The organism is Kitasatospora sp. NEAU-CNBT7, assembly GCF_057220535.1.
The window spans coordinates 1-113,546 of record NZ_JBXQQB010000029.1 but is presented as its reverse complement, the minus strand read 5'-3'; the positions used below and the strand labels follow the sequence as shown (position 1 = coordinate 113,546).

Annotated in this window: 100 protein-coding genes, 2 rRNA genes, 1 pseudogene and 1 riboswitch (1 of these 104 running past the window's edge); of the genes and pseudogenes, 39 read left to right on the top strand and 64 right to left on the bottom strand. The window is 74.7% G+C overall.

Features of this window, described 5'->3' with window-relative positions:
• On the bottom strand, nt 1-174 hold the start of the coding sequence (locus AC2TEW_RS29900; RefSeq protein WP_484626479.1) for an ABC transporter ATP-binding protein. 576 nt of this gene lie to the left of the window's left edge; 174 of the gene's 750 nt are visible here — the first part of the coding sequence; it begins with the start codon at nt 172-174; the stop codon falls past the left edge of the window.
• A 319-nt stretch (nt 175-493) separates the two neighbouring features.
• Between AC2TEW_RS29900 and AC2TEW_RS29895 the strand changes: the two genes are divergently transcribed.
• The 3 genes from AC2TEW_RS29895 to AC2TEW_RS29885 all read left to right on the top strand — a co-directional run bounded on the left by AC2TEW_RS29895 (nt 494) and on the right by AC2TEW_RS29885 (nt 3,434).
• A complete protein-coding gene (locus AC2TEW_RS29895) occupies nt 494-1,087 on the top strand; it encodes a hypothetical protein (protein ID WP_484626470.1) in 594 nt (197 codons plus the stop codon).
• 292 nt (nt 1,088-1,379) lie between these two features.
• Complete coding sequence (locus AC2TEW_RS29890) at nt 1,380-2,702, top strand: sensor histidine kinase (protein WP_484626469.1); 1,323 nt, start codon at nt 1,380-1,382, stop codon at nt 2,700-2,702.
• 81 nt (nt 2,703-2,783) lie between these two features.
• Nucleotides 2,784-3,434: a response regulator transcription factor gene (locus AC2TEW_RS29885; RefSeq protein WP_484626468.1), complete on the top strand. Its 651-nt coding sequence runs from the start codon at nt 2,784-2,786 to the stop codon at nt 3,432-3,434.
• Between the two features lie 39 nt (nt 3,435-3,473).
• On the opposite strand, the gene AC2TEW_RS29880 is transcribed toward AC2TEW_RS29885, so the two are convergent.
• Both AC2TEW_RS29880 and AC2TEW_RS29875 read right to left on the bottom strand, forming a co-directional pair.
• Nucleotides 3,474-4,001: an NUDIX hydrolase gene (locus tag AC2TEW_RS29880; RefSeq protein ID WP_484626467.1), complete on the bottom strand. Its 528-nt coding sequence runs from the start codon at nt 3,999-4,001 to the stop codon at nt 3,474-3,476.
• Nucleotides 4,002-4,259: 258 nt separating this feature from the next.
• Nucleotides 4,260-5,045: a crotonase/enoyl-CoA hydratase family protein gene (locus AC2TEW_RS29875; protein ID WP_484626466.1), complete on the bottom strand. Its 786-nt coding sequence runs from the start codon at nt 5,043-5,045 to the stop codon at nt 4,260-4,262.
• 181 nt (nt 5,046-5,226) lie between these two features.
• Here AC2TEW_RS29875 and AC2TEW_RS29870 point away from each other — a divergent pair, with 181 nt between their 5' ends.
• From AC2TEW_RS29870 to AC2TEW_RS29860, 3 genes are all read left to right on the top strand, one after another.
• Entirely contained in the window at nt 5,227-6,279 is a 1,053-nt protein-coding gene (locus AC2TEW_RS29870; RefSeq protein ID WP_484626465.1) for an SPFH domain-containing protein, read from the top strand.
• On the top strand, nt 6,276-7,175 hold the full coding sequence (locus tag AC2TEW_RS29865; RefSeq protein ID WP_484626464.1) for an NAD(+)/NADH kinase: 900 nt from the start codon (nt 6,276-6,278) through the stop codon (nt 7,173-7,175). Before AC2TEW_RS29870 ends, AC2TEW_RS29865 begins: the two co-directional genes overlap by 4 nt.
• A gap of 424 nt (nt 7,176-7,599) precedes the next feature.
• A complete protein-coding gene (locus AC2TEW_RS29860; RefSeq protein WP_484626463.1) occupies nt 7,600-8,661 on the top strand; it encodes a polysaccharide deacetylase family protein in 1,062 nt (353 codons plus the stop codon).
• A gap of 62 nt (nt 8,662-8,723) precedes the next feature.
• Here the strand turns inward: AC2TEW_RS29860 and AC2TEW_RS29855 are convergent, their stop codons facing one another.
• Complete coding sequence (locus AC2TEW_RS29855; protein ID WP_484626462.1) at nt 8,724-9,428, bottom strand: TetR/AcrR family transcriptional regulator C-terminal domain-containing protein; 705 nt, start codon at nt 9,426-9,428, stop codon at nt 8,724-8,726.
• A gap of 205 nt (nt 9,429-9,633) precedes the next feature.
• Here AC2TEW_RS29855 and AC2TEW_RS29850 point away from each other — a divergent pair, with 205 nt between their 5' ends.
• The 5 genes from AC2TEW_RS29850 to AC2TEW_RS29830 all read left to right on the top strand — a co-directional run bounded on the left by AC2TEW_RS29850 (nt 9,634) and on the right by AC2TEW_RS29830 (nt 15,563).
• Entirely contained in the window at nt 9,634-11,097 is a 1,464-nt protein-coding gene (locus AC2TEW_RS29850) for an MFS transporter (protein WP_484626461.1), read from the top strand.
• 310 nt (nt 11,098-11,407) lie between these two features.
• Entirely contained in the window at nt 11,408-12,316 is a 909-nt protein-coding gene (locus AC2TEW_RS29845) for a lytic polysaccharide monooxygenase auxiliary activity family 9 protein (RefSeq protein WP_484626460.1), read from the top strand.
• A gap of 179 nt (nt 12,317-12,495) precedes the next feature.
• On the top strand, nt 12,496-13,578 hold the full coding sequence (locus tag AC2TEW_RS29840; RefSeq protein WP_484626459.1) for an ABC transporter substrate-binding protein: 1,083 nt from the start codon (nt 12,496-12,498) through the stop codon (nt 13,576-13,578).
• A gap of 108 nt (nt 13,579-13,686) precedes the next feature.
• A complete protein-coding gene (locus AC2TEW_RS29835) occupies nt 13,687-14,703 on the top strand; it encodes a FecCD family ABC transporter permease (RefSeq protein WP_484626458.1) in 1,017 nt (338 codons plus the stop codon).
• Complete coding sequence (locus AC2TEW_RS29830; protein ID WP_484626457.1) at nt 14,700-15,563, top strand: ABC transporter ATP-binding protein; 864 nt, start codon at nt 14,700-14,702, stop codon at nt 15,561-15,563. The genes AC2TEW_RS29835 and AC2TEW_RS29830 overlap by 4 nt, the downstream gene beginning before the upstream one ends.
• Before the next feature lie 69 nt (nt 15,564-15,632).
• Here the strand turns inward: AC2TEW_RS29830 and AC2TEW_RS29825 are convergent, their stop codons facing one another.
• The 8 genes from AC2TEW_RS29825 to AC2TEW_RS29790 form a co-directional block, all read right to left on the bottom strand.
• Nucleotides 15,633-16,598, bottom strand: a complete 966-nt coding sequence (locus tag AC2TEW_RS29825) for an L-tyrosine/L-tryptophan isonitrile synthase family protein (protein ID WP_484626456.1) — start codon at nt 16,596-16,598, stop codon at nt 15,633-15,635.
• 178 nt (nt 16,599-16,776) lie between these two features.
• On the bottom strand, nt 16,777-18,084 hold the full coding sequence (locus AC2TEW_RS29820) for a cytochrome P450 family protein (RefSeq protein ID WP_484626455.1): 1,308 nt from the start codon (nt 18,082-18,084) through the stop codon (nt 16,777-16,779).
• A 34-nt stretch (nt 18,085-18,118) separates the two neighbouring features.
• Nucleotides 18,119-19,957 carry an asparagine synthase (glutamine-hydrolyzing) gene (gene asnB, locus AC2TEW_RS29815; RefSeq protein WP_484626454.1) on the bottom strand — a complete coding sequence of 613 codons (1,839 nt, stop codon included), beginning with the start codon at nt 19,955-19,957 and terminating at the stop codon, nt 18,119-18,121.
• Between the two features lie 93 nt (nt 19,958-20,050).
• Nucleotides 20,051-22,093, bottom strand: a complete 2,043-nt coding sequence (locus tag AC2TEW_RS29810) for an MFS transporter (protein WP_484626453.1) — start codon at nt 22,091-22,093, stop codon at nt 20,051-20,053.
• A gap of 157 nt (nt 22,094-22,250) precedes the next feature.
• Nucleotides 22,251-22,880: a copper chaperone PCu(A)C gene (locus AC2TEW_RS29805; protein WP_484626452.1), complete on the bottom strand. Its 630-nt coding sequence runs from the start codon at nt 22,878-22,880 to the stop codon at nt 22,251-22,253.
• On the bottom strand, nt 22,877-25,210 hold the full coding sequence (locus AC2TEW_RS29800) for a heavy metal translocating P-type ATPase (RefSeq protein ID WP_484626451.1): 2,334 nt from the start codon (nt 25,208-25,210) through the stop codon (nt 22,877-22,879). Before AC2TEW_RS29800 ends, AC2TEW_RS29805 begins: the two co-directional genes overlap by 4 nt.
• A 26-nt stretch (nt 25,211-25,236) precedes the next feature.
• On the bottom strand, nt 25,237-25,527 hold the full coding sequence (locus tag AC2TEW_RS29795; protein ID WP_484626450.1) for a hypothetical protein: 291 nt from the start codon (nt 25,525-25,527) through the stop codon (nt 25,237-25,239).
• Nucleotides 25,528-25,743: 216 nt separating this feature from the next.
• Entirely contained in the window at nt 25,744-26,511 is a 768-nt protein-coding gene (locus AC2TEW_RS29790; protein WP_484626449.1) for a hypothetical protein, read from the bottom strand.
• A 118-nt stretch (nt 26,512-26,629) separates the two neighbouring features.
• Between AC2TEW_RS29790 and AC2TEW_RS29785 the strand changes: the two genes are divergently transcribed.
• The 3 genes from AC2TEW_RS29785 to AC2TEW_RS29775 all read left to right on the top strand — a co-directional run bounded on the left by AC2TEW_RS29785 (nt 26,630) and on the right by AC2TEW_RS29775 (nt 28,329).
• Nucleotides 26,630-27,373 carry a (2Fe-2S)-binding protein gene (locus AC2TEW_RS29785; protein ID WP_484626448.1) on the top strand — a complete coding sequence of 248 codons (744 nt, stop codon included), beginning with the start codon at nt 26,630-26,632 and terminating at the stop codon, nt 27,371-27,373.
• A gap of 127 nt (nt 27,374-27,500) precedes the next feature.
• The gene (locus tag AC2TEW_RS29780; protein ID WP_484626447.1) at nt 27,501-27,800 is read left to right on the top strand and encodes a hypothetical protein; all 300 of its coding nucleotides are present in this window, start codon (nt 27,501-27,503) and stop codon (nt 27,798-27,800) included.
• A 175-nt stretch (nt 27,801-27,975) separates the two neighbouring features.
• Entirely contained in the window at nt 27,976-28,329 is a 354-nt protein-coding gene (locus AC2TEW_RS29775) for a hypothetical protein (protein WP_484626446.1), read from the top strand.
• Here the strand turns inward: AC2TEW_RS29775 and AC2TEW_RS29770 are convergent.
• Nucleotides 28,287-29,342 carry a nucleotidyl transferase AbiEii/AbiGii toxin family protein gene (locus AC2TEW_RS29770; RefSeq protein WP_484626445.1) on the bottom strand — a complete coding sequence of 352 codons (1,056 nt, stop codon included), beginning with the start codon at nt 29,340-29,342 and terminating at the stop codon, nt 28,287-28,289. The two genes, AC2TEW_RS29775 and AC2TEW_RS29770, sit on opposite strands and share 43 nt — an antisense overlap.
• 224 nt (nt 29,343-29,566) lie before the next feature.
• On the opposite strand from AC2TEW_RS29770, the gene AC2TEW_RS29765 reads away from it, so the two are divergent.
• Nucleotides 29,567-31,348, top strand: a complete 1,782-nt coding sequence (locus AC2TEW_RS29765) for a serine/threonine-protein kinase (RefSeq protein ID WP_484626444.1) — start codon at nt 29,567-29,569, stop codon at nt 31,346-31,348.
• Between the two features lie 13 nt (nt 31,349-31,361).
• Here AC2TEW_RS29765 and AC2TEW_RS29760 read toward each other — a convergent pair whose 3' ends face one another.
• From AC2TEW_RS29760 to AC2TEW_RS29700, 13 genes are all read right to left on the bottom strand, one after another.
• Nucleotides 31,362-32,699, bottom strand: coding sequence for a M1 family metallopeptidase (locus AC2TEW_RS29760; RefSeq protein ID WP_484626443.1), 1,338 nt, complete (start codon nt 32,697-32,699; stop codon nt 31,362-31,364).
• A gap of 54 nt (nt 32,700-32,753) precedes the next feature.
• Nucleotides 32,754-36,575 carry a Pls/PosA family non-ribosomal peptide synthetase gene (locus AC2TEW_RS29755; RefSeq protein ID WP_484626478.1) on the bottom strand — a complete coding sequence of 1,274 codons (3,822 nt, stop codon included), beginning with the start codon at nt 36,573-36,575 and terminating at the stop codon, nt 32,754-32,756.
• Between the two features lie 378 nt (nt 36,576-36,953).
• Nucleotides 36,954-38,087, bottom strand: a complete 1,134-nt coding sequence (locus tag AC2TEW_RS29750; RefSeq protein ID WP_484626442.1) for a M24 family metallopeptidase — start codon at nt 38,085-38,087, stop codon at nt 36,954-36,956.
• A gap of 26 nt (nt 38,088-38,113) precedes the next feature.
• Nucleotides 38,114-39,484, bottom strand: coding sequence for a dipeptidase (locus tag AC2TEW_RS29745; protein ID WP_484626441.1), 1,371 nt, complete (start codon nt 39,482-39,484; stop codon nt 38,114-38,116).
• A 17-nt stretch (nt 39,485-39,501) separates the two neighbouring features.
• Entirely contained in the window at nt 39,502-39,939 is a 438-nt protein-coding gene (locus tag AC2TEW_RS29740; RefSeq protein ID WP_484626440.1) for a hypothetical protein, read from the bottom strand.
• Nucleotides 39,936-41,420, bottom strand: coding sequence for a glutamate/gamma-aminobutyrate antiporter GadC (gene gadC / locus AC2TEW_RS29735; protein ID WP_484626439.1), 1,485 nt, complete (start codon nt 41,418-41,420; stop codon nt 39,936-39,938). Before gadC ends, AC2TEW_RS29740 begins: the two co-directional genes overlap by 4 nt.
• A gap of 102 nt (nt 41,421-41,522) precedes the next feature.
• The gene (locus AC2TEW_RS29730) at nt 41,523-42,482 is read right to left on the bottom strand and encodes a hypothetical protein (RefSeq protein WP_484626438.1); all 960 of its coding nucleotides are present in this window, start codon (nt 42,480-42,482) and stop codon (nt 41,523-41,525) included.
• 37 nt (nt 42,483-42,519) lie between these two features.
• Complete coding sequence (locus tag AC2TEW_RS29725; RefSeq protein WP_484626437.1) at nt 42,520-43,248, bottom strand: FadR/GntR family transcriptional regulator; 729 nt, start codon at nt 43,246-43,248, stop codon at nt 42,520-42,522.
• A gap of 120 nt (nt 43,249-43,368) precedes the next feature.
• On the bottom strand, nt 43,369-44,538 hold the full coding sequence (locus AC2TEW_RS29720; protein ID WP_484626436.1) for a DUF3103 family protein: 1,170 nt from the start codon (nt 44,536-44,538) through the stop codon (nt 43,369-43,371).
• Nucleotides 44,539-44,627: 89 nt separating this feature from the next.
• Nucleotides 44,628-46,577: a GMC family oxidoreductase gene (locus AC2TEW_RS29715; RefSeq protein ID WP_484626435.1), complete on the bottom strand. Its 1,950-nt coding sequence runs from the start codon at nt 46,575-46,577 to the stop codon at nt 44,628-44,630.
• Nucleotides 46,574-47,989 carry a tocopherol cyclase family protein gene (locus tag AC2TEW_RS29710; RefSeq protein ID WP_484626434.1) on the bottom strand — a complete coding sequence of 472 codons (1,416 nt, stop codon included), beginning with the start codon at nt 47,987-47,989 and terminating at the stop codon, nt 46,574-46,576. Before AC2TEW_RS29710 ends, AC2TEW_RS29715 begins: the two co-directional genes overlap by 4 nt.
• Before the next feature lie 214 nt (nt 47,990-48,203).
• The gene (locus tag AC2TEW_RS29705; protein WP_484626433.1) at nt 48,204-49,349 is read right to left on the bottom strand and encodes a DUF1648 domain-containing protein; all 1,146 of its coding nucleotides are present in this window, start codon (nt 49,347-49,349) and stop codon (nt 48,204-48,206) included.
• Entirely contained in the window at nt 49,346-49,765 is a 420-nt protein-coding gene (locus tag AC2TEW_RS29700; RefSeq protein WP_484626432.1) for a GntR family transcriptional regulator, read from the bottom strand. The genes AC2TEW_RS29705 and AC2TEW_RS29700 overlap by 4 nt, the downstream gene beginning before the upstream one ends.
• A gap of 127 nt (nt 49,766-49,892) precedes the next feature.
• Between AC2TEW_RS29700 and AC2TEW_RS29695 the strand changes: the two genes are divergently transcribed.
• Nucleotides 49,893-50,240 carry a hypothetical protein gene (locus AC2TEW_RS29695; protein ID WP_484626431.1) on the top strand — a complete coding sequence of 116 codons (348 nt, stop codon included), beginning with the start codon at nt 49,893-49,895 and terminating at the stop codon, nt 50,238-50,240.
• A 46-nt stretch (nt 50,241-50,286) separates the two neighbouring features.
• Complete coding sequence (locus tag AC2TEW_RS29690) at nt 50,287-51,081, top strand: leucine-rich repeat domain-containing protein (RefSeq protein WP_484626430.1); 795 nt, start codon at nt 50,287-50,289, stop codon at nt 51,079-51,081.
• 68 nt (nt 51,082-51,149) lie between these two features.
• Here AC2TEW_RS29690 and AC2TEW_RS29685 read toward each other — a convergent pair whose 3' ends face one another.
• The 4 genes from AC2TEW_RS29685 to AC2TEW_RS29670 form a co-directional block, all read right to left on the bottom strand.
• Complete coding sequence (locus AC2TEW_RS29685) at nt 51,150-51,932, bottom strand: 2,3-dihydro-2,3-dihydroxybenzoate dehydrogenase (RefSeq protein WP_484626429.1); 783 nt, start codon at nt 51,930-51,932, stop codon at nt 51,150-51,152.
• Nucleotides 51,933-52,070: 138 nt separating this feature from the next.
• Complete coding sequence (locus tag AC2TEW_RS29680) at nt 52,071-52,475, bottom strand: VOC family protein (RefSeq protein ID WP_484626428.1); 405 nt, start codon at nt 52,473-52,475, stop codon at nt 52,071-52,073.
• 156 nt (nt 52,476-52,631) lie between these two features.
• Nucleotides 52,632-54,272, bottom strand: coding sequence for an amidohydrolase (locus AC2TEW_RS29675; protein WP_484626427.1), 1,641 nt, complete (start codon nt 54,270-54,272; stop codon nt 52,632-52,634).
• Between the two features lie 77 nt (nt 54,273-54,349).
• Nucleotides 54,350-55,798, bottom strand: a complete 1,449-nt coding sequence (locus AC2TEW_RS29670; RefSeq protein ID WP_484626477.1) for an APC family permease — start codon at nt 55,796-55,798, stop codon at nt 54,350-54,352.
• Nucleotides 55,799-56,048: 250 nt separating this feature from the next.
• Here AC2TEW_RS29670 and AC2TEW_RS29665 point away from each other — a divergent pair, with 250 nt between their 5' ends.
• Together AC2TEW_RS29665 and ligA are read left to right on the top strand one after the other, a co-directional pair.
• Nucleotides 56,049-56,771, top strand: coding sequence for a TetR/AcrR family transcriptional regulator (locus tag AC2TEW_RS29665; RefSeq protein WP_484626426.1), 723 nt, complete (start codon nt 56,049-56,051; stop codon nt 56,769-56,771).
• A gap of 213 nt (nt 56,772-56,984) precedes the next feature.
• Complete coding sequence (gene ligA, locus AC2TEW_RS29660; RefSeq protein ID WP_484626476.1) at nt 56,985-59,048, top strand: NAD-dependent DNA ligase LigA; 2,064 nt, start codon at nt 56,985-56,987, stop codon at nt 59,046-59,048.
• Between the two features lie 71 nt (nt 59,049-59,119).
• On the opposite strand, the gene AC2TEW_RS29655 is transcribed toward ligA, so the two are convergent.
• From AC2TEW_RS29655 to AC2TEW_RS29645, 3 genes are all read right to left on the bottom strand, one after another.
• Entirely contained in the window at nt 59,120-59,578 is a 459-nt protein-coding gene (locus AC2TEW_RS29655) for a DinB family protein (protein ID WP_484626425.1), read from the bottom strand.
• Nucleotides 59,579-59,881: 303 nt separating this feature from the next.
• Nucleotides 59,882-60,457: a TerD family protein gene (locus AC2TEW_RS29650; protein WP_033822131.1), complete on the bottom strand. Its 576-nt coding sequence runs from the start codon at nt 60,455-60,457 to the stop codon at nt 59,882-59,884.
• Between the two features lie 151 nt (nt 60,458-60,608).
• On the bottom strand, nt 60,609-62,057 hold the full coding sequence (locus AC2TEW_RS29645; RefSeq protein WP_484626424.1) for an LCP family protein: 1,449 nt from the start codon (nt 62,055-62,057) through the stop codon (nt 60,609-60,611).
• Nucleotides 62,058-62,461: 404 nt separating this feature from the next.
• On the opposite strand from AC2TEW_RS29645, the gene AC2TEW_RS29640 reads away from it, so the two are divergent.
• Both AC2TEW_RS29640 and AC2TEW_RS29635 read left to right on the top strand, forming a co-directional pair.
• Nucleotides 62,462-62,830 (top strand): BlaI/MecI/CopY family transcriptional regulator, encoded by a 369-nt coding sequence (locus AC2TEW_RS29640; protein ID WP_484626475.1) that lies wholly within the window; start codon nt 62,462-62,464, stop codon nt 62,828-62,830.
• A gap of 3 nt (nt 62,831-62,833) precedes the next feature.
• Nucleotides 62,834-63,784 carry a M56 family metallopeptidase gene (locus tag AC2TEW_RS29635; protein ID WP_484626423.1) on the top strand — a complete coding sequence of 317 codons (951 nt, stop codon included), beginning with the start codon at nt 62,834-62,836 and terminating at the stop codon, nt 63,782-63,784.
• 89 nt (nt 63,785-63,873) lie between these two features.
• Here the strand turns inward: AC2TEW_RS29635 and AC2TEW_RS29630 are convergent, their stop codons facing one another.
• Complete coding sequence (locus AC2TEW_RS29630; RefSeq protein ID WP_484626422.1) at nt 63,874-65,367, bottom strand: cytosine permease; 1,494 nt, start codon at nt 65,365-65,367, stop codon at nt 63,874-63,876.
• A gap of 207 nt (nt 65,368-65,574) precedes the next feature.
• Nucleotides 65,575-65,709, bottom strand: coding sequence for a DUF6126 family protein (locus AC2TEW_RS29625; protein ID WP_233288981.1), 135 nt, complete (start codon nt 65,707-65,709; stop codon nt 65,575-65,577).
• A gap of 195 nt (nt 65,710-65,904) precedes the next feature.
• On the opposite strand from AC2TEW_RS29625, the gene AC2TEW_RS29620 reads away from it, so the two are divergent.
• Entirely contained in the window at nt 65,905-66,687 is a 783-nt protein-coding gene (locus AC2TEW_RS29620) for an SGNH/GDSL hydrolase family protein (RefSeq protein WP_484626421.1), read from the top strand.
• Nucleotides 66,688-66,831: 144 nt separating this feature from the next.
• On the opposite strand, the gene AC2TEW_RS29615 is transcribed toward AC2TEW_RS29620, so the two are convergent.
• Complete coding sequence (locus AC2TEW_RS29615) at nt 66,832-67,242, bottom strand: organic hydroperoxide resistance protein (RefSeq protein WP_033819675.1); 411 nt, start codon at nt 67,240-67,242, stop codon at nt 66,832-66,834.
• A gap of 131 nt (nt 67,243-67,373) precedes the next feature.
• Between AC2TEW_RS29615 and AC2TEW_RS29610 the strand changes: the two genes are divergently transcribed.
• The gene (locus tag AC2TEW_RS29610; RefSeq protein ID WP_484626420.1) at nt 67,374-67,859 is read left to right on the top strand and encodes a MarR family winged helix-turn-helix transcriptional regulator; all 486 of its coding nucleotides are present in this window, start codon (nt 67,374-67,376) and stop codon (nt 67,857-67,859) included.
• A 3-nt stretch (nt 67,860-67,862) separates the two neighbouring features.
• Here the strand turns inward: AC2TEW_RS29610 and AC2TEW_RS29605 are convergent, their stop codons facing one another.
• A complete protein-coding gene (locus tag AC2TEW_RS29605; RefSeq protein ID WP_033819674.1) occupies nt 67,863-68,135 on the bottom strand; it encodes a DUF2630 family protein in 273 nt (90 codons plus the stop codon).
• Nucleotides 68,136-68,377: 242 nt separating this feature from the next.
• Here AC2TEW_RS29605 and AC2TEW_RS29600 point away from each other — a divergent pair, with 242 nt between their 5' ends.
• Complete coding sequence (locus AC2TEW_RS29600) at nt 68,378-68,767, top strand: SCO5389 family protein (RefSeq protein ID WP_484626419.1); 390 nt, start codon at nt 68,378-68,380, stop codon at nt 68,765-68,767.
• Between the two features lie 107 nt (nt 68,768-68,874).
• On the opposite strand, the gene AC2TEW_RS29595 is transcribed toward AC2TEW_RS29600, so the two are convergent.
• A complete protein-coding gene (locus AC2TEW_RS29595; RefSeq protein WP_484626418.1) occupies nt 68,875-69,483 on the bottom strand; it encodes a TIGR03086 family metal-binding protein in 609 nt (202 codons plus the stop codon).
• Nucleotides 69,484-69,764: 281 nt separating this feature from the next.
• Between AC2TEW_RS29595 and AC2TEW_RS29590 the strand changes: the two genes are divergently transcribed.
• A complete protein-coding gene (locus AC2TEW_RS29590) occupies nt 69,765-70,709 on the top strand; it encodes a carbohydrate kinase family protein (RefSeq protein ID WP_484626417.1) in 945 nt (314 codons plus the stop codon).
• Nucleotides 70,710-70,863: 154 nt separating this feature from the next.
• Here AC2TEW_RS29590 and AC2TEW_RS29585 read toward each other — a convergent pair whose 3' ends face one another.
• Nucleotides 70,864-71,430 (bottom strand): DJ-1/PfpI family protein, encoded by a 567-nt coding sequence (locus AC2TEW_RS29585; protein ID WP_033821374.1) that lies wholly within the window; start codon nt 71,428-71,430, stop codon nt 70,864-70,866.
• Nucleotides 71,431-71,700: 270 nt separating this feature from the next.
• Nucleotides 71,701-72,711: a PHP domain-containing protein gene (locus AC2TEW_RS29580; protein WP_484626416.1), complete on the bottom strand. Its 1,011-nt coding sequence runs from the start codon at nt 72,709-72,711 to the stop codon at nt 71,701-71,703.
• A 156-nt stretch (nt 72,712-72,867) separates the two neighbouring features.
• Between AC2TEW_RS29580 and AC2TEW_RS29575 the strand changes: the two genes are divergently transcribed.
• Entirely contained in the window at nt 72,868-73,785 is a 918-nt protein-coding gene (locus AC2TEW_RS29575; protein WP_484626415.1) for an AurF N-oxygenase family protein, read from the top strand.
• Nucleotides 73,786-73,836: 51 nt separating this feature from the next.
• Here AC2TEW_RS29575 and AC2TEW_RS29570 read toward each other — a convergent pair whose 3' ends face one another.
• Complete coding sequence (locus tag AC2TEW_RS29570) at nt 73,837-74,655, bottom strand: VIT1/CCC1 transporter family protein (RefSeq protein ID WP_484626414.1); 819 nt, start codon at nt 74,653-74,655, stop codon at nt 73,837-73,839.
• 213 nt (nt 74,656-74,868) lie between these two features.
• Here AC2TEW_RS29570 and AC2TEW_RS29565 point away from each other — a divergent pair, with 213 nt between their 5' ends.
• Nucleotides 74,869-76,422 (top strand): MFS transporter, encoded by a 1,554-nt coding sequence (locus tag AC2TEW_RS29565; protein WP_484626413.1) that lies wholly within the window; start codon nt 74,869-74,871, stop codon nt 76,420-76,422.
• 78 nt (nt 76,423-76,500) lie between these two features.
• Here AC2TEW_RS29565 and purB read toward each other — a convergent pair whose 3' ends face one another.
• The 5 genes from purB to AC2TEW_RS29540 form a co-directional block, all read right to left on the bottom strand.
• Nucleotides 76,501-77,931, bottom strand: a complete 1,431-nt coding sequence (purB, locus tag AC2TEW_RS29560; protein WP_484626412.1) for an adenylosuccinate lyase — start codon at nt 77,929-77,931, stop codon at nt 76,501-76,503.
• Nucleotides 77,932-78,023: 92 nt separating this feature from the next.
• On the bottom strand, nt 78,024-79,001 hold the full coding sequence (locus AC2TEW_RS29555; protein ID WP_484626411.1) for a hypothetical protein: 978 nt from the start codon (nt 78,999-79,001) through the stop codon (nt 78,024-78,026).
• Between the two features lie 61 nt (nt 79,002-79,062).
• Nucleotides 79,063-79,503 (bottom strand): MarR family winged helix-turn-helix transcriptional regulator, encoded by a 441-nt coding sequence (locus AC2TEW_RS29550; protein WP_033821370.1) that lies wholly within the window; start codon nt 79,501-79,503, stop codon nt 79,063-79,065.
• 97 nt (nt 79,504-79,600) lie between these two features.
• On the bottom strand, nt 79,601-80,047 hold the full coding sequence (locus tag AC2TEW_RS29545) for a DUF3037 domain-containing protein (RefSeq protein ID WP_484626410.1): 447 nt from the start codon (nt 80,045-80,047) through the stop codon (nt 79,601-79,603).
• On the bottom strand, nt 80,044-80,799 hold the full coding sequence (locus AC2TEW_RS29540; RefSeq protein ID WP_484626409.1) for a HipA family kinase: 756 nt from the start codon (nt 80,797-80,799) through the stop codon (nt 80,044-80,046). The genes AC2TEW_RS29545 and AC2TEW_RS29540 overlap by 4 nt, the downstream gene beginning before the upstream one ends.
• 125 nt (nt 80,800-80,924) lie before the next feature.
• Here AC2TEW_RS29540 and AC2TEW_RS29535 point away from each other — a divergent pair, with 125 nt between their 5' ends.
• Nucleotides 80,925-82,283: an NAD(P)/FAD-dependent oxidoreductase gene (locus tag AC2TEW_RS29535; protein ID WP_484626408.1), complete on the top strand. Its 1,359-nt coding sequence runs from the start codon at nt 80,925-80,927 to the stop codon at nt 82,281-82,283.
• 268 nt (nt 82,284-82,551) lie between these two features.
• Here AC2TEW_RS29535 and AC2TEW_RS29530 read toward each other — a convergent pair whose 3' ends face one another.
• Nucleotides 82,552-83,724, bottom strand: coding sequence for a GDSL-type esterase/lipase family protein (locus AC2TEW_RS29530; RefSeq protein ID WP_484626407.1), 1,173 nt, complete (start codon nt 83,722-83,724; stop codon nt 82,552-82,554).
• A gap of 150 nt (nt 83,725-83,874) precedes the next feature.
• The gene (locus AC2TEW_RS29525; protein WP_484626406.1) at nt 83,875-85,227 is read right to left on the bottom strand and encodes an aminotransferase class I/II-fold pyridoxal phosphate-dependent enzyme; all 1,353 of its coding nucleotides are present in this window, start codon (nt 85,225-85,227) and stop codon (nt 83,875-83,877) included.
• Nucleotides 85,228-85,261: 34 nt separating this feature from the next.
• Between AC2TEW_RS29525 and AC2TEW_RS29520 the strand changes: the two genes are divergently transcribed.
• The 6 genes from AC2TEW_RS29520 (at nt 85,262) to AC2TEW_RS29495 (ending at nt 90,498) form a co-directional block, all read left to right on the top strand.
• Complete coding sequence (locus AC2TEW_RS29520; RefSeq protein ID WP_484626405.1) at nt 85,262-85,930, top strand: pyridoxamine 5'-phosphate oxidase family protein; 669 nt, start codon at nt 85,262-85,264, stop codon at nt 85,928-85,930.
• A complete protein-coding gene (locus AC2TEW_RS29515; protein WP_484626404.1) occupies nt 85,930-86,568 on the top strand; it encodes an FMN-binding negative transcriptional regulator in 639 nt (212 codons plus the stop codon). Before AC2TEW_RS29520 ends, AC2TEW_RS29515 begins: the two co-directional genes overlap by 1 nt.
• A gap of 252 nt (nt 86,569-86,820) precedes the next feature.
• Nucleotides 86,821-88,155 carry a sugar porter family MFS transporter gene (locus tag AC2TEW_RS29510; RefSeq protein ID WP_484626474.1) on the top strand — a complete coding sequence of 445 codons (1,335 nt, stop codon included), beginning with the start codon at nt 86,821-86,823 and terminating at the stop codon, nt 88,153-88,155.
• A 124-nt stretch (nt 88,156-88,279) separates the two neighbouring features.
• Entirely contained in the window at nt 88,280-88,972 is a 693-nt protein-coding gene (locus tag AC2TEW_RS29505) for a dienelactone hydrolase family protein (protein WP_484626403.1), read from the top strand.
• Between the two features lie 72 nt (nt 88,973-89,044).
• On the top strand, nt 89,045-89,596 hold the full coding sequence (locus AC2TEW_RS29500; RefSeq protein WP_484626402.1) for an HAD domain-containing protein: 552 nt from the start codon (nt 89,045-89,047) through the stop codon (nt 89,594-89,596).
• Between the two features lie 77 nt (nt 89,597-89,673).
• A complete protein-coding gene (locus AC2TEW_RS29495) occupies nt 89,674-90,498 on the top strand; it encodes a PhzF family phenazine biosynthesis protein (RefSeq protein ID WP_484626401.1) in 825 nt (274 codons plus the stop codon).
• Between the two features lie 31 nt (nt 90,499-90,529).
• Here AC2TEW_RS29495 and AC2TEW_RS29490 read toward each other — a convergent pair whose 3' ends face one another.
• Entirely contained in the window at nt 90,530-91,330 is an 801-nt protein-coding gene (locus AC2TEW_RS29490; protein WP_033825441.1) for a CPBP family intramembrane glutamic endopeptidase, read from the bottom strand.
• Between the two features lie 164 nt (nt 91,331-91,494).
• Complete coding sequence (locus AC2TEW_RS29485) at nt 91,495-92,994, bottom strand: glutamate-cysteine ligase family protein (RefSeq protein WP_484626400.1); 1,500 nt, start codon at nt 92,992-92,994, stop codon at nt 91,495-91,497.
• Nucleotides 92,995-93,358: 364 nt separating this feature from the next.
• Here AC2TEW_RS29485 and AC2TEW_RS29480 point away from each other — a divergent pair, with 364 nt between their 5' ends.
• Both AC2TEW_RS29480 and AC2TEW_RS29475 read left to right on the top strand, forming a co-directional pair.
• Nucleotides 93,359-93,928 carry a hypothetical protein gene (locus AC2TEW_RS29480; protein ID WP_484626399.1) on the top strand — a complete coding sequence of 190 codons (570 nt, stop codon included), beginning with the start codon at nt 93,359-93,361 and terminating at the stop codon, nt 93,926-93,928.
• A gap of 335 nt (nt 93,929-94,263) precedes the next feature.
• Nucleotides 94,264-94,455 carry a DUF5999 family protein gene (locus tag AC2TEW_RS29475; protein WP_033825438.1) on the top strand — a complete coding sequence of 64 codons (192 nt, stop codon included), beginning with the start codon at nt 94,264-94,266 and terminating at the stop codon, nt 94,453-94,455.
• A 132-nt stretch (nt 94,456-94,587) separates the two neighbouring features.
• Here the strand turns inward: AC2TEW_RS29475 and gcvP are convergent, their stop codons facing one another.
• Nucleotides 94,588-97,485 carry an aminomethyl-transferring glycine dehydrogenase gene (gene gcvP / locus AC2TEW_RS29470; RefSeq protein WP_484626398.1) on the bottom strand — a complete coding sequence of 966 codons (2,898 nt, stop codon included), beginning with the start codon at nt 97,483-97,485 and terminating at the stop codon, nt 94,588-94,590.
• A gap of 239 nt (nt 97,486-97,724) precedes the next feature.
• Nucleotides 97,725-97,830: riboswitch (glycine riboswitch) on the bottom strand.
• A gap of 198 nt (nt 97,831-98,028) precedes the next feature.
• Between gcvP and AC2TEW_RS29465 the strand changes: the two are divergent.
• The 3 genes and pseudogenes from AC2TEW_RS29465 to AC2TEW_RS29455 all read left to right on the top strand — a co-directional run.
• Nucleotides 98,029-98,454 (top strand): annotated as a pseudogene (locus AC2TEW_RS29465) (PRC-barrel domain-containing protein); the annotation flags it as partial.
• Between the two features lie 3 nt (nt 98,455-98,457).
• Nucleotides 98,458-99,201, top strand: coding sequence for a YsnF/AvaK domain-containing protein (locus AC2TEW_RS29460; RefSeq protein ID WP_484626473.1), 744 nt, complete (start codon nt 98,458-98,460; stop codon nt 99,199-99,201).
• Between the two features lie 196 nt (nt 99,202-99,397).
• Nucleotides 99,398-100,876 carry an MFS transporter gene (locus tag AC2TEW_RS29455; protein WP_484626397.1) on the top strand — a complete coding sequence of 493 codons (1,479 nt, stop codon included), beginning with the start codon at nt 99,398-99,400 and terminating at the stop codon, nt 100,874-100,876.
• 322 nt (nt 100,877-101,198) lie between these two features.
• On the opposite strand, the gene AC2TEW_RS29450 is transcribed toward AC2TEW_RS29455, so the two are convergent.
• From AC2TEW_RS29450 to AC2TEW_RS29390, 13 genes are all read right to left on the bottom strand, one after another.
• Nucleotides 101,199-102,614 carry a DNA polymerase IV gene (locus tag AC2TEW_RS29450; RefSeq protein ID WP_484626396.1) on the bottom strand — a complete coding sequence of 472 codons (1,416 nt, stop codon included), beginning with the start codon at nt 102,612-102,614 and terminating at the stop codon, nt 101,199-101,201.
• A 90-nt stretch (nt 102,615-102,704) separates the two neighbouring features.
• Nucleotides 102,705-103,403 carry a SanA/YdcF family protein gene (locus AC2TEW_RS29445; RefSeq protein WP_484626395.1) on the bottom strand — a complete coding sequence of 233 codons (699 nt, stop codon included), beginning with the start codon at nt 103,401-103,403 and terminating at the stop codon, nt 102,705-102,707.
• A gap of 301 nt (nt 103,404-103,704) precedes the next feature.
• The gene (locus AC2TEW_RS29440) at nt 103,705-104,391 is read right to left on the bottom strand and encodes a MerR family transcriptional regulator (protein WP_484626394.1); all 687 of its coding nucleotides are present in this window, start codon (nt 104,389-104,391) and stop codon (nt 103,705-103,707) included.
• Between the two features lie 297 nt (nt 104,392-104,688).
• Nucleotides 104,689-105,159: a bifunctional nuclease family protein gene (locus AC2TEW_RS29435; protein ID WP_033825432.1), complete on the bottom strand. Its 471-nt coding sequence runs from the start codon at nt 105,157-105,159 to the stop codon at nt 104,689-104,691.
• Between the two features lie 132 nt (nt 105,160-105,291).
• Nucleotides 105,292-106,035, bottom strand: coding sequence for a transcriptional regulator FtsR (ftsR, locus tag AC2TEW_RS29430; protein WP_484626472.1), 744 nt, complete (start codon nt 106,033-106,035; stop codon nt 105,292-105,294).
• 62 nt (nt 106,036-106,097) lie between these two features.
• Nucleotides 106,098-106,994, bottom strand: coding sequence for a double zinc ribbon and FHA domain-containing protein (locus AC2TEW_RS29425; protein WP_033825431.1), 897 nt, complete (start codon nt 106,992-106,994; stop codon nt 106,098-106,100).
• Nucleotides 106,995-107,175: 181 nt separating this feature from the next.
• Nucleotides 107,176-108,165 (bottom strand): DUF881 domain-containing protein, encoded by a 990-nt coding sequence (locus tag AC2TEW_RS29420; RefSeq protein ID WP_484626471.1) that lies wholly within the window; start codon nt 108,163-108,165, stop codon nt 107,176-107,178.
• Between the two features lie 165 nt (nt 108,166-108,330).
• Nucleotides 108,331-108,663, bottom strand: coding sequence for a small basic family protein (locus tag AC2TEW_RS29415; RefSeq protein WP_033825430.1), 333 nt, complete (start codon nt 108,661-108,663; stop codon nt 108,331-108,333).
• Nucleotides 108,660-109,748 (bottom strand): DUF881 domain-containing protein, encoded by a 1,089-nt coding sequence (locus AC2TEW_RS29410; protein WP_484626393.1) that lies wholly within the window; start codon nt 109,746-109,748, stop codon nt 108,660-108,662. Before AC2TEW_RS29410 ends, AC2TEW_RS29415 begins: the two co-directional genes overlap by 4 nt.
• 151 nt (nt 109,749-109,899) lie before the next feature.
• Nucleotides 109,900-112,395, bottom strand: coding sequence for a mannose-1-phosphate guanyltransferase (locus AC2TEW_RS29405; RefSeq protein WP_033825428.1), 2,496 nt, complete (start codon nt 112,393-112,395; stop codon nt 109,900-109,902).
• A gap of 145 nt (nt 112,396-112,540) precedes the next feature.
• Nucleotides 112,541-113,152, bottom strand: a complete 612-nt coding sequence (gene clsA / locus AC2TEW_RS29400; RefSeq protein WP_484626392.1) for a cardiolipin synthase ClsA — start codon at nt 113,150-113,152, stop codon at nt 112,541-112,543.
• 97 nt (nt 113,153-113,249) lie between these two features.
• A 5S ribosomal RNA gene (rrf, locus tag AC2TEW_RS29395) occupies nt 113,250-113,366 on the bottom strand.
• Nucleotides 113,367-113,453: 87 nt separating this feature from the next.
• Nucleotides 113,454-113,546 (bottom strand): 23S ribosomal RNA (locus tag AC2TEW_RS29390); the annotation flags it as partial.

Genomic DNA, 113,546 nt, shown 5'->3' with positions numbered 1-113,546 from the left:
GGCCATGCAGTGCATGAGGGTGGACTTGCCGGAGCCGGAGGGGCCCATGATGGCGGTGAACTCGCCCTGGCCGAAGGCCACGCTGACGTCGTCCAGGGCGACGACCCGGGTCTCGCCCTCGCCGTAGACCTTGTTCAGGCCGACGGCGCGCGCGGCGGCGGTGGTGGTCGTCATCGTGGTCACGGGAGGGCTCCTGCCGGAAGGGGGAACGTGGATCGGATCCATCCTCCGTGGCGCATCGGCGCAGCCTGTCGGCCTGCCGGACGGTTGGCCGTACCCCGCACGGTCGGGGGCGGCGGGGGCGGCTCTCCTCCTACGGGATGACCCGCCCCCGGGCTACGGGATGACCCCGCCCCCGAGTCCGGAGCGCCCGGATCAGGGTCGGGGGGTGGGGTGGACCGAACCCCCGGGTTCCGTGCTGCCACCCTCGTCCCGGGCGGGCCGCGGCGGAAGGCTGGAGGAAACACCCCGACTCGCCCACCTGGTGGTTCCCATGGACAGGCCCTTCTCCTCCGTCGTCCTCGCGGTGCTCCGGACGCCGTTCTCGGCCCGGACCCGGCGGGAGGCCGGCTACCTGCTGGCCGCGCTGCCGGTCGCCCTGGTCTGCATCCCGCTGGCACTGGTCGGCGGCCCGGCCGGCCGGATCCAACGGGACCTGGTGGCACGACTGTTGGGCCGCCGGATCGAGCCGCCGCAGGGCGGGCGGTTCGCCGCCCTCGCGCACGCCGTGCTGAGCCTGCCGCTGGCGGTGGCGGGTCTGGCCGTCACCGTCTACGGGTGGTCGCTGGTGCCGCTGAACCTCGGCTGGCCGCTGCGTCCGCTGCTCGGCATGGGCAGCGGCGACTACGCCGACGCCTGGGGCGGCCCGACCTTCGCCGGGGCGTGGGCGCTGCACGCGCTGGTCGGCGGTGTCGGCTTCCTGCTGCTGATGCCGTGGATCGGCCGGGGCCTGACCGCCCTTCAGGGCCGGCTGGCCGCGGGCCTGCTCGGCCCGCGCCGGATCGGGCCCGGCCGGGCGGCCCTGCTGGCGCTGCCGGTCGCGGCGGCCGCCGCGGTGGTGGCCGTCCCGATCGTGCACCAGCTGTGACCGCCGCCGGCCGCGGGGCGCGGATGGCCGGCCCGCCCTCCCCGGTACCGGGCCCGGCCCGGCGCGGGCGGCCCGAGCGGGATCGGCGCCGCGCCGGGCAGGCTTCACCCCGTCGCGGCCCGCTGCACCCCTCCACCCGCCTGCGGCCGGGAGGTGCCACGTGCCGGACGTACCGGGCGCATCGCCCGGGTCCGGCCCGGGACAGGGGCGTTCCGGCGGCGGGCCGGGCCGGGCGGCCGGGGCCGCTCCCTGACGGGCGGCGGCCGCCCGACCGGGATCTAGAGTGATCGTCATGTCCCCTCCTGTGGCCGGGTCCGCGGCGTTCCGGCCGGTGGCCGCGCTCAGGGCGCCGTTCCGCCGCCGGTCCCTCGCCGCGGTGCTGCACGCCCTGCTCGCCCTGCCAACGGCGCTCGCCGGGGCCGTCCTGGTCCCGGCCGGGCTGGTGGCCGGCGGTCTGCTGTCGGTGACTCCGCTCGGTCCGTGGCTGCTCGCCCTGACCGTACGGGGGGCGCTCGCGCTCGGCGCCCTCCAGCGGGCGGCCGCCCGGCGGCTGCTCGGGCTGGCCGTCGAACCGCCGCTGCGGCTCAGCGCGCCCGGGGCGTTCGGCTGGCGGCGCTCCGTCCTCACCGACCGGGCCGGGTGGCGGGCCGTCGGCGCCGCGCTGGCCGCGCCGTTCACCGCGCTGTGGCCGCTGCTGGCGGTGCTGACCGGCTACGTGTACGGCGTGCTGCTGATCCTGCACCCGCTGCTGAAGCGGTGGAACCACACCGCCGTCCGGGGGCCCGACGGCTCGGTGCGGCAGGTGTCGCTGCACCTGGCCGGGGTGGAGTGGGACAGCTGGCCGCGCTGGCTGGTGCCGTGCGCGGTCGGGCTGGTCCTGCTCGCCTCCGCGCCGTGGCTGCTGCGCTGGGCGGGGGCGCCGCAGCGCGCCGTGCTGCGGGCGCTGCTCGGCCCGGACGCCGCCGACCGGCGGATCCACGATCTGGAGGAGACCCGGGCGCAGGCGGTCGACGAGGCCGCCGCCACGCTGCGCCGGATCGAGCGGGATCTGCACGACGGCACCCAGGCCCGGCTGGTCGGCCTGGGGATGCAGCTGACCATGGTCCGCGAACTGCTGCTGGCCGGGGCCGGGAACGAGCAGCTGCTCACGGTCGTGGAGACCGCCCAGGGCAACGCCAAGCAGGCCGTCGCCGACCTGCGCGACCTGGTCCGGGGCATCCACCCGCCGGCCCTGGACGCGGGCCTGGACACCGCCCTCGCCACGCTGGCCGCCGACTGTCCGCTGCCGGTCCGGGTCACCGTGGATCTGGCCCGCCGCCCCTCCCCCGCGGTCGAGTCGATCGCCTACTTCTGTGCGGCCGAACTGCTCGCCAACGCCGTCAAGCACAGCGCCGCGCGCGAGGTGCGGATCACGGTGCGCGGCGGGCAGGCGGGCGACGGCGGGGCCGGGGTGCTGGTGCTGGAGGTCCGCGACGACGGCCGCGGGGGCGCGGTGGTCGGCGCGGGCAGCGGGCTGAGCGGTCTGCGCGCCCGCACGAGGACCGTCGACGGTAGCCTGACCTGCGAGAGCCCGGCCGGCGGGCCGACCCTGGTCACCGTCCGCCTGCCGTGCTGACCGCGGGCCCGGCGCGGGACGGCACGGCCAAGGACCGGCGCGGGCCTCGCACGGGACGGGCAGATCCGAGGGGGCACGAGGATGCGGGTGGTGATCGCCGAGGACTCCGCGATCCTGCGGGACGGGCTGGCGCAGCTGCTGGCGATGCGCGGGGTGGAGGTGGTCGCCTCGGTCGGGGACGGCGAGACGCTGCTCGCGGCGGTGGCGGCGCACCGGCCGGACGCCGCCGTGGTGGACGTCCGGATGCCGCCCACCGGGACCGACGAGGGGCTGCGGGCGGCGGTGCGGATCCGCCAGGAGCACCCCGGGACCGGGGTGCTGATCTTCTCCCAGTACGTGGAGACCCGGTACGCCGCGCAGTTGCTCGGTGACGGCGGCGCCGGGGTGGGCTACCTGCTGAAGGAACGGGTCGTCGACATCGGCGAGTTCGTGGACGCGCTGGCCCGGGTCGCGGCGGGCGGCACCGCGCTCGACCCGCAGGTGGTCTCGCAGCTGTTCGGCGCGAGCCGCCGGGCCGCCGTCCTGGACGCGCTCACCCCGCGCGAGCGCGAGGTGCTCGCGCTGATGGCGCAGGGGCGCACCAACCAGTCGATCGCGGCCGGCTTGGTGGTCAGCGAACGGGCCGTCGAGAAGCACATTGCCAACATCTTCACCAAGCTCGGCCTGCCCGCCGCGGACGGCGGCCACCGGCGGGTCCTGGCGGTCCTGCGCTACCTGGAGAGCGGCGCCTGACCGACCCGGCGGGAGCGGCACCGGCCGGGGCCGGGCGGCTCAGGCAGTCCGGCCGTCGACCAGGTAGAGCGCCGTCCCGCTGCGGCGGGCGCGGGACAGCGCGGCGAACCAGTGCCGCTGCGCGGGCTGCAGGACGGCCTGCCACTCCTCAGGGGTACGCCAGTCGTACCGGTCGTGCTCGGTGCTGAGCCGGACCGGGCCGGGGTCGGCGCGGCCCCCGTCGAAGCAGAAGTCAATGACGGGCGGCCAGCCGTCCGCTGCCGACCGGTAGTCCACGGCCAGCAGCGGCAGCACCCCGGCGAGCCGAATGCCGGTCTCCTCGTGGGTCTCGCGCAGGGCGGTCCCGTGCGGGTGCTCCCCGGGGTCGGCGAGTCCGCCGGGGATCTGCCACCAGGCGGGGTGCCCCGGGTAGGGCCGGGCCTGGTGGAGCATCAGGACCCGCCCGTCCGGGTCCGCGAGCAGCACGCCTGCGGAGACCACGTGGTTGGGAAGGCCGCGGGCGAACTCCTCGGCCGGCATCGTCGGGGCGGGGGTCGTCCCGGTCGGGGTGTGGGTCCCGGTCGTCACGCTGCTGCTCCTGTACGGGGTCGCTGTCCGGTCACGGCATTGTCCGCCCTGACCACGGCGGACCGTTAGTCGACGGATCATCACATCGGCGCGATCCCGCCGGACGCGGGCAGGAGCGACCGGACCCGCCGCCCACGCGCTCAGCCACCGCTCCCGAGCCGCCACGCGACCGGATACCGCCACGTCTCCGCACCTCCCGGACCGGGTGGGGGCGGGCGTCGCGGGCCGGGGTACCCGGTCTGTGACGGTGCCGGCCGGTCAGGCGTCCGGAGCGGGCGCGAAGGAGCCGTGGCGGCCCTCGCCCGCTGCGAAGCGGGCCGCGCCGGCGGTGGTGTCGGCGGCCAGCGAGACCTGGCCGTGGGCCCACTCGGCGGCCATCGCCGCGGTCTCGGTGAGGCCCTCCTGGCCGAGTACGGAGAGCCGGTCCTGGCGCAGGCAGGTCTGCGGGAAGCGGGCCAGCTCGGCGGCGAGCGCCTCGGCGGCGGCCCGTTCGGTGCCGGAGGGGACCAGGCGGTCGGCGAGGCCGATCCGGTACGCCTCCTCGGCGTCGACCGGGCGGCCGGTGAGGATCAGGTCCATCGCGCGGCCCGCCCCGATCAGCCGGGGCAGCCGGACGGTGCCGCCGTCGATCAGCGGGACGCCCCAGCGGCGGCAGAAGACGCCGAGGACGGCGTCCCGGGCGGCCACCCGCAGGTCGCACCAGAGGGCGAGTTCCAGCCCGCCGGCCACCGCGTGCCCGGCCACCGCCGCGATCACCGGCTTGCCGAGCCGCAGCCGGGTGGGGCCCATCGGGCCGGGGCCGTCGGCGGCCAGCCGGTTGCCCTCCGGGGTGCCGATGGCCTTGAGGTCGGCGCCGGCGCAGAACGTGCCGCCCTCGCCCCAGAGCACCGCCACGGCGGCCCCGTCGTCGGCGTCGAACTCCTCGAACGCCGCCAGCAGTGCGGCCGCGGTCGGTCCGTCGACCGCGTTGCGGGCCTCGGGGCGGGAGAGGATCACCGTCCACACCGGGCCGGACCGTTCCACCCTGACCGTGTCCTTCGTCATCGCGTCCACCCTCCGTCGGATCCCGGATCCCGGATCCCGGATCCCGGTTCGAAGCGCTGGTGTCGCCATCATGCCCCGGGCCGCCGCCGCACCACCCTTTCTCGTCCTGTTGACGATAATGATCTCGGCCAGTTATCGTCATACCGACGAGAAGAGCGACAGACCACAGAGGGGGCCGGCCATGGCCGACATCACCAGGCGCTTCGGGTTCCGCCACCTGCGCGCCGCACCCACCGCCCACATCCGCCACCTGCGCAGCGGGAAGCTCACCCACGAGGGCACCGGCCTGGCCTTCTGGTTCCGGCCGCTGACCGCGGCGATCTCCGAGGTGCCGGCCGACGACCGGGAGCTGGCGATGCTCTGCCACGCCCGTACCGCGGACTTCCAGGACCTCACGGTGCAGGCCACCGTCACGTACCGGATCACCGACCCGGCCGTGGCCGCCACCCGGGTGGACTTCGGCATCGACCCCGACACCGGCGTCTGGCGCGCGGAGCCGCTGGACCAGCTGGGCACCCTGCTCACCGAGAGCGCCCAGCAGCACGCCCTGGAGCTGATCGCGGGCCTGACGCTCCCGCAGGCGCTCGCGGCCGGTGTGACGCCGGTCCGGCAGAAGATCGCCGACGGGCTGACCGCCGACCCGCGGCTCACCGAGACCGGGCTGGCCGTGATCGCCGTCCGGGTCACCGCGCTGCGGCCGGAGGCCGAGCTCGAGCGCGCGCTGCGCACCCCGGCCCGCGAGCAGGTCCAGCAGGAGGCCGACCGGGCCACCTACGAGCGGCGCGCGGTGGCCGTCGAACGCGAGCGGGCGATCGCCGAGAACGAGCTCGCCAACCAGATCGAACTGGCCCGCCGGGAGGAGGAACTGGTCGGCCAGCAGGGCGCCAACGCGCGGCGGCAGGCCGAGCAGAACGCCGCCGCCGACCGGGTGCGGGCCGACTCCGAGGCCGCCCGCCGGACCCGGATCGCCACCGCCGAGGCCGAGGCCGCCCGGATCCTGGCGGACGCCCAGGCCGACTCCGAGCGGGTCCTGGGCGAGGCCAGGGCCGCGTCCGAGGAGGCCTGGCTGCTCGCCCACCAGCAGGCCGGTCCCGAGCTGCTGCACGCACTGGCGCTGACCAAGCTGGCCGAGCACCTCCCGAAGATCGACAGCATCACGCTCAGCCCGGACGTGCTCACCGGCCTGCTGTCCCGGCTCGGCCAGGCGCCGGCCGCCGGGGGCGAGCACCGGTGAGCCTGGCCCCGCGCGCCGTCCTGGTCCACCGCCGTACCGAGTACGAGGAGTTGATCGCCCGGCACGGCTCGCGCGGGCAGGCCGCGTTCTTCCTGGCCACCCGCGGCCGCTCGCCCGACGAGGTGGAGCAGCGCCACCACCTGGCCCGGGCCGCGCTGGCCGAGGTCGCGGCGGCGGTGCCGCTGGAGTGGCGGCGCTGCCGGGTGGAGCGCGCCGACCTGGACCGCTTCCTGTTCACGCCCGAGGACGTCGTGGTGGTGGTCGGCCAGGACGGACTGGTGGCCAACACCGCCAAGTACCTGTCCGGGCAGCCCGTGGTGGGCATCGACAGCGAGCCGGGCCGGGGCCTCGGGGTGCTGGTCCGGCACCGCCCGGCGGACGCCGCCCGCGCCCTGCGCGCCGTCGGCGCCCGCGGCGGGGAGGGCCGGCTGGAGGAGCGCACCATGGTCGAGGCGGTCGCCGACGACACCCAGCGGCTGCTCGCGCTGAACGAGATCTACCTCGGCCAGCCCAGCCACCAGACGGCCCGCTACCGGCTCGTGCCGGCCGGCGGCGAGGAGGAGGCGCAGGCCTCCTCCGGGGTGCTGGTGGGCACCGGCACCGGTGCGACCGGCTGGTGCCGCTCGGCCTGGCTGGAGCGGCGCAGCACGCTCGCCCTGCCGGACCCGACGGCGTCCGCGGTGGCCTGGTTCGTCCGGGAGGCGTGGCCGTCGCCGCTGACCGGCACCGGACAGGTGCAGGGGCTGCTGGCGGACGGCGAACGGCTGGCGCTGACGGTCGAGTCGGATCAGCTGGTGGCTTTCGGGGACGGTGTGGAGTCGGACGCGCTACGGCTAACCTGGGGTCAGACCGTACGCGTGGGGGTGGCGGTGGAGCGGTTGCGTCTGTTCGGCTGAGCCGCACAGCGCCGGGCGCGCGGACCCGGGGATTGCGCGCCCGGGGCGTGAGGATCCGGTGATGGTCCGCACACGAAGACCCGGCCGGCGCGCGCGTCCGGGTCACGCCCCCCGAACGCCAGTTCCCGCCCGGCGCGTCCCGCGACCCCCCGGACACGCCCGGCGGGCCCGCGCCCGGGTGCGCTCCCGGCCGCGCCACCCGGGCGATTCCGGCCTCCTGCGCGGACCCCCGTGTCCGGACGGCCCGAACGCAGTACCTTGTCCAGGACACGCACAGCGCACGGTCAGGATGCGCCAAGTTGATATTGCGTCAGGAAATATTTTCCAAAGAGGTATTAAAGTCGCCACCTTGGCGGTACAAAAGTCTTCAGAGCGTGCGGGTCCGCTGTCGTGCTGCACGCGGCAGAGTTCGGAGGGGGTAAGCGTGTCGAAGCCCGACACGGCCGCACGAGCGACCGTCACCGTGGCGACCGGGGTGCCGGCCGTCGCACCGGCGGGGTCCGCCCGCCCGGCACCGGCGACGCCGGGGATTCCGCCGGCGCCGCCAGGCCCCGCACCGACCCCGCACGGGGACGCCCGACGGCGCAGGATCGACGGGCTGCTGCGCCACTCGCCGCTCCAGCCGGTGTTCCGCGCGCTGTCCTCCCGGCGGCTGGCGGTGCTCGCGTACCACGGGATCGACGACCCGGCCGGTTTCGCCGCCCAGATGGAGCGCCTGGTCCGCACCGCGACCCCGGTCTCGCTGGCGACGCTGGCCCGGTGCGTCGCCGAGCAGCGGCCGCTGCCGCCGCGCAGCGTGCTGGTCACCTTCGACGACGGCGACCACAGCGTGCTCACCCACGGCCTGCCCGTGCTCACCCGCCTGCGGATCCCCGCCGCCGCCTTCGTGGTGACCGAACTCATCGGCACCGACCAGCCGTTCTGGTGGTCCGAGGCCGCGTTCCTGGCCGCCCAGGGCGGCACCGCGGGCCCGCTGGCGGGCTGCCCGCCACAGGGCGCGGTGGCCCGGCTGAAGACCCTGCCGGACGCGGACCGCCGCCGCAGCCTCCACGAGCTGCGGGCCACCGCCCGCACCCAGGCGCCCCGCCGGCGCCAGCTCGACCGCGCCGACCTGGGCGAGCTGCGCACCGCCGGGGTGGAGATCGGCAACCACACCCACACCCATCCGTGCCTGGACCGCTGCGCCGACACCACCGCCCGCGAGGAGGTCGCCGAGGCGCACCGGCTGCTGACCTGGTGGCTGGGCGAGCCGCCCACCGCGTTCGCCTATCCGAACGGCAACCGGGACGCCCGCACCGAGGCGCTGCTCGGCGAACTCGGCTACCGGCTGGGCTTCCTGTTCAACCACCGGCACGACGCGCTGCTCCCGCCGGACCCGCTGCGGATCAACCGCCTGCGGGTCAACTCCGACACCACGCCGCACCGGTTCGACACCATCCTGTCCGGCCTGCACCCGGCCGTGCACCGGATCCGCGGCGGCTGCTGACCGGGCGGGTCCCGTCGCCGCCGCCCGTCGCCACCCGCGGGCGGCGACGGGCCGGCCGGCACTCACTGCTCGACGTAGGACTCCAGCCCGCGCAGGAAGACGTCGAGCTTGAAGGCGAAGCGGTCGTCCCCGTCGCCCTGCACCATGGTCGCCGCCATGCTGCTGATCAGCGGGAAGCGGTCCGGGGGGAGCTTGCCGAAGTACTCCTCGACGCTGGTGAAGTAGGCGTCGAGGTCGTCGCCGCGCTGGAGGCGGTCGGTGTAGGCGCAGGCCTCGTAGGCGTCGGAGTCGATCAGCTGGCCGAGGCCGTCCAGCGCCCAGCTGGCGACCTGCGGCGGGATGCCCGCCTGGAGCATCACGTCGAGCATGAACTCGGCGATCCGCAGCTGGTTCTCGCCGACCGGGATCGAGCCGAGCGAGACCAGGGCGATGTCCCGGTGCGAGGTGTAGACCCGCTGGGCGTTCAGGCAGATCTCCTTGACCTGCTCCTTCCAGTGCGCCGGGTCGGGCAGCTCGGGCAGCTCGATCTCGCCGGCGATCCGCTCCAGCATCAGCTCGCAGAGCTCGTCCTTGTTGGAGACGTGCGCGTACAGCGACGCCGGCCCGGTGTCCAGGTCCTGGGCGATCCGCCGCATGGTGACGCCGGAGAGCCCCTCGGCGTCGAGGATCCGGATCCCGGTCTCGACGATCGCCGCCTGGCTGAGCGGCTGCCGGGCCTCGGCCTTGCGCGCCTTGTGCCAGGGGACCGGGGGCATCTGCGCGGTCATGCGCCACCTGCTTTCGCGACATCGAAGTGATCGTCGAATGTTCCCCCGGCGAACATCGTACCCGCAGCGAACGCCGTTCCCCAGACGGCCCCACGAACGGCCGGGGAACATCGTTCGCCAGGCGAACACCGTGTTGACAGAACAGCGGTCGATAGGTAGAACAGTGTTCGTCAACCAGTGTCGCAGCACCCCACAGGAGCCTTCGATGACCGAGTCCCCGTCCCCGTACAGATGGCGATGGGCGGCGCTGTTCGTCATTCTCGCCGCCGAGGTCATGGACCTCCTGGACTCCCTCGTGACCAACATCGCCGCCCCGGCGATCCGCGCCGACATCGGCGGCGGCGAGACCACCATCCAGTGGCTCGGCGCCGGCTACACCCTCGCCATGGCGCTCGGCCTGATCACCGGCGGGCGGCTCGGCGACATCTTCGGCCGCCGCCGGATGTACCTGATCGGCGCCGTCGGCTTCACCCTCGGCTCGGTCGCCTGCGGCCTCGCCCAGGAGCCCGGCCAGCTGGTCGCGGCCCGGGTGTTCCAGGGGCTGCTCGGGGCCGTGATGCTGCCGCAGGGCCTGGGCATCCTCAAGGAGATCTTCTCCGAGAAGGAGCAGGCCGCCGCGTTCGGCATGTTCGGCCCGGTGATGGGCCTGTCCACGGTCGGCGGGCCGATCCTGGCCGGCTGGCTGGTCGACGCCGACCTGTGGGGCTCCGGCTGGCGCATGATCTTCCTGATCAACATCCCGCTCGGCCTGTTCGCCGTCGTCGGCGGCCTGGCCTTCCTGCCGGAGTGGAAGAGCGCCCGCACCGTCAAGCTCGACCTGCTCGGCGCACTGCTGGCGGCGCTCGGCTCCGCACTGATCGTCTTCCCGCTGGTCCAGGGCCGCGAGCACGACTGGCCGGCCTGGGCGTTCGCGCTGATCGGGCTCTCCATCGCGGTGTTCGGCCTGTTCGCCTGGTACGAGGCCCGCAAGAGCCGCAGCGGCGGTGACCCGCTGGTCGAGCCGAGCCTGTTCCGCAAGCGCGGGTTCAGCGGCGGCATGGTGCTGGGCCTGGCGTTCTTCTCCGCGATGACCGGCTTCTGGCTCACCTTCAGCCTGTACACCCAGATCGGCCTGCACTACTCGCCGTTCAAGGCGGGTCTCGCCGGGATCCCGTCCTCGATCGGCATGGTGATCGCCTTCGTCAGCTCGCAGGCGCTGCTGAAGTTCGGCCGCAAGGTGATGCACGGCGGGCTGATCGTGATGGCCCTGGGCGTCGGCGGGGTGATCCTCACCCTCCAGCTGGCCGGCAGCGACGTGACGCCGTGGCAGCTGGCCCCGGCGCTGGCCGTCACCGGTCTCGGCATGGGCTTCGTGATGGCACCGTTCTTCGACACCGTGCTCGCCTCGGTGGAGCCGCACGAGACCGGTTCGGCCTCCGGCACCCTCACCTCCATCCAGCAGCTCGGCGCCGCGCTCGGCACCGCGATCCTCGGCACGGTCTTCTTCGAGCAGATCAAGGGCGCCAGCTTCGTGCACGCCGAGCAGGTCACCCTGTGGGTCGAGATCGCCATGCTGGCCGTGGTGTTCGGCGCGATCTTCCTGCTGCCCGAGCACGCCAGGCCGCACGGTGACGCCGACGCCGCCGATCAGGCTCCCGAGGCGGCCGGCACCGAGAAGGTCCCCGCCTGACCGGCACCCGCAGCACCCGGCAGCACCGCGCAGTAACCCCGTAGCACCCCGCAGCACCCACGGCCCGGGGGGCCCTCCCGGCACAGAGGGCCGCCCGGGCCGCTGCGTTCCCACCCCGGAGGCTTGCCAGATGATTCGTCAACTTGCCTTAAGGTTACGGCTCTTGCCATCTGGTCCAGACCAATCATACGCTCGACCGAGGCCGCGCGCCGGGTCCGCGCCACGCCTTGCCCCGGGGTCGCTCCCCGGGCCCCGGGCAGACGTGCCCGTCCCCCACAGCAGGCCCGAAGTACCGTCGAGGAGATCCCCCATGTCCGTAACCCGCCGCCTGCTGGCCCCGGGTGTCGTCGGCGCGACCGTCCTGCTGACGGCCGCCCTGGCGACCGGCACCGCGAGCGCCCACGGCTCGCTGTACGGCCCCGTGAGCAGGGTCGCGTCCTGCTACGCCGAAGGCCCCGAACACCCGCAGTCCCAGGTGTGCAAGGACCTCGTCGCGATGAGCGGCACCCAGCCGCTGTACGACTGGAACGAGGTCAACATCGCCAACGCGAACGGCCAGAGCCAGCAGATCATCCCGGACGGCAAGCTCTGCTCCGCCAACCGCGACAAGTACAAGGCGCTCGACATGGCCCGCACCGACTGGCCCGCCACCGGCGTGCAGGCCGGGTCGTTCACCTTCAACTTCCGGGTGACCGCGCCCCACCAGGGCGGCATGACGCTGTACATCACCAAGCAGGGCTACGACCCGACCAAGCCGCTCAAGTGGTCGGACCTCGACCTGGCCAACCCGGTCGTCCAGTACCCGACCGCCCGCACCGCCACCAACGGGTACTACACCTTCAGCGGCACCCTGCCCGCCCGCACCGGCCGCCAGCTGCTGTACCTGGTCTGGCAGCGCACCGACAGTCCCGAGGCGTTCTACGGCTGCTCCGACGTGGTGTACGGCCAGGGCGCCGCGGCCGCCGGGGCCCAGCCGCTCGCCGCCCCGCAGGCGCCGTCCGAGCAGCAGATCGCGGCCGGCTACAGCCGCTCGACCGTCGACCACCAGGGCCACGGCGGCGACCACCAGGCCGCCGCCGCACAGGGCGCCGGCGCGGCCCCGCTGTCCGGCGGATCGGCCGGCTCGCTGGTGCTCGGCGGCTCCGCGCTGCTGTCGGTCGCCGCCTCCGCGGTCTACGTCTACCGCCGCCGGCCCGGCGCGGTCGGCCAGGCCGCCTGACCCACCGACCCACCCGCCCACCGCCCCGCCGGCCTCGCGGCGTGTCGCCGGGGAGCGCCCCCTCGCTCCCCGGCGACACGTTTCGCCACCGGCGGGAACTCCTGCCCCGATCCGCGCGACTACCTGGTCCCGGGCCCGCAGCTGCGAGCCCGTCCTCCCCGGAGATCAGGAGAGTCCCGATGCGTTCTCGCGTACTGTGCGGCATCGCGGCGGCCGCCGCGCTGCTCGCCGCCACCGCCTGCGGCAGCAGCCAGGGAGGTGGCAGCGGCAGCGAGGCCGCACCCGGGGCGAACGGCGCCGCGACCCTCACCACCCCGGCCGAGATCGCCGACTGCACGGGCCACCGCACCGCCTTCCCCACCCCCGCCCGCCGGATCGTCACCAGCAACGGCTCCGCGCTCGAACTGCTGCTGCAACTCGGCGCCGGGGACCGGGTGATCGGCACCGGTTTCCCGCCCGGCAAGGGCACCCTGCCCGCCGCCGTCGCCGAGCAGGGCGCCAAGGTCCCCGTGCTCGGCGAGACGGTCATCGCCAAGGAGAAGCTGCTCGGCTCCGGCGCCGACACCTACGTCGACGCCTTCGGCCCGATGGCCGCGATGGGCGACACCGGCGCCGCCCCCACCGAGGCCGAGCTGACCGCCGCCGGCATCCGCCACGTCTACCTGCTGTCCACCGCGTGCGCCGCCGACGCCAAGGGCCCGGCCACCGACCTCGCCGCCGTCGAACAGGACATCCAGCGGCTCGGCGCGATCACCGGCACGGCCGCCAGGGCCGGGGAACTCGTCGCCGCGATGGAGAGCCGCACCGGCGCCGTCACGGCCGCCCTGAAGGACCTGCCCGCCGGTCAGCGGCCCGGCTACTTCTTCTTCGACTTCGACGCGGGCACCAAGCAGCCCGTCGCGCTCTGCGGCCGGCAGGTCGGCAACGCCGTGATCACCCTGGCCGGCGCCCGCAACGTGTTCGCCGACTGCGACAGCGACTTCCGGCCCGTCAGCTGGGAGGACGTGGTGGCCAGGAACCCCGACTGGATCCAGCTCGCCGTCCGCGACCGCGGCAGCGCGGCGGCCACCACCGCCGCGTACGACGAGGCGGAGAAGTTCCTGCGCGACTTCCCCGCCACCAAGGGCCTCGCCGCCGTCCAGCAGGGCCACTTCCTGCGGATCGGCTCCGAGGCCACCACCATCGCCGGCACCCGCAACGCCGACACCGTGCAGCAGATCGCCGCCACCGTCCACCCCGACCTGGTGAAGGCCGGGCACTGAGTGGCCGTCACCTCCCCGCGGCGCTCATTCCCGCGGCGCACGTCCCCGCGGCGCACGTCCCCGGTCGGCCGGACCGGGGACGGCGGGTCCGGCCGCGCGCCCCGCCGGGTGCCGGCCGGGTGGGCCGCCGTCGGCCTCGCCCTGGCACTGGCCGCCGCGCTCACCGCCGCCGTCTCGCTCGGCGCCGTCGACATCCCGCCCGCCGAGGTGTGGTCGGTGATCGGCCGGCGGCTCACCGGGCGGCCGCCGCTGCCCGGCAGCCGCGACCTGATCGTCTGGCAGCTGCGCGTCCCGCGTGCCCTGCTCGCCGCGCTGGTCGGCGCCGGACTCGGCCTGGTCGGCGCCGCCGTCCAGGCCCTGGTCCGCAACCCGCTCGCCGACCCGTACCTGCTCGGGATCTCCTCCGGCGCCTCGCTCGGCGCCGTCGCCGTCCTGGTCCTCGGCGGGGCCGGCGGCCTGGCGGCCGGAGTCGGCGTGTCCGGCGCGGCCTTCCTGGGCGCCCTGGCCGCACTCGCCCTGGTCTGGACGCTGGCCCGGCGCGGCGGCGGCTTCGCCCCGCTGCGGCTGGTGCTGGCGGGCGTCGGGATCGGCCAGTTCCTGTCCGGGTTCACCAGCTACCTGGTGCTGCAGGCCGGCGACCAGCAGCGGACCAGGGGCGTGCTGTTCTGGCTGATGGGCAGCCTCAGCGGCGCGACCTGGGCGCAGCTCGCGCTGCCCGCCGCGGCCGTCCTCGGCGGCCTGGCCGTGCTGCAGGCCCGCGCCCGCGGCCTGAACGCCCTGCTGATGGGCGACGAGACCGCCGCCGGCGTCGGCGTCCCGGTCACCCGGCTGCGCCGTGAGCTGTTCGCCACCACCAGTGTGCTGACCGGGGTCCTGGTCGCCGTCTCGGGCGCGATCGGGTTCGTCGGGCTGATGGTCCCGCACGTCTGCCGGCTGGTGTGCGGCGGCGACCACCGCCGGCTGCTGCCGCTGTCCGCCCTGACCGGCGCCGTACTGCTGGTGGTGGTGGACACGGTGGCCCGGACCGCCCTGGACACCCAGGAGCTGCCGGTCGGCGTGGTCACCGCGCTGGTCGGCGCGCCGGCGCTGCTGTACCTGCTCGACCGACGACTGGAGCGCAGTTGAGGATCGCCCTGGAGGACCTGCACATCACCCTCGCCGGACGGGCCGTGGTGGCCGGTGTCCACCTGGTCGCCGAGAAGGGCGAGATCGCCGGTCTGGTCGGCCCGAACGGCAGCGGCAAGTCCACCCTGCTGCGGACCGTCTACCGGTACCTGGCGCCGAGCGCCGGCCGAGTGCTGCTCGACGACCGCGACCTGGCCCGGCTCTCCCCCGCCGCCTCCGCCCGGCACATCGCGGCACTGCCGCAGGAGCGCGGCGGGGACTTCGAGCTGACGGTCGCCCAGGTGGTGGCGCTCGGCCGGATCCCGTACCAGCGGGCCTTCGCCGCCGAGAGCGCACAGGACCGCGCCGCCGTCGCCGCCGGCCTGGCCCGTACCGGGATGCTCGACCACGCCGACCGGCCGTTCTCGCAGCTCTCGGGCGGGGAGCGGCAGCGGGCCCTGCTGGCCAGGGCGCTGGCGCAGGAGCCGGACGTGCTGGTGCTGGACGAGCCGACCAACCACCTCGACGTCCGGCACCAGGTCGAACTGCTGGCGCTGCTGCGCGCCCAGGCCGTGACCACCCTGGTCGCGCTGCACGACCTGAACGCGGCGGCCTCGGTCTGCGACCGGCTGCACGTGCTCCACCGGGGGTCGCTGGTCGCCTCCGGGCCGCCGCGCGAGGTGCTGACCCCGGCGCTGCTCGCCGAGGTGTTCGGGGTCCGGGCCGCGGTGGTCGACCACCCGCTCACCGGCGACCCGCTGATCGCCTTCGACCACCGGAGCCCGGCCGGTGCGGACGCACCGGCGGGCGGTGCAGCGGCGGGCGGTGCCGTGGCGGGCGGTCGCGCCGTGGGCGGTGGCACGGTGGCCGCCGGGGCCTGAGCGGCGGGCCGGGCGGGGGCGGGCCGGGCGGGGGGGCGGGGAGGCGCGTGGGCCCCGCCCCCGCGCGGGCTACCCGGCGACGGCCGCGGCCTCGAAGTGGCTCGGCCGGCCGTCGCGGTGGACGAGAGTGCCGATCAGCGCCGCCTCCGCCCGGTGCATCAGCTCCCACCCGCCGTCCGGCCGGTGCAGGACCGCGGTGTGCCAGGGCGTGGCCCACACGTCCCGGTGTTCGAGCAGCCGGATGCCGAACTTCCCGGCGCCGACCGGCTGCGGGTGGATGGACAGCCGGACCGACCGGGGGTGGTGCTCGGCGATCAGGGTGCCCCAGGCGCGGCTGCGCTGGATCACGCCGTACGCCCGCCGGCGGCACTCGCGCTGGAGAGCGGATCTGGTGCCGGTGAAGCCGGCGGTGTCGTCGACCAGGAACCGGGTGATCCCCCGGTAGAGGGCGGCCGTCTGCTCGTCGGACCGCACCTCGGCCCGCAGTTCCTCCAGGGTCGGTGCGAACCGGGCGTGGACCAGCGCCCGCTTGTCGTCGTACGGCAGGTCGCCGAGGACGTCACGCAGGTCGAAGGTGCCCAGGCGGCCGAAACCCTCCCGTGCGATCATCGCGGTCAACCCGTCGGAGTACGCGTCGATGTGCTCGTCGGGGACCCGGATCAGGTCGCCGAAGACATGGCCGTCGGAGCAGATCAGCACCCGGGCGCCCGGCGAGTACACCGCGGCGATCCGCTCGCACAGCCGGTCGAGGAAGCCGAGCGCCAGCCGTTCGCCCTCGTCGGGCAGGTGGCCGAGCACCTTGCGGGTGTTGGGTGACTTGCAGGGGAAGCCGGGCAGCGTGAACGCGACCGGCTCACCCGCGGCCACGAAGGCGGCCAGCCGGCCCAGTTGGACCGGGAAGGCGCCCGGCGGCGCGGCGGTGTCCGGGTCGGCGGCCCGGCGGTGGGGCAGCAGCAGTTCCAGGATCTCGGTGCTGACGCGTTCGACGGCCGGATGGCCGGTCGGCAGCGGGGCGAGTGCGGCGGTTGACGGCATGCGGTCCTCCACGAGGGCATGACGGGACGGCGCCTCGGCGCGGGAGCGCCGGGCGCGGCGGCGGTGGACGGGCGGGTGTGCTGCGGGCGGGCGAGCTGCGGGAGCGCAGGGGTACGGGAGCGCAGGGGTACGGGTGCGGGTACGGGTGCGGGGGTACGGGTCCGGGGGTGCGGGGTGTTCAGCCGCGCCGGTCGTAGTGGACCGGCAGCCGGTCGACACCGCGGGCGAGGACGGCGGGGATCCATCGCAGCTCGGACTCCCCGACCGCGAGCCGCAGTCCCGGCAGCCTCGCCAGCAGCGTGCCGAGGGCGATCTGCAGCTCGGCCCGGGCCAGCGCCGCGCCGGGGCAGAAGTGGATGCCGTGGCCGAACGCCAGGTGGGCGTTGGGGGTGCGGTCGAAGTCGAGCGTGTCGGGATCGGGGAACTGCTCACCGTCCCGGTTGGCCGCGCAGAGCGAGACGATCACCGAGTCGCCGGCCGGGATCCGGGTGCCGTACAGCTCGCTGTCCGCGGCGAAGAACCGCCAAGTGGTCAGCTCGAACGCGGCGTCGTGGCGCAGGAGTTCCTCGACCGCGCGGGGCAGCAGCGCGGGGTCGTCGCGCAGCCTGGCCAGCTGGCCCGGGTGGCGCAGCAGGGTGACCAGCATGGTGCTGATCTGGTTGGTGACCGGCTCCTGTCCGGCCACCAGCAACTGGAAGACCATGGAGTCCAGTTCCTCCTTGGTGAGCTGCCCGTCGTCCTGGGCGGCGACCAGCCGGGCGAGCAGGTCGTCCGACGGCTCGCCGCGCTTGTCCGCGACGACGTCGGCGATGTACGTCTGCAGTCCGCGCAGCCGCCCCTCGTAGGCCGGGCGGCCCGGGTCCTGCGGCCCGACGGGCTGCACCACCTTGCCCCAGTCCCGGTCGAAGCGCCGGGCCAAGTGCACCGGCAGGCCGATGACTTCGGCGAGCACCCGGAACGGGAATTGGGCCGCGAAGCCCTGCACCAGGTCGGCGCCGCCCTCGGTGGGCAGTGCGTCCACCAGCTCGTCGGCGACCTGCTGCAGGCGCGGCCGCAGCGAGTCGATCCGGCGCGGCGCGAAGGCGTCCAGGACCAGTCGGCGCATCTCGGTGTGCTTGGGCGGGTCCTGGTGCAGCAGGTGCACCTGGAGCCTGGAGTGCTGGGGCTCCGGCATGATCGACGCCAGTCGGCGCCAGTTCTCGTTGCCCAGACGGTGGTTCTTGCCCAGGCGGGGATCGTTCAGGGTCCGGTGGGCGGCCTGGTAGCCGGTCACCAGCCAGGCCGCGATGCCGCTGGGGAACCGTACCCGGTGGACCGCGCCGGCCTGCCGCAGCCGGTCGTACAGCGGGTACGGGTCGCGCTTGTACTCCTCGCCGAACAGCGGCACGGGTTCGGCCGCGTCGCCGAGCAGCGGCACGGGTTCGGCCGCGGTGGGGGTGTCATGGCCGAACGGGCAGCCGCCCGTCGGCTCGGTGGGGTCGGTCATGACTGGTGGGCTCCCGGTGGGGGGACGGAAAGGGTCAGATCGCCAGGTGTGGATCGTGGTGGTCCAGCCAGAGCGCGAGGTCGACCACGCGCTCCAGGCGCAGCCGGTGGCCCCAGCTGAGCCGGTCCGGCGGGGTGTCCAGGGTGGTCTTGATCACGGCCCCGTCGGCGATCTCGCGGACCCGGCCGCCGTGCGCGTCCAGGGCCTCGCGGGCCATCGCCTGCAGACCGCTGTTGTAGTCGGGGTGATGGGTGGCCGGGTAGTGGTTCTTGGGCCGGTGCAGCACCGAGTGCGGGGCGAGCCCGGCAGCGGCGGCGCGCAGCAGGCTCTTCTCCCGGCCGTCGAAGCTCTTCAGCGCGAACGGCGTGTTGAAGGCGTACTCGACCAGCCGGTGGTCGCAGTACGGCACCCGCACCTCCAGGCCCTGCGCCATGCTCAACCGGTCCTTCCGGTGCAGGAGTTGGCGAAGCCAGCGGGTCAGCGAGAGGTGCTGGAGCTCGCGTTGCCGGTGCTCGGTGGCGCTCTCGCCGTCCAGGTGCGGGACGGCGGCCAGGGCGTCCCGGTAGGTGTCGGCGCGGAACTCGGCGATCCGCAGGGTGGCCGCCAGGTCGGGCTCGAGCGGCATGGCGGCCTCGTCGCCGGTGACCAGCAGCCAGGGGAAGGTGGTCGCCCCGACGGCGGCCGGGGTGTGGAACCAGGGGTACCCGGCGAAGACCTCGTCGGCGGCCTCGCCGGACAGCGCCACCGTCGAGTGCTCACGGATCCGCCCGAACAGCAGGTACAGCGAGGTGTCCATGTCGCCGACGCCGATCGGGGAGTCCCGGCACTCGACCACCGCCCGCCGGTGCCCGGGGTCCAGCAGACTGCGCGGGTCGAGCACCACGGTGGAGTGGTCGGTGCCGATGAAGGCACCGGCCTCGGCCGCGAACGGGGTGTCGTGGCCGGTGCGCAGCACGTCGCCGGTGAACTGCTCGGCCTGGTCGCTGTAGTCCACCGCGTACGAGCGCAGCCGCGCCCCGGCTCCCTCGGAGAGCCGCAGTTCGTCGGCGACCAGAGCGGTGAGGACGGTGGAGTCGATGCCGCCGGAGAGCAGGCTGCACAGCGGGACGTCGGCCTCCAGCTGGGCCCGGGCGGTCCGGTTGACCAGCGAGCCGATCCGCTCGACGGTGGTCTGCCGGTCGTCCTCGTGCGGCCGGGCGGTGAGCTGCCAGTACAGCTGCTCGCGCAGGCCCGAGCGGTCCAGGGTGAGCAGGCCGCCGGGCGGGATCTCGCGGACGCCCGACCACAGCGTCGGACCGGTGTTGAACAGCAGGCTGTACGCCTCGCGCAGGCCGTCGGCGTCGACCCGCGGGGTGATCTCGGGGTGGGCGAACAGCGCCTTGGGCTCGGATCCGAACGCCAGGCCGCCGTCCACCCGCGCCCAGTACAGCGGCTTGACCCCGAGCCGGTCGCGGACCAGCAGCAGCCGTTCGCGGCGGGCGTCCCAGATCGCGAAGGCGTACATGCCCTCCAGCCGGTCGACCACCGCATCGCCCCACTGCAGATAGCCGCGCAGCACCGTCTCGGTGTCGCTGCGGGTGCGGAACTCGTGTCCGAGGCGCCGGAGTTCGGCGCGCAGCTGGTGGTGGTTGTAGACCTCGCCGCTGAAGCTCAGGACGGCGGCCGGCTGCTCCGGACGGTCGGCCATCGGCTGGACGCCGCCGACCAGGTCGATCACGGAGAGCCGGCGGTGGCCGAGCGCGGCGTGCGGGCCGAGCCAGCAGCCGCCGGCGTCGGGGCCGCGGCGGGCCAGGGTGGCGGTCATCGCCTCGATGACCCGGGCGTGCGGGGTGAGGTCCTGGTGGAACGACACCCAGCCGGTGATTCCGCACATGCGGGGGATTCCCTTCTGCGGGGGAAGACGGGACGAGACGGGACGGGGAGGGGTACGGCGCGGCGCCGCGGGGCAGCGGCGGGGGCGCGACGGTCAGCCGCCGGAAGGTCTGAGCCCCGGCGGCGGTTCCCCGCCCGGCGCAGCGACGGTCGGCTGCGCGGCGGTCGGCGAGGCGCCGGTTGGCGTGGAGGCGGCCATCCCGGGCGGGCCGACGGCGGGCTGGCCGACGGCGGGCGGGACAACGCCACTGGGCTGCGCGGCAATTGACGTGTCAGATCGGGGTGGACCGCCGGCGGGCGAGACGGGATCTCTGGTCCGGGCGGCGGCTCGCGTGACAACCCCGGGTGGGCCGACGTCAGGCGAGGCAACAGCCGCGGGCCGCGCTGCCGTTGGCGTGGCAGCGCCGGGCAGACCGACGCCCCCGGGCCGCGCTGCCGTTGGCGTGGCATCCCCGGGTGGGCCGACGTCAGGCGAGGCAACAGTCCCGAGCCGCGCTGCCGTTGGCGTGGCAGCGCCGGGCAGACCGACGCCCCCGGGCCGCGCTGCCGTTGGCGTGGCAGCCCCGGGTAGGTCGACCGCAGGCGAGGCAACGGCCGCGGGCCGCGCGGCGGGTTCAGGGTGCGCCGCCCCAAGTTGCGCCGCGGCGGCGTACTCCGCCACGAGGGCGGGCTCCGCAACGCCACCGCCTACGGCACCTGGCCGACCTGCTCCGCCCTGCGGCCCAACGTCCTGCACCTCAATGTCCTGCACCCGGACGTCGTCCCGCGCAGCGGGTGCCGCGGGTCGGGGACGGGTGCTGCGGGCCAGCAGCGGTACCGCGACGCAGCCCGCCAGGGCCGCCGCGGCCAGGCCGGTACGGATGCCCGTGTCCCCCCGGCCCGCCAGGCCCCAGGCCGCGGTGGCGAGCGCCGGGCCGAGGGCGAAGCCGAGCGAGCGGGCGAGCTGGACGGCGGAGCCGGCGGTGGCCGTCCGGCCCGCTGGCGCGCTCGCCATGACCAGGGCCTGGCTGGGACCGCCGTACAGGCCCATGCCGAATCCGGCCAGGGCAAGGCGCCAGGCGATCGAGCCGGTCGGCCAGTGGTCGTCGAGCGGCACGAGCAGCAGCAGGCCGAGCGCCGTGAGGGCGGCGCCCGCGGTGGCGGTGGGCCGGGTGCCGAAACGGTCGGCGAGGCGGCCGCCGAGCGGCCCGGCCAGTCCCATGGCGGCCGGGAAGGCCAGCACGGTCAGACCGGTGGCGGTGGCGCCGAGACCTTCGTCGCGCTGGAGGTGCAGGGCGATCAGGTAGTGCATCGCGGCGAAGCCCGCGGCCAGCGCGAGCACGGCCGCGTTGACGGGTGAGCTGCCCGAATCGCGCAGCACCGCGGCGACCGTCCGGCCGCCGGGGCCGCGCAGCCACCCGGCGACGCACGGGACGGCCACGAGCGCGAGCAGCAGCCACCCCGGTGCGCCGGGCGCCGCGGTGAGGGCGAGCAGCACGGCGCCGACGGCGGCGCCGATCAGTGCGGCGTCGGCGACCGCGCGGCGGCCCGGGCGGGGCAGCCGGCCGCCGCGCCCGAGGTAGCGGTGACCGAGGACCAACCCGGCGGCGCACAGCGGGAGTTTGACCAGGAACACCCAGCGCCAGCCGAGGTGGTCGAGCAGCAGCCCGCCGACCGCCGGCCCGATCACGGCGCCGAGCGGGCCGAGGGTGGCCGGTACGCTCATCGCCCGGGCCCGCAGCTGCGGCCGGACCGCGGTGGCGGCCAGGACCGGCATCAGCACGAACAGCACGGCGGCGAAGCAGCCCTGGACGCCACGCGCGGCGATCAGCCAGGGCGCGCCGGGCGCTGCCGCGGCCGCCGCCGAGCAGAGCGCGAACCCGGTCAGCGAGCCGAGCAGCGCGGGTCGGGCGGTGGCGCCGTCCAGCCAGCCGCCGATCGGCAACAGCAGTGCCACGACCGGGAGTTGGTAGCCGAGTCCGGCCCACTGGGCGATCTGGGGCGGGACCCCGAGACCGTCGGCGATGCCGGGCACCGCGACGGTGACGATGTTCAGGTCGAGCATCGCGGTGAACGCGAGCAGACCGGCCAGTCCGACCAGCGGCCAGTTGTCGGGCCGGACGCCTGCGGGCGCCGGCCGGGTCGGCCCGCCGGTCATGACACTCCGCCGCATGTCGGCATGGACCGCCCTCCCCGTCGTGACGGGTGCCGCGGATCCACGGCACCCGTCACACCAGTCGGACGCCGGGGCGGAAGAGTTCCGAACAGGTGGCGGATTTCTTCCGGAACCCCGGCGACCGCTCAGGAGGCGCCGGTCACCCGCCCGCCGCCGCCCCCGCCCCCGCCCCGGCCGGAGCACCCGACGCACCCGCCGTACGCGACGCGCCCGCCCTACCCGCCGCACCCGCCGCGCCCAAAGCACCCGAAACGCCCGGCGTGCTCGAAGCGCCCGCCTCGAGCAGACCGGTGAGCTGTTGCGGGGTCACGGCGACGGCCGTCACCCGCAGCTCGCCGCTGCGCCGGAACCGCAGCCGGAACTCGACCCGGCGGCCCGGGGTGAGCGGTTCGGGCCGGACGAGCACCAGGTCGGCGCTCATCAGGTCCATGGTCAGCGCGCCGCGCGCCGGGACTGGCAGCGACGCCGTCCCGGCCGGACGGGCGCCACCGCCCCGGTGCTCGTGGCGGCTCAGCGTCACCCGCTCGGCGACCGCCGTAGTGGCGCCGATCAGTTCGTCCGGGACGTCCCCGGGGTTGCGGACGGTGAAGAAGGCCGCGGTGGCCACCGGTCCGGCTCCGGCCGGGACCAGCACCCAGCCGGGCTCGACCTGCACCGGCCCGGCCCGCCCGGCCGCACCGGCCGTCACCCAGCCGCCGAGCACCAGCAGCGTGACGGCGGCGGCCCCGACCGGCGCGGCGACGGGCAGCGCGCGCCCGGATATCCTCACCGGTCCACCTCCGCCCGGACCGGGCGCGAAGGACGCGACGCGCGCGACGGGCGTGCCGGGCGCGACGGGCGGCCCAACCGGACCGGTGCCGGGCTCCAGGTGCGCAGCCGCAGGCTGTTGCCCACCACCAGGACCGAGCTGACCGACATCGCCAGGCCCGCCAGCATCGGGTTGAGCAGGCCGACGGCGGCCAGCGGGATGAGCACCGCGTTGTAGCCGAACGCCCAGCACAGGTTGGCCCGGACGGTCGCCAGGGTGCGCCGGGCCAGCAGGACCGCGTCGACCACGGTCTCGATCTCGCCGCGGACCAGGGTCAGCCCGGCGGCCCCGATCGCCGCGTCGGTCCCGGTGCCGAGCGCGACCCCGAGGTCGGCGGCGGCCAGCGCCACGGCGTCGTTGACGCCGTCGCCGACCACCGCGACCGTCCGGCCGGCCGCCCGCAGTTCGGCGACCAGTTCGGCCTTGCGCTCGGGTGAGGCGCCGGAGTGCACCTCGGCGATGCCCAGGTGCTCGGCGACCGCGCGGGCCGCGCCCGGCCCGTCGCCGGTGGCCAGCACCGGGGTCAGGCCGATCGCGCGCAGCCGGTGCACGGTGCGGTAGCTGCCGGGCCGCAGGCTGTCGCCGACCACCAGCAGCGCGGCCGGCTCGCCCGCCAGCTCCACCACGACGGCGGTTCGGCCGTCGTTCTCGGCGGCCGTGAGCGCGGTGGCGAGCACGGCGGGCAGCGGCCCCGCCGCGCCCGGGCGCACCACCCGGACGGCGACGCCGTCGACCTCGCCGCTCACCCCGGTTCCGGGCTCGGCGGTGAATCCGCGGACCGGCGGCAGCGTCTCGCCGCAGCGCCGGCGGGCGGCCGCGGCGACCGCCCGGCCGACCGGGTGCTCGGAGTGGTCCTCCAGCGCACCGGCCCGCCGCAGCACGGTGTCCGGGTCGGCGCCGGGTGCGGTGTGGGCCGCCAGCAGCTCCATCCGGCCGCTGGTCAGGGTGCCGGTCTTGTCGAGCACCACGGTGTCGATCCGCCGCAGGCTCTCCAGCGCCTCCGGTCCGCGGACCAGGACGCCGAGTTCGGCGCCGCGCCCGGTCGCGGCGAGCAGCGCGGTCGGGGTGGCGAGGCCGAGCGCGCACGGGCAGGCCACCACCAGGACCGCGACGGCCGCGGTGACCGCCGCCGACGGCGCGGCCCCGGCGCCCAGCCAGAAGCCGAGCACGCAGACCGCGACCGCCAGCGCGCACGGCACGAACACCCCGGCGACGGTGTCGGCCAGCCGCTGCGCCCGGGCCTTGCCGGTCTGGGCGTCCGCCACCAGGGCGGTGATCCGGGCGAGTTGGGTGTCCCGGCCGACCTCGGTGGCGCGGACCAGCAGCCGGCCGCCGACGTTCAGGGTCGCGCCGGTCACCCGGTCTCCCGGACCGACCTCGACCGGCATGCTCTCGCCGGTCAGCAGCGAGAGGTCCAGCGCGGAGCCGCCCTCGGTCACCACCCCGTCGGTGGCCACCTTCTCACCCGGCCGGACCACGAACTCCTGTCCCGGCAGCAGCTGTTCGACCGGGATCCGGCGCTCGCGACCGTCCTCCAGCACGCTGACGTCCTTGGCCCCGAGCTCGGCCAGCGCCCGCAGCGCCGACCCGGTCCGGTCCCGGACCCGGCCCTCCAGCCAGCGCCCGCACAGCACGAACAGCGGTACCCCGACCGCCGCTTCGAGATAGACGTGCGCGCCTTCGCCGGGCGCCGCGGTCAGCGAGAACGGCATCCGCATCCCCGGCTCGCCCGCGCCGCCGAACAGCAGCGCGTACGCCGACCAGCCCGCCGAGGCGATGATGCCGAGGCTGACCAGGCTGTCCATCGTCCCGGTGGCGTGCCGCAGACCCTGCCAGGCCCGCCGGTGGAAGGCCGCCGAACCCCAGGTCACCACCGGCACGGCGAGCGCCACGCTGACCCACTGCCAGCCCTCGAACTGCAGGCCGGGCACCATCGCCAGCAGGATCACCGGCACTGCGAGGGCCGCGACCACCGCCAACTGCCAGGCCGGCACCAGGTCTTCGTGCAGCGCGGGGCCGCCCTCCGGCCCGGCGGGCAGCTCGGCCGTGTACCCGGCCGCCTCGACCGCGGCCACCAGCTGCCCGGCCGGAACCGACGCGGGATGCACCACCCGGGCGCGTCCGGTGGCCAGGTTGACGCCCGCGCTCACCCCGTCGATCCGGGCCAGTTTCCGCTCCACCCTGGCCACGCACGCGCCGCAGGTCATGCCGCCGACCGTGAGATCGGTGGTGACCAGCCCGTCCGTCACGCCCTCGGCGCGGCCCGTCGACCCGGCCGTACCCCCGCTCACCGTGCCCCCGTTCACCGTTCCCCCGTTCACCGCTCACCCGGCCCGGCCGGACGGCCCTGCGGCGACAGCCCGGCGGACGGCGCGGGCGCGCCCATCGTCATGCCGGACATGTCGTCACCGCCGGCCGGCCGCCCGTCCGGACCGTTCCCGCCCGCGCCGGGGCCGTCCGGCCCGGGCCTGGCGGGGGCCAGGCCCGGGGCGACCGGCCCCACCGCACTGCCCAGCCCGTACGAGACGGCGAACAGCAGCCCCAGCAGCAGGGCGAACCCGGCCAGCACCCGGCCCGGCCCCGCTCGATCGATCGTCGTTCCACTCATCCGGTGTTTTTCTCCCGTTCAGGGGTCGGCCGCGCGGCCGCGGCCGCGTGGGTACGCGGCTGCGCCGGGGCGGCCGGAAGCGGCCCGTGCCGGGAGGGCGGGCGCGAGCGGCGCCCGGCGCCGGACGGCACGGGTGAGGACACGGGGCGGCCCCGCCGCGCGTACCCGGAACGGACTCACGGGGCGCCGGCGGCGGCCGCAGACGTACGCGGGGCGCTACGCCGCCGGTGCGGGCAGCACGGCAGCGACGGGACCCGCCCAGGCGGCCCGCGGCGGGGCACGGCCGTCGAGCGAGTGCCGCAGCAGCGGCGGCCGGTACGGGGGGCAGCCCCGGTCCGCCGGGCGGGCCGCGCGCGGCGGCGCCGGGCGGTGCGCCGACCGCACCGCGGCCAGCGCCGCCAACGCCGCCAGCGTGAACCGGCCGGCCGGCCGCAGCGCGGGCAGCAGCCGGAAGAACGCGGCCTCGCCCTGCCGCAGCCACCAGGCGCAGGCCAGTGCGGCCAGCAGGTGGGCGGCCGTCATCGGCCAGTGCGTCCCATGCGTCCCGTGCGGCGGCGCGGCGGCAGCGGCGAGGAACTGCCCTGGGTCGAGCCCGGCCGCCCGCAGCAGCTCCGGGACCTGCTCGGGCGCGACGGCCGCGGGGAGGGCGGAGTGGTGGAGGCCGGCCGGGCACAGCAGCCGGTCCAGCAGCAACCTCGCCGGGTCCGCGGCCCCGGGCCCGCCGGGCGGCAGCGCCCACGCGGCGAACCAAAGGTGCAGCGCGAGCTGCGAGCCCAGCACCCCGGAGGTGACGGCCAGCGGCCCGCGCTCCCGCCAGTTCGGCACCAGGGCCGCCCCGGCGACCAGCAGACCGCCGGTCAGCAGCGCCCCCGCCGGGACCGGTCCCCCGCCGCCCGCCGAGGCATGGCCGAAAGCCCCAAGAGTCGTACAGACCCCGGAGAACAGGAAGGCGCGCAGCAGGCGCAGCCGCGTCGACGGGAACATGGCGACCTCATCATGACACGCCCTCACGGCCCGGCCCGGCAGCGCCCCGGAGGCGTCCCGGAGGCGTCCCGCGGGCTCGGCCGGGGCGCGACGGCGGCGGCATGCCAGGATGGCGCGCATGCCTCCCGACTTCCCCGCCGCCGAGGTGCTCCGTCTGGTCGGAGCCGTCGGGCCGTACTTCCACGTCGCCGCCTCCGCCCCGGACGGCGGGCCGCCCGAGGGCTTCCGGCCGCTGCGCGAACTCCACCGCACCGGAACGGACACCGACCTCGCGCGGCGGATCGGCGTGGCCGCCGACCAGTTGCGCACCGCGGAGGCCCGGGTGGCGGCCTCGGTGGTGCACCTCGGGCTGGCGGCCCGGGTGTGGTCGGTGGCGCTCGGCGTGGCGGCCTTCGGCGGCACCGCCGACCTGCACCCCGACCGCGCGCACTACCGGCTGCCGCCGGGCGGGCCGCTCGACCTCTGGCTCCCGCTCCCGGGCGCCTCGGCCGTCACCGGCGACCCGGTCGGGGCCCTGCACACCTCGGTGGTGACGGGTGTGCTGGCGCCGCTCGGCACGGCCGTCCGGTCGGTGGCACCGGTGGCCGAGCGCCTGCTGTGGGGAAACACCGCCTCCGCGCTGTACGGGTCGCTGAAGATCCTCGACAGCCACCTGAGCAATCATCAGATTGTGCTGCACGCAAGGCAGTTGGTGGCCGGCCTGCTCGAGCGGGCACCGCTCGCCGGTACGGCGGTGGTGGGGCCGCTCGGCCCGCCGCCGTTCCGCCGCACCACCTGCTGCCTCTACTACCGGGTGCCGGGCGGCGGCCTCTGCGGCGACTGCGTCCTCGACACCCCGCCCACCCGCCGCCGCCCCCGCTGAGGCCCGGCACCCCCCGTGCCGCCGGCGTACCGCTAGCCTTGCCGCGCCCGCGAACGGGCACCCGCCGGCCGGGCGACGCGGCAGGTCACAACGGTGGCGAGGCCACCGAACGAACGAGGGAGACCCGATGCGGGCACGGAACACGAGGACCAGGGGCCGCCGGGTCCTGGCCGCGTACGCCCTGCTGGTGGCCGTGCTCGCCGTCTGGGCCGGCGTGGAGCCGTGGGGTCCCGATCCGCTCGACACCTCGCACGCCCTGCCCTCGATCGGGCTCGCCGTGGTGGCGCTCCCGGCCGTGGTTCCACTGGTCGCCTCCGGCGTCGGGGGCGTCACCGACGGGGGCACCTTCCTCGCCCTGGTCACCGTGCTGGCCTGGGCCGAGGCCGCCGCCGTGTACCGCCTGGTCTCCGGCTCCCGGTCGCGCTGAGCCCACCCGGCGCCACCACCGCACCGCGGGCGCGCCGACCGCCCTGCCGAGCCCGGGTTTCGGACCACGGCCGCCCTACCCTGGTCCGCACCGGTACGCACCGGCGGAAAGCACCGGCACGCACCGGCTCGTACCGGCACGCACCCGGCACGCACGACGTCAGGAGACCTCGAGAATGGCCGATCCGCTCTGGAAGAAGGACCCGGAGAAGCACGACTTCCCGGCGGCCGTCGACTACCTGGAGCTGCTGATGCCGCCGCACCAGGCCAAGGCCGCGGCCGAGCGGCTGAAGGAGGCGACGACCGTACGGAAGAAGGCCAAGGACATCCTGCGCGCCTCCGGGCTGCCGCTGCTCCCCGAGGACAACGTGCACGTGGCGGACAACATCGGCAAGGTCAGGGCGGGCCACAAGCTGTCCCCGGTGCTGCTGCTGCGCGGGCAGCCGCTGGTGATCGCGGACGGCTACCACCGGGTCTGCGCGGTCTACTACCTGAGCGAGGACCTGGAGATCCCCTGCCGCGTCGGCTGAACCCGGCCGGCGTCGGCGCCCACCACCGGTTCCAGCGCCGCGGCCAGCCGCCGCACCCACTCCTCGGCGGAGCCCCGCACCCAGGGGTGCTCCCGCGCGAACGCCACCCGGTCCACCCGCCCGCACACCTCCCGCACCTCGAACCCGTCCCCGTCGCCCCCGCCGCTGGTCCCCGAGCGGCGCAGCACCGCACGCAGCAGCCGGGCCGTCAACCGGGTCGCCGGGTGCTCGGCCAGCAGGACGGCGTCGTACAGGTCCTTGCCGCGCGGCGTCCCGTCGCCCGCGGCGTTGCCGCGCAGCCAGCAGAGCTTCCAGGCCAGTGACAGTTCGCGGCTCGCCGTGCGGACCGCCGTGGGCCGGCCGCCGTCGGCGCGAGGGACCGCGGTCAGCACCGGGGCCTGCGGCAGCCACTCGTCCCGGGCGAAGTCCAGCCGGACCTCGCCCGGCGGCAGCCCGTCGGCCCGCCAGGGCACCACCAGCCGCACCCCGGGCGTGTCGTAGCTGCGGTACGTCCAACTGCCGTCCACCCGCAGGCCGTCCGGGTCGAGGACGAGCCCGGGCGCGACCTGCGGCGCCGCCCGGACCAGGCCGGTCAGCGCCGCGGCCGGGTCGAAGAGCTCGCCGAAGTCGGGGTGCTCCTCGTCCTCCGCCAGCCAGTGCAGCCCCTCCGGCGGGAAGGCCGCGCGCAGGCCCGCCGTCCCGAACTCCTCCGCGCGCCAGATCTCGTAGCGCGCCGCGCCGTCGAAGGCCTCCGGCCACTGCTGGACGGCTTCGCGGCCGGCCAGGTACGGGTAGGGGTCCTGGAGGTCGACCGGGAAGCCGGCCGGGCCCGGAACGATCCAGTCGAGGTCGGCGGGCTCACGGGCCAGGCCGGGCGCCCAGGCGGTCAGGCACATGCTGCCGCGCAGGACCAGCCCCTGCTCCCAGGCGAGGTCCGCCATCAGCGCGAGCACGTGGTCCAGCACCGCCCGGTGCGCGGCGGCCGGCCCGGCACCGCACCACCCGTCTCCCATCCCCGCCACCGCGCCCCCTTCTCCCGCCCGCCGTCCCCGGTCCGGCCGCGGCCGACGCTACAAGCGGTCACCGACAAGGCCGGCGGCGGCCCCACTCCGCCCCCGGCGCCCCGCCGACCCCGCCACCCGGCCGCATACGACCGGCGCCGACGCCGTGCGGGCCCCGGGCCTGCGGCCTTCTCCCCCGTCGAGGGCTGTCCGCCGGAACCCCTACGATGACGGCCATGACTACAGGGGAGCCCGCAGCCCAGCTCATCGACGGCCGCTTCGAGTTGCTGCAACGACTCGGCGGCGGCGGCATGGGCCTGGTGTGGCGCGCGCGGGACACCCTCCTGCAGCGCGAGGTGGCACTCAAGGAGGTCCGCCCGCCGGACCCGGCGATGCTGGCGGCCGACCCGGCGGCGGCGTACGAGCTGCGCGAGCGGGTGCTGCGCGAGGCGCAGGCCCTCGCGCGGCTCCAGCACCCCAATGTGGTGATCATCTTCCACATCGTCGACACCGCCGAACTCCCCCACCCCTGGCTGGTGATGGAGCTGGTCAGCGGCGGTTCGCTGCAGGACCGGCTGGCCCAGGGGCCGCTGTCGGCGCCGGAGGCGGCCAGGATCGGCCGCGGTGTGCTGTCCGCGCTGCGGGCCGCCCACGCGGCGGGCATCCAGCACCGCGACGTGAAGCCCGGCAACGTGCTGCTGCGCACCGACGGCACGCCGGTGCTGACGGACTTCGGCATCGCCGCGCTGAGCGAGTCGACCAGCCTCACCGCCACCGGCTCACTGATCGGCTCGCCGGAGTTCATCGCCCCGGAGCGGATCCGCGGCCAGGAGGGCAACCCGTCCTCGGACCTGTGGTCGCTCGGCATGATGCTGTACGTCGCGGTGGAGGGCCACCACCCGCTGCGCCGCTCGACCAGCCTGGCCACCCTCGCCGCGGTGCTCGACGAGCCGCTGCCGCCGCCGGTGCGCTCCGGCCCGCTCGGGCCGACCCTGGCCGCCCTGCTCGCCCGCGATCCCGCGGCCCGCCCGGACGCCGAGCAGCTGGACCGGCTGCTCGCCGCCGCCGAGCAGGGCATCGACGGCACCGCGGGCGGCCAGTCGGTGTTCGCCCCGACCCAGCTCAACGGCGCAGTCCCGTACCAGCCGACCCAGCTGAACGGCACCACCCCGTACCCCACCGGCCCGACCGGCCCGATGACCGGCCACCCGGCCGCCGGGTACGGCAGCGGCAGCCACCCCACCGGCGGGTTCGGCCCGGCCGGGTACGGCACCGGCCCCACCCAGGCGCCGTGGGCGCAGCCCGGTCCGCCGCCGAAGCGCCGCCGCGGCGCGGTGATCGCCGCCGCGGTGGCGGGCGTCGCGGTGGTCGGCCTGCTCGGCTGGACCCTGAACAGCGGCCTGCTCGGTCTCGGCGGCTCCGGCACCTCGGGCGACACCACCGGCTCGGGCACCCACCCGTCCGTCACCACGAGCACGGGCACGGGAACGGGCGCGGGCACGGGCTCCCCCGCCGCCGCGGCTGCCACCACCGGTGCCCCGAAGGCAGCGTCCCCGGCGGCGGCCGCCGCCGGCAAGAGCCTGCTCACCCCGGACGGCGCGCGGGCCGTCACGGAGGCGATCCGCGCCAAGCTCGGCAGCACCAAGGTCGTCAACCTGACGATCTACGACGACCGCGCCTCGGGCCAGGTGGTCAACAAGACCAACCCGAAGGTGTACGACAACGTCACCTACAGCGACGGCGAGCTCACCTCCGAGCCCGGCAGCAGCATCGGCTCGGAGGAGATCGCCGACCTCTCCCAGATCAATTGGGACCAGATCCCGGCCGTCTTCAAGACCGCCGAGGCCGACCTCAAGGTCTCCGACCCCAAGATGCGCTACATCATGGTCGACTACGCCTGGTTCTCACCGGGGGAGATCACCCTGCGGTACTACCTCATCGGCGCGTACAACTCCGTCGGTTACCTGACGGCGGGCGCCCAGGGCAAGGTCCTCCACGAGTGGCCGGACGAGGGCTGAGCCCCCGCCCGGCTCAGGCCGGGATCGGCAGCGGCGGCAGCAGCGTCTCGTGCAGCCAGGCCTCGAGCACCCCGTCCACCGGCCGCCGCGAGGGGTAGCGCCGGACGTGCGCGGTGAATCCGGCGGTGCCGACCACGCCGTGCCGGTTGAGCGTCGTCCAGTCCTTGACCATCCGGAAGAAGGTCTCGTCGCCGAGCGCGCAGCGCAGCGCGTGCACGGCGAGCCCGCCGCGCTCGTACAGCCGGTCGTCGAACATCCGGTCCCGGCCGGGGTCGGCCAGCCGCAGGTCCTGCGGCAGCCCGGCGAGCAGGCTGTGCGCGACGGCGGCGTGGTGGGCGGCGGGCCGGCCGCCGGAGCGTTCGGACCAGATCCACTCGGCGTACTTGGCGAAGCCCTCGTTGAGCCAGATGTGCCGCCAGTCGGCGACCGTGACGCTGTTGCCGAACCACTGGTGGGCGAGCTCGTGGGCGACCAGCCGTTCGGAGCCGCGGGCGCCGTCGACGTGGTTGGTGCCGAAGGTGGCCACCCCCTGCGCCTCGACCGGGACGTCCAGCTCCTCGTCCGCGACGACCACGGTGTAGCCGTCGAACGGGTACGGGCCGAACAGCTCCTCGAACAGCCGCATCATCGCGCCCTGCCGCCCGAAGTCGTGGGTGGCCTGCGGTACCAGCCGGGCCGGCACGTGGGCGTGCTGCGGCACCTCGCCGGTGTCGGGGCCGCCGAGCCGCAGCAGCTCGTACTGGCCGATCGAGACGCAGATCAGGTAGCTGGAGGTGGGGGCGGCCTGCTCGTAGACCCAGGTGGTGGTGGAGCCCCGGGTGGTGCGGGTCAGCAGCCGGCCGCCGACCAGCACGGAGTACGGCGAGGGCGTGGTGATCGCTATCTGGTACGAGGCCTTGTCGGCGGGCCGGTCGTTGCACGGGTACCAGGACGGCGCGCCGATCGGCTGGCTGGCCACCAGCGCGCCGTCGGTGAGCTCCTCCCAGCCGAGGCCGCCCCAGGGGCTGCGGACCGGCTTGGGGTTTCCGCTGTAGTGCACCTCGACGGTGAACGCGGCGCCGGCCGCGAGCGCCTTCGCGGGCCGGATCCGCAGCTTCCCGCCCCGGTGGGTGTAGTGCGCGGCGCGGCCGTCGACCAGCACCCGGCCGATCCTGAAGTCGTTCAGGTCGAGGGTGAACTCCCGCAGCGGCTCACCGCCGGCGACCGCGGTCAGCCGGGCGGAGCCGCCGAGCCGGTTGGGGCCGGGCTTGTAGTCCAGGGCCAGTTCGTACCGGTGGACCCGGTACCGGGTGTCACCGTGGGTGGGGAAGTACGGGTCGACGCCGAGGTGCGGCGCCTGCTTGGGGCTCAACGGTGCGAACTCTCCCTGCCGTCTTACGGAAAACCGCGCCCGTGGGGTAGGGCGCTACGCCTGCCAGGCCTCGATCGGGTTGCCCAGCCAGCGGGTGTCGGCGGGGACGGACTCCGCGCGCATCACCAGCGAGGCAGGCCCGAGCGTACTGCGGGCCCCGATGGTGCTGCCCGGCAGCACGATTCCGCCGGGGCCGAGCGTGGCGCCCTCGCGGAGGACCACAGTATCCATCCGCATGATCCGGTCGTGGAAGAGGTGGGTCTGCAGCACGCAGCCGCGGTTGACGCTGACCCCGTCACCGAGGGTGACCAGGTCGGCCTCCGGGAGCCAGTAGCTCTCGCACCACACGCCGCGGCCGATCCGGGCGCCGAGCCCGCGCAGCCACAGGTTGAGCACGGGGGTGCCGGGCACCGAGCCGATCAGCCACGGGACGGCCAGCACCTCGACGAAGGTGTCGGCGAGCTCGTTGCGCCACACGAAGCCGCTCCACAGCGGGTGCTCCACCGCCCGGAAGCGGCCGACCAGCAGCCACTTGGCCGCGATCGACACCGCGCAGGCGAGCGCGCCCGCGCCCAGCAGCACCAGGCCGGACAGCGCCGCGGCGAGCAGCGGGGATCCGGCGGTGGCGAGCCAGGCCAGCGCCGCCAGGGTGAGCACCCCGAGGGCGGCCGAGGCCAGCACCGGGACGATCCGGCAGAGCTCGGTCAGGCCGCGGGCCCACAGCAGCCGGGCCGGCGGGTCGTAGGTGCGGCTCTGGTCGCCGGAGTCGGCCGCGCGCGGCAGCCGCATCGGCGGCATGCCCAGGTACGAGCTGCCCTTCTTGGCCTTCTTCGGGGTGGCGGACAGCACTCCCACCAGGCCCCGGTCCGGTACGGCGCGCCCGGGCGCGGTCATCCCCGAGTTGCCGAGGAAGGCCCGCTCGCCGATCTCGGCCTCGCCGAGGCGCAGCCAGCCGCCGCCGAGCTCGTACGGGGCGATCAGGGTGTCGTCGGCGAGGAAGGCGCCGTCGCCGACGGTGGTGAGGCTGGGCAGGGCGAGCACGGTGGAGACCTCGGCCCGGCTGCCGACCTTCATGCCGAGTGCGCGCAGCCAGACCGGGGTGATCAGGCCGGCGTACAGCGGGAACAGCGTCTCGCGGGCCAGGTCCATCAGCTGGCTGACGGTCCAGGCCTGCCAGCCGATCCGGCCGTGCAGCGGGTGGTAGCCGGGGCGCAGGCCCAGCGAGAGCACGCGGACGGCGGCGACCAGCAGCACCGCGTAGACCAGGCCGAAGGCCAGGGTGGCGGGCACCAGGGCGGCCAGCGCGCCGCCGAGTGCGGCGCCGAGGCCGTCGCCGGGGTGGACGAACCGGGCCAGCACGGCGAGCGCGGCCAGCGCGGAGACCACCGGCAGCAGGCTCAGGCCGAGTCCGCTGGCGCCGTACAGCGCGGCCCAGCGGGCCCGGCGCGGCGGGCGCTGCCCGGGGCGGGAGCGGTCGGCCTTGCCGAGCTTGACGGCGGGCGCTCCGGCCCAGCGCTGGCCGGTCGGGATCTGGCCGGTGACGCCGGAGCCGGGCGCGACCTGGGCGCGCTTGCCGACCCGGGCGCCCGGGAAGAGCACGCTGCGGGTGCCGACCACGGCGCCGGAGCCGACCCGGATCTGGCCGATCTCCAGCCGGTCGCCGTCCAGCCAGTAGCCGGACAGGTCGACCTCGGCCTCGACCGCGCAGCCCTTGCCGAGCCGCAGCAGGCCGGTGACCGGCGGCAGCGAGTGCAGGTCGACGTCGGGGGCGATCCGGGCGCCGAGCGCGCGGCCGTAGCGCACCAGCCAGGAGCCGGACAGCTCGGTCGCGCCGCTCAGCTCGGCGAGCCGCTCGGCGGTCCACAGCCGCAGGTGGACCGGTCCGCCGCGCGGGTGGCTGCCCGGTTCGACGCCGCGCAGCAGCAGCCGGGCGCCGCCGGCCGCGACGGCCACCTTGCCGGGCGGGCTGAACAGCGCCGCCGCCATCGGCAGCACCACCCACCAGGAGGCGGTCGGCGCCCACGGGTAGGCGCCGAACCAGGCCAGTGCGTTGCCGAGGGCCAGCAGGAGGGTGGTCCAGCGCAGGCCGACCAGGGTGAACAGCGGCAGCAGCAGGAGCAGCTGGACGATGCCGGCCCGGGCGGGGACCGGTTCGACGGTCCGGGCGGCGCCGTCGCCCTGCGCGGAGCGCTCCAGGTGGCGGGCCAGCTTGCGCAGGACCGGCTGCTGGTAGATGTCGAACACCGCGGCCGACGGGTAGCGGGTGCGCAGCAGGGTGGTGAGCCGGGCGGCGGCGAGGCTGCCGCCGCCGATGGCGAAGAAGTCGTCCTGGGCGCTGCCGACCGGGACGCCGAGGATCTCGGTCCACTGCTCGGCGAGCCAGGCCTCGGTGCCGTACAGCTGCTCGGCGGGGCCGGCGCCCTCCAGCTCGGGCAGCGGCCAGGGCAGCGCCGCCCGGTCGACCTTGCCGGAGGTGCGGGTGGGCAGCGACTCGACCGGCGCGAGCAGCGGGACCAGGGCGGCGGGCAGCTCGGCGCGCAGCCGTTCGACGGCGGCGGCGTGGTCCCAGCCGTCCTGGGTGACCAGGTAGCCGACCAGCAGCTGGTTGCCGCCGCGGGCGGTGCGGACGGCCGCGGCGGCGCCCTGCACCCCGGGCAGCGCCTGGAGGGCGGCGTCGACCTCGCCGAGTTCGATCCGGCGGCCGCCGAGCTTGATCTGTTCGTCGGCGCGGCCGAGGAAGAGCAGGCCCTCGGGCTCGGCCTTGACCAGGTCGCCGCTGCGGTAGGCGCGCTCCCAGTCCATGGACTTCAGCGGGGCGTACTTCTCGGCGTCCTTCTCGGGGTCGAGGTAGCGGGCGAGGCCGACGCCGCCGATCACCAGCTGCCCGCTGCCGCCCATCGGCACCGGGTCGCCGGCCTCGTCGACCACGGCGAGCTGCCAGCCGTCCAGCGGCAGGCCGATCCGGACCGGGCCGTCGCCGGTGAGCAGGGACCCGCAGGCGACCACGGTGGCCTCGGTGGGGCCGTAGGTGTTCCACACCTCGCGGCCCTCGGTGACCAGGCGCTGCACCAGCTCGGGCGGGCAGGCCTCGCCGCCGAAGATCAGCAGCCGGACCTCGTTGAGCGCCTCGGCGGGCCACAGCGCGGCCAGCGTCGGCACGGTGGAGACCACGGTGATCTCCTGGTCGGCGAGCCAGGGGCCGAGGTCGGCGCCGCTGCGCACCTGGGCGCGCGGGACGGGGACCAGGCAGGCGCCGTAGCGCCAGGCCAGCCACATCTCCTCGCAGGAGGCGTCGAAGGCGACGGACAGGCCGGCCATCACCCGGTCGCCGGGGCCGATCGGCTCCTCCTGGAGGAAGAGCGCGGCCTCGGCGTCGACGAAGGCGGCGGCGTTGCGGTGGGTGACGGCGACGCCCTTGGGCTTGCCGGTGGAGCCGGAGGTGAAGATGATCCAGGCGTCGTCCTGCGGGGTCGGCCGGCCCGCGGGGCGGGCGGGCCGGGCCCCGCCGGTCACGGTCAGTGCCCGGTCGGCGCCGAGGACGGCGGCCACCTCGGCCTCGCCGAAGACCAGCTCGGCGCGCTCGTCCGGGTCCTCGGCGTCCACCGGGACGTAGGCGGCGCCGGCCGCCAGGACGGCCAGGATGCAGACGTAGAGGTCGTTGGTGCCGGAGGGGACGCGGATACCGACCCGGTCGCCGGTGCCGATCCCGGCGGCGGCCAGCCGGCGGCGCTGGGTCTCGACCTCGGCGGCCAGGGCGGCGTAGCTGAGCGTGGTGCGGCCGTCGTCGAGGGCGGGCTCCTGGGGGTGGGCCTGCACGGTGGCGTCCAGCAGCTCGACCAGGGTGCGGGCCGCGGGCGCGGGGCGCCCGGGGTACACCGCGAGCGGGGCGGCGGGCCGCTCCGTGTCGGGTGCCTGTTCCTGCAGTGTGCCGGTCGGTGTGGTCACAGTCGTGCGCTCCTCGTCCTCGTCCCCGTCCACTCGCTTCGGGCCGAAAGCGGACAACCCGTCGATGGTAGCCCTGCGGCGGCCCGAACGGGCTGACCGCCGCTCATCCCAACTGGCCCTGATCCGTGCTCCACTGACACTCCGTCAGCTATCAGGCGCACTGTCTGACAATGGATATGACGGACCGTCAGCCGATCTGACGATCCGTCAGTCGGTCGCGGCGCATGTGAGCCATGCCACACGGCGGGTGTGGCCCGCGTCACGCGGCTTGGCGGCCCGGGCCGCCCGGCGGGAGTCGCCGGCCCCGGCCTACGCCACGATCCCCAGCTCGTGCGGGGTGTTGTTGAGGCGCCGGCCGCCGGCGGCGGTGACGGTGACGATGTCCTCGATCCGGACACCGAACCGCCCGGGCAGGTAGATCCCGGGCTCGATCGAGAAGCACATGCCCGGCACCAGCGGCTGGGTCTCGCCCTCCACCATGTACGGCGGCTCGTGCGTGGTCAAACCGATGCCGTGCCCGGTGCGGTGGATGAAGTACTCCCCGTAACCGGCCTCGGTGATCACCCGGCGGGCCACCCGGTCGATCTCCTGGCACTCCACGCCCGGCCGGACCGCCTCGAACGCCTTCTGCTGCGCCACCCGGACCACCTCGTGCACCTCCCGCACCTCGGCCGGGACGTCGGCGCCGACGTGCACGGTCCGGGTGGTGTCCGAGCCGTAGCCGTCCCGCAGCCCGCCGAAGTCCAGCACCACGGTGTCACCCTCCGTGATGACCCGCTCGCCCGCCTCGTGGTGCGGGTTGGCGCCGTTCGGCCCGGAGCCGACCACCGTGAAGTCGACCTGGCTGTGGCCGTACTCCAGCAGCAGCTCGGCCAGGTCGGCGGCGACCTCGGTCTCCCGGCGGCCCGCGAAGCGCACCTCCAGGATCGAGCGGTACGCCGCGTCCGCCGCTCCCCCGGCGCCGCCGAGCCGCTCCAGCTCGTCGGCGTCCTTGACCGCCCGCAGCATCGGCATCGCCCGGGTGAGCGAGCGGTACCCGCTGTCCGGCAGCGCCTCCTGCAGGCCCAGCAGGTGCATCGCCCAGGCGGCGTCGGAGATCCCGTAGCTGCCGCGCGGGTCCAGCTGCGGCGCCAGCACCGGGTACGGGTCGGCGCCGTCGGCCCAGTCCAGCAGGCGCAGCGAGGACGCGCCGGGGCAGGCCTCGGCGTCCGGCCGCTCCAGCCTGGGGACCAGCAGGACCGGGTCGCGGCCGGCGGACAGCAGCAGCGCGGTCAGCCGCTCGGTGATCGCGACGGGCTGGTAGCCGGTGAGGTACAGCAGGTCCGGGCCGGGCGTGACGAGCAGGCCCGCCAGGCCCGCCGCCGCGGCCGCCTCGGCGGCGCGGCCCATCCGGGCGGCGAAGTCCTGCGCGGTGAAGGGCCGTGCGGCGGTCAGGTTCGGCATCGCTTCCCTGCTCTCTGCCGGCCGGCTCAGCGCCGGGCGGCGGTCTCGGCGTAGTGGCGCAGGAACAGCGCCTCGACGTGGGCCATGTGCTCGATCTCGGCCGGATCGACGCTCTCGTTCGGCGCGTGGATCAGGCAGCGCGGCTCCTCCACGCCCATCAGGATGATCTCCGCCTCCGGGTAGGCCCCGGCGAGCACGTTGCACAGCGGGATCGAGCCGCCCTGCCCCAGGAAGGAGATCTCCCGGCCGTACACCTCCCGCATCGCCCGGTCGAGCGCGGCGTACGCGCGGCCGTCGGTGGCCGCCCGGAACGGTGCGCCGGTGCCCTCCGGCTCGACCTCGACCCGGGCGCCCCAGGGCGCGGCCGCCTTCAGGTGCGCGGTGAGCGCGTCCAGTGCCGTACGCGGGTCGGTGCCCGGCGGGACCCGCAGGCTCACCCGGGCCCGGGCGGTGGCCGGGACGGCGGCCGCCGAGCCGACCACCGGCGGGCAGTCGATGCCGAGCACGGTGACCGCGGGTCGGGCCCACAGCCGGTCGGCGACGCTGCCCGTCCCGGTCAGCGAGACGCCGTCCAGCACCCCGGCGTCGGTGCGGAACTGCTGCTCGTCGTAGCCCGCCCCGGTCCACCGCCCGTCGGCGTCCAGGCCGGTGATCCGGGTGCCGCCGTCGGCGTCCCGCAGCGAGTCCAGGATCCGGATCAGCGCGGCGAGGGCGTCCGGCGCGGGCCCCCCGAACATCCCGGAGTGCACGTCGCCCGCCAGCGTGGCGACGCTGACCACGAGGTTGGCCAGCCCCCGCAGGGTGGTGGTGGCGGTGGGCACGCCGACCGCGGCGTTGCCGGTGTCGCAGACCAGCAGCGCATCCGCGTGCAGCTCGTCCACGTGCGCCCGGACGTAGTCCTCCAGGCCGCCGGTGCCCTGCTCCTCGGAGCCCTCGGCGACGAACTTCAGCCCGACCGGGACGTCGTCGCCGAGCGCCCGCAGCGCGGTGAGGTGCATGACGACGTTGCCCTTGCAGTCGGCGCTGCCGCGGCCGTACCAGCGGCCGTCGCGCTCGGTCAGTTCGAACGGCGGCGAGGTCCAGGCCGCGTCGTCCAGCGGCGGCTGCACGTCGTAGTGGCAGTACAGCAGCACGGTCGGGGCGCCGGGCGGCGGCGGGCGGTGCCCGAGCACCGCGTGGCTGCCGTCCGGGGTCTCGGCGAGGTGGACGTCGCGCAGCCCCGCCTCGGTGAACGCGGCCACCAGCCACTCGGCGGCCTCCCGGCACCTCTGCGGCGGGTACTGGCGCGGGTCGGCGACGGACGGGATGGCGACCAGCTCGGCCAGGTCGGCCTTGGCGCGGGGCATCAGGGCGGCGATCCGGCGGGCGAGACCGTCGTCGGTGGGGTCCTGGGGCATGCGGGCTCCTGGGGGTCTCAGTTCTTGACGGTGTCCGAGGTCTTGATCTCCTCCAACTTGTCCTGGTACTTGACCAGTTCGTCGGGGCAGTAGACCCCCAGGATCAGGGCCTCCACCTCGATGGCGCGGCGGTCGCCGATCACCGGCCGCTGGCCGGGGCCGGCCGCGCCGTTGGAGATGTTCTGCAGCCAGAGCGCGTTCTTCAGGACGCTGCCCGGGGACGCGCAGACCGCGCCGCCGCTGGTACCCAGGGTGGACACGATCTGGTCCTGGTCGGGCACCCGGTAGCCGCCCGCCTCCAGCTGCCCGGACAGCTCCTGGGCCTTCTTGTTGGCCTCGATGTTGTGGTGCTGCTGGGTGTAGACCAGGATCCCGGTGATCAGCATCCCGACCAGCACCACGATCGCGCCGACGTAGATCCAGCGGTGCTCGGAGGCGAACCTGGTCGGGCTCATGCGGCACCTCCGGCGGCCGGGTCCGCGGCGTCCGCCGTCCGCCAGCTCGGCTTGCGGAACCTCAGGCAGCAGAACGGGATGATCACCCCGAGCACCAGCAGGCCGCCGGCCACGATCAGCACGTACGCCCAGACGCTGCCGCCGCCGAACTGCGAGGACGGCACGAAGCCGATCACCATCGCCGCCGCCGAGGCCACCAGCCCGGTCACGCACAGGGTCACCAGCAGGGGCGCCCGGTAGCCGCGCGGGTGGTCGGGCTGCAGGCGGCGCAGCCGGATCGCCGCCACGAACATCAGCAGGTAGACGATCAGGTACACCTGGGTGGTGATCACCGAGAAGATCCAGTAGGCGCTGGAGACGTTCGGGATGAAGGCGTACATCAGCGCGATCGCGGTGGTCACGACCCCCTGGGTGACCAGGATGTTCTGCTGGACGCCGTGGCTGTTGAGGCGCTGCAGGAACGGCGGCAGGTAGCCCTCCTGCCGGGAGATCAGCAGCAGGCCCTTGGACGGGCCGGCCAGCCAGGTGAGCATGCCGCCGAGCGAGGCGGCCACCAGGCCCACCGCGATCACCGGGGTCAGCCAGCCGACGTCGAAGTACTGGAAGAAGGCGTCGAAGGCCTGCATCACCCCGGCGGTCAGGCTGAGCTGGTCGGCCGGGACCACCCAGCTGATCGCCAGGGCCGGCAGGATGAAGATCAGCAGGACCAGCCCCATCGCCAGGAACATCGACTTGGGGAACTCCCGCGGCGGGTCCTTCAGCGAGGACACGTGCACGGCGTTCATCTCCATGCCCGAGTAGCTGAGGAAGTTGTTGACGATCAGCACCAGGCTGGCCAGGCCGGTCCAGGCGGGCAGGATGTGCGCGGCGTTCATCGGCGCCGCGGAGGCGTTGCCCTGGCCGAGGAAGACCCCGCCGAGCACCACCAGCAGGGCGCCGGGGATCAGCGTGCCGATCACCAGGCCCCAGGAGGCCAGCCCCGCCACCGCGCCGGTGCCGCGCGCGGAGACCCAGACGCCGGTCCAGTACAGGACCATGATCACGATGGCGGTGTAGAGCCCGCTGCTGGCCAGCGCCGGGTTCACCACGTACGCGATGGTGGAGGCCACGTAGGCGAGCAGGCTCGGGTAGTAGAAGATCGTCATCGCGAACTGGCACCAGACCGCGAGGAAGCCGAGCGGCTTGGACAGCCCCTGGGAGACCCAGTTGTAGACGCCGCCCTCCCAGCCGGACGCCAGCTCGGCCGAGACCAGCGCCGTCGGCAGCAGGAACACGATCGCCGGGACGATGTAGAGGAACACACAGGCCAGGCCGTAGACCGCCATGGTCGGCGCGGCCCGCAGGCTGGCGACCGAACTGGTCGTCATCAGCGCCAGGGTCAGCCAGGTGAGCCGCGGAGCGGAGACCGCCTGGGCGGCCCGGGTGCGGACCTCCGCGGCCGGGCCGCCCCTGCCGTCCGCCGGCAGATCCATCGAACTCATGCACGCTCCTTGGGGCCGCCGATCAGCAAGGGTCGCGACCCACGCCATCACGGCGGCGGCCGGCCCGCGCCCGCGCCGGGCCGTCCGGGTGACGCGGCCGGGTCAGCGGTCGCGGCGGCGCCAGTGCCGGATGCCCTGCCAGGTCGCCACCCCCACCGACACCGCGATCACGGCGAGCGCCGCGGCGGCCGGCTTGCTGCCGATCAGCTTCACATCGGCGGCGATCACCGCCAGCAGGGCGAGCAGCGGGACCGCGGTCGCGATCACCGTACGGCCCACCACCAGCACCGCCGACGGCTTCCACCGCCGGGTCCCCTGCTCGGCGCGGGCCTCCGCCGCCTCCAGTTCGGCCGCAGTCGCCCCGTAGTAGGCCGCCGCCCGCGCCCCGAGGGCGCCGGTGGCGCGGTAGTAGGCGAAACCCATCGCCGGGATCCACACCAGCGGGAAGAAGATGCCGACCGTGATCAGGCAGGCCGCCGCGACCCAGCCGAGCACCTGCTTGAGGCGGCCCGGCTTCTCGTCCGCCGGTCCGATCACGCCCAGCAGGTACGCCATCCGCTTCACCATCGCCAGCCGGGTGCCGCGCGGCAGGCGGCCCTCCGGGGCGTGGCCCGGCAGCTTCTCGATCGCGGTCAGCGCCTCGTCGGCCTTCTCCACGTCGGGGTAGACCCCCTGCAGGACCAGCACCTCCAGGGCCCGGTCCCGGACCGTCGGGTCCCGCCCGTCCAGCGCCGCCAGCGCCAGCGTCATCCGGATCTGCGCCAGCAGCGCCGCACAGAACGCCACCGGGACCAGCACCATGAACGGGCCGCCGATCGCGCCGCCCTCGACCACCGTCAGCCGCACCCCGCGGTCGACCACCCGGCGGCGCAGCGCCCCGGCGGACGCGTCCGGCAGCGCCTCGTGCGCCCGTTCGACGGCGGCCTGCGCCTTGGCGCCCTCCATCCTGACCGCGAGCAGCGCGAGCCGTTCCGGCAGGTGCTGCGGATCGGCCAGCCCGGCCTGGAGCAGCTTGCGTGCCGACTGCGCCGACACCTCGCCCGTGTTCTCCGGCTTGCTCACCCCAGGAAGGCTAGGGCGTCGGCGCGCGGTGCGCCGCTCAGGCGCGCGGCGCCGCCGGCCGGGCCGCGCCGGACGGCAGCAGCGAGCCCAGCATGATCTTCTCGGTCGCCCGCAGGTAGCGGGTGGCCGCCGCCTCGGCCTCGTCCGGCAGGCCGTCGGCCACCGCCCGCACCACGGGCGCGAGCCGGGCGGCGGCCTCGGCCGGGTCCTCGAACGGGGCGCGCAGTGCGGCGCGGACCGGGAGGTAGGCGTTGAAGAGCGTGTTGGTGAGCAGCAGGTAGACCCGATTCCCGGTGGCCCGGGCGAGTTCGCGGTGCACCTCGACGTCGGCGAGCTGGGCGGCGTCCCCGTCCGGGGCCTGGGCCACCGCCTCCAGCAGCTCCGCCAGCCGGCGGGCCTGGCGGACCGTGCGGCGGCCGGCGGCGCGGCGGGCGATCAGGGCGCCGATGTGGCCGCGGACCTCGAAGACCTCGGCCAGCCAGCCGTTGTCGCGGGCGGCGAGCATCGGCAGCAGGTCGGCGCCGCCGACCCGCAGGAAGTCGCGGACCCGGGTGCCGATGCCGTGCCGGGTGCTGAGCAGGCCGGCCTGCTCGAGCCGGGAGAGGGCGTGCTTGAGGGTGGTGCGGGTGACGCCATAGCCGGCGGCCAGCTCGCGCTCGGGGGGCAGCAGTTCGCCGGGGCCGTGGGTGCCGTCCAGGATGTCCTCGCGCAGCCGGTGCTCCAGGACGTCGACGACGGACTGACGGGCGATGATCTCGACTGGCACGGACGGTCTCCTCGGCTGCGCGGGTGTGGCAGTGGCTCAGCCACCCGTGACCGGAGTCAAACGGGTGGCCGGGCCGTCGTCAAGCCCGGCGGGCCGGGTCCGGCCCGGCCCGCCGGTGGGTCAGAACTGCTGGACGAAGTACGGCGAGACGCTCATCCAGCCGTTGGCGGCCGCGCCGTTCAGCCGGCCGGAGCTGTTCTTGGCGAGGGTGTACCAGGAGTCGACGTAGTCCGGGTCGTCGGTCCACCAGGAGCTGGGGATGGCCGCCAGCACCGCGTTGACCAGCGGGATGTAGGTGCCCTGGTCGGCGATGGTGAGCAGGACGGCCGCGATGGCCTGGGCCAGCGCCAGGTAGTTGGTGTCGCCGTCGTCCTCCATCAGCACGACGTCGGCCAGGTTGTACTTGTAGTTCGACCAGTTCACCAGGATCTGGTTCGGGTAGTAGACCGTGCCGTCGTAGTCGAGGTACGGCATGGTGACGGAGTCGACCCGCGGGGTGCCGTCCTGGCCGAAGCCGGTGACCAGGGCGAACATCTCGGCGCCGCCCTTGAACCAGGGCTCCTCGTCGTCCGAGACCTCGATCGCGTCGACCTTGGTGGCCCACCAGCCGGCCGCGGCCTGCGCGGCCTGCCCGCCCTGGGCCTTCGGGGCGGCGGGGGCCGCCGCCGGGCTGCCGAGGCCCTTGCGGGCGAGTTCGGTGCTGAGCACCTTCAGGCCGGCCGCCATCGTCTTCGCGGAGTCGATGTCGACCAGGTAGACCGGCTGGGCGGGGAGCGCGGCGGTGTCCAGGCTGTGCGCGCGGCCGGTCCGGTCGTACGCGGTGACGCTCTTGGCGTGGTCGTCGCCGACGGCCGCGGCCACCAGCGGCTCGGCGCCGGCGTCCAGGGCGGCGCGCATCGACGGGTCGGCCAGCTGGACCCGCAGCAGCGGGCCGAGGTCGGCGCCGAGTCCCTTGGCCGCGGCGATCCGCCGGTCGGCCGCCGTCACGGTGGCGGCGAGCTGCCGGGCGGCGGGGGCGGTGGCACCGGCCGCAAGCGGGCCGAGGTCGGCCGCTCCGGCGCCGGTGCCGGTCCGCACCCGGGTGCGCCAGCCGGCGTCGGCCAGCGACACGGCGAGGGTACGGGCGACCTGCTGCTCGACCTCGGTGACCTGGGCGGTTCTGACCGCGCCGGCCGGTGCCTGGGCCGCGGTGGGGGCGGCCGGGGCGGCGGCCGCCTGGCCGGCGGCGAGGGTGAGCAGGGAGAACACGGCGACCGTTAAGGTGCCGCGGCGAGCGCGGGAGAAGGACATGGGGCATCTCCTGGTTCGGCTGGGTGGTCGGGGAGCGCCACCACTTGGTGGCGGCGCCGGGATCAGTGAAGCGCGTACATGACAGATCATCAATAGCCCGTGGCGCAGCCGTTCTCGACGGCGGTCCGGGAGACCGCCAGCGACAGGGCCATGATGGTCAGTTGCGGGTTGACCCCCGGGCAGCCCGGGAGTCCCGAGGCGTCCGCGACGAGGACGCCCCGCACCCCGCGCAGCCGGCCGTGCCGGTCCGCGGGGGAGATCGAGGGATCGGCACCGAGCGCCACGGTGCCGGTCGGGTGGAAGGCGGACAGGTGCAGGTCGCGCGGGGAAGTCCGGTCCAGCAGGGCGTGCAGCTCGGCGGTGGAGCGCACCCGGGGGGTGCGGGCCAGACCGGTCAGCACCTCCTCGGCGCCCGCCGCGAACAGCAGCTCCCCCATCGCGGCCACCGCGCGCAGCAGCGAGCGCCCGTCGGCCGGGTCCAGCCGGTAGCGCAGCACGGTCCGGCGGCTGCCCAGCACCCGGCCGCCCGGGCGGTCGGCGATCATCGCGCCGAGCGTGGCCAGCCGGTCCGCGTCCGCCAGCTCCGCCCGCAACTCCCGGCCGAGGCCGGGCAGGACGAACGAGCCCATCCCGGGCGGCGGCGCCGTCGCCTCGATCAGCACCCCCTGGTCGTGCAGTTCCTCCACGCCCGCGCTCTGCAGCACCGCCGGGCCCGCCGCGACGGGCTCCGCGAACCGGCCCGCCACGCTGGTCGCCGGGTGGACGGCCAGGTTGCGCCCGGTCCGCGGGTGCCCGCCGAGCCCCGAACGGCGCAGCAGCGCGGGCGACTCGAGCGCCCCCGCGGCGACCACCACCAGCGGCGCGAGCAGTTCGAACGTGCTGCCGTCCGGCCGCCGGACGGCGACCCCGGCGGCCCGCGGCCCGCCGGGCCGGTCCGGGTCGACCAGGATCCGCAGCACCCGGGCCGCGGTGACGATCCGGGCGCCCGCCGCGCAGGCGTCGGGCAGGACGGACAGCTGCACGCTCTGCTTGGCCCCGGCCGGGCACCCCACCACGCACTGGCAGGACCCCTTGCAGCCGGGCGCGTTGCGGCGCAGCGGTCCGGCCCGCCAGCCGAGCTTCTCGGCGCCGCGCAGGGTCAGCAGGCCGTTGCGGCCGAGCACGTCGAGCGGCTGGGTCGCCACCCGCAGGGTGCGCTCGATCTCGTCCAGGTCCGCCCCGAAGGCCGTCCGGTCGGCGAGTTCCAGCCCGTACCGGGACCGCCAGCGGTCCAGCACCGGGCCGGGAGTCCGGTAGCAGGTACCGGAGTTGACGACGGTGGTGCCGCCGACGGCGCGGCCGGTCGGCAGCAGCACCGGCGGGGCGCCGAGCATCACGGTCGCGCCGCCGTCGCGGTACAGGTCGGCGAAGCGGTCCAGCGGCGCGCGCCGGCCGAACTCGGCGGTGGTGTGGTGGCGCCCCTCCTCCAGCACCACCACCCGCAGCCCGGCCCGGGCCAGCGTGCGGGCCGCGATCGAGCCGCCCGCGCCGGAGCCGATCACCACCGCGTCGGCGGTCGCCCGGTCGGGCCACTCGGCGGACGGCACGCAGTCCAGCGGCGGGTCCTCGGGCGCGGGCAGCGGCCCGGGGGGCGTACCGCCGGCGCGGTGCAGCATCCGCTCGGTGCCGGCGGCCAGCAGCACGGGCACCTTGACCACGTCCAGCAACGGCTGCAGGGCCGGGCGGGCGCCGAGGGCGGCGAGCAGCGCCTCGCGCCGCGGTTCGGGCAGCCGGTCGAGCCGGGCGCCGGTACGCAGCAGCGCGTACGCGTCGACGGCGGCGGCCGCGCTGCGCAGGCCGGCCCGGGCGGGTACGGGCAGCGCGGTGAGCAGGGCGTCCAGGCGGTCGGCGGTGGCGGCGGGCCACGGCTCGCGTCCGTCGTCGGCGAGCAGGGCGGCGACCAGGCCGCGCAGGCTGCGGGTGGCGGTGGTGCGGGCGCCGTTGCTGCTGGTGGTGCCGGTGGTGCTGCTGGTGCTGGTTCCGGTGGGCGAGGGGGTCATCGGCCGCCCACCTCGGCGTGTGCCGTCCCGTCCAGCACCCAGGTGCGCTCCGGGCGCCAACGGCCCCGCCAGCGTTCGACGGTGATCCGGGCGTCGGCCGACTCGCTGTTGCGGCAGACGGCGCGGCTGCCGTCGGGGTCGGTGTAGTCGAGGGTGAGGGTGCGGTCCTCGGGCTGGCGGACCGTCACGGTGATCCGGCGCAGCGCGGTACGGCCCGTCACCGTCCACTCCGGCAGGCCGATCACGGCCCGGAAGCCGCCGAGTGCGGAACGGGCCGAGCTGCGCGGCCAGGTACGGCCGCGGTGCAGCAGGCGCAGGAAGACCAGCGGCGGGAGCCGGTCGAGCCCCGGCCGGTGGGAGACGGCGGCGACCACCTCCAGGACGTCACCGCCGCCGAGGTCGGCGTGCAGCCAGGCCCAGCGCCGGGCGTTGCCGTGGCCGTAGATCCGGGCGGTCGCCCCCGGCGCGCCGTCCAGCCGGAGTTCGCCGCGGGGGTGGGTGACGGTACCGGTGTAGCGGGAGGTGGCCGCCGGGAGCATGTGCGCGGCGGGCAGCAGCGGCCGGCGCCAGGCCCAGCGCGGGAAGGTGTACAGCGGCGGTCCGGTGAACCGTTCGGTCAGGTCCCAGCGGTACGGGCCGGCCGTACCGCGCAGGCGGCCCGGGGCGTCGCCCGGTGCGGCGGTGTAGCGGGCGTGCTCGGGCGGGCCGCCGGGCGGGAACAGCGCGATCCAGCCGTGTTCCCGGGCGGGCGAGCCGTCCGCGAGCGCGGTCAGTTCGTGGTGCAGCCACAGGCCGGTGCCGTCGGCGGGATCGGTGAGGGTGGTGTACCAGACCTCGGTGCGGCCGGGAGTGCCGTCCCAGCGCGGGGTCAGCTCCCGCTCCGCGGCCCGCGCGGCGGCGCCGGGCACGTCTGCGGGCACGTCTGCGGGCTCGGCGCCGGGCGCTGCGGTGCGCACGTCGTTGGGACGTGGGAAGCGCCAGCTGGCCAGGAACGGCAGCAGCGCGGTGGCGAGCGGGAAGCGCAGGGTGCCGCGGCCGATCGCGGCGCCGTCCTCCAGCAGGGTGAAGGGGAGCACCGTCATCGACCCCAGTGGGCGACGCGCGGTGACCGACTTCCAGCCGAGGAGTGTCAACCGCCGTTCCCCGGAGCGGAGTTCGATCCGGTAGCGGATCCGTCGCCGGGCCAGCGGGGAGATCTCCAACTCCCCTGCGGCGGACGGGTCGTCGGCCAGTCCGCCGATCCGGACCCGGCCGGTGAGGCGGGCGTCGGTGGTGCGGTGCGGCAGCAGCACCCGGTCCGCGCGGACCGCGAGGTCCAGCCGGATCGGACGCGCCCCGGCCTCGCCCGCGAGCCGCACGGTCCCCACCATCAGCTCGTCGAACGCCGTGCCGCGCCGGGGCAGCGTCTTCATCGGCCTCTCCCGTATCCAGAGGTTCAGTGGCTGAGCCACTGAACCATTCTGTCGACGCGCCGTCAATCCCCGGGGGGACAGCAGTCGCACCGGTGCACCACCCCCGGCCGCCGGGCCGCGACGCGGCAGGGCGCGCCGCACCCGTACGGTGCGGCGCGCCCAGGGGTCGCGGTGCGCGGTCCGGGGGTAGGTGTGCGGCCAGGGGTCGGTGCGGTCAGATCAGGCTCATGGCGAGCGCGAAGCCCGCGCACAGTGCGGCCAGCAGCAGCGTCCTGGGGTTGCCGAGGTTGAGGGTCCAGCCGACGCCCAGGCGCTTGGGCACCAGCAGCGCCGGGTCCCGCCGGTTGACGTACACCGTGCCGGCCAGCCGCCAGTGCCGGTCGTCGTCGACATGGACCAGGCCCGGCTCCAGCCCCGACTCCGGCTCAGGCCCGGGCCCGGGCCCGGGCCCCGGCCGGGCGCCGGCCTCCCCGCCGGCCGGGTCGAGCCGGCTGCCGCCCTGGCCGGTGCGGACGGCGACGACCACCAGGACCGCCAGCCCGAGGAGCACCGGAGCGAGCAGTTCGGCGGGCTCGACGGTGTGCGCGCCGCGCCAGATCCGTACCGCGGCGAGCAGCACCGACAGGTCGACGAGGGCGGCCAGCACCAGCAGCGCGGCCGAGGTCCGCCGGAGGTAGCGGCGGTGCCGCGCGGCGCTGCCCGCCGGGTCGGCCGGGTCGAGGTCGGCCCGCCCGCGCAGGGCCAGGCGGACGGTCAGCCCGAGCAGTCCGGTGAGCCCGAGCTGCGCGAGGACCGGCGCGAACGCGGCGGCGAGGGACTTGGCCGCGAACCGGTCCGCCGTACCGTCCGCGCCGAAGTGGGTGGGCAGCCGGTCCGGCATCCCCGGGTACCGGGCGACGGCGAGTGCGGCGGTCAGCGCGATCAGCAGGACCGCCGGCGCCGCCCACGGCCAGGGCGCCCGGACCGGCCGGGTCCGCAGCGAGGTGTCGACGCTCACGCCCTGCCGCAGACCCCGGTACCAGCCCTCGCGCTCCTTGGCGGCGCGGATCGCCCGGCGGGCCCGGACGTGGGCCGTCGCGCCGACCGCCGCGACCACCGCCGTTGCCACCGTTGCCACCGCGGCCGGGTCCGGCAGGACGGCGGCGAGTACCGCCCCGGCCACCACCGCGGACCCGCCACCCCACGCCAACAGCCGCCGGTAGGAACGGCGTTGCCCACCGATCACGGCCGCGTCCCGGTATGCCGCCGGGATCCGCACCCCGAACGGCAGACTCGGATCGGCCATCGCCGGCGCCAGCCAGGCCAGCACCAGGACCACCACCGGGACGATCGTCCCGGACACCACCACCGTGACCGTCATACCGACTCCCCCTCCACGCGGTCCCCGCGGGACCGCACCCCGAACCCGTCCACCGTCCGACCGCAGGCCGCCAGCACCGCCGCCCCGTCGAGCCCCTGCGCCGCCGCCTCGGCCAGCAGCGTCCGCAGCCGGGCGCCCCAGTCGTCCGTGAAGCCGGGCTCCGGCGGCCCGGAACGGGCGTCCCGGCGCACCACGGCGCCGCTCTTGCGGTTCAGCAGCAGCAGCCCCTCGCGACGCAGCAGGTCGTAGGCCTTGTTGACGGTGTGGAAGTTGATGCCGAGGTCGGCGGCCAGCTGACGGGTCGACGGCAGCGCCGCACCCTCGGCCAGTTCGCCGGCCGCGACCGCCTCGACCACCCGGTCGCGGATCTGCTGGTAGATCGGGATCTCGCTGTTCAGATCGAGGGTGAGGATCACATCGGCTCCCGCCTGCTGTCTGCCTGCTCTATTACTTATAGAACAGACCGTCAGGCGGTGGCAACCGGCGGCCGCACGCCGGGTGCGCCTCGCGCGGTGCGGCCGACCTCCGTGCTGGGATGGGCGGGTGAGCGATCCCGAACCGAACCGCGCCGCCCAACCCGCCCAGCCGTCCGCGGAGACGGTGCGCGACCTCGTGGAGTTCATCGGCGCCCGCAGCGCCGAGGAGCTCGAGAGCGTCGACTACGCGGACGGCGCCGACCGGCTGCGTACCGCACTGCGCAACTCCAGTGCCCTGCTGGGCGCCGCGGTGGCCCTGATGGTCGCGGACGCCCGGGACCCCCGCCGCTGGCACCTGCCGTGGGACGCACTGGTCGAGATGGCGCTGCCCTGGTCCGGCCATCCCGGCTGGGAGCCGCGGTTCGCGGTCCGCGCGGACGGCACCACCGCCGAGACCGAGGACGGCAGCGGCTGACGGCCCTGCGCGCCGCCCCGGGCGAGCCGGCCGGTACGGTCACCGCATGACGACCGACCCCGGCGGGCCCGTGCTCCGCAACCGCTTCGGCGCCGATACGCCCGTCCCGGCCGACCACCGGACCTGCCGCTGCTTCGACCAGTACCGGGTGTCCCGGCGCCGCAAGGTCCGCTTCCACACCGAACTGCAGGACACCACCGCCCCCGGCTGGCTCCACCTGCTCGCACTGGTCGAGGAGGCCGTCGCGGACGGGCGCGAGGAGTTCCACCCGCTGCGGGAGCTCAGCCCCGCGGAGCGGGCCGAGGTGGTCACGCTGCCGCCGTCCATCGCCCGGCTGACCGCGGTGCGGACCTTCAACCTGTACGGCAGTGCGCTGGTGCGGATCCCGCCGGAGATCGGGGCGATGACCGCGCTCGAGGAGTTCACCCCGTACACCTCGTACCGGCTGCACTGGTACCCGTACGAGCTGACCCGGTGCCGGAACCTGCGGCGGAGCACGGTGAGCACCCGGGCGCTGTTCGGCAACGAGAACATGCGGCCGCCGTTCCCGGCGCTCGGCGGCGGACCGCACCCGGCCGGTGCGCCCGACCCCGGGGTGTGGGGCGGGGAGACCCTGCGGACCTGCAGCGTCTGCGACCGGGCGCTGGACGGCGGGCCGGTGCAGCAGGTGTGGATCTCCCTGAAGGTGGCGACCGATGTGCTGCCGCTGCTGGTCAACGCCTGCTCGGCGGCGTGCGTCGCCGCGCTGCCGGCCCCGCCGTCGGGCCACCCGGCCACCCCGCACCGGGGCGGCCCGGGCCTCGTCCAGCCCGTCGCCGAGGACGACGAACGGTACTGGTGACCGCCTGTCAGGCGCCCCGACGGCCGCGGCGGGCCGTCGTGCGGTCGGCGGTGGCGGTCGACCGGGCCTCAGGCCCGCAGGGTGGCACCGCCGTCCACGTACAGGTCGTGCATGGTGATGTGGCGGGCCCGGTCGGAGGCCAGGAAGACCACCGCCTCGGCGATGTCCTCCGGCTCGGCGATCCGGCCTAGCGGTATGCCGACCCGGTAGGAGTCGAGGTCGCCCGCGATCACCCGGGCCGCGGCGGCCTGCTCGTCGCCGGACCAGAGCGCCCGCTGCATCGCGGTGTCGGTGGAGCCGGGCGAGACCACGTTGCAGCGCACGCCGGAGCGGGCCAGCTCCAGCCCGAGGCACTTGGTGAACATGGTCGCGGCCGCCTTGGAGGCGGCGTACGCGGCCATCCCGACCCGCGGCACCCCGGCCGCGTTGGAGCCGACCGTGACCACGGAGCCGCGTCCGCGCCCGGCCATCCGCCCGGCCACCGCGCGGCTGACGTGGAAGACGCCGGAGGTGTTGACGGCGAAGGTGGCCGCCCAGTCCTCGTCGGTGAGGTCGACGACGGGCGCCGTCCGCAGGATGCCGGCGACGTTCACCAGGACGGTGAGCGGCCCGAGTTCACCCTCGATCCGGGCCACCGCCGCCTCGACGGCGGCCGGGTCGGCGACGTCGAGCGGATGGGCGGACACCGCGCCGCCGGAGCCGGCCGCCAGCCGCTCGATCCCGGCGGGGTCGAGGTCGGCCGCCGCGACCCGGGCGCCCCGCGCCGCCAGCGCGCGGGCCACCGCCGCACCGATCCCCTGACCTGCCCCGGTGACCAGGGCGACCTCTCCGGCGAGTTCCTTCGGTTCCACGGTCGTTCCCCTCCGGGGCGGCAGCCGCACCCCGTCCAGCTCATTTAGGCGAGGCTAACCTAACACCACCCGCGGTCGGGGAAGCGGCCGGGGAACGACCGGGGGCGCCCGGAAAGCCGGCCCGCAAGCCCGGCGGGATCAGCCCTGGACGTTCGCCGGGTCCATCCAGATGACCTCCCAGAGGTGGCCGTCCAGGTCCTGGAAGCTGCGGCTGTACATGAAGCCCTGGTCGCTGGGCTCGTTGGACGGCGCGCCGCCGGCCGCCAGCGCCGCGTCGGCCAGCTCGTCGACCCGCGCCCGGCTCTCCACGCCGAGTGCCAGGATGACCTCGGCGGAGGACGCCGTGTCCGCGACGGACTTCTTGGTGAAGGTGGCGAAGAACGGCTCGCTCAGCAGCATCACGAAGCTGTCCTCGCCGAGCACCAGGCAGCCGGCCCTGTCATCGGTGAACTGCGAGTTGAACGCGTAGCCGAGCGCGGTGAAGAAGGCCTTCGACTTCTCCAGGTCCTTGACCGGCAGGTTGACGAAGATCTTGGTGGACACGGGGGCACTCCCGGGCAGGCGAAGGGTGCGGGGCCGCGGTCTCGGGCGGCTCCTCTGACAGTCACTCAGCATCGCACCGGGGTACGACAGATCCCGGGCCCGACGCCGCCGCGCCGGACCCGGGACACCCGGCCGGCCCCGGGGGCCGGACCTCGGTCAGTCCGCGCGGTGCACCAGCCGTCCGCCGACCCAGGTCCGCAGGACGCGGGTGGCGGCGATCTCCTCGGCCGGGCCCGCGAACGGGTCCCGGTCCAGCAGCACCAGGTCGGCCAGCCGGCCGGCCTGCAGCGTGCCGGCCTCGTCCTGGCCGTTCACGTGCGCCGACCCGGCCGTGTACGCGGCCAGCGCGGTGGCCAGGTCGAGCCGCTGCTCGGGCAGGAAGACCCGGCTGTCGGTGGCGCCGGGCTCCGCCCGGTTCACCGCGACGTGGATGCCCGCGATCGGGTCGGGGCTGCTGACCGGCCAGTCGCTGCCGGCCGCCAGGGTGGCACCGGAGCGCAGCAGGTCGCCGAACGGGTACTGCCATCCCGCCCGCTCCGGCCCGAGGAACGGGATGGTCAGCTCGTCCATCTGCGGCTCGTGCGCGGCCCACAGCGGCTGGATGTTGGCGATCGCGCCGAGCGCCGCGAAGCGCGGTACGTCCTGCGGGTGGACCACCTGGAGGTGGGCCAGGTGGTGCCGGGTGGCGCGCCGCCCGTTGGCCTTGCGGGCGGCCTCGACGGCGTCCAGCGCCTCGCGCACCGCGCGGTCGCCGAGCGCGTGGAAGTGCACCTGGAAGTCGAGCGCGTCCAGCTCGGTGACGTACGAGCGCAGCGCCACCGGATCGACGAAGCTCAGGCCGGAGTTGGCGGTGGCGCAGCCGCAGCCGTCCAGGTAGGGGGCGGTCATCGCGGCGGTGAAGTTCTCCGCGATGCCGTCCTGCATGATCTTCACGGCCGGGGTGCTGAACCGGCCGAGGGTGTTCCCGGCCCGGCGGGCGACCAGCTCGGGGATCTGCTCGGCGCCGCGTTCGCGCTGCCACCACAGGGCGCCGGTGACCCTGGCCGTCAGGGTGCCGGCGCCGGCCGCGGCCAGGTAGGCGTCGGTGGGGTCGGGCTGGCCGTTGAAGACCCCGAGCAGCGCGTCCTGCCAGCCGGTGATGCCGAGCGAGTGGAGCAGTTCCTGGGCCCGCAGCAGCCCGGCCAGCCGGTCGGCCGCGGTGGTCGGCGGCACCAGGCGGGCGACCAGGCCGGTGGCGCCCTCCTGGAGCATCCCGGACGGGGTGCCGTCGGCCTCCCGTTCGATCCGGCCGTCGGCCGGGTCGGGGGTGTCCCGGGTGAGGCCGGCCAGTTCCAGGGCGCGGCTGTTGGCCCAGGCACCGTGGTGGTCGCGGTTGAGCAGGTAGACCGGGCGGTCGGGGACCACCGAGTCGAGCAGCTGCCGGGTGGGGGTGCCGCCGGCGAAGCTCTCCATCGACCAGCCGCTGCCGGTGATCCAGGGGCGCTCCGGGTGGGCCTCGGCGAACGCCCGGATCCGCCGCAGGTACTCCTCGGTGCCGACGGTGCCGGACAGGTCGCACTCGCCGAGCTCGGTGCCGCCGTAGACGGCGTGCAGGTGGGCGTCCTGGAAGCCGGGCACCACCATCCGGCCTTCCAGGTCGACCACTTCGGTGCGCGGGCCGATCAGCTCGCGCACCTCGTCGTGGCCGACGGCGGTGATCCGCTCGCCGGTGACGGCGAGGGCGGTGGCCCTGGTGCGGGCGGCGTCGGCGGTGAAGACCGGGCCGCCGGTCAGGACCAGGTCGGCTTGGGGGGTCATGGGGGCTCCAGCGGGTCGGAGGACAGGTCGGCGGGTGGCCGGGCAGGTGGTCGGGCGGGTGGGCAGGTGGGCGGGTACTACTGCATGGTGCCGGGCGCGTCGCCGTCGGTCCCGGCGCCGGACCGGAAAAACTCCGAACGGCGGCCCCAGCGGGCCCAGGCGGCGACCGGCAGACCGCTGACGATCATCAGTACCGGCACCAGCAGCTGGAACCAGCCGTTGTCGGCGCTGAGTTCGAAGTGGTCGGCGGAGTCGTAGAAGCTCCAGGCCAGGTAGCCGCCGACGGCGAGCAGGACGGCGGCGCCGAGCAGCGGGCCGACCACCGCCCGCAGCGCCACCCAGGGGTTGCCGCGCAGCAGGTGGCGGAAGCGCACGGCGGCGGCGACGGCGGTGAGCGCGTAGTAGAGGGCGACGACGATGCCGATGGCGTTGACGGCGGCGTCGATCAGATCGGTGACGGTCGGGATGACCAGTGAGACCAGGGCGACGGCGGAGGCGATGGCGGTGATCAGCACGGTGCCGGTGACCGGGGTGGCGTAGCGGGGGTGGATCCTGGTCCAGACGGCGCCGAGGGTGCCGTCGCGGCCCATCGCGTAGGTGCCGCGGGCGGTCGGGATGACGTTGGCCTGCAGGGAGGCGACCGCGGAGAAGGTCAGCGCGATCAACGGCAGTGCGGCCAGCGGCTGGTGGGCGAGCTTGTTGCCGAAGTAGGTCAGGCCCTGGGCGCCGTTGTCGGCCAACTCGTCGAGCGGCAGCACGCGTTGGAAGGCGGTACCGGCCAGCAGGAACAGCGCCAGCATGGTGACCAGGGCGATCATGCCGCCCCGGGAGGCGTCCTTCGGCTCGCGGACCTCCTCGCCGACGCTGAACACCGCCTCGAAGCCCCAGTAGCAGAACACCGCCAGCACCATGCCCTGGGCCAGCGCCCCCATCGAGGGGATGGCGAACGGGTTGTACCAGTCGAGCGAGAACGGCTGCGACCCGGCGAACAGGCCGTAGCCGCAGAAGCCGAGCAGCACCAGGTACTCGAAGACCAGCAGGTACTTCTGCAGCCGGGCGGCCAACTGCAGCCCGCGCACCGCGACCACGGTCGCGGCCACCAGCACCACCAGGCCGATCACGGTGGTCTGCCGGGTGGAGTCCGGGTCCAGGTCCAGCCCGAACAGCCGGTGCAGGCCCGCCTCGCCGGCCAGCTGGATCAGCGCCGAGCCGGTGACCGCCGTGGTGTAGGCCATGAACACGATGGTGCCCACGGTGTTCACCCAGCCGGTCAGGAAGCCCAGCCAGGGGTTGAGCGTGCGGCCCACCCAGGTGTACGAGTTGCCCGCGTTGGGCTCGACCAGGTTGAGCCGGCCGTACGCGCCGGCGATGCCCAGCACCGGCAGGAAGGCCAGCAGCATGATGGCCGGCAGGTGCAGTCCGACCACCGACGCCGTCAGTCCCAGACCGATGCCGATGCTCGAGGTGGCGGCGGTACTGGAGGCCGCGATGGCCACGCCGTCCACCACGCCGATCGTCCTGCGCATCGTGGTGTGCGGCGCCGTGCCGCCGCTCCCCGCGCCGGGCCCGCCCGCCCCGTCGCCGTTGCCCCGGGCTCTCGCCTCGTCCTTCGCCATTGCTGCCAACGGACCACCGCCTCGACCGTGGGGGCCGCGTCGGGCCCCGGTGGCTGGTCATGAAACTCCCGGGGGCCTTTTCAGGTCAATGGCGTTGTCATAAGGTGCCGCCAGCGGGCCGGGCCCTCCGCCCGGCCGACGACCGCAGGAGCACAGCCGGATGAACGAGCGCGTGGTCCCCGAACCCGAGCGCCGCCGACGGCGGCCGACCAAGCAGGGCACCGTCCTGTCGGCGGAAGTGATCATCTCGACCGCGCTGCGGCTGCTCGCCCAGCACGGCGCCGAGGCGCTCACCGTCCGCCGGCTCGGCGCCGCGCTCGGCGCCGACCCCAGCGCGATCTACCGGTACTTCCACAACACCGACGACCTGCTGCTCGCCATCGCGGACGAGCTGATCGCCCGCGCCCAGCACGACTGGCGCTCGACCGGCGACTGGGTCGACGACCTGCGCACCATCGGCCTGCGGATCCACGCGGCGTACCAGGCGCATCCGCAGGCCGCCCTGCTGGCCGCGTACCGGACCACCGGGCGGCAGAACGAGGCCCGCGCGGTGGAGACCATCCTCGGGGTGCTGCGCGGCGCCGGGTTCCCGGACCCGGAGGCGGTCGCGATCTACCACGCCTTCGTCGACCAGGGCCTGGCGTTCGCCGCCCTGGACGCGGCCGCCGACGCGCTGCCCGCCCCCGCCCGCGCGGCCGACCTGGCGGTCTGGCAGCGGCACTACGCCAGACTGCCCGCCGAGACCCACCCCAACATCGCGGCCACCGCCCGGCTGCTGGTCACCGACATGCGGCGCAGCGGGTACCCGCTGGCGCTGGAGCTGCTGCTCTCGGCGGCGGCCGCCCGCCTGGCGGCGCTGCAGGCCCCGCCCGCCCCGGCCTGAGCCCCGCCCCCGGCCACTGACCGCTCCCACCCCAACTCCCGCCCCCTGCCCTGGCGGCACGCCCGCGACCGACTCGCACCGCCCCCCAGGTCATCGTTCCCGCCCCAAACCCGCTCCCCCGACCCCGCCCACCAGGCACACCCGTGACCCGACCCGCGCCGCACCCCGCAAGTGATCGTTCCCGGTCGGGAAGTGTCAGTGCCGGTCGAGATGATGTTCGACATGAAGCACGCAGCCGTTCCGGCCTCCCCCACCGCCTACGCCGATGCCGTCGCCACCGCCGTCCGGGCGGCCGCGGCCTACTACGCCGACGGCTCCACATCGCTGGGCGACGACGAGTACGACGCGCTGCTGCGCTCGATCACCGCGTACGAGCTGGCCCACCCCGACCAGGTGCTGCCGGACTCCCCGACCGGCAAGGTGGCCGGCGGCGCGGCCGGCGGCGACGTCCCGCACAGCGTGCCCATGCTGAGCCTGGACAACGTCTTCTCGGCCGAGGAGCTCGATCTGTGGGCCGCCGGGCTGGAGCGCCGGCTCGGCCGGCCGGTCGCGGGCTGGTGCGTGGAGCCCAAGCTGGACGGCCTGGCGGTGGCGGCCCGCTACCGGGCGGGCCGGCTGGTCCGGTTGGTCACCCGTGGCGACGGCCTGGCCGGCGAGGACATCTCGCACGCCACCGGCGCGGTGCTCGGGCTGCCGGCCGAGCTCGGCGAGCCGGTCGACGTCGAGCTGCGCGGCGAGGTGCTGCTGACGCAGAGCCAGTTCGAGCAGGCCAACGCGGTCCGGCTGGCGCACGGCGCCACCCCGTTCGCCAACCCGCGCAACGGCGCGGCCGGCACCCTGCGGGCCAAGGACCGCGCCTACCGGGTCGAGCTCACCTTCTTCGCCTACGACGCCCTCGGTCTGCCCGAACTCGCCCACAGCGAGCTGCTGGAGCGGATCGCCGCGCTCGGCGCCAACACCGCCGCGGCCACCGCGGCGGGCCCGCGCCACTGCACCGACGTGGCGCAGGTCCAGCAGCGGATCGCCGAGATCGGCGCGCTGCGGGCGGCGCTCCCGTTCGGGATCGACGGGATCGTGATCAAGGCGGACGCGGCCGCGGACCAGGAGCAGGCCGGCTCCGGCTCGCGGGCGCCGCGCTGGGCGGTCGCCTACAAACTGCCCGCCGTGCACAAGGTGACCCGGCTGCTGGAGGTGGAGTGGAACGTCGGCCGGACCGGCGTGATCGCCCCCCGGGCCGTCCTGGAGCCGGTCGAGGTGGACGGCGTCACGATCACCTACGCCACCTTGCACAACCCCGCCGACATCACCCGCCGCGGCCTGCTGATCGGCGATCAGGTCTTCGTGCACCGCGCGGGCGACGTCATCCCGCGGGTCGAGGCGCCGCTGACCGAGCAGCGCACCGGCGCGGAGCGCGAGATCGTCTTCCCGACGGCCTGCCCGCGCTGCGGAGACGCGATCGACACCTCCCAGCAGCGCTGGCGCTGCGTACGCGGGCGCGGCTGCCAGGCCGTCGCCTCGATCCGCTACGCGGCCGGGCGCGACCAGCTCGACATCGAGGGCCTCGGCGGCACCCGGGCCGTTCAGCTGGTCGACGCGGGCCTGGTCACCGACCTCGCCGACCTGTTCACGCTGACCAGGGAGCAGTTGCTGACCCTGGAGCGGATGGGCGACACCAGCGCCGACAACCTGATCGCCGCCCTCGCCGCAGCCAAGGAGCAGCCGCTGCACCGGGTGTTCTGCGCGCTCGGGGTCCGCGGCACCGGCCGGTCGATGTCCCGCCGGATCGCCGCGCACTTCGGCAGCATGGCCGCGATCCGGGCCGCCGACGCCGAGGCACTCGCCGGGGTGGACGGCATCGGCCCGGAGAAGGCCGCCGTGGTGGTGGCCGAACTCGCCGAACTGGCCGGTGTCCTGGACCGGCTGGCGGCGCTCGGCGTGGGCACCGCCGTCACCGCTCCGACCGCGCCCACGGCGGTCCCCGGGGCGTCCGCGGCCTCCGGGTCCGGTGCCGAGGACGTGCCGCCGGGCCCGCTCGCCGGGCAGGCCGTGGTGGTCACCGGCACCATGACCGGGCCGCTCGCCGCCCTGTCGCGCACCGAGACCAACGAGCTGATCGAGCGGGCCGGCGGCAAGGCGTCCTCCAGCGTCTCCAAGCGCACCACCCTGCTGGTCGCCGGGGACAAGGCCGGCTCGAAGCGGGCCAAGGCCGAGGAGCTCGGGGTGCGGGTGGTGACGCCGGAGGAGTTCGCGGAGCTGGTGGGCGAGCTGCTGGCCTGACCGGGCCGCCGGCCGGCCCGGCGGGCCCCGGCGGCGGGGCTGGCCGGGCGCGGGCGGCGGGGCCGGACGGGTCAGGCGCCGACGGTCCCGTCGATGCCCTCCCGCAGCAGGTCGGCGTGGCCGTTGTGGCGTGCGTACTCGTGGATCAGATGCAGCATCACCAGCCGCAGCGACACGTCCTCGCCCCACCTGGCGTTGTGGCCGGTGACGTCCAGCGACTCGGCCTCCCGCTCGATCCGGCGGGAGTGCGCCACCTCCGCCTCCCAGGCCGCGAACGCCTCCGAACGGGTGGCACCGCTCGCGTCGTACGCCACCTGGTAGTCGTCCTGGTCGGAGTACACCAGCGGGACGGACTCGCCGGCCACCACCCGGCGGAACCAGGTCCGTTCCACCTCGGCCAGGTGCCGCACCAGGCCGAGCAGGGAGAGCGTGGAGGGCGGCATCGACTGCCGGCGCAGCTCCTCGTCCGACAGGCCGTCACACTTCATCGCGAGGGTGGCGCGGTGGTAGTCGAGGAACGCGCGCAGCATCTCGCGTTCACCCCCGACCAGGGGCGGCCCGATCCGTTCGGTGGTCCCCCCGGTCCCCGTGCTCCCCGTGCTCCCCGTGCTCCCCGTGCTCCCCGTGCTCCCCGCAGTATCCGTGGTCACTGTCGCTGCTCCCCCTTCGGCCGTGACGGCCGGGCCGGCCGCCGGTGGACCCCGTGTCCCGACGGTCCCGAGTTCTACCAGAGGGCCCCGGCGGGTATGCGGACGACCCCGGGTGTGCGGACGGCCCCGGGGTCGCGGCCGCGCGGTACGCGGTCGCGGCCCCGGGGCCGGACGGGGGCCGGGTCAGACGTTGACGCCGTAGTCGAGGGCGATGCCGCGCAGGCCGGAGGCGTAACCCTGGCCGATGGCGCGGAACTTCCACTCGTTGCCGTAGCGGTAGAGCTCACCGAAGACCATGGCGGTCTCGGTGGAGGCGTCCTCGGTCAGGTCGTAGCGGGCGACCTCGCTGCCGTCCGCCTGGTTGACCACCCGGATGAAGGCGTTGCGCACCTGGCCGAAGCTCTGCCGCCGGGCCTCGGCGTCGTAGATGGAGACCGGAAAGACGACCTTGACGACCTGGGCGGGCACCGCCGACAGGTCGACCTTGATCTGCTCGTCGTCGCCGTCGCCGCCACCGGTGAGGTTGTCGCCGCTGTGCTCGACCGAACCGTCGGGGCTGCGCAGGTTGTTGTAGAAGACGAAGTGCTGGTCGCCGAGCACCCGGCCGCTCTCGTTGCACAGCAGCGCGCTGGCGTCGAGGTCGAAGTCGGCGCCGGTGGTGCCCCGCACGTCCCAGCCCAGTCCGACGATGACCGCGGTGAGCCCGGGGGCCTCCTTGGTCAGCGAGACGTTTCCGCCCTTGGCGAGCGTGACTCCCATGGTGTCCTCCTGCTTCCCCGCGCCGGTCCGCGCGTGCCCGGCTCCCTGCATCTCGCGCTGCTCCGAATCTACAGCACTGTAGATCGCGCGTGAATCGGCCCGGCCGACCCGTCCCCTGGTCCGCCGTCAGCGGTCCGTACACCCCGGGGCATCAGCCGTACGACAGGTCGGTGCAGGGGTCGTCGGCGGCGGACCGGCCGCCCGCGGTCAGCGAGGCCGGCAGCCGCCCGGCCGCCCCTACGCCGGGCGACGCACCGCTCGGGCCCGCCGTCGCGGTCCCCGACTCGCGTCCCAGCAGAAGCACCACGCCCGGCTCCGCGGACGGCTCCAGCCCCGCGCCGGGGAACAGTCCGGCCACCTCCCGGGCCGCCGACTCCTGCCCCGGCCCGTACCGGACCGCGGTGGTCCGGCGGGCCGGCGTGGCGACGGCGGCCCGGGCGGCGAGCGTGAAGCCGTTCAGCGTCAGCTGCTCGGTGGCGCGGGCGGCCAGGCCCGCGGTGCCGCTGCCGTCGCGGACCTCGACCTCGATGCCGCGCTGTGCCGCGGCGCCCGGCGAGGCCGAGGCGTCGGCGTCGGAGCCGTCCAGCGGCCGTTCGGCCCGCAGCGCCGCCCACAGCTGGGTGGCGTCCGGCTGGACCAGCGCCACCCGGGACCCCTGGTAGCGCCAGGGCACGGTGAGGAAGCGGGCGTCGGCGAGTTCGATGTCCCGCAGCGAGAGCGCGAAATCCAGCAGCTTGACCGCCGAACCGAGTCCGGGGTCGACCACCAGCGAGCCGGTGGCGGCGTCCGCGAGCGGCAGCAGGGTGGCCGGGTTCATCCCGACCCCCTTGATCTGCCGCAGCAGCGACCCGAGGAAGGCCTGCTGCCGCTTGGTGCGGCCGATGTCGGACCCGTCGCCGATACCGTGCCGCAGCCGTACGTAGTCCAGCGCCGCCTGGCCCTGGACCCGCTGCTTGCCCTGCGGGAACAGCAGCCGGCCGGGCCGGCCGAGGTTCGGGTTGAGGTCGCCCTCGTAGACCGGCTTCGGCACGCAGACCTCCACGCCGCCGACCGCGCTGGTCATCGAGGCGAACCCGGAGAAGTTGACCACGATGGTGTGGTCGACCCGCAGGCCGGTCAGCTTCTCCACGGTGTTCTGCGAGCACGCCGGGTTGCCGTCCGCGCCGCCGCCGACCTCGAACGCGCTGTTGAAGGTCGCGCCGGTCTGCTGCCGGGTCCACTTGCCGTCCGGCAGCATGCACGGCGGGATGTCCACCAGCGAGTCGCGCGGGATCGACACCCCGACGGCGTGCCGGTGGTCGGCGTACACGTGCAGCAGGATGGTGGTGTCCGAGCGGGCGCCGCTCTCCACCCCGCCGCCGAGGTCGCGGTTGGCGCCGTCGCGGGAGTCGGAGCCGATCAGCAGCACGTTGACCGGGGTGCGCCCCTGCGCGTCCGGGCCGGCGGCGGCCGGGCGGTCGCGGCTCAGCGCGTCCCCGTCGAAGATCCGCAGATTGCCGTTGAGCCGGTGGTACACCACCACCCCGGCCAGCAGGACCAGCGAGAGCAGGCCCGCCATGCCCCAGAGCACCGGCTTCCGGCGGCTGCGCCGCTCGACCACCCGTGTACCCCCTTCACCACGCCGGACAGCTCCGGCGGCCACCCGGCGGACGGACCGTCAGCCGCCGTGGGGGCCCGGGCCGCCGACGGCGACCGCGGACCGGGCGGCGACCCGTCGAGCATAGCGCCCAAACCGGACAATTCACCGACCTTCCGTCAGTTCGCGCGCCCATCCCCGCCCCACCGCCGCACCGCCGGAACCACCCCGGGAACCCCGCGTCCCCCGGGAACCCGGCCCACCCCTGCCCCCGGCCGTGCCGGCCCGGTACGACGGCTCAGTAGGATGACGACGAAGCGCCCCGGCAGTCCGGAGCCACCGAACCGGAGGGAGCCGCCGACGTGCGCGACACCACGACGGACCACCAGGCGGCCACCGCGAGCACCGCGGCGGCCGCCTTCCCCCGGGTGCGCCGACGCGCCCAGGGCGAGCTGGAGGCCCAGGTGCTCGCGGTCCTGCGGACCGCCACCGGGCCGGTCACCGCGGGCTGGGTCCAGCAGCGGCTGGACGGCGACCTCGCCTACACCACGGTGATGACCATCCTGTCCCGCCTGCACGGCAAGAACGCCGTGTCGCGCAGCCGCACCGGCCGCTCGTACCACTGGCTGGCGGCCTCCGACGCGGCCGGCCTCGCCGCGCTGCGGATGCGCCGGATGCTCGACACCCACGCCGACCGGGACGCCGTGCTCGCCAGCTTCGTCAGCGCACTGCTCCCGCAGGACGAGGAACTGCTGCGGGCCCTGCTCGACAGCGCGGCGGACGGATCCGAGGCCTGAGCCGTGGGCGTGTTCGTCTTCCTCCCGCTCGTGCTGCCGCTCACCGCCCTGCCCGTCGCCCGGCTGGCCGAGCAGCACCTGCACCCGCGCACGGCGGCCCGGCTGCTCACGGTGATCGCCGTGGTGATGGCGGCCAGCTGCGCGATCAGCCTGTGCCTGCTCTTCGTGGTCGGCACCGCCCACCTCACCGGCAACCCGCTGCCGGACAGCTGGTCCGACCCGGAGGTGCGCAACGCCGTCCCGTTCCACCGGACCATCGGCAGCTCGGCGATCGTCGCGCTGCTGGTGGTGCTCGCCGCCTGCGCCCGCACCCTGCGCCGGCACCGGCGGGTCCGGGCCCGCAGCCGGCAGGCGCTCGGGGTGGCGGGCGTCACCGGGCCCGAGGTAGCCGTCCTGCCGGACGAGCGCCCGTACGCGTACGCGCTGCCCGGCACACCCGGCCGGATCGCGGTGTCGACCGGCATGCTGGCCGGTCTCGCCCCGGACGAGCAGACCGTCCTGCTGGCGCACGAACGGGCCCACCTGACCCACCATCACCACCGCTACCTGCTGGCCACCCAGCTCGCGGCCTGCGTCAACCCGTGTCTGCGGCCGCTGCGGCAGGCCGTCGCCTACAGCACCGAGCGGTGGGCCGACGAGGAGGCCGCGCACTCCGTCGGCGACCGGCGGCTGACCGCCCGGGCCGTCGCCCGCGCGGCGCTCATCTCCGTCCCGCCGCCGGTTCCCGGCACGGTCGCGGGCGGCCTGGCCGCGTTCGCCGCGCCCGGCCCGGTGCCCCGCCGGGTGGCCGCCCTGCTCGCGCCGGGCCCGTACAGCAGCGGCTGGCCCCCGGCCCACAGCCGGGCCGGCCTCGCCACCATGGTCGCCGCCGCCGGCACCGCCGCCTCCGCCGCGTCCTCGCTCAACGCGGCCATCGCCCTGCTCCTCCTGCTCAAGGCCGCCACCCCGCTCTGACCACGGGCCGCCGTCCCCGCGCGAAGCCACCCCGTGCCCACCCCGCACGGCCCGGCCGGGCACGCAGACCGCTCAGGTACGCGGCCGGTTCAGGTACGCGGCCCGACCCCGGCGCGGGCCGTACCGGCCGCCGCCGACTGCCGTCCGGCCGGGCCCGCCGGGCCGGCCAGGCCGCGCTGCCGCCGGGAGAGTCCCGTGTACAGCAGCGCCGCCACCGCACCGGAGAGCAGGAAGCTGACGTCGATCCCGCCGGTCAGCGGGAGCAGGAAGCCGTGGTAGACGGGCGTGTCGACGCCGCACAGGCCGACCGCGCTGCCGGCCGCCCAGGCCACCGTGGCCGGGACGTTCCAGCCCGCGCGGTACCAGTAGATGCCGCCGCGGGTGCCCCGGTTGTAGACCTGCAGCGACTGCCGGTCGTAGTCGCCGCGGCAGCGCACGTGGCCGATCAGGGTGATCACCGCCCAGGGTGCGCCGATCGCCGTCAGCACCAGCACGAACGAGGTGACGGCGGACTGCGCGTTCCACACGAAGTGCCCGAGGAAGACCAGGACCGTCCCGAGCCCGGCCACCACGTAGGTGGCCTGCAGGCGGGTGGCGCGCGGCAGGATGGCGTCCAGGTCCAGCCCCATGCTGTACAGCATCAGGCCGGTGTTCCCGGCGCTGCCGAGCAGGCCGTTGAGCAGCAGCGGCACCAGGAACCAGAGCGGCGCACCGGCGATCAGCCCGCCCACGTAGTCCTGGCCGCCGCCGGTGGCGATGGCCGTGAAGGTGCCGAACAGCTGCGGGATCAGCAGTCCCGCGAACAGGCCGAGCACGGTGGAGCGCAGCACCTTGCGGCCGCTGTGCCGGGCGGGCGAGACGTACCGGGTGTAGTCGCCGAGCAGCGTGATGAACGCGATCGGGCCGCTCAGCCCCGCCGCCACCACCGACAGCAGCCAGGTCGGCCAGAAGCCGCCGAGCAGGTACGAGCCGTGCGCCGAGGCGTCGAACTGCGGCGCGAACGCGAGCAGCCCGGCCAGCAGCAGCGCGCCCATCGCCCACATCAGCACCTTCTCCAGCCACAGCAGCAGCCGGTAGCCGAAGACCGCGGCGGTCGCGCTGAGGGCGGCCAGCACGGTGTAGGTCGCGACGTACGCGGGGCCGTGGGCGGGCAGGCCGAGCAGCCGGTTGAGCGCGCCGACCACCACGTCGCCGCCGACCCACAGCGACAGTGCGGTGTACCCGAGCGACAGCAGCAGGCCGACGACCGAGCCGATCAGCCGCCCGCGGACGCCGAAGTGCGCCCCGGAGCTGGTGGAGAGGTTGGTCGCGGTGCGCAGCGAGACCAGGGCCAGGGGCGCGGTCAGGGCGATGCCGAGCACGGTGCCGACCACCACCGAGCTGGTGGCGGCCCAGAAGGAGAGGCCGAAGGAGACCGGTAGCCAGCCGAAGACGACGACGCCGAAGGCGAGGTTGGAGCCGATCAGGATGGTGAGCACGTCGCGCGGGGTGCTGGTGCGCTCCGCCTCCGGGATGGTGTCGACGCCGTGCTGCTCGATCAGGGCGTGGCCGGTGGCGGCGGACGGGTCGTGGGGCTGCGGCATCGTCTTCCAGGTGTTCCGTGCGGCGGAACGGGGAGAGCCGCCGGCTGGTTCCGGGGCGGACCGGGCCGCACCGTCCGTTCATGCTCGGTTTCCGGAGCAGTCGGACACAACGGGCGATCCTCCACACCGGCGGACGGATTCCCCACGAACGACTGTGCGGTCGCACCAGCTGCGGCGGTGGATGCCAGGCCCCGCGGCGGGGGCGGCTCAGTGGTGGCGGCCGCCGAGGGCGAAGAGCAGGATCACGAAACCGGCGAACAGGTGGGTGCCCGCGATGTAGATCGAGGCCCGGATCATCATGGCCCGGCGCCGGGTCTTCTCGTCGTGGACGGCGTCGGACATGGGGACGGGGACTCCTGGTCTGGCCGGACGGGCCGGACGGCCCGGACGGGGCCGCCGGCCGGCGGTCCGCGGCCTCCACCCTACGGTCCGGCCGCCCGCGCGGACCGGCCCGGCGGGCACCGTGGCGGAGATCACGCTCCGCACCGGCCCACCTACGGTGGCGTAAGTCACTTCACAAGGTGAACTATCTTCGTCATGGCCGATCACCAGGAGACCCCTGACCTTCACTCGTACGTCGCCCTCGGCGACTCCTTCACCGAAGGCCTCAACGACCCCGGCGCGGACGGCCGGTTCGCCGGCTGGGCCGACCGCCTGGCCGGGATGCTCGCCGACCGCGACCCCGTCGGCGGCTTCCGCTACGCCAACCTGGCCGTCCGCGGGCGCCTGCTCGACCAGATCAGCGCCGAGCAGGTGCCGCAGGTCCACCGGATCCAGCCCGACCTGGTGACCTTCTGCGCCGGCGGCAACGACATCCTGCGTCCGGGCAGCGACCCGGACGAGGTCGCCGAACGCTTCGAGCGGGCGGTGGTGGAGCTGCGGCGCAGCGCGGGCACCGTGCTGGTGTGCACCGGTTTCGACACCCGCGACGTGCCGGTGCTGCGCCACCTGCGCGGCAAGATCGCCACGTACAACGTGCACCTGCGGGCCATCGCCGACCGCAACGACTGCGTGGTGGCGGATCTGTGGTCGCTGCGTTCGGTCCACGACCGGCGGGCCTGGCACGACGACCGGCTGCACCTGTCCCCGGAGGGCCACCAGCGGGTCGCGCTGCTCGCGGCCCGTTCGCTGGGGCTGCCGGTCGCCGACGACCCGGAGGCGCCGTGGCCGGCGGTGCCGGCGCCGACCCCGGCGGAGCAGCGCCGGGAGAACCTGCAGTGGGCCCGGACCTACCTGATCCCGTGGGTCGGCCGGCGGCTGCGCGGCGAGTCCTCCGGTGACCACGTCGAGGCGAAGCGCCCGGAGCTGCTCCCGCTCTGACCCCGTCGCCCGCGCGGCGACGCCCGGAGCCGCGCGAGGCAGTGCGATGCAGCGCGCGCAGCGCCCGAGGGCCCGTACCACCGAGTGGTGGTACGGGCCCTCGGGCGTTTCCGCGTCGCCTGCGGCCGGGCTTCCCCGCCGGACCTACTCGACGACGAGCTCCACCGGGATGTTGCCGCGGGTGGCCTTGGAGTACGGGCAGACCTCGTGGGCCTGCTTGACCAGCAGCTCACCGGTCTCGCCGGCGAGGGCGTCCGGCAGCTCGACGCGCAGCGTCACGGCCAGGCCGAAGCCGGTGTCGTCCTTGCCGATCGAGACCTCGGCGGTCACCGAGATCTCCCCGGTGTCGACCCGGGCCTGCCGGCCGACCAGGCCGAGCGCGCTGGCGAAACAGGCGGCGTAGCCGGCCGCGAACAGCTGCTCGGGGTTGGTGCCCTCGCCGTTGCCGCCGAGCGCCGGCGGCATCGCCAGGGCGAGGTCGAGCCGGCCGTCGGAGCTGACCGTGCGGCCCTCGCGGCCGTTGGCGGTGGCGGCAGCCGTGTACAGCGCGTCCATCAGGGGTTCCCTTCGTCGCCTTCGACGGCCCGCCGGAGTCTTCGGGCCGCCCTCACGACGACAAGTAGAGCACACAACTGAATTGCGCACAACTAAATCGTCGGCGACAGCCTCCCGGTACCCTGGGAGCCATGACCACGCTCTCCGAACTGCCGGACGCGGAGCTGCTCAGCCTCGACCGGCAGATCTGCTTCTCCCTGCACGCCGCCGCGCGCGCCTTCGGCGGCGTCTACCGGGTCGCCCTGAAGGACCTCGGCCTGACCTACCCGCAGTACCTGGCGATGCTGGTGCTCTGGGAGCACGGCGAGCTGCCGGTCAAGCAGATCGGCGAGCGGCTGCGACTCGACTCCGGCACCCTCTCCCCCCTCCTCAAGCGGCTGGAGGCAGCCGGCCTGGTCCGCCGCGAGCGCAGCGCCGAGGACGAGCGCTCGGTCACCGTCAGCCTCACCGACACGGGCGCCGCCCTGCGCGAGCAGGCGCTCCAAGTGCCCCGCCGGATCAGCCGCGCGACCGGCCTGGCGCTCACCGACCTGACCGAGCTGCGCACCATGCTCGACCGCGTCACCGCCGCGCTCGACTCGGCGGTCCTGGACACCGCGGCCCTCGAGGAGTCCTGAGCCTCAGGACTCGTACTGCTCGACCTCTTCGACGCTGCGCACGCTGGCCAGGTTCGGGTCCTCACCGGCCTCCTTGCGCGCCCGCCGCTGGCGGAGCAGGTCCCAGCTCTGGTCGAGCTGCTGCTCGATGTCGCGCAGCCGCTGCCGCTCGGTGTCGGCGTCGATCCGGCCGTCGGCGAGGAGCGCGCGCAGGTCACGCTCGGCGGCGACCATGTCGCTGATCCGTTCCAGGATCCGCCGGTCCGCCTCCGCCCCCAGGTCCGGTTGCTGTGTCATGCGACGCCTCCTCGGGCCGGCCCTCCTCGGTGTGGCTCCAGCCTAGGAACGGCCGCAGCAGCACGCGACCGCAGCCGGTGCACGGCCGCCCCACCCGTCCGGCCGAAGCCCGGGCGCCCAGCGGCCCCCCATGCCACACGGCCGCCGACCCGGATGGCGCAACAGGGATTTGACAGTGCGTCAGCGAAACATCAGGATCCCCAACTGGAAATGACTTTCACTTCTAAGAAGGAGCTGGTCCGATGTCCCTCGACGTCTCCCCCACCCTGCTGGCCCAGGCCGAGCGCGAGGAGGTCGACGAGCGCGCGTTCGTCGACACCGTCCGCACCTCACTCCCCTACGCCTACCGGCTGATCTCCCGGCTGACCGGCGAACTGCGCGGCGGCGCAGCCGAGTTCGCCGACAACACCGCCGCCCCGACCGAGGCGGAACGCGCCCAGCTGCTGCGGGCCCTGGCCAGCGACGCGATCCGGGGCAGCCTGGAGCGGCACTTCAACGTCCGTCTCGCCTTCCAGAACTGCCACCGCGTGGCGGTCTTCCATCCGGGCGCCGAACAGGGCGAGACCTACCGGCGCTTCACCTCGGTCCGCGCCCAGCTGCTCAACCAGTCACCGGAGTTCCGGGACTGCTGACCCCGGCGCCGGGCACGGCCGGTACCCGCCGGCCTCCGCACGGCAACCGCCGTGCCCGCGGCGCCGTGCCCGGGGCGCGCCGTGCGCGGGGCCCGGTTCGCCGTACGTCAGCCGGGCGGCGACCAGCCCGGATCCCGGCCCGCCAGCCCCAGCAGCCGGGTCTGCGGGTCGGCGTCCGGGCCGGTCGGCACGGCGGCGGCGAACATGCCGGTGGAGGACAGATCGCCGTAGGCCACCACCTCGGCCAGGACGAACTCGGCGGCGGCCGGCGTCATCCGGCCCGCGCCGCCGAGCGCCCTGGCCAGGTCCCAGCCGTGCACCACCGCGTCCACCGCCATCTCCCGGCAGTAGCCGAGCGCGTCCCGGTCCGCGTACGACAGGTGCACGGTGCGGTCGAGCGCCCCCGGCGCGGTGAAGGCGGCCGTGGCTTCACGCACCGCCGAATCCCAGGCCTCGGCCGGGTCGTCCCCCAGGACGTCCCCCTGGAACCTGGGCCCGACCTGCGACACCGTGAGCCCGGCGAGCATCTCGGGCACCCACAGCTGCTCCGCCGTCAGGTGGTTGACCAGCTCCCGGACGGTCCACTCGGTGCACGGCGTCGGCAGCCCCCACTGGCGCGCCAGCACCATGCCGACCAGCCGGCCGAACTCCTCCACCGCCTCCGTGTAGCGCTCCAGCACCTCCCGGTGCGCGCCGTTCGCGTGATGACATGCCATGAACCCACACTCCTCCCCCTGCCCGGCCCCGGCATCCCGGGCCGCGTCCCGGGCCTCTCCGACGCGTTCCGGCCGCGTCCCGGCCCGTGTTCCGGCCGCGTCCCGGCGCCCGTCGCGGCCGTCTTCCGGTCCGCGCGACCGGGCTCGGCCCGTCCGGCCGGCCGTCCCGGCACCGCGCTGGGTCGGCCGTCCGGGCCACGGTGGATGATGGGCGCGCCGGCCCGCCGGACCCGCCGCCCGGCGGTCCCCGGCCCGGGCCCGCCGTGACCGGAGGAGCCGCCATGTCCCGCCGCCAGATCACCGTGCTCGGCGAGTGCGTCGCCGACGCCTTCACCGACGGCCGCCGCGGCACCCACGGCGAACTCGCCCTGCGGGTCCACCCCGGCGGCGGGCCGGCCAACACGGCGGTCGCGCTGGCCCGGCTCGGTACCCCCACCCGGTTCCTGGGACGGCTGTCCGGCGACGTCTTCGGCCGGCTGTTCCGGGCCCACCTGGCGGACTCGGGGGTGGACCTGGAGGGCTGCGTGGCCGCCCCCGAGCCCAGCACGCTGGCCGTCGCGGACCTCGACGGCGAGGGCCGCGCGAGCTACTCCTTCCACGCCGAGGGCGCGGCCGACTGGCAGTGGACCGCGGCCGAGCTCGACGCCGAACCGGCCGGAGACCCCGCGTGCGTGCACAGCGGTTCGCTCGCCCTGGTCCGCGCGCCCGGCGGGCCGGTGGTCGAGGAGTTCCTGTCCCGTGCGTCGGCCCGCGCCACCGTCTCGGTCGACCCCAACGTCCGGCCGCTGCTGGTGCCCGCGGCCGCCTACCGGGAGCGGCTGGCCCGCTGGTGCGAGCTGGCCGACCTGCTGCGGCTCAGCGACGACGACCTGGCCCAGCTGCTCCCCGGGGTCCCCGCCGAGCAGGCCTGCGACCGCTGGCACGCCGCGGGCGTACGCCTGGTGGTGGTCACCCTGGGCGCGGCCGGGGCCCTGCTCTCACTGGACGGCGAGCGGGTACGGCTGCCCGCGGAGCCGGTCACCGTGGTGGACACCGTCGGCGCGGGCGACGCCTTCACCGCGGGGCTGCTCCACCACCTCGGCGGCCAGGGACTGCTCGGCGGCCGCCTGGACCGGCTCGACCTCGACCGGGCCACCGAGGCCTGCCGCTTCGCCGCCAGGGTGGCGGCCCTCACCTGCGCGGTACCCGGCGCCAACCCGCCACGGGCCGCCCTGCTCGCACCCTGAGCACCCTGAGCACCTTGAGCACCCCGACCGCCCCGACCGCCCCGGGCACCTTGCACGCCCGAACGCGGCCGGCTCCGGTGCCGGACCGCAGGCCCGGCACCGCACCCGCACGGACGGCCGCCCCGCCACCGGAGGCGCGGCGGCCGTCCGCGGCTCACTCGACCGGCGCCTTCTCCCGCAGCACCTCGACGAACGCCTTCATCCAGCCCGGGTGGTCCGGCCAGGCCCGGCCGGAGACCAGCACGCCGTCCACCACGGCCTCGCCGTCCACGAAACCGGCGCCGCCCGCCACCACGTCCGGCTCCAGCGCCGGGTACGCGGCCGTGCGGCGGCCCGCCAGCACACCGCCGACCAGCGGGATCAGCGGCCCGTGGCAGAGCTGGGCGACCGGCTTGTCGAGTTCGAAGAAGTGCCGGACGATCCGCTGCACCTCGGGGTCGTTGCGCAGGTACTCCGGGGCGCGCCCGCCGGGCAGCACCAGCGCCACGTAGTCGGCCGGGTCGACCTCGGCGACGGCGAGGTCGGCCTGCCAGGTGTAGCCGGGCTTCTCCGTGTAGGTGTCGAAGCCCTCCACGAAGTCGTGCACCACGAACTGCAGCCGCTTGCGGCTCGGCGCCGCGATGTGGACCTCGTACCCCTCCTCGCGCAGCCGCTGGTACGGGTAGAAGACCTCCAGCGACTCCGCCGCGTCACCGGTCACAATGAGGATCTTGGCTGCCATACCCGGGATTCCGCCCTTCGTCCGCCGGAACAGGTCGACCGTGCAGGTCGATCGCACAGGTCGATCGCACAGGTCGATCGCACAGGTCGATCGCACAGGTCGGCCAGGCAGGGCGACCCGCGCAGGAGCCGGCCCGTTGCGGGGGCCGATCGCGACACACACTGCCCGTCGGCGGCCCGTCCGGCAACGAGGCGCACGGCGCAGAGCACCGGCGCACCCGACCCGCCCCGCGCGCCCCCACCCCCGGGCCGCCCGGGGGCCGCCGCCGCGTCAGCCGGGTCGGGCCGTCCGCCCGGCCGTCCAGTCGAGCAGCCGCTCCACCGGCCAGGTGGTGATGATCCGCCCCGCCTCGAGGCCGGCGGCGGCCGCCCGGGCGCAGCCGTACGCCTGCCAGTCCAGCTGGCCCGGCGCGTGGGCGTCGGTGTCGATCGAGAACAGGCAGCCCGCGGCCGCGGCCACCGCGATCAGCCGGGCGGGCGGATCGCGGCGCTCGGGGCGGCAGTTGATCTCCACGGCGGTACCGGCCGCGGCGCAGGCGGCGAAGACGGCCTCGGCGTCGAAGACGGACTCCGGGCGGGTCTTCCCCGCGATCAGGCGGCCGGTGCAGTGGCCGAGGATGTCGACCCGCGGGTTGCCGACCGCGGCCAGCAGCCGCCGGGTCATCGCGCCGGCGTCCATCCGGAGCTTGGAGTGGACGGAGGCGACCACCACGTCCAGCTCGGCGAGCAGGTCCTCCTCCTGGTCCAGCGAACCGTCGTCGAGGATGTCGCACTCGATGCCGCTGAGCAGCCGGAACGGCGCGAGTTCGGCGTTGACCGCGGCCACCACCTCCAGCTGCTGGCGCAGCCGGTCGGGGCTGAGGCCGCGGGCCACCTTGAGGCGGGGCGAGTGGTCGGTCAGCACCGCCCATGCGTGGCCGAGGTCGCGGGCGGTGCGGGCCATCAGCTCGATCGGGCTGCCGCCGTCCGACCAGTCGGAGTGCAGGTGGCAGTCGCCGCGCTGGGCCGCCAGCAGGTCCTCGCCGCCCTCGGCGAGCGGACCGGCCCGCTGCTCGAGCTCCGCCAGGTAGTCGGGAACCCGGCCGGCCGCCGCCTCCGCGATCACCTGCGCGGTCACCGGCCCGATGCCGGGCACCTGGGCGGCGCGGGTGGCGTCCAGCGGTCCCGGCGGCAGGGCGACGGCGGCCTCGGCCGCGGTGCGGAAGGCCTTCACCCGGTATGGGGAGGCCAGCTCCCGTTCGAGCAGGAAGGCGATCCGTTCGAGTGCGGTGACCGGGTCCATACCGCCAAGTCTGGCCCGGCGTCACCGGCCGCCGCTCGGCGAGGGATTCGCCACCGAACCCTTGTTGACACCGTGTATAACTGCTTGACTCCTCCCGGGGCCGTACGCGGGACCGTCGGCCCCGACCCTGCCACCCCGCCCCTCACGGGAGCCCCCATGCGCGAAGCCACCACCGCCGCCCGGCCGCAGGACCGCGAGCAGAACGCCGAACGGCTGCTGCGCGCCTCCGCCAAGCACTCCTACGACCCGCTCACCGAGATCGACTGGGACGCCCCCCTCGACCCGGCGCACTTCGCCGTCCCCCCGCACCGGGTCTCGCTGTACGGCACCCCGCTGTGGCACTCGCTCGACCCGCAGCAGCAGGCCCGGCTCAGCGTCGACCAGTTCGCCAGCACGACGGCGGCCGGGATCTGGTTCGAACTGGTCCTGATGGAGGGACTGGTCCGGCACGTCTACGAGAGCGACCTGACCACCCGGCACGCCCAGTACGCGCTCACCGAGGTCGCCGACGAGTGCCGGCACTCCACCATGTTCGCCCGGTACATCAGCGCCACCGGCTACCCCTCCGCCCGGCCCAGCCGCCGGGCGCAGCGGCTCGGGCAGCTGCACTTCCTGGCCAACGACACCGCGATGACCTTCGCCGGGGCGATATTCGTCGAGGAGTTCACCGACGCGATGCAGCGGGAGATGATCCGGGACGAGTCCCTGCAGCCGCTGGCCCGCTCGGTGGCCCGGATCCACGTGATCGAGGAGGCCCGGCACATCGGCTACGCCAAGCCGGAGCTGGAACGCCGCTGGGCCCGGATGAGCACGGCGCGCCGGGCGGTGTTCCGGCGGGCGCTGGCGGTCCTGGCCAACCAGGCGGTGGAGGAGATCATCCACCCGCGGGTGTACGCCCGGGCGGGCCTGGACCCGGTGGCCGCACAGCGGGCCGCCCACCTCAACCCGTACTGGCGGGACACCCGGGTGGAGTGGGCGCGCAAGGCGGTCGGCTTCTTCACCGAGCTGGGGATCATCGACCGCGGCGTCGAACCGATGTGGCGCCGCGCCGCGCTGCTGGCCCCGCGGCGCTGAGCCGGACGCCCGGCACCGGGCGGCGGGCGGCGGGGACCTGCCCGAAGCGGCCTACAGCACGGCCGAGCCCGCCAGCCGGCCGATCCCGAAGGTGACGGCCGAGGCGACGGCGACGATCAGCAGCTGGCGCAGCGCCGTCCGGAGCACCCGCCGCCCGGCGGCGGTCCCCGGGCCCGACCCGCGGCCCAGCACGCCGCCGACCGCCAGCGAGGCCGCCGCCGTCAGCACGACGGAGGCGGTCACCGCCGGGCCGCCCTCGGTGAGGAACCACGGCAGCAGCGGCACCAGCGCACCGAAGGCGAACAGCAGCAGCGAGCTGACCGCCGCCACCACCGGCGTCCCCGCGTCCTGCGCGCTCACCCCGTACAGGATGCGCAGGCTGGTCGCCCGGGCACCGCGGCCGGCCGACACCACACCGCGGCTGGCCCGGACCGCCGTCTCCGGGTCCAGGCCGCGGGCGCGCATGGTGCGGGTCAGATGGGCCAGGACCACCGGCGGCGAGTGCTGCCAGGCCCGGTGCAGCGAGTCCTCCATCCCCCGGGCCACCTCGACCTGGCTGCGGACCGACACCCACTCGCCGGCCGCCATCGACAGCGCGCCCGCCACCAGGCTGGCCAGGCCGGACAGCCGCACCGTCCCGGCGTCCACCGAGGCGCCCGCCACCCCGAGGATCATGCACAGGTTGGTGACCAGCCCGTCGTTGACCCCGAGCACCGCGGCCCGGATGCCTCCGCCGGCCACCCGGCCCGCCGTACGGCCGAGGACCGCCAGCTCCTCCTCGGCCGCCCGGTCCGCCTCGGGGCTGCGCCCGGCCGGGTCCCAGTGCGGCGCCAGCACCGCCCAGTCGGGGCCGGCCGTGGGTGACGTCATCCCGGTACCTCCTCGCCTCCCGGCCGCACCGGCCGCCCGCCGCCCGTGTTGCCGACCGCTCGGTGCCGGCGTGGTCAGGCTAGGGCCTGTCCGGCGGATCACCGCGCTGCGGCGGGGCGCGCCCGCCGGACGGCCCGGGGAGGCGGACCCGGGATCGCCGCGGATTCCACCGTTCGGGGTGCGCGGGCCCCTCCGGGGGCGGACGATCGGGACGTGGACGACGTGGATCCGGCCTCCCAGCACGCCGCGGGGCCGGACGGTGTGGGCGGCATCCGGCTCGGGACGCCCCGGGGGCGGTGGGTCATCCTGGCCACGGTGCTCGGTTCGGGCATGGCGATGCTCGACGGCACCGTGGTCAATGTGGCGCTCCCGAGGATCGGCGCCGACCTCGGTGCCTCCCTGGCGGCCCTGCAGTGGACCGTCAACGCCTACATGCTCACGCTGGCCGCGCTGATCCTGCTCGGCGGCTCGCTCGGCGACCGGTACGGGCGGCGGCGGGTGTTCCTGATCGGGGTGTGCTGGTTCGCCGCCGCCTCGGCCCTGTGCGCGGCCGCGCCCACCATCGGGGTACTGATCTTCGCCCGTGCGCTGCAGGGTGTCGGCGGCGCGCTGCTGACCCCCGGGTCGCTGGCCATGCTCCAGGCGGTGTTCCACCCGGACGACCGGGCCGGTGCGGTGGGCGCCTGGTCGGGGCTGGGCGGGGTCGCGGCGGCCGTGGGACCCTTCCTCGGCGGCTGGCTGGTGGACGGCCCGGGCTGGCGGTGGATCTTCCTCCTGAACGTCCCGCTGGCGGCGGCCGTGGTCCTGGTGACCGTCCGCCACGTCCCCGAGACCCGCGACCCGGCGGACGAGGGCCGGTTCGACGTCCGCGGCGCGGTGCTCGCCGCCCTCGCCCTGGCCGGTGTGACCTACGCGCTCACCGAGGGCGGCAAGGGCCTCTCGCTGATCGCCGGGGTGGCCGGTGTGCTGTTCGGGATCGCCTTCGTGGTGGCGGAGCGGCGGTCCGCCAACCCGATGCTCCCGCTGGGGCTGTTCGCCTCGCGCCTGTTCACCTCGGTCAACCTGGTCACCCTGTGCGTGTACGCCGCCTTCAGCGGCATCTTCCTGCTGCTCACCGTGCAGTTGCAGACGGTGGCCGGGTTCAGCCCGCTGGCCGCCGGGGTGGCGTTGATCCCGATCACGGTGCTGATGCTGGCGCTCTCCAGCCGGGCCGGACGCCTGAGCAAGGCGATCGGGCCGCGCCTGCCGCTCTTCCTCGGCCCGATGATCTGTTCGGCCGGGGTGCTGATGATGCTGCGGATCGGCCCGGGCGCCTCGTACTGGACGGACGTGCTGCCCGCGGTGACGGTCCTGGGCGCGGGGATGACGCTGGTGGTCGCGCCGCTGACGGCCACCGTCCTGGCGGCGGTGGACGTGCAGCGGGCGGGCATCGCCAGCGGGGTGAACAACGCCGCGGCCCGGGCCGCCGGGCTGTTCGCCGTCGCGGCGCTGCCCGCACTGTCCGGGCTGAGCGGCGAGGCGTACCAGGTGCCCGCCGAGGTGAACGACGCGTTCCACACCGCGATGCTGATCTGCGCCGGGCTGCTCGCGGCGGGCGGGCTGCTGGCCCTGGCGACCGTACCCAGCGATGCGCTGGAGCCCGACCGGCCGGTGGCCGAGCCCGACTGCGACTGGTACTGCGGGCCGACGACCCCGCCCATCGGGCCCGGCCGCGAGGGCCCGGCGGGCCGGGCCGGCGTCAAGCCGGACGGCCCCGCTCGGACGTGAGTGAGCGGGGCCGTCGGGGCGTCGGGCCGTCAGATGTCAGACATCAGCCGACAGTCAACGACTGACAGCTGACAGATTTCAGAGAATGTCACCCGGCGCGTACTTGGCAGCCGCCGGATACGTGTCCGCGACCGCCTGGACCCGCCGTACCACCTCGGCCACCTGCGCCCCCGCCGCACCGGTGAAGGACAGCCGGTCGGCCAGCAGCGCGTCCAGTCCGGCCCGGTCCAGCGGGATCCGGTCGTCCGCCGCGAGCTTGTCGAGCAGCGCGTTCTCCCGGGCGCCCTCGCGCATCGCGAGCGCCGAGGCCACCGCGTGCTCCTTGATCACCTCGTGCGCGGTCTCCCGCCCGACACCGGCCCGCACCGCGCCCATCAGCACCTTGGTGGTGGCGAGGAACGGCAGGTAGCGGTCCAGCTCGGCCTCGATCACGGCGGGGAACGCGCCGAACTCGTCGAGCACGGTCAGGAAGGTCTCCAGCAGGCCGTCGAACGCGAAGAACGCGTCCGGCAGCGCGACCCGGCGGACCACCGAGCAGGAGACGTCGCCCTCGTTCCACTGGTCGCCGCCGAGCTCGGCGGTCATCGACGCGTAGCCGCGCAGGATCACCGCGAGGCCGTTGACGCGCTCGCAGGAGCGGGTGTTCATCTTGTGCGGCATGGCCGAGGAACCGACCTGGCCGGCCTTGAAGCCCTCGGTGACCAGCTCGTGGCCGGCCATCAGCCGGATGGTCTTGGCCAGGCTGGACGGCGCGGCGGCCAGCTGGACGAGCGCGGTGACGACCTCGAAGTCCAGCGACCGCGGGTAGACCTGGCCGACGCTGGTGAGCACGTTGGCGAAGCCCAGGTGGCCGGCCACCCGGCTCTCCAGCTCGGCGAGCTTGTCGGCGTCGCCGCCGAGCAGGTCGAGCATGTCCTGGGCGGTGCCGACCGGGCCCTTGATCCCGCGCAGCGGGTAGCGGGCGATCAGCTCCTCGAGCCGGTTGAAGGCGACCAGCAGCTCGTCGGCGACGGTCGCGAAGCGCTTGCCGAGGGTGGTGGCCTGGGCGGCCACGTTGTGCGAGCGGCCCGCCATGACCAGCTCGGCGTGCTCGGCGGAGAGCCGGCCGAGGCGGACCAGGACGGCCACCGTACGGTCGCGGACGTGCTCCAGCGACTGCCGGATCTGCAGCTGCTCGACGTTCTCGGTGAGGTCCCGCGAGGTCATGCCCTTGTGGATCTGCTCGTGCCCGGCGAGCTCGCTGAACTCCTCGATCCGGGCCTTCACGTCGTGCCGGGTGACCCGCTCACGGGCGGCGATCGACTCCAGGTCGACCTGGTCGACGACCCGCTCGTAGTCCGCGACGGCGGTGGCCGGGACCTCGATGCCGAGATCCTGCTGGGCCTTCAGGACGGCGAGCCACAGATGGCGCTCGAGGACCACCTTGTGCTCGGGGGACCACAGCTGGGCCAGGGTCGCCGAAGCGTACCGGGAGGCCAGGACATTGGGGATCTGGGGCTTCGCGCTCACGCTTCGCAAGCCTAACAGTCGAGGTCACGACAGCCGACGGCGGTACACGCGGGCCCGCCCGCGGCGCGCCCGCCGGGCCGCGGCGGCGCGGCTCAGAACAGCGCGTCCTGGGCATCCGGCCCAGCCGGCCGGACACAGCTGCGCAGGTCGAGTCCCGCGCACCGCCGGACGTCCCCGGCCGCCAGGCCCCACCCGGCCAGCAGCCGGGTGTCCAGCAGCAGCGGCCCGCCGCCCCCGGCCGCGCCCGCGGCGGGGTCGGCGGCGGCACCGGGTCCGGGACCGGGACCGGGACCGGCGTCCGCATCGGGGTCCGCATCGGGGTCGAGGAACAGGTGGCCGCCGATGGCCGGGCGCAGCGTCCCCGCGAGGGTGGCGCCGGGGCTCAGCGCGGTGATCTTCCGGTACGCCGGAGGTACGCCGTCGGCCAGGCCGAACAGCGCGGTGTGGTCGGTGACGGGCTGGTCGGGCAGCAGGTCGAGCTCGTGGCCCGCCAGCAGCCGGAGCACCTCGCGGCGGCCGTCGGTCAGCTCGCGCCGCCGGTCCGCGACCTCGGCCAGTCCCCACCAGGCGGCGGACTTGACCTCGCTCCTGACCCGTTCCCGGGCCAGGCCCGCCTGCGCGACGGTGAGTTCGGCCCGGCGGACGGCCGGCAGCCGGCCGCGTCCGACGAAGGTGAAGACCGGCGCAGCCTGGTCGAGCAGCCGGGCGGTGCCCCGGTGCTCCCCGGTCAGGCCGATCTTGAGCAGTCCGGGGCCGAACCAGGCCAGGTACAGGCGGTAGGTGCGGCCGTCGTCGAGGATCTGGTCCCGGGCGAGCGCCAGGCCCGGGTCGAGCCGCTGGCAGGTCCCGCACTGGCTGCTGCGGCCCTCGGCGGGGATCAGTTCGCCGTACGGGCAGCGCCGGTGCTGCCGTCCGGTGCGCACCCCGGTGCAGCGGCGCGGTCCGGTGACCGTCCAGCCGATCCGCATGCCGCCGACGAGTTCGCGGGCGTGTTCGCGCCGCCAGTCGGTCGCGGCCAGCCGCGGGACGCCGTCGTGCCAGCCGAGGCCGGTCACCGTCCAGCCGCTCACCGCGCCCCTCCCCTCCCCCTACCTCTCGTACCTCGTGCCCGTCCGGGCGCCGGACCCGTGCTCAGCGGGCGGTGAGCAGCGGGAGGACCTGGCGGCAGAGCTGGTCGAGCGAGGTGCGCTGGTCGTCGTCGAGGCTGTCGAAGGCCTCGTGGGCGCGGGTCATGTCGTCGCGGATCCGGTCGAGGATGGCGCGGCCCTCGGCGGTGATCGCGACGATCTTGACCCGGCGGTCGCCGGCCGCGGTCTCGCGGTGGGCGAGGCCGAGCGCCTCCAGCCGGTCCACGATGCCGGTCACGTTGGAGGCGTCACAGCCGAGCCGGCCGGCCAGCGCCCGCATCGGCACCGGCTCCAGGACCGCCTTGAGCGCCTTGGCCTGCGAGGGGTTCAGGCCGTGCCGGCCCGCGGCCAGGGCGAAGTCCTGGAAGTAGGCCGTGCCGACGGCCGCCACCGCGTCCATCAGGTCGACGGTGGAAGGTGCCGGGGTGGTCGCTGTGGTGCCCATGTCGGCCAGGTTACGCCGAGATGGTTCACCAGCTCCAGCTTTGACCCCGGCAAGTGCCTGCGGAATGTCCTCCGGGCCCGGCCGGAACGCCGTCGGTTCAGAGCACCATCAGCCCGAAGAGGTGCCGCAGCTCCGCCTCCGGGTCGGCGGTCAGCCCGGTGTGCACCGGGCCGGGCTGGAGGACGGCGCTGCGCGGCGCGGTCAGCCAGCGAAAGCGCCGGCCGGGGCTGTCGCCGGCCGCGGGCCCGGCGGCCGGTCCGCCCGCGCAGACCGCCTCGACCCCGTGCAGGGCGCGCCGGACCCCGGCGACGTCCGCGACCGGGTCGAGCGCCAGCAGCCGTCCCTGGTCGAGGTGGGTGCGGGCACCGAGGTACTCGGTCCGCCGGCAGTACAGCAGGACGCCTACGTTGACGAACTCCCCGCGCTCGACCCGGGGGACCGCGCGCAGCACGGCGTACTCGTAGTCGTGCCGGACCTCGGCCTCCGGGCCGTCGGGCCCGCCCTGCCCCGCCGGATCGAGCAGGTACCTCTGGTCGCCGTTCATGCCGCCATCTCCGGAAGCCAGTCCCGCGGGGCCGCCAGGCGGGCCGTGAGCTGCGCGATGTAGGCCTCGCGTACGGCCTGCGGGCCGTCGAAGCCCGCCTCGTCGGTCAGCCACTCGTCCGGGATCGCCTCGACGGCCGCGGGCAGCGCCTCGGCGGCGGCCGGGCCGAGGTCGGCGTCGGCGGCCTTCAGGTCGGGTGCCGCACCCAGCAGGGCGTGGTCCGAGGCGTCGTACGGCCGCCCGATCCAGTTGGCGGCGCCCGCCCAGTGGTGGTGGAAGATCAGGCTCGCGCCGTGGTCGATGAGCCGCAGGCCGCCCGCGGCGACCAGCAGGTTGGGGTTGCGCCAGGACCGGTCGACGTTGCCGATCAGCGCGTCGAACCAGAGCACCCGGCCCGCCAGTTCGGGGTCGACCTCGAAGCAGAGCGGGTCGAAGTTGAGCGCGCCGCTGACGAAGGCCATGCCGAGGTTGACGCCGCCGCTGGCCCGGATCTGCTCCTGGATCTGCGGTTCGGGCTCGCTGCGGGCGAGCACCGGGTCGAGGTCGATCCGCACCAGCTCGGGGACCGGCAGCCCGAGCCCGCGGGCCAGTTCGCCGGCCAGCACCTCGGCGACCAGCGCCTTGCGGCCCTGGGCGGCGCCGGCCCACTTGAGCACGTACAGCCTCCGGTCGTCGGCCTCGACCAGGCCCGGCATCGAGCCGCCTTCACGCAGGGGCGTCACGTACCGGACCGCCGTCACCTCGGGGAGCATCGGGCCAGCCTACCGACCGTCCGAGGGCTCCCGCGCGCGTCTGCGGTGGCAACGGCAGAGGGTCGGTGAGAGGGTGGCGGACAACTGTCCTGGTTCGGCACAAAACGGCACACAAGGGATGGACGATGGAGCGACCTCGGATCCTGATCGTCGGCGGCGGCTTCGCCGGCCTGGAGTGCGCACGCCGCCTGGAACGCAAGCTCTCCCCCTCGGAGGCGGAGATCTCGCTGGTCGCCCCCTTCAGCTACCAGCTCTACCTGCCGCTGCTGCCGCACGTCGCGGCGGGCGTGCTGACCCCGCAGTCGGTCGCGGTCTCGCTGCGCCGCTCCCTGCACCGCACCCACATCGTCCCGGGCGGCGCGATCGGGGTCGACCCGCGCTCCAAGGTCTGCGTGGTCCGCAAGATCACCGACGAGGTCACCGCCGAGCGGTACGACTACCTGGTGCTGGCCCCCGGCAGTGTCACCCGCACCTTCGACATCCCCGGTCTGCCGGACTACGCGCGCGGGATGAAGACGCTCGCCGAGGCGACGTACGTGCGCGACCACGTGATCGCCCAGCTCGACCTGGCCTCCGCCACCCGCGACGAGCGCGAGCGCGAGTCCCGGCTGCAGTTCGTGGTGGTCGGCGGCGGCTACGCGGGCACCGAGACGGCGGCCTGCCTCCAGCGCCTGACCACCGCCGCCAGCCGGCGCTACCCGCGGCTGGACCCCCGGCTGATCAAGTGGCACCTGATCGACATCGCGCCCAAGCTGATGCCCGAACTCGGCGACAAGCTCGGGGTCACCGCGCTGCAGATCCTGCGCGAGCGCGGCATCGAGGTGTCGCTGGGCGTCTCGGTGGCCGAGGTCGGCGCGGAGACGGTGAAGTTCACCGACGGCCGGGTGCTGCCCTGCCGGACCCTGATCTGGACCGCCGGGGTCGCCGCCAGCCCGCTGATCGGCACGCTGGACGCGGAGACCGTACGCGGCCGGGTCGCGGTGACGGCGGAGATGCGGGTGCCGCAGTTCGAGGGCGTCTTCGCGCTCGGCGACGCGGCGGCCGTCCCGGACCTCGCCAACGGCGACGGCGCGGTCTGCCCGCCCACCGCCCAGCACTCCGCCCGCCAGGGCCGGGCCTGCGCCGACAACCTGGTGGCCGCGCTGCGCGGCGAGCCGCTCGAGCCGTACTACCACAAGGATCTCGGGCTGGTCGTGGACCTCGGCGGCAAGGACGCCGTCTCCAAGCCGGTCGGTATCGAACTCCACGGCCTGCCGGCCCAGTTGGTGGCCCGCAGCTACCACCTGATGGCGATGCGGACCAATGCGGCCAAGTTCCGGGTCGGCGCCAACTGGCTGCTGAACGCGACCGCCGGCGACGACTTCGTCCGCACCGGTTTCCTGGCCCGCCAGCCCGCCCGGCTGCGCGACTTCGAGTACACCGACGCCTATCTGACCAAGGACCAGGTACGCGCCCACGCCCAGGCGCTGCTGGCCAAGGGCTAGGGTCGGTCCGGCGGACCTTGTCGGATCAGCGTGCGGCGTCGGGCGCCCGTCTGGGCGTGCGCCCGGATCGGCCTCGTACTGGACGTACTTGGGCGATTCGGGCGTGCGTCCAGTCGGGATGATCCGGCGTCGCACGCCCGGCAAGGTCCGCCGGACCGGCCCTGGGCCGCCGAGCGGTCCGGCGCCGCCGTCCCGGGTGGGACGGCGGCGCCGGCTCGTGTCCGCTCCTGGCGGGCCGGGTCGGCCGCGGGGGCGGCCAGGGCCTTTCCTAGCGGGCGGCCAGGTACACCCCGGTGGTGTCCTTGCCCGCCGTGTTGCGGCAGGACCAGTTGCCGGTCGGCTGCGCGTTGAGCAGCGTCAGGCAGCGGCCGAGCGCGAGCTGGGCGTAGTAGTTCGGGTGGAACGACTCCTGCAGGGTGCCCTGCGTGGAGGTGCCCATGTCGAGCCAGCGGGCCCACTCGCTGGTGGTCGCCGAGGGCGCGCTGGAGGAGGTCGCCAGCTTGGTCGCCTTCGAGCAGACCTCGCGGCCCTGCAGCAGGTCGCGCAGGTCGAGGAACTGGACGCCCTTGGCGGCGGCGACGGCGGCGATCCCGTTGGAGATCTGCGGGACGAGGCTGTCGCGTGCCCAGTCCGCGTCCTGGTTCCAGAACGGACAGCCGCCGGTGTTGGCCCGGGTCCAGCCGCTCTCCGGGTAGCGGTTCTCGCTGCTGCGCGGGATCGGCGACGGGTAGGACTGCAGCACGATCCGGTAGCTGCCGTTGGCGTAGCCGGCCGCGGACATCACGGCCCGGATCTCGTCGACCGACTTGGAGACGCCCGCCATCGCCGCGTTCATCTGCGAGTCGACCGCGTCCTGCTGGTCGTCGTGGCAGTAGGAGTACCAGACCAGGTAGTCCTGCACGCAGCTGGAGATCACGTCGGCGAAGCCCAGGTCGTTGCCGCCGATCGAGAGGGTGATCAGCTTGACGTTGTACTGCCGGGCCACGGTCGCCAGCTGGTCGGCCTGCGGGGCCTCGCCCTTGAAGGACTGGCCGCCGTTGGACGCCCGGAAGACGTTGGAGCTGACGGCACCCGAGCAGGCCAGGTTGATCTGGGCCTGGCTGATGGTGCCGGCGCTGCGGATCTCGGCCACGTCCGAGCGGTCGCACCCGCTCGCGTACGTGCTGCCGTAGACCCGGGAGGGGTCGTAGCCGCTGCCGGTGTAGGCGCGGTCGGTGCCGCTGCGGCTGCCGCTGGTGGTCAGGCTGTTGCCCTGCCAGCGTCCGGCCTCGCCGGAGATGTAGCTGTCCCCCATCGAGACGGTGGCGGTGGTGGTACCGGCCGTCTCGGCCGCCCCGGCGGGGGCGGCCAGCGCGGTCAGGCCGGGCAGGGCGAGCGCTGCTGCGGCGAGCAGCGCGAGGAGGCGCGGGGTGCGTGGGGTTGTGCGTCGGCTCTTGGGCACGGCGAAACTCCTGCGGACGGCCTCGCGAAGGTGGGGTCGCGAGGCACGGGTGAGGGTGGGCCGCCGGCCGGTGGCGCGATGAATGTGACATGCCCGCGCTTGTTACCGCTAGGTATCCGACAGAGGTATTTCGCTGAGTTACCGGTCGGTTCAGATCAGTCGCGAGCCGTCGCCGCGGCCGCCGAGGATCCCCGCGAGATCGTCCGCGAGCGCGGTCGCCTCGGCCGCCGTCAGGGTCGAGACGGTGAGCCGGATGCCGGGCGGGGACTGCTGCCGGTAGCGGGCGCCCGGCGAGGGCACCCAGCCCCGCTGCACCAGGGCCGCGGTCACCCCTGACTCGTCCGGGACCGGCACCCACACGTTCAGTCCGCTCTCGCCGTGCGCGGCGATGCCGCGGGCGGCGAGCGCGGTCAGCAGAGCCTCCCGGCGCTCGCGGTACGCGGCGGCGACCTCCCCGGGCGGCGCGGCGCCGGTGCGCCACAGCTCGGCGACCGTCCGCTGGAGCAGCAGGCTGACCCAGCCGGTGTCGAGCCGCTGGCGGCCGAGCACCCGGTCCACGGTGTCGCGGTCGCCGAGCAGCACCGACAGCCGCAGGTCGGGGGCGAGCGCCTTGGCGGCCGAGCGGACCAGCGCCCAGTGCCGGACCGCGGCGCCGCCGCCGTCCGCCGCGACCAGCGACTCGAACGGCTGGTGGACCATGCCGTGGCCGTGGTCGTCCTCGATCACCAGCACCTCCGGGTGGGCCGCCAGCACCGGGCGCAGCCGGGCGGCCCGGGCGGCGCCGACCGCGGCGCCGGTCGGGTTCTGGGCCCGGCTGGTGACGATCAGGGCGCGGGCCCCGGCGGCCAGCGCGGCGCCGACCTCGCCGGGCAGCGGCCCCTGGTCGTCCAGGCCGACCGGGACGGTCCGCAGGCCGAGTGCGGGCAGCAGGTCGAGCAGGCTGCCCCAGCCCGGGTCCTCGACCGCGACCAGGTCGCCGGGGCGCAGCCGGGCGGCCAGCACCCGGCCGATCGCGTCGAGCGAACCGGAGCAGACCGCGAGCGCGCCCTCGGGGGCGCCGTCGGCGCGGTAGGCGGCGGCGGCCAGCTCCAGCAGGCCGGGGTCGGCCACCGGGTCGCCGTACATCACCGGACGGTCGGCGGCCGCGGCCGCGGCGACGGCCAGCGCCGGGCCGGGGTCGGGCAGCAGCGCCGGGTCCGGGTTGCCGCTGGAGAGGTCCCGGGCGCCGGGCGGGACCGGGATCCGGACCTGGTCGCGGGGGGTGGTGACGGGCCGGGGCCGGATCCGGCTGCCCTTGCGGCCGGCCGTCTCGATGACGCCCCGGTCGCGCAGCAGCCGGTAGGCGGCGGCGACGGTGTTGGGGTTGACCCCGAGCTCGCCGGCGAGGTCGCGCAGCGCCGGCAGGGCCGCGCCGGGCGCCAGCGCCCCGGCACCGACCGCGCGCTCGACGTCGGCGGCGATCTCGGTGGCGCGCCGACCCTTGATCCGATAATCTCCTAGCACAAACACAAGTATGCACTAGTACATAGAGGTTGTCATGTCGGACACGGCGTACGCCCGGACCCCTCGCACCACCCCCACCCGCTACAAGGACCGCGCCACCTGGGAGAAGGAGGCGATCCAGCGGATCCTCGACAGCTCCTGGGTCTGCCACCTCGGCTTCGTCGCACCGGACGGCGCCCCGGTGGTGCTGCCCACCATCTACGCCCGGGTCGGCGACCGGCTGTACGTCCACGGCTCGACCGGCAGCCGTCCGCTGCGCGCCGCCGGCGGCGACCAGGGCCTGCGGGTCTGCGTGACGGTGACGCTGGTGGACGCCCTGGTGCTGACCAAGTCGGCGTTCAACCACTCCGTCAACTTCCGCTCGGTGGTGGCCCACGGCACCGCGTACCAGGTCACCGACCCCGAGGAGCTGGCCCTCGCGCTGGACGCGCTGGTCGACCACGCCGTGCCCGGCCGCTCCGGCGAGGTCCGGCCGGCCAACGCCAAGGAACTGGCCGCCACCGCCGTGGTCCGGCTCGACCTGGACGAGGTCTCCGCCAAGACCCGCGCCGACGACGCGGACGACGACGACGCCGACCTCGGACTGCCGCACTGGTCCGGCCTGATCCCCGTCACCACCGTGTACGGCACCCCCGAGCCGCACCCCTCCAGCCCCGGCCCGCTCCCCGCCCACCTGAGCGGGTTCGGCCGCGGCGGCGCCTGATGCTGATCCGCTCCTGGGACCGCGGCGACGAGGACGAGTGGCGCGCCTGGCTGGCGGCCGGGCGGGACTTCGGGCTGCTGGCGGCCAACGGCCCGGCCGGCGCCGGCCCGGTCCTGGTCCCCACCCACTTCCTGCTGGACGCCGGCCGGGGCGAGATCCTGCTCCACCTCGCCACGCCCAACCCGCTGTGGGCGGCCGTCCGCGCCGACCCGCACGTCACCCTGGCGGTGACCGACGACTACGTCTTCGCCCCCGGCCACTGGCGCGGCGAGCCCGCCACCCCGACCAGCTACTACGCCTCGGTGCACTTCCACTGCACCGCCGAGCCGGTCGAGGACCCGGCGGGCAAGGCCGAGATCCTCAACCGCCAGCTGGCGCACTTCCAGCCGGAGACCCCCGAGGTCCGGGTCGAGCCCGGCCGGCCGCCGTTCGGCCCGCTGCTGTCCGGCCTGCGCGGGCTGCGGCTGACGGTCCGCGAGGTCCGGGCGAAGTTCAAGTACGACGACAAGAAGCCGGTCCCGGTGCAGGCCGCGCTCGCCGAGCGGCTGGCCGGGCGCGGCGAGGGCCTGGACGCGGCGGCCCGGGCGCAGCTGCTGCGGCGCAACGCCCGCCGGGCGGGCGGCTGCCCGCAGGCCTGACGGCCCGTACGGGCGCACGGCGGGCCCCGACACCCGGCCGATCGGGTGAGCCGGACGGCGACCTGTCGACCCGTCAGCTTCCCGGCGCGCGATCCGGGCCGAGTGCTGGTGGAATGGCAAGGATTGCTGTTCACCCGGCCGAGCTGGTGGGCCGCCGGATCCCGGGAGCGCGCCCTGTCCACCTCCACCCAGCCCCAGCCCGCCGACCAGGCCCACCTGGGGCATGTGGTCTTCATCTCGGCCGCGGCCGCGATGGGCGGCTTCCTGTTCGGCTACGACAGCGCCGTGATCAACGGTGCGGTGACGGGCATCCAGAAGCACTTCGGCGTCGGCAACGGCGAGACCGCGTTCGTGGTGGCCATCGCGCTGCTGGGCTCGGCGGGCGGCGCGGTGGTCGCCGGGCGGCTGGCCGACCAGTTCGGCCGGGTCCGCACCATGCTGCTGGCCGCGGTGCTGTTCGCGATCAGCGGGGTGGGCTCGATGTTCCCGCCCAGCATCCAGGTGCTGGCGGTGTGGCGGGTGGTCGGCGGTGTCGCGATCGGCATCGCCTCGGTGATCGCGCCGACCTACATCGCCGAGGTCGCGCCGACCGCCTACCGCGGCCGGCTGGCGTCCTTCCAGCAGCTGGCCATCGTGCTCGGCATCACCGTCTCCCAGCTCGCCAACTACGCGCTCAACCAGGCCGCCGGCGGCGACTCCACCAACCACCTCGGCGGGATCCAGGCCTGGCAGTGGATGCTCGGCGTGGAGACCATCCCGGCCCTGGTGTACGGCGGGATGGCGCTGGCCATCCCGGAGTCCCCGCGCTTCCTGATCGCCAACCGCAAGGAGGCCCAGGCCCGCAAGGTGCTGCGCGAGGTCGAGGGCGAGGGGGTCGACCTGGACGCCCGGGTCGCCGAGATCCGCGCGGTCCTGAACACCTCGCACCGGCCGCGGCTCAAGGAGCTGCTGGGCGGGCGGTTCGGACTGCTGCCGATCGTCTGGGTCGGCATCGGCGCCTCGGTGTTCCAGCAGTTCGTCGGCATCAACGTGATCTTCTACTACTCCTCCTTCCTGTGGCAGTCGGTCGGCATCAACGAGAGCAACTCGCTGCTGATCAGCCTCTCCACCTCGATCGTCAACGTGGTCGGCACGGTGGTGGCCATCGCGCTGGTCGACCGGATCGGCCGCAAGCCGCTCGCCCTGGCCGGCTCCGCCGGCATGGCGCTCGCGCTGGGCACCGCCGCCTGGGCGTTCTCCTACCGGCAGGGCACCGGCGACACCGCGACCCTGGACGACACCTACGCGACGGTCGCACTGGTGGCCGCCCACGTGTTCGTGTTCTGCTTCGCCTTCTCCTGGGGCGTGGTGGTCTGGGTGCTGCTCGGCGAGATGTTCCCGAACAAGATCCGGGCGCTCGCCCTCTCGGTGGCCGCCTCCGCGCAGTGGATCGCCAACTGGGCGATCACCGTCACCTTCCCGGACCTCGCCGACTGGAACCTGTCGGCCACCTACGTGATCTACGCCGTATTCGCGCTGCTCTCCATCCCGTTCGTCGCGTTCTGTATCAAGGAGACCAAGGGCAAGGCGCTGGAGGAGATGGGCTGACACCCCGTCGGCCGGGTGGCGCGGATCCCGGACACCGGCGCCGCACGATCAGTAGCATGCACCCGCGGGCCGTAGCCGCCGCCCGCCGGCCGCCGCGGCACGCGGCCCACCCGACGGAGAGGTCATGGGCAGTTCCCGGCAGAACGTCACCTTCCCCAGCAACGGGCACACCGCCCACGGCTACCTGGCGCTGCCGCCCCAAGGCGTCGGCCCCGGCATCCTGGTGGTGCAGGAGTGGTGGGGGCTGACCAGCCACATCGCCGACCTGGTCGACCGCTTCGCCGCCGAGGGCTTCGTCGCGCTCGCCCCCGACCTGTACGGCGGCGCCGTCGCGCACGACCGCGAGGAGGCGGCCCGGATGCTCGCCGAACTGCCCGCCGAGCAGGCCGCCCAGGACCTCTCCGGCGCGGTCGGCTTCCTGCTCGAGCAGCCCCAGGTGGTCGGCGACGCGGTCGGCGTGACCGGGTTCTGCATGGGCGGCGGGCTCGCCCTCGTGCTGGCCGCGCAGCAGGGCGACCGGGTGGCCGCGGTGGTCCCGTTCTACGGGCTGCCCCGGGACCGGGACTTCGACTACCGCGGCCTCACCGCGCACGTCCTCGGGCACTACGCCGAACAGGACCGCTCCTACCCGCCGGCCGCCGTCGACGAGGCCGCGATCCGGATCGGCGAGGCCACCGACCGGCGGCCCGAGATCCACTTCTACCCGGCCGGCCACGCCTTCATGAACGACGAGGACCCGAACGGCCACTACGACGCCCTGCAGGCCCGGATCGCCTGGCAGCGCACCCTCAGCTTCCTCTGGGGCCACCTGGGCTGACCCCGACCGGCGGAACCGGGCGGCCACCACGGCCGTCCCTGCGGGCGACAGCCGCTCCACGGAGGGACGCCCGTGCCCGACCCGCTGCTCTTCCTCGACGTCGACGGGGTGCTCAACCCCGCGCACCCGGACCCGGACGACCACTTCGACCGCCACCAGCTGCTCGGCTACCCGGTGCTGCTCTCCCAGCGCCACGGCGAGTGGCTGCGTGAACTGGCCGGGCACTACCAACTCGTCTGGGCCACCACCTGGGAGGAGCAGGCCAACCTCCACATCTCCCCGCGGCTCGGCCTGCCCGAGCTGCCCGTGGTCCGGTTCACCGGGTACGTGCCGCAGCCGGACGACCCCAGGGTCCCGCTGCTGGACCTGTTCTCCGGGCGCAAGTGGGCGCCGATCGTCCGCTACGCCGACGGCCGGCCGTTCGCCTGGATCGACGACATCATCCCGGGCAGCCTGCGGCGGCGGGCCCTCCCGCGGCGGGACCGGACACTGCTGCGGGTCGACCCCGGGCAGGGCCTGCAGCGCCGGCACGTCGACCGGCTGCTGGCCCGGCCGCCCCGGCCGGGCCTGCGGCACCTCGCGAACCCGCTGCGCGGGCGGGCCGGCGGCCGCGGCCCGGGGTGACGGCGGCGGCCGGGACCAGGCCACCCGATGCCGATTGGCATTGTCGCAAAAGCACCGGTCAGGGATAGATTCGCCGTATGCGAATCCGGATCATCGACGCTTTCACCGACCGACCCTTCAGCGGCAACCCCGCCGCGGTCTGCCTGCTCGACGGACCCGCCTGGCCGCAGCCCGAGCAGATGCGCCGGATCGCCGCCGAGATGAACCTCTCGGAGACCGCGTTCGCCCTGCCGCTGCCCGGCGGCGACGCCGACTGGGGCCTGCGCTGGTTCACCCCCGTCGAGGAGGTCAACCTGTGCGGGCACGCCACCCTGGCCACCGTCCACGCACTCCACTCGGACGGCCTGCTCGGTGAGGGCTGGGTCCGCTTCGACACCCGCGGCGGGCTGCTGCGCGCGCTCCCCGAGGCCGACGGCACGATCACCCTGGACTTCCCCGCCAACCCGCACCTGCCGGTGGACACCCTGCCCGGCATCGAGGAGGCGCTCGGCCGGCCGGTGCTCGCCGCCTTCGAGACCGGCGCCCTCGCCGACCACCTGGTGCTGCTGCCCAGCGAGCACGCCGTCCGCGCGCTGTCGCCGGACCTCGGCGCGCTCACCCGGCTGCCGGTGCGCGGCGTCCTGGTCACCGCACCCGCCGACGACCCGGGATCCGGCTACGACTTCGTCTCGCGCTTCTTCGCGCCGGCCGTCGGCATCCCCGAGGACCCGGTCACCGGGAGCGCGCACACCGCGCTCGCGCCGTACTGGGCCGGTCGGCTCGGCCGGTCCAAGGTGACGGGCTACCAGGCCTCGCCGCGCGGCGGGCTGGTCCGCTGCGAGGTGGCCGGCGACCGGGTGCTGCTGGCCGGGCGGGCCGTCACCGTCCTGGACGGCGCGCTGCAGGCGCTGCCCGCGGTCTGAGCCGGGCGGGCGCCGCCGGCCCCGGCCCGGGTCAGCCGGTGGGCAGCCAGCTGACGTGGCCCGCGAGCAGCGCGTACCCGACGAACGCGACGGTGTCGATCAGCGCGTGCGCCACCACCAGCGGCATCACCCGGCCCCAGCGGCGGTACAGCAGGCAGAACACCACGCCCATCACCATGTTGCCGACCAGCCCGCCGACCCCCTGGTACAGGTGGTACGAGCCGCGCAGCACCGCGCTGGTCGCGATCACCGACGGCCAGGCCCAGCCCAACTGCCGCAGCCTGCGCACCAGGTAGCCGAGGACGACCACCTCCTCCAGGATGGCGTTCTGCCAGGCGGAGGCCACCAGGACCGGGATCCGCCACCACACGTCGGGCAGGCCGGACGGCGCCACGGCCAGGTTGACCCCGGCCGCGTGCGCGGCGAGGTACAGGCCGAGGCCGGTGCCGCCGATCGCGGCGGCCACCGCCAGCCCGCGCCCGAGGTCGGAGAGCTTGCGGGTGAGGTCGAAGCCGAGCACCCGCAGCGAGCTGCCCTCGCGGACCAGCAGGTAGCCGACCAGGACGACCGGCATCAGCCCGCGCGCGACGTAGAACAGCTGCCAGGCGAGGTCCAGCCAGGGCCGCCCGGGCGCCCGGGAACCGTTCAGCACGGCCACCTGGTGGCCGAGCGCGGCCGGTTCGGTCAGCGAGCCCACGAAGCTGATCGCGGACGAGATCCCGCTGGCCCCGAGCGACAGCCCCAGGACGATCAGCAGCTCCACGGCCAGCAGCCGGCGGGCGCCGGCGGCCTCCTCGGCCTGCGGGTCGGGCTCGGTCGAAGCGGTCGTCACCTGGTCTCCAGCGCGCGGTACCCCGCCCCGCGGAGGTGGTCCGGCGGGGCCCGGCGACCCGACCGGCCTCCGGGCCGATCATCCTTCCACAGCCGGATGAGAACCCGGCCCCGGGCGCCGCGCCCCGCCGCGCCCGGTCGCCCGGACCCCGGCGGCCGGGCCGGTCAGCCCACCGGCCAGGTGTGCACCGGTTCGCCGCCGCGCATGTGCTCCAGGTAGCGCCGGGTCATCGCGGCGATGGCGGCACCCGGGTCCATGCCGTACTGCTCGCGCAGCAGGTGGACGGTGGCGGCCTGCCAGGACGCGCCGTTGGTCCGCCGCAGGCAGCGCTGCTCGATGATCCCGAGGTAGCGGTCCCGGTCGGCCGGTTCGACGCCCCACTCGTCCAGGCCCTGATGGGCCAGCGGCAGCAGCTCGCCGAGGACCAGGTCGGTGGCGGCCACCGGTGCGACCGCCCGCCCGGCGCGGCCGCGGCCCGGCCAGTGCAGCACCGCGTCGATGCCGTACCGGGCGGCGGTGTGGAAGTTCTCGTCGGCCCGGGCGAACGGCAGCCGGTTCCAGACCGGCCTGGGCTGCTCGGCGAGCACCCGGACCAGCCCGTAGTAGAAGGCCGCGTTGGCCAGGGTGTCGGCGACCGTCGGGCCGGCCGGCAGGCAGCGGTTCTCCACCCGCAGGTGGGCGACGCCGTCGGCGATGTCGTAGACCGGGCGGTTCCAGCGGTAGATGGTGCCGTTGTGCAGCCGCATCTCGGCGAGCCTCGGCACCCCGCCGGAGGCCAGCACCTTGGCCGGGTCCTCGTCGTCGCAGATCGGCAGCAGGGCGGGGAAGTAGCGCAGGTTCTCGGCGAACAGGTCGAGCACCGAATCCACCCAGCGCTCGCCGAACCAGGTTATGGGGCGCACTCCTTGCGCCTTGAGCTCCGCCGAACGGGTGTCACAGGCTTGCTGGAACAGGACGGGGCGCGTCTCGCGCCACAGCTCGCGCCCGAACAGGAAGGGCGAGTTGGCGCCGAGCGCCAACTGGACGGCGGAGATCGCCTGGGCCGCGTTCCACACCGGCGCGAACCGCTCGGGGGTCACCTGCAGATGCAGCTGCAGCGAGGTGGCGGCGGCCTCCGCGACCATCGACACCGACTCCACCGCGAGGTGCTCCACCCCCTCGATGTCGAGCGCGATGTCCTCGCCGCGGGCGGCCAGGATCTGGTCGCTCAGCAGGGTGTAGCGGTCGTTGTGGGACATCGCCTCGAGCCCGGTGTGGTCCAGGTCGAGCGTCGGCAGGATGCCCACCATCACGATCCGGGCGCCGACCTCGGCCGCCTTGCGGTCGGCGTACCGCAGGCCGGTGTCGATCTCCTCGCGCAGGTCCTCCAGCACGTGGCCGCCCAGGCGCCGCGGCGCGATGTTGACCTCCACGTTGAACTGGCCGAGCTCGGTCTGGAAGTCGGCGGACGCGATCGACTGCAGCACCCGGGAGTTCCCCAGCACCGGCAGCCCCTGCTCGTCCACCAGGTTGAGCTCGATCTCCAGGCCCATCATGGCCCGCGGCCGGTCGAACCGCTGCTCGCGCAGCATCCGTTCCAGCACGTCCAGACAGGACTGGAGTTTGCGGCGGTACAGCTGCCGGTCGGACAGTTCCGCTCGGGTCGCCACGACCTTCTCGCCCATGGGTCCTCCCCTCCCCCTCGGTCGACGGTGCAAGCAATATGCCCATCCGGAAGATCGATAGCCCGGCCGTTCGAACGTGCCGTCGGGACAAGATTCCTGACCCTCTTTCAGCAACACCCCAACTTGCACCACGCCACTGAACGTGATAAGAAGGTCACCCTGCGCACCTGTTCGAGTAGAATTCGCACTGCGCCCCGGCCCGGTCGCCCGCATTCGACCCCTCAGCCGACACCGGCTGGTCGACGGCGGGCCCGCGCACGCACCGCGATCATGCCCAACCGGACACGGCCCAGGCCCCGCCACATCGACGCCATGCCGGTATGCCGCACTCGCACGCCGATCTCGCACGGAGAGGCGACTCACCATGACCCTGCAGACCCCTCAGCCCCCGCCCGGTGCCCTGCGCGCCGTCCTGGCCGCCCTGGACTCCGAGGCCGGGCTCCGACAGCCGGCCGCCTCCGTCCTGCGCCACGGCCCCGGCCCGCTGCTGCCCGTCCATCCCCTGGCGGTGTACGTGCTGGAGCGGCCCGGGGCGAGCCCGGCCGAGGCCAGGCGCACCGGGTGGCGGTTCCTGATCAAGAACGGGGCCGGTGAGTTCGCGGCCTCGGCCGAGGTGGTCGAAACCCCTGCCGGGCACGCCTTCTCCCACTTCACCGCGGGCCCCTACCCGGACTCGACGCTGCGCGCGCTGCGGCAGGCCTGGCAGCTGGCGCACGCGGCGCCCGCCCAGCACCAGCCGCGGCTGCTGTCGATGCCGGGCCACTACGCCACGGCGCTGTGGCTGCACGGCCCGTCCGCCGCCGAGGACCTGATCATCCCGCTCGCCCCGGCCCCGGTCGGGGTCACCGCGCACCGGGTGTACCCCGCCGCCGAACTGCTCGGGGCGCTGGGCCGCGCACCGGTGGCCGCGCCGGCCCTGCTCGGGGGCTCCTGACCGGGTCCGGCGGGCGGCGTCCGCCGTCACCACCCCAACGGGCCATCACCCACTGACCGGTTCGGGCCAGTGGGCGATGGCCCGTCCGGCATTCCGGGGGCGGGCACGGCCGCCGGTCGGGTGGTCTACGCTTCCGATCTGTGGCGCACGTCACGAAATGGCTGCGCGGCGGCCACCGGGGGCCGACACTGGGAACCAGCACGGAGGACCTGCTGTCCTACCCGTTGCGCGGCCGGTTCACACCTGGACCGGCCGGCAGGATCCGCCGGCAGGGCGGCGCCCAGGGGGGTGGCCGTGCGGCGGGTGTGGATCGCGACCGAAGCGAGGGTACAACGATGTGCCAGCACCGTCCTGAGTGTCCTACCGCCGACTCCCCCGACCGCGAGGCGGCCGTCCCCGTCGCGCTCCACCCGGACCAGGGGTGGAGCCTGCTGTGCAACGGCGTCCTGCTCTTCGAGGACACCGGCGAGCTGCTGCCCGACGGCCGGGTGATCGCCCCGCACCGCCCGTTGGCCTTCGCCGCCTGAGCGGCTGCCCGGCGGCCCTGCTGCCCCGCCGGGTGAACCACGGGAAAGGGCCCCGGAGGATGTGATCCTCCGGGGCCCTTCCGTTGCCGATCCGCCAGGCGGCCCGGACGCGGTGGCCCGGGCCTGGGTGGATCAGACGCCGTAGTCGTCCAGCGGCGGGCAGGAGCAGACCAGGTTGCGGTCGCCGTACGCGCCGTCGATCCGGCTCACCGGCGGCCAGTACTTGTCGGCCGGGTTGACGCCGGCCGGGAAGACCGCCTCCTGGCGCGAGTACGCGTGCTCCCACTCGCCGGCCATGGTGGCGGCGGTGTGCGGGGCGTTGGCCAGCGGGTTGTCCTCGGCGGGCCAGGCACCCGAGCCGACCTTCTCGATCTCCGCCCGGATCTCGATCATCGCGGCGCAGAACCGGTCGATCTCGTGCAGGTCCTCGGACTCGGTGGGCTCGATCATCAGCGTGCCGGCCACCGGGAAGGACATGGTCGGGGCGTGGAAGCCGTAGTCGATCAGGCGCTTGGCGATGTCGTCGACGCTGACGCCCGTCTCCTTGGTGAGCGGACGCAGGTCGATGATGCACTCGTGCGCGACCAGGCCGCCGGGGCCGGTGTAGAGCACCGGGTAGTGCGGGGCCAGGCGCTTGGCGATGTAGTTGGCGTTCAGCACCGCGACCTGGGTGGCGCGCTTGAGGCCCTCGCCGCCCATCAGGCGCACGTACGCCCAGGAGATCGGCAGGATCGCGGCCGAGCCCCAGGGGGCGGCCGAGATCGGGCCGACACCGGTGGCCGGGCCCGCCTCCGCCTGCAGCGGGTGGTTGGGCAGGTACGGCGCGAGGTGCTCGCGGACCGCGACCGGGCCGACGCCGGGGCCGCCGCCGCCGTGCGGGATGCAGAAGGTCTTGTGCAGGTTCAGGTGCGAGACGTCGGCGCCGAACTTGCCCGGCTTGGCGAGGCCGACCAGGGCGTTCAGGTTGGCGCCGTCGACGTACACCTGGCCGCCGGCCTCGTGCACCAGGGCGCAGATCTGGGTGATCTCGGTCTCGTACACGCCGTGGGTGGACGGGTAGGTGACCATCAGCACCGAGAGCTGGTCGCGGTGGAGCTCGATCTTGGCCTTGAGGTCCTCGACGTCCACGTCGCCGTCGACCAGCGTCTTGACCACGACGACCCGCATGCCGGCCATCACGGCGGAGGCGGCGTTGGTGCCGTGCGCGGAGGACGGGATCAGGCAGACGTCGCGCTGGGCGTCACCGTTGGCCAGGTGGTAGGCGCGGACGGCGAGCAGGCCGGCCAGCTCGCCCTGGGAGCCGGCGTTGGGCTGGATGGAGACGGCGTCGTAGCCGGTCACCTCGACCAGCTGCTGCTCCAGGCCGTGGATCAGGCTGAGGAAGCCCTGGACCTGCTCGGCGGGGGCGAAGGGGTGCAGCTGGCCGAACTCGGGCCAGGTCACCGGCTCCATCTCGGTGGTCGCGTTGAGCTTCATGGTGCAGGAGCCCAGCGGGATCATGCCGCGGTCCAGCGCGTAGTCGCGGTCCGACAGGCGGCGCAGGTAGCGCAGCATGGCGGTCTCGGAGCGGTGGCTGTGGAAGACCGGGTGGGTGAGGTACTCGTCCTCGCGCAGCAGGGCGGCGGGCAGCGTGTCGGCGGCCTCGGCGACCTCGGTGTCCTTCAGGCCGAAGGCGGCCCAGACGGCGGCCAGGTGCTCGCGGGTGGTGGTCTCGTCGCAGGAGATCGAGACGGTGTCGGCGCCGGCCTTGAACAGGTTGACACCGGCCTCGGCCGCGGCGGCGACCACCTCGGCGGCACGGCCGGGGACGCGGGCGGTGACGGTGTCGAAGAACGCGCCGTGGACGAGCTCCACGCCGCCGGCCGTCAGGCCCTCGGCGAGGGCGGCGGCGTAGCGGTGGGTGCGGCGGGCGATGTCGGCCAGGCCGTCGGGGCCGTGGTAGACGGCGTACATGGAGGCCATCACGGCGAGCAGCACCTGGGCGGTGCAGATGTTGCTGGTGGCCTTCTCGCGGCGGATGTGCTGCTCGCGGGTCTGCAGGGCCAGGCGGTAGGCGCGGTTGCCGTCGCGGTCGACCGAGACGCCGACCAGGCGGCCGGGCAGGTTGCGGGCGTACTGGGCGCGGACGGCCAGGTAGCCGGCGTGCGGGCCGCCGAAGCCCATCGGCACGCCGAAGCGCTGCGAGGTGCCGCAGGCGATGTCGGCGCCGAGCTCGCCCGGCGACTTCAGCAGGGTCAGCGCCAGCAGGTCGGCGGCGACCGCGACGACCGCGCCGAGGCCGTGCGCCTGCTCGATCAGCGGTGCGAGGTCGCGGACCGCGCCGGAGGCACCGGGGTACTGGAGCAGCACGCCGAAGACGCCGCGCTCGGCGATCTCGGCCGGGATGCCGTCGGACAGGTCGGCGACGACCACCTCGACGCCGGTCGGCACGGCGCGGGTCTCGATCACCGCGACGGTCTGCGGCAGGGTGTCGGCGTCGATCAGGAAGACACCGCCCTTGACCTTGGTGACCCGGCGGGCCAGCGCCATCGCCTCGGCGGCGGCGGTGCCCTCGTCGAGCAGCGAGGAGCCGGAGGTGTCCAGGCCGGTCAGGTCGGAGACCAGGGTCTGGAAGTTGAGCAGCGCCTCCAGGCGGCCCTGGGAGATCTCCGGCTGGTACGGGGTGTAGGCGGTGTACCAGGCCGGGTTCTCCAGCACGTTGCGCAGGATCACCGGCGGGGTGAAGGTGCCGTAGTAGCCGAGGCCGATCATCGAGGTGAGGACCTGGTTGCGGTCGGCCAGCTCGCGCAGTTCGGCGAGCACCTGGGCCTCGCTGCGGCCGGCCGGCAGGCCGAGCGCGGTGAGGCTCTTGATGGTGTCGGGCACGGCGGCGTCGGACAGCTCGTCCAGGGAGGCGTAGCCGACGTGGGCCAGCATCTTCTCCTGGGCGGCCGCGTCGGGGCCGATGTGGCGGGTCTCGAAGGGGCTGGCCAGCTCGAGTTCGGCGAGGGTGGCGTCGCTGCGGCGACCGTGGGTCGGCTGGGCGTTCATGGGGGTCGAGGCCTCCTGGTCGATGACCGGCTGGGGTGCGGGCGCCGACCGGCCTGCACCGCCGCTGGGCGGCGGGGACCATGAGCGCACGAACCCGACAGGCCTCCCCCTCTGTCATCGGGACCTGAGAGCTTCGCCCGCACGGGCGGCCCGGAGGGCCACCTGTCGGCTTGCACCGTCGGTGAGGGTGGTGCCGTCGGCTCCCGCGCCGGCGGTCCTGCCCTGCTTTCCAGAGTGACCTGTCCCACACGGTACGGGTGCCTGAGAGATTCCGGGGAGGAGTTGCTCCTTCGGCGCCCTGGACGCCCGCCGCGGCGGGCCCAGGGACTCTCCCGAGCGGGCTCGGCGGTCGCCGCCCAGGGTACCAGCGAGATTCCCGCGGATCACGGGCCAGGGGCGGCCGGTCCGCACTGCCGTTCCCCGGACGGCGGCGCCCGGGTCGCCCACGTCCGATTGATGGCTTTTCGTGTGAAGTGGCGGGCGGCCAGCTCCTCCGACCGCCCCCCGACGGACTGGTCAGGAGCAGGCGGACTGGAGGACAGCGTGCAGACCGATATCGATCCGCGCGACCTGATCGGACACAAGGCGGTCGACCGGAACGGTGACAAGATCGGTACGGTCGACGAGGTGTATCTCGACGACGCGACCGGGGAGCCCGAGTGGGCTGCGGTGCGGACCGGGATCTTCGGCCGGGACGCCTTCGTCCCGCTGACCACCAGCGAGTTCGCCGGCGACGAGTTGCGGGTCCCGTACGACAAGTCGCTGATCAAGGAGTCCCCGGACTTCGGGGTGGGCCAGCACCTCTCGCCCGCGCAGGAGTTGCAGCTCTACCGCTACTACGGGCTGGACGCGGGCGGCGGCACCCCGCCGCCGCCGTCGGCGACCAACGGTTCGGCCGCGGCGGCCGCCGCCGTGGCCGCCGACCGCAGCAAGGACCGGGACTTCGGCAAGGTCTCCTCCTCGCCGCAGACGATGACCGCGCCCGAGCCGGGCACGACCAACGCCGCGCCGTTCGCCCCGCACGCCGCCGCCCCGATGGCGCCGCCGGCCTCCGCCCCGGCCCCGGCGCCGCAGGCGGCACCCGCCGAGGACCCGCCGACCATGCAGCTCGGCTCCCCGCTGGCCGCCCACCAGGCGACCACCCAGCACGGCCCGCCGCAGTCCGCGGCCCCGCAGCCGTCCAACCACCACGACGCCCAGGGCGACACCAGGATGCCGGGCGCGGCGCAGCAGCCGGCGGGCCCGGCGTCCAGCGCGCCGAGCGGGCCGGTGGAGATCACCTGCCGCGAGGAGCGGCTGGACATCACCACCGAGTGGCACGTGCTGGGGACCGCGCGGCTGCGCAAGTACGTGACCAGCGAGCCGGTGGAGCGCAAGGTGCCGGTGGTCCGGGAGCGGGTCCGGGTGGAGCGGGTGCCGGTGACCGAGGCGGAGCGGGCGTCGCTCAGCGAGCAGGAGATCGTCGAGGGGATGGAGGAGGTGACCCTGCGCGAGGAGCGGGCGGTGGTGCGCAAGTACCTGGCCCCGATCGAGCGGGTGCGCCTGGTGGTGGAGCGGTACACCGAGGAGGAGGTGATCCGCGAGGAGCTGCGCCGCGAGCAGGTGGAGATCCACGACAGCACGTCGGCCACGAATCCTCCGGTGCCGCCGCCGGTCGGGCCGGTGCAGCGGCCCGCCGAGCCCTCCCTGCGGCCGGAGCCGCTGCGGCCGTCCTGAGCCGCCGCGGTCCGCGCCGGCCGCCCGCCACCGAGGTCCCGTCCCCGCCGCCGCGGGGGCGGGACCTCCGCGCTGCCGAAGCTTCAGCGATCGATATTTGACACAGTGAACTATTCAGCGGCATGGTTACTTCATTCGATTCACTATCTCTCGCCTGAAGCACTGAGCTCGGGCAGCCAGAACCGGAGGAAGAACCGTGAGTGAGGCATCTCAGCCCACCATCACGGCCGACAAGCCGACCAGCGCCCGGGTGCTCCCCGCCCTGGTGCTGGCCATGCTGGCGTTCAGCGTGGTGCAGACCGCAGTCGTCCCGATCCTGCCCTCGCTGGCCAAGGAACTGAACGTCTCCGGCTCCAACATCACCTGGCTGATGACGGCCAACCTGCTCTCGGCCGCCGTCCTGACCCCGCTGCTCGGCCGCTTCGGCGACCTGCGGGGCCGCAAGCCGATGCTGCTGGTCTCGCTGGCCGGCCTGGTGGCCGGTTCCGCGCTCGCCGTCGGCACCCACTCCTTCACCTGGCTGGTCGTCGCCCGCGTCCTGCAGGGCGCCGGCGGTGGCGTGCTGCCGCTGGCCATCAGCATCGTCCGTGACGAGCTCCCCCGGGAGAAGGTCACCGGCGGCGTCGCGGCGATCAGCGCCTCGATGGGCGTCGGCAGCGGCCTCGGCCTGGTCGCCACCGGCCTGCTGCTGGAGCACTGGAGCTACAAGTCCATCTTCTGGATGGGCCTGATCTTCGGTCTGATCGCGGTCGCCCTGGTCGCCCTGCGGGTGCCCAAGGACCCGGTCGTCGACAAGGAGGGCGGCGCCGACCCGCTCGGCGCGCTCACCCTGGCCGGCTGGCTCTCCGCGCTGCTGGTCGCCGTCAGCCAGGGCAACAACTGGGGCTGGACCTCCAACAAGACCCTCGGCCTGTTCGCCGTCGCCGCTGTCGTCGCCCTGGTCTGGATCATCATCGAGACCAAGGTCAGCCACCCGCTGGTCGACATGAAGATGATGTCCCGCCCGGCCGTCGCCTTCACCAACATCTCCGGCCTGCTCATCGGCTTCGGGATGTACGGCTCCTTCCTGGTGATCAGCAACTTCGCGCAGACCCCGGAGAAGCTCGCCCACTACGGCTTCACCGCCACCGTGCTGCACGCCGGCGTCATGCTGCTGCCGTCCGCCGTCGGCTCGATGGTCGCCGCCCCCGTCGGCGCCCTGCTGATCGCCCGCCGCGGCCCGCGCCTGCCGCTGGTGCTCGGCGGCGTGCTCGGCGCGGCCGCCATGGTCTACCTCGCCGTCCGCCACAGCGCCGAGGGCGACATCTACACCGCCTCCGCCGTGTTCGGCCTCGGCGTCGGCCTCGCCTACGCCGCGATGCCGGCCTACATCAACGGCGCCGTGCCGATCGAGCAGAGCGGCATCGCCAACGGCATGAACGCGGTGCTGCGCACCGTCGGCGGCGCCGTCGGTACCGCCGTGATGGGCGCCATCCTGACCGGCGACACCATCAAGGGCCTGCCGATCCCGGTGCTGCTGCCCACCCTGGACGCCTACAAGCACGCGTTCTGGACCGCCGGCGTGATGTGCCTGATCGCCGCCGCCGTCCCGTTCGCCATCCGCACCATCAAGCCGGCCACCACGCCCGTCGAGGCGGCCGCCCCCAGCCCCGCGCTGGCCAAGACCGACGCCTGACGAGGCGTCCCCCCTCGCGCTCGGGACGGGGCGCGAGGAGACCGGGCCCCGGTGGGTCGACGAGGGCATCGCGACCACCCCGGCCCCGGCCGACCGACGGCTCCGCACCTGGACGGGTGCGGGGCCGTCGTCGTACCCGCACCCCGCCCGGCGGCGCGGCGTCGGGTGAGCGCGGGCGTAGCCGGGCGCGGCGGCTCGGCACACGCGCAGTTCCGGCCAGCAGCAGCGCGACCAGGGGCACCACCGCTCAGTTCAGCGCCGCGGCAGCGGCGGGTGAGCGCAGGCGAAGCTCGACGCAGCGCCGGCCCGGCGCAGGCGCAGCTCAGCGCAGCGGCAGCGCGGCGGAGGGCTGCAGCGCCGGGTCGTCGACGGAGAAGGTGCGCACCCGCCCGGGCGGGCTGTCCGGGGTCTCGAACCGGACCGTCACCCGTCCCACCCCGCTGCCCTGCACCCAGCCCGGGCCGTACTCCTCGTGCGTCACGTCCTGGCCCGGCCACCAGCGACGCACCGCCTCCGGCTCGGGCTCCGGCTCAGCGGCCGGTGCCTCCCGGACCACCTGCGGCACGGCGTGCAGGCCGGCGCCCTGCGCCTCGGCCCGTTCCTCGGCCTCGGCGCGCTCCTGGGCCTCGGCGGCCTCCCGGACCGCCTGCGCGAACAGGTCCTCCTGGGTGTAGTCCGCCAGCTGGGCGACCCCCACCCCGAGCAGCCGGACCCCGCCGGTGGTGTCCACCTGCATCGCCAGCCGTCTGGCGGTGGACGCGATCACCTCCGGGTCGTCGGTCGGCCCGCGCAGCGTCTCCGAACGGGTCAGGGTGGAGAAGTCGAAGCGGCGGACCTTGAGCACCACCGTGCGGCCCGACCGCCCGGTCGCCCGCAGCCGGCCCACGCAGCGCGCGGCCAGCACGTCGATCTCGTGCATGATCCGGTCCCGGTCGGCCAGGTCGACCTCGAAGGTGTCCTCGACCGACACCGACTTGGCGTCCCGGTCCGCGACCACCGCCCGCTCGTCGAGACCTGTCGACATCTGGAACACCCCGGCGCCGTGCGCCCGGCCGAGCAGCTGCACCAGCTCCTCCAGCCCCGCCGCCGCCAGATCGGCGACCGTAGTGAGCCCCACCCGCCGCAGCACCTGCTCGGTGGCGGGACCGACGCCCGGCAGCGCGCGGACCGGCATCGGGCTGAGCACCGCCTGCTCGGAACCGACCTCCACCAGCACCAGGCCGTCCGGCTTGGCCTGCTCCGAGGCGATCTTCGCCATCAGCTTCGACCCGGCCGCGCCGACCGAGGCCGTCAGGCCGGTCCGCTCCAGGATGTCGGCCCGCAGGTCCTCTGCCAGCGCCAGCACCAGCTCGTTCCCCTCGGCCGGGCCCGCCGCGGCCAGCGCCGGACCGTACGGGCCCGCCTCCAGGTCCACGAAGGCCTCGTCCAGGCTGAGCGGCTCGACCAGCGGCGAGCGCTCGCGCAGCAGGCCCATCACGATGTCGCTGGCCCACCGGTACGCCTCGAACCGGCCGGTCAGGAAGGCCGCGTTCGGGCAGAGCCGGCGTGCCTGCGCCATCGGCATCGCCGAGTGCACGCCGAACCTGCGCGCCTCGTAGGAGGCGGTGGACACCACCCCGCGGCCGCCGAGCCCGCCGACCACCACCGGCTTGCCGCGCAGGCTCGGCTTGGCCGCCTGCTCCACCGCGGCGAAGAAGGCGTCCATGTCGAGGTGGATGATGCTCGGCACTGTCCGCACCCGTCGATCATCCCGCAGGGCTCTGACATTCCGTTCGAGCCACGGGACGGCCGGCGCTCGAACCGCCCGCGCGGGGCCGCCACGACCGGCTCAGCCCGCCGCCGCGTCCGCCAGCGCCCGGTCGACCCCGGCCTCGCGCGGGCCGAGGAACTGCGGGTCGGGCTGCAGCCAGGCGTCCAGCGCCGCCTTGCCCGCCCCCGGGATCTCCCGGAGCCCGCCGTAGAACCAGGTCGCGTCGTGCCACTCGTCCACGCCGACCGCGTACGAGTCGATGCCCGCCGCCCGGCACAGCGCCAGCGCCCTGCGCACGTGGAAGGTCTGACTGACCAGCACCGCCCGGTCGACCCCGAAGATCTGCCGCGCCCGGGCGCAGGAGTCCCAGGTGTCGAAGCCCGCGTAGTCGCCCACCACCCGGATTTCCGGTACACCCCGCTGGATCAGGTAGTGCCGCATGGCGTCCGGCTCGTCGTAGTCCGTCCGGCTGTTGTCGCCGGTCACCAGGATCGCCTGCACCTTGTGCTGCTGATAGAGCGCCAGCGCCGCGTCCAGCCGGTGGGCCAGGTACGGCGAGGGCTCGCCGTCGAACAGGCCGGCGCCGAACACCACCGCGACCGGGGCGCTCGGCGCGCTCGCCACGGTGCCCACCCGGTCGCTCTCCCCCGCCCACAGCCAGGTGGACGGGCCGGTCGCGACCACGGTCAGCAGCACACCGGCCTGGAACCAGCGCCGGCGCCCGGTCCTGCTCCCGGCCCCCGGCACCCGGATCCGCGACACCTGTATCCGCGGCACCTGTATCCGCGGCACCTGTATCCGCGGCACCTGTATCCGCGGCAGCCGGACCTTACCCAGCAGCGCGGCCGGCACCCACCGGGCCCGGGCCGCCCGCGACGAGGTCCCGGCCGCGGCCGGGGACCCGCCGTCCGCCAGGGTCCCCTCCCCCTGGGTCCGCTCCGCCCGGCGCCGTTTCGCCACCTTCATGCCGGCCTTGCCCCCGCCCTGGTCCGTACCTTGATCGATCCACCTGCCCCGACGCGCCGAGGGGCCCGGACGGTTCCCCGTCCGGGCCCCTCGCGGTCGTCTCCCGCGCAGCCTAACCCGCGCGGTTGCGCCGCTGCGCCAGCTCGTCCATGGGGTCGTTCCCGACCAGGGTCTCCCCGGTGTCGGTGCGCTCGCCGTGCAGGCGGCCGAGGGCCGCCTCGAGCTCCTTGCCGACCGCGCCGACCGCGATGCCGAACATCCCCTGGCCGCGGCCCAGCAGGTCCGCCATCTGCTGCGGCGAGGTGCACTCGTACACCGTCGCGCCGTCGCACATCAGGGTCAGCCCCGCGAAGTCGGCCGGCTCGGCGGACTGCAGGTGGCTGACGGCCACCCGGATGTTCTGCAGCGACACCCCGGCGTCCAGCAGCCGCTTGACGATCTTGAGCATCAGGATGTCGCGGAAGCTGTACAACCGCTGCGCGCCCGCCGCGTACGCGGAACGCACGCTCGGCTCCAGCAGGCCCGTCCGCGCCCAGTAGTCCAGCTGCCGGTAGGTGATCCCGGCGGCCGCACAGGCCGTCGGCCCGCGGTAACCCACAAGCGCCGAGGTCGGTGCCAGCCGCTCGATCGCCGGCTGGCCCGCCTGCACGGCGGGAAAGCGCCCCACTCTGGGCAGCTCGGGTTCCGGGGTCTGGGCCGTCTCGGCACTCCAGGGGCGCGGGATGAGACTGCGCCCGCTGCGCGGGAGGTGCACGGCGCACAGGCCCCCGGCGGCCAGATCATCGCCGGTGCCGCTCATGCCAACCTCCGTCCACTGCTGGTACGGGCCGTCCCGGCCCCGGGTGGCCCAACCAAGCGGAGCCATCCCTGACGGTAAGCAGTCGCCAGAGACCCGTCAACGATCGCCACGCCGGGGGTCACCGCCAATGTCACTCAACCGAGTGGTTTTGCGTGGCCCAAACCTGGGCAGGACCACGGGCTCGGCCCTCCACGACTTGCGGACACCCCCGGCCGCGGATAAGGAATCAGCACCCGGAGAACCCGCCGGACACCGACCGGCCGGGCACCCCCGCACCCCTCCCGCCGACCCCCGACGCTACTGCTGGCCCCCGAAGTCCTCCGGCGAGACCTGGTCCAGGAACTCGCGGAACTTCTCGACCTCGTCCTCCTGCTCGTCCGGGATCGAGATCCCGGCCTCGGCGAGGACCTCCTCGCTCCCGTAGATCGGCGTACCGGTCCGCAGCGCCAGCGCTATCGCGTCGGACGGCCGGGCGCTCACCTCGACCCCGCCGGCGAACACCAGCTCGGCGTAGAACACGCCCTCCCGCAGGTCGTTGATCCGCACCTCGGTGAGCTGGTGGCCCAGCGCGTCCAGCACGTCCTTGAACAGGTCGTGCGTCAGCGGCCGCACCGGCGTCATGCCCTGCTGGGCGAAGGCGATCGCGGTCGCCTCTCCCGGGCCGATCCAGATCGGCAGATACCGATCGCCCCCGACCTCCCGCAGCAGCACGATCGGCTGGTTGGACGGCATCTCCACCCGGACACCCACGACGTCGAGCTCATTCACATGGCAACCCTATGGCCCACACCGCCGATATGAAAGCGCAGCCGGTCCGCGCTGGCCGATTCCCGCCGCACCCGCTCCCCCACCGGCAGCACCGGAACCCGCCCCGGGCCCGCACCGGGCCTTCGCCCCGCACTACGCCTTCGCACGCAGCCCGGCCTGCACCATCGCCGCGTGCAGCCGCACCGACAGGGTGGCCAGCTCCCGCGCCGTCGTCTCCGCGTGCGCCCGGGTCTGCGGATTGCGGTGGCGCCGCAGCGGGGCGACCACCTGGTCCACCAGCGCGACCTCCCGGTCGGCCGCCGCCTTCATCGCCCGCAGGTGCCGCGGCTCCAGGCCGTACCGGCCGAGTTCGGCCACCAGCCGGGCGATCTGCAGCGTCTCACCGTCGAAACCGCCGTCCGGGCCCGCCGAGACCAGCCCGTACGACTCCCACTCGGCCAGCTCCGGCTCACCCGCCTCGGCCGCCGCCAGCAGCTCCGCCCGGCCCAGCCGCACCCCGAGCCCGGACGAGGCCGCGGCCACCAGCTCGCGGTCGGCCTCCTCCATCGGCCCGGGCCGGTTCTCCGGCGTCGGCAGGGCCGGCGGCTGCTCACCGCGCTCGATGGCGTCCAGGTGCTCCCGGATCACCCGCAGCGGCAGGTAGTGGTCCCGCTGCATCCGCAGCACGTACGCCAGCCGCTCGACGTCCGCGGCACTGAACTTCCGGTAGCCCGAGGGGGTCCGCTGCGGCTCCACCAGGCCCTCCGCCTCCAGGAAACGGATCTTGGAGATGGTCACCTCCGGGAAGTCGTCCCGGAGGAAGGCCAGTACGGCGCCGATGCTCGAACGTTCGTCGCCCCGCCGCCGCGCCTCGCCCGTACGCCGCGAGGCGGGCACGGGCGAGGAGCCGACGAGGGTGGGAGTGTTAGCGGTCACTCGGGCTCCAGCCGAAGTCGTGGTCAGTACCCCCGGTAGTGGCCGGCGAAGAACACCAGCCGGTACTTGCCGATCTGGACCTCGTCGCCGTTGTTCAGCGCGACCTCGTCGATCCGCTCCCGGTTGACGTAGGTGCCGTTCAGGCTGCCCACGTCGGCGACCGAGAAGCCACCGTCCTGACGGCGGCGGAACTCCACGTGCCGGCGCGAGACCGTCACGTCGTCCAGGAAGATGTCCCCCTGCGGGTGGCGCCCCGCCGTGGTCACGTCGGAGTCCAGCAGGAACCGGCTGCCCGAGTTCGGACCGCGCTGGACGATCAGCAGCGCCGAGCCCGGCGGCAGCGCGTCGATCGCGGCCAGCACCTCGGGCGACAGCGCCGGCGTCGCACCGGTGCTGGTGGCGTTGGGGTCGTACGACTCCAGACCCGAGATGGTGATGGTCGAGGTGGTCTCGGCCGCCCCCTCCGGGTGCACCCCGGCCCGCAGCGGCGTACCGCAGTTCGAGCAGAACCGGGCCGTCACCGGGTTCTGGTTGCCGCAGCGCGGACACGGAGCGGAGCCGGCCATGTTCACAGCCTCCTGGCGCGGCACACCCGGCTGGACGTGCCCGGCGTAGGGATCCGGGGCGAACCCTCCACCAGAGGTTGAGGGTCCTGTCGGGAAACCTATGCGCGCGGCGCCCGCCGAATCAACCGACGCGCCGTACGCCGTACCGAAGCCGTCGGTGGGGATGCCCGCGCCCTGGGTCGCATTGTCCTCGCGGAACATCGGGCGCTGCTGCGCCGCGTACTGGTCCGCCTCCGGCGCGGGCCGCATGCCCGGCACGCCGGATTCCTCGTCGCGGCGGTGCCGCGCCGTGGGCGCCTCGACCGCCACGTCGCGACGGTTGCTGCGGCCGAAGAGCTTTGCGAAGAAACTCACGGGCGAATCCCCTTGTGTGTGACAGACCCGCCCGCGGGGCAGGGTGAGAGGCTCGGAACGGTCGTGCACCCGGGATCGGGCCGGTACCGAGCAAGTGCTGTGTCCCAGTGTGACCGACCGTCCACGGTCGGCCGCCACCGGGTCCTGACAGGAACTGACGACGCGTCCGGAATCCGCCCCGTCACTTCGCCGCCGGCTTGCCGTACTGCAACTGCCTGGGCACCGCGAGCGCGTCGACGACGACCTTCTGCTGCTGGGTGATGGTGGCGCGGGCCTGATGGTTCTCCAGCGTCCGCACCACGCCGCCCGGGATGTTCAGGGCGGGCGTCAGGTCCTGCGGATTGCCGACCACGGTGAACCGGAACGGCTGCGACACATCCTTGCCGTCGATCTGCACGCCACCGGACGACGCGTCGGTGAAGTAGGTACCCGCCACCACTCGAACATCGTTGATCTGAATCGCCTCCGCCCCCGCCGCTCGGAGTTCCTGCAGGGTGTCCAGCAGCATATCTGCCTTCACCTGCCCTTGGGGATCGTCGATGGTCAGTACGATCCCCGGGCCGGTCGCTCTGACCGTACCGGCCAGCACACCCAACTCCGCGGCCTTCTTCCTGGTCTGCTCCTGCGCCTCCTTGGCCTGGTTGGAGGAGTTCTCCAACTGGGCCATGGACTGCTCGAGCTGTGTCTTCTCCTGCTGGAGACGCTGCTGACGGCTGTCCAGTTCGTCGAGGATCCGGACAAGATCCTCCTGGCGGGCGCCCCGGAGCTGATCGTGGTCGTTGGTCGACCTGACCTGGATGGCCAGCGCCAGCCCGAGCGAGAACAGCAGGACGGCCACCACCAGCTGGCCGCGGGAGATCCGCAGCGGCCACAGTGCGGACCGCAGCCGCCGGCGCCCGTCGGCAGCCGCATCCGGTCCGTCCGGCCCGTCCGACTCGTCCTGCTTCCCGGGCGTGTCGGCCCCGGAATCCGCAGGCTCCCCCGACTGCTCGGGCTGCTCGGACCGCTCGGGCTGCTGCGCCTGCTCGGACCGCTGCGGCTCCGCGGGCTTCGCCGCCGGCTCCGGCCGCTCGGCGGTCGCGGCAACCGCGGACGGCTCCGCCTCCGGAACCTCCTCGGCCCCCGCGCCCGGCCCGCTCGCGGCGGACCCGGTGGGCGCGACGGCCTCCACGGCCCCGCCCTGCTCCGGCTCCGGCCCCGGCCGGTGCTCCGAACCCCGTACCGCGCCACCCTCGGGAAGCTCAGCCGGAAGCTCACCCGGCAGCTCGCCCGGCAGCTCATCGGGCAGGTCGGGCCGCACGCCGCGCTTGTCGTCCTTGTTCACGCCTTGCGCTCCCTACGCCCTGAACACGTGCCGACGGATGGCCGCCGCGTTGGAGAAGATTCGGATGCCGAGCACCACCACCACGCCGGTGGACAGCTGCGAGCCGACCCCGAGCTGGTCGCCCAGGAACACGATCAGCGCCGCGACCACCACGTTCGACAGGAACGAGACCACGAAGACCTTGTCGTTGAAGATCCCGTCCAGCATCGCCCGCACGCCGCCGAACACCGCGTCCAGTGCCGCCACCACCGCGATCGGCAGGTAGGGCACCACGGCGTCGGGGACCTCCGGCTGCACGAAGAGGCCGACGACCACGCCGATCACGAGACCCAGTACGGCAATCACGGTGTTGGAGCTCCTGTCCCTGCGGTGGACGATGCGGTGGCGTTCTTGGTACCGGACGGCTTGGCGGCCTTCGTCGACTTCGCCGGCGGCGGGCCGGCAGATCGCGAGGAAGACGCGGAGGGCGACGGGGACGGCGAGGGCGACGGCGATGCCGGGGATGACGGCGATCCGGAGGCCGAGGACGACGGCGAGGGCGAGGCCTCGGGCACGTCGGGCCGGGCGAACCGGAGCGTCACACCCAGCGCGGCCGGCAGCTGCAGCTTCTTCTGCACCGACAGGCTCGACTTGATGCCGTAGCTGTCCTCGATGATCCGCAGGTAGCGGCCGGCCTCGTTGTCCTGGAAGGTCTTGGCGAGCTTCGCGCCGTCGCCCACCGCCAGCACGGTGTACGGCGGCACCAGCGGCCGGTTGTCCACCAGGATCGCGTCTCCGGCCGCCCGGATCGCGGACAGTGCGGTGAGCCGCTGCCCGTTGACCGAGATTCCCTCCGCGCCGGACTGCCAGAGACCGTTCACCACCAGCTGCAGGTCGTGGTCCCTGAGCCGGCCGGAGTTGCGGAAGCCGTCGGCGTCCCGCGGGTTGCTGATGTTGCCGCCGCCGGCCGAGCTGTTGGCGTCCTCGATCACCAGCTTCACCCCCGGACCGGTCATCTCACCGGTGCCGGTCCCGGCCGCCAGCGCGGCCAGTCCGCCGTCCCCACCGGCCCGCAGCGCGTCCTGCTGGGCCGTGTCGACCTGGTCGCGCAGGTCGCCGACCTGGCGCTGCAGGCTGTCCGCCCCGCCGGTCGCGTCCTTGATCCGGTGCACCAGCGCGTCCCGCTCCTTGGCGAGCGTCGGCTCGGCCTCGTGCGAGGTCACCGCCCCCACGGTCACCACGGTCGCCGCCAGGGCGAGCCCGAGGGCCAGCGTCAGCCGGCCGCGCAGCGAGGACGGCAGCCGGCTGCGTCCCTCCACCCCCAGGGCCCGGGCCGCCTCGGCGTACCCGTCGTCCAGGCTGTGGTCCATCACGGTGGTCAGCAGGGACATCGAGGCGTCCGGACGGGTGAAGCGTCCGTCCCGGTCACTCGGCGTCGGCGTTGCTGGCATGCGGGACATCGTCCCATGTCCCCCAGCCGGCGTACGACCTACCCCCGGCCCGCAGCGCCCCGATCCGTACCGGATCGTGACATCCCGGGCAGGCCGACGGGGTGGCGGGCGCCGTGCCCGCCACCCCGTCGGCCTGCCATCCGGCTACCGGCTACCGGCCCGCGGAGTCCACGACCGCACCCCACTCGTCCAGCAGCTGCTGGGCGGCCTGGTCGTCCGGCCCCTCGGCCCACAGGTGGGTGACCGCCTCGGCCGGGTCCGGCAGCACCAGCGTCCACCGGCCGTCCGGTTCCACCACCCGCACGCCGTCCGTGGTGTCCAGCCGCCGGGACCCGGCCGCCTCCACCACCGACCGCATGACCATGCCCTTCGCCGCCCACGGGGTGGCGACGTCCCGGCGCTGGATGTGCGCCTGCGGGATCCGGGCGTCGATCTGGCTCAGCGTGAGCTGCGTACGGGCCACCAGCCCGACCAGCCGCACGAACGCCGCGGCACCGTCCAGCACGCCGCTGAACTCGGGCACCACGAAGCCGCCGCGCCCGTCGCCACCGAACACCGTGCCCTCGGCCGCGGCCGCCTTGGCCAGGTCGTCCGGCGAGGTGGAGGTCCACGTCACCTGCGTGCCGTGGTACGCCGCCACCTGCTCGGCGATCCGGGTCGTGGTCACCGGCAGCGCGACCTGCCCGCTCCGGCGCTCGGCCGCCACCAGGTCGAGCAGCACCAGCAGGGCCCGGTCGTCGTCGATCACCCGCCCGAGCTCGTCGACGAACGACACCCGCTCGCCCACCGGGTCGAACCGCACCCCGAACGCCGCCCGGGACGAGGCCACCAGCTCACCGAGGCGCGCCAGCGCCGCCCGCCGCTCCTCGGCGTCCTCGGTCGGCCGGGACTCGTCCAGGCCGCTGTCGACGGTCAGCGCCTCCACACCGAGCCGGCCCAGGATGCTGGGCAGGACGAGCCCGGCGCTGCCGTGCGCGGCATCGACCACGACCTTGAGCCCCGCCTCGCGGACCCCGCTGATGTCGATGGACTTCAGCAGGTTGGTCGCGTACGAGTCGAAGACGCTGGCCGGGTGCAGCAGATCGCCGATCTCGCCCGGGAACGCGCGCCGGAACTCCTGCCGCGAGTACACCCGGTCCAGCTTCCGCTGCCCGGCCTGCGACAGGTCGGCGCCCCGCTCGTCGAAGAACAGGATGTCCAGCGAGTCCGGCACCCCCGGCGTGGTCCGCAGGAAGACGCCTCCCGCGCTGCCCCGGGCGGTGTGCTGCCGGGCGACCGGCATCGGTACGTTCTCCAGGTCCCGGACGTCGATCGCGCTGGTCTGCAGCGCCGAGATCATCGCCCGTTTGAGCGCCCGCGCACCCCGCGAGTGGTCACGCGCGATGGTGACGGTCGCGCCCTTCTTCAACGTCGTCGCGTACGCCCCGGCCAGCCGCACCGCCAGCTCCGGGGTGATCTCGACGTTCAGCACGCCCGACACCCCGCGCACCCCGAACAGGTGCTCCTGCCCGCGCGACTCCCAGATCACCGAGGTGTTGACGAACGCACCGGCCTCGATCGTCTTGAACGGGTACACCCGGACGTTGGCGGCGATGTTCGACTCCTCGCCGATCAGGCACTCGTCGCCGATCACCGCCCCGTCGTCGATCCGGGCGGCCCGCATCACGTCCGTGTTCTTGCCGACCACACAGCCCCGCAGGTTGGACTGCGGCCCGATGTAGACGTTGTCGTGGACCACCGCCTTGTGCAGGAACGCCCCGCGCTTGACGACCACGTTGCTGCCCAGCACGGTGTGCTCGCGCAGCTCGACCCCGGCCTCGACCTTCGCGTAGTCGCCGATGTAGAGCGGCCCCCGCAGGACGGCCTCCGGGTCGACCTCCGCACCCTCGGCGATCCACACCCCGGGCGAGATCTCGAACCCGTCCAGCTCGACCTGGACCTTGCCCTCCAGGACGTCCGCCTGCGCCTTCACATAGCTCTCGTGGGTGCCGACGTCCTCCCAGTAGCCCTCGGCGACGTACCCGAAGACCGGCTTGCCCTCCTTCAGCAGCTGTGGGAAGACGTCGCTCGACCAGTCGACCGACTCGCCGGCCGCCACGTAGTCGAAGACCTCGGGCTCCATCACATAGATACCGGTGTTCACCGTGTCCGAGAACACCTGGCCCCAGGTCGGCTTCTCCAGGAAGCGTTCGACCCGGCCCTCGTCGTCAGTGATCGTGATACCGAATTCCAACGGATTGGGCACCCGGGTCAGGCACACGGTGACGATCGCGCCCTTGGCCCGGTGGAATGCGATCAGCTCGGAGAGATCGAAATCGGTCAGCGCATCCCCGGAGATCACCAGGAAGGAATCGTCCTTGAGCGCGTCCTCGGCGTTCTTCACACTGCCCGCGGTGCCCAGCGGGACTTCCTCGTTGGCATAGGTGAGGTGCATACCCAGGTCTTCGCCGTCACCGAAGTAGTTCTTGACCAGGGAGGCCAGGAACTGCACCGTGACGACGGTGTCCGAGAGGCCGTGCTTCCTGAGCAGCCGAAGCACATGCTCCATGATCGGCCGATTGGCGACCGGTAGGAGCGGCTTGGGCATGCTCGAGGTCATCGGGCGGAGGCGGGTGCCCTCCCCGCCTGCCATCACAACGGCTTTCATTGCGGGTGCGTCCTCCTTCTCGGTGGTGAACCCTGTGGATCCATCAAACCGTTCAAGAGCTTGTCTACCCGGATCAAACCGTCCGACGCACCGTGCGAGCCGTGTGAAACCTCTCGCCGGGCCACCTGAGGCCCGGCCGGCGGGGTCAGACCGCCGCGGCCCGCGCGGCCCGCACGATCTGCCGCGCCTGCACCGCGTACAGGATGCCCGCCCACCAGTAGAGCACCGTGCCCCACCAGATGAACGCCCAGCTCACCGCCTCCGCCGTCCGCTCGAACCAGTTCGTCCCGGTCCCCAGCAGCAGCAGCGGGAAGGCGTACATCAGATTGAACGTTGCCGCCTTGCCCAGAAAGCTCACCTGGAGCGGCCCGTACCCGTAGCGGGCCAGGACGGGCAGCAGGGAGCCGATGAACAGCTCACGCGCGAGCAGGATCGCCGTCACCCACCAGGGGAGGATCTCGCGCCAGGTCAGCCCGATCAGCGTCGACAGGACGTACAGGCGGTCCGCGGCCGGGTCCAGGATCTGCCCCAGCCGGCTGATCTGACCCCAGCGGCGCGCCAGCTTGCCGTCGAGGTAGTCACTCACCCCGCTCAGCATCAGGATGACGATCGCCCAGCCGTCGTTGTTCGGGCCGCCGAACACCGGCCAGAGGATCAGCCAGAGGAAGATCGGCACCCCGACCAGCCGGCCCATGCTCAGCAGGTTGGGAATGGTGAGGACACGGTCGGTCTGGACTCGCGTCTCCTGGACCTCCACCTGGGGGCCTCCTGGTACTCATGACAACTTGTGCGGCACTGACCATACAACAAAAAAGCCCCCCGCCTGGGAAGGCGGGGGGCTTCTCTGAAAGGTTGTTCGGCGGCGTCCTACTCTCCCACAGGGTCCCCCCTGCAGTACCATCGGCGCTATGAGGCTTAGCTTCCGGGTTCGGAATGTAACCGGGCGTTTCCCTCACGCTATGACCACCGAAACACTATGAAACTGTCAACCGCACCACACCACGTGACCTGCGGTGTGGGGTCGTTGTTTCAGAACAACACAGTGGACGCGAGCGTCTGAGGACAAGCCCTCGGCCTATTAGTACCGGTCAACTCCACCCCTCACGAGGCTTCCATATCCGGCCTATCAACCCAGTCGTCTACTGGGAGCC

Coding starts and splice junctions, on each gene's coding strand:
- AC2TEW_RS29825 (WP_484626456.1), bottom strand. CDS start 16,598: ATGCCGTCAACCGCCGCACTCGCCCCGCTGCCGACCGGCCATCCGGCC.
- AC2TEW_RS29705 (WP_484626433.1), bottom strand. CDS start 49,349: ATGACGGTCACGGTGGTGGTGTCCGGGACGATCGTCCCGGTGGTGGTC.
- AC2TEW_RS29535 (WP_484626408.1), top strand. CDS start 80,925: ATGGAGCGACCTCGGATCCTGATCGTCGGCGGCGGCTTCGCCGGCCTG.
- AC2TEW_RS29495 (WP_484626401.1), top strand. CDS start 89,674: ATGCGAATCCGGATCATCGACGCTTTCACCGACCGACCCTTCAGCGGC.
- AC2TEW_RS29545 (WP_484626410.1), bottom strand. CDS start 80,047: ATGAACGGCGACCAGAGGTACCTGCTCGATCCGGCGGGGCAGGGCGGG.
- AC2TEW_RS29625 (WP_233288981.1), bottom strand. CDS start 65,709: ATGTCCGACGCCGTCCACGACGAGAAGACCCGGCGCCGGGCCATGATG.
- AC2TEW_RS29620 (WP_484626421.1), top strand. CDS start 65,905: ATGGCCGATCACCAGGAGACCCCTGACCTTCACTCGTACGTCGCCCTC.
- AC2TEW_RS29670 (WP_484626477.1), bottom strand. CDS start 55,798: ATGCGCAGGACGATCGGCGTGGTGGACGGCGTGGCCATCGCGGCCTCC.
- AC2TEW_RS29405 (WP_033825428.1), bottom strand. CDS start 112,395: ATGAAAGCCGTTGTGATGGCAGGCGGGGAGGGCACCCGCCTCCGCCCG.
- AC2TEW_RS29475 (WP_033825438.1), top strand. CDS start 94,264: ATGTGCCAGCACCGTCCTGAGTGTCCTACCGCCGACTCCCCCGACCGC.
- ligA (WP_484626476.1), top strand. CDS start 56,985: ATGTTCGACATGAAGCACGCAGCCGTTCCGGCCTCCCCCACCGCCTAC.
- gcvP (WP_484626398.1), bottom strand. CDS start 97,485: ATGAACGCCCAGCCGACCCACGGTCGCCGCAGCGACGCCACCCTCGCC.
- AC2TEW_RS29610 (WP_484626420.1), top strand. CDS start 67,374: ATGACCACGCTCTCCGAACTGCCGGACGCGGAGCTGCTCAGCCTCGAC.
- AC2TEW_RS29550 (WP_033821370.1), bottom strand. CDS start 79,503: ATGGGCACCACAGCGACCACCCCGGCACCTTCCACCGTCGACCTGATG.
- AC2TEW_RS29715 (WP_484626435.1), bottom strand. CDS start 46,577: ATGACCCCCTCGCCCACCGGAACCAGCACCAGCAGCACCACCGGCACC.
- AC2TEW_RS29795 (WP_484626450.1), bottom strand. CDS start 25,527: ATGAGTGGAACGACGATCGATCGAGCGGGGCCGGGCCGGGTGCTGGCC.
- AC2TEW_RS29780 (WP_484626447.1), top strand. CDS start 27,501: ATGCGGGCACGGAACACGAGGACCAGGGGCCGCCGGGTCCTGGCCGCG.
- AC2TEW_RS29600 (WP_484626419.1), top strand. CDS start 68,378: ATGTCCCTCGACGTCTCCCCCACCCTGCTGGCCCAGGCCGAGCGCGAG.
- AC2TEW_RS29820 (WP_484626455.1), bottom strand. CDS start 18,084: ATGACCGACCCCACCGAGCCGACGGGCGGCTGCCCGTTCGGCCATGAC.
- AC2TEW_RS29460 (WP_484626473.1), top strand. CDS start 98,458: ATGACCGCGCCCGAGCCGGGCACGACCAACGCCGCGCCGTTCGCCCCG.
- AC2TEW_RS29520 (WP_484626405.1), top strand. CDS start 85,262: ATGTCGGACACGGCGTACGCCCGGACCCCTCGCACCACCCCCACCCGC.
- AC2TEW_RS29810 (WP_484626453.1), bottom strand. CDS start 22,093: ATGACCGGCGGGCCGACCCGGCCGGCGCCCGCAGGCGTCCGGCCCGAC.
- AC2TEW_RS29770 (WP_484626445.1), bottom strand. CDS start 29,342: ATGGGAGACGGGTGGTGCGGTGCCGGGCCGGCCGCCGCGCACCGGGCG.
- AC2TEW_RS29650 (WP_033822131.1), bottom strand. CDS start 60,457: ATGGGAGTCACGCTCGCCAAGGGCGGAAACGTCTCGCTGACCAAGGAG.
- AC2TEW_RS29570 (WP_484626414.1), bottom strand. CDS start 74,655: ATGACGTCACCCACGGCCGGCCCCGACTGGGCGGTGCTGGCGCCGCAC.
- AC2TEW_RS29515 (WP_484626404.1), top strand. CDS start 85,930: ATGCTGATCCGCTCCTGGGACCGCGGCGACGAGGACGAGTGGCGCGCC.
- AC2TEW_RS29615 (WP_033819675.1), bottom strand. CDS start 67,242: ATGGACGCGCTGTACACGGCTGCCGCCACCGCCAACGGCCGCGAGGGC.
- AC2TEW_RS29590 (WP_484626417.1), top strand. CDS start 69,765: ATGTCCCGCCGCCAGATCACCGTGCTCGGCGAGTGCGTCGCCGACGCC.
- AC2TEW_RS29410 (WP_484626393.1), bottom strand. CDS start 109,748: ATGCCAGCAACGCCGACGCCGAGTGACCGGGACGGACGCTTCACCCGT.
- AC2TEW_RS29785 (WP_484626448.1), top strand. CDS start 26,630: ATGCCTCCCGACTTCCCCGCCGCCGAGGTGCTCCGTCTGGTCGGAGCC.
- AC2TEW_RS29720 (WP_484626436.1), bottom strand. CDS start 44,538: ATGTCCTTCTCCCGCGCTCGCCGCGGCACCTTAACGGTCGCCGTGTTC.
- AC2TEW_RS29510 (WP_484626474.1), top strand. CDS start 86,821: ATGGGCGGCTTCCTGTTCGGCTACGACAGCGCCGTGATCAACGGTGCG.
- AC2TEW_RS29440 (WP_484626394.1), bottom strand. CDS start 104,391: ATGAGCGGCACCGGCGATGATCTGGCCGCCGGGGGCCTGTGCGCCGTG.
- AC2TEW_RS29890 (WP_484626469.1), top strand. CDS start 1,380: ATGTCCCCTCCTGTGGCCGGGTCCGCGGCGTTCCGGCCGGTGGCCGCG.
- AC2TEW_RS29750 (WP_484626442.1), bottom strand. CDS start 38,087: ATGCCGAACCTGACCGCCGCACGGCCCTTCACCGCGCAGGACTTCGCC.
- AC2TEW_RS29885 (WP_484626468.1), top strand. CDS start 2,784: ATGCGGGTGGTGATCGCCGAGGACTCCGCGATCCTGCGGGACGGGCTG.
- AC2TEW_RS29675 (WP_484626427.1), bottom strand. CDS start 54,272: ATGACCCCCCAAGCCGACCTGGTCCTGACCGGCGGCCCGGTCTTCACC.
- AC2TEW_RS29690 (WP_484626430.1), top strand. CDS start 50,287: ATGACGACCGACCCCGGCGGGCCCGTGCTCCGCAACCGCTTCGGCGCC.
- AC2TEW_RS29850 (WP_484626461.1), top strand. CDS start 9,634: ATGACCGAGTCCCCGTCCCCGTACAGATGGCGATGGGCGGCGCTGTTC.
- AC2TEW_RS29605 (WP_033819674.1), bottom strand. CDS start 68,135: ATGACACAGCAACCGGACCTGGGGGCGGAGGCGGACCGGCGGATCCTG.
- AC2TEW_RS29845 (WP_484626460.1), top strand. CDS start 11,408: ATGTCCGTAACCCGCCGCCTGCTGGCCCCGGGTGTCGTCGGCGCGACC.
- AC2TEW_RS29585 (WP_033821374.1), bottom strand. CDS start 71,430: ATGGCAGCCAAGATCCTCATTGTGACCGGTGACGCGGCGGAGTCGCTG.
- AC2TEW_RS29875 (WP_484626466.1), bottom strand. CDS start 5,045: ATGACGAAGGACACGGTCAGGGTGGAACGGTCCGGCCCGGTGTGGACG.
- AC2TEW_RS29595 (WP_484626418.1), bottom strand. CDS start 69,483: ATGGCATGTCATCACGCGAACGGCGCGCACCGGGAGGTGCTGGAGCGC.
- asnB (WP_484626454.1), bottom strand. CDS start 19,957: ATGTGCGGAATCACCGGCTGGGTGTCGTTCCACCAGGACCTCACCCCG.
- AC2TEW_RS29765 (WP_484626444.1), top strand. CDS start 29,567: ATGACTACAGGGGAGCCCGCAGCCCAGCTCATCGACGGCCGCTTCGAG.
- AC2TEW_RS29480 (WP_484626399.1), top strand. CDS start 93,359: ATGACCCTGCAGACCCCTCAGCCCCCGCCCGGTGCCCTGCGCGCCGTC.
- AC2TEW_RS29840 (WP_484626459.1), top strand. CDS start 12,496: ATGCGTTCTCGCGTACTGTGCGGCATCGCGGCGGCCGCCGCGCTGCTC.
- AC2TEW_RS29710 (WP_484626434.1), bottom strand. CDS start 47,989: ATGAAGACGCTGCCCCGGCGCGGCACGGCGTTCGACGAGCTGATGGTG.
- AC2TEW_RS29745 (WP_484626441.1), bottom strand. CDS start 39,484: ATGCCCCAGGACCCCACCGACGACGGTCTCGCCCGCCGGATCGCCGCC.
- AC2TEW_RS29505 (WP_484626403.1), top strand. CDS start 88,280: ATGGGCAGTTCCCGGCAGAACGTCACCTTCCCCAGCAACGGGCACACC.
- gadC (WP_484626439.1), bottom strand. CDS start 41,420: ATGAGTTCGATGGATCTGCCGGCGGACGGCAGGGGCGGCCCGGCCGCG.
- AC2TEW_RS29630 (WP_484626422.1), bottom strand. CDS start 65,367: ATGCCGCAGCCCCACGACCCGTCCGCCGCCACCGGCCACGCCCTGATC.
- AC2TEW_RS29855 (WP_484626462.1), bottom strand. CDS start 9,428: ATGACCGCGCAGATGCCCCCGGTCCCCTGGCACAAGGCGCGCAAGGCC.
- AC2TEW_RS29790 (WP_484626449.1), bottom strand. CDS start 26,511: ATGTTCCCGTCGACGCGGCTGCGCCTGCTGCGCGCCTTCCTGTTCTCC.
- AC2TEW_RS29580 (WP_484626416.1), bottom strand. CDS start 72,711: ATGGACCCGGTCACCGCACTCGAACGGATCGCCTTCCTGCTCGAACGG.
- AC2TEW_RS29655 (WP_484626425.1), bottom strand. CDS start 59,578: ATGCTGCGCGCGTTCCTCGACTACCACCGCGCCACCCTCGCGATGAAG.
- AC2TEW_RS29870 (WP_484626465.1), top strand. CDS start 5,227: ATGGCCGACATCACCAGGCGCTTCGGGTTCCGCCACCTGCGCGCCGCA.
- AC2TEW_RS29775 (WP_484626446.1), top strand. CDS start 27,976: ATGGCCGATCCGCTCTGGAAGAAGGACCCGGAGAAGCACGACTTCCCG.
- AC2TEW_RS29540 (WP_484626409.1), bottom strand. CDS start 80,799: ATGCTCCCCGAGGTGACGGCGGTCCGGTACGTGACGCCCCTGCGTGAA.
- AC2TEW_RS29485 (WP_484626400.1), bottom strand. CDS start 92,994: ATGGGCGAGAAGGTCGTGGCGACCCGAGCGGAACTGTCCGACCGGCAG.
- AC2TEW_RS29575 (WP_484626415.1), top strand. CDS start 72,868: ATGCGCGAAGCCACCACCGCCGCCCGGCCGCAGGACCGCGAGCAGAAC.
- AC2TEW_RS29665 (WP_484626426.1), top strand. CDS start 56,049: ATGAACGAGCGCGTGGTCCCCGAACCCGAGCGCCGCCGACGGCGGCCG.
- AC2TEW_RS29895 (WP_484626470.1), top strand. CDS start 494: ATGGACAGGCCCTTCTCCTCCGTCGTCCTCGCGGTGCTCCGGACGCCG.
- AC2TEW_RS29740 (WP_484626440.1), bottom strand. CDS start 39,939: ATGAGCCCGACCAGGTTCGCCTCCGAGCACCGCTGGATCTACGTCGGC.